This is a genomic window from Flavobacterium micromati (assembly GCF_900129585.1).
Taxonomy (GTDB): domain Bacteria; phylum Bacteroidota; class Bacteroidia; order Flavobacteriales; family Flavobacteriaceae; genus Flavobacterium; species Flavobacterium micromati.
In genome coordinates this window covers 115,343-202,727 of record NZ_FQWF01000010.1, presented here as the reverse complement: position 1 = coordinate 202,727, position 87,385 = coordinate 115,343, and the positions used below count along the sequence as shown (strand labels likewise).

The following is an 87,385-nucleotide window of genomic DNA, read 5'->3' as shown; positions in this document are numbered from 1 at the left end:
TGACTTATTTTCAGGATAATTTTTTAAAAACAACCTGTATATAGGCAATGCCGACTGATATTTAAGGTTTTCTTAAAACTTTCGGATAGCAATGAAAAAATTCAAATATATTCTTTTTCCCGGCCTTGAAATCTTGCTTTTTTCATAGAAAAGAAAAAAGATAACAGTACTATATTCTAGAGCAATTAACCAGTAATTTTCTGAAAATTCCGTTTTTGAATAAGCGCTATAGCTTAAAATTATAGTAAAACTCCATAAAAAAGGATATTTATAGGATGTAAAAACGGCAATTAAAACTAGATTAATTACGTACCAAGGATGCACCGTCGTGGAAGCGAAAAAATAGACAGTCAATACTAAAAGCATGCTATTAAAGAAAGTAATAGTATTTTTATTATTCTTGTTTAAACTCTGGAAAGCGATAAATATAATAATCAAGACAGGAATAATTTTTCCGGTGATATGAATAATATTATATCCGATAATCCAAAAACCAATTTGTCTAATCACATAATAAATGCTGGCATTAAATTCGAAATTAGTAAACCAAAGGCCTATGGTTGCGCTGTAGTTTTGGATCAATTCGTTGGATAGAAAGGGTAGAAAAAGTAAAACGTTCACACCAATAACAATTGTGTAAAAAGAGATTGCTTTTTTCCATCCAAGTTTTCTAAAAAACAGAGGCAATAACAACAATGGTAATAATTTGACAGAAATAGAAAAAGCCAGAATTACTGCGGCTAATTTCCATTTATTTTGATTTAATAAATACATACTCCAAACCAAGAAGAAAAGCATCACCCCTTCGAAATGTAAGTTACCAGTGAGCTCAAGTAGTACCAAAGGATTGAGAACATACCAGAAAATACGGTGTTTCTCCATTCCTAATCGAATTAATAATTTACTTCCAAAATATAATGTTCCAAAATCAGCTGCAATAATCAATAATCGCATTCCTATTGCTGAACCTAATATCGTTTGATTACTAAAAAAGGCAGCAATAGCAAATAAAAATTGGTTTACTGGAGGATAATTTGAATAATGTCCAGCACTTAAACTTCCCATTCCGTCGTACAAATCACGCCCATTTGGAATCACAAAGTTACTTTGATTGATTAGATCTTTTGGTAGCTGCAAATAGGGGTTTATATTTTCTAGAATCAGGTTTCCGTCCCAAATAAAACGAAAATAATCTTGTGATAAATTTGGTAAACTAAACACAAATAGCAATCTAAAAAGTAATGCAATCCCGATTAGAAAAGTAAAATTGTCTCTTTGAATTTGAATAATTTTGTAGCTAAAGAAAAATAGTAAACCTACAGCAATTGTCAAAGCGATAAAATCTTTTCTCTCTAAAAAATGTGCGAGATACACATAAGTGAATACACTACAGAAAGTATAAAGTTTAGTATGATTGTTTATTTGAATCATTAGCTTTCCATTGAGAATAAATTGACACGAAAAAAGGAACAAAATAAGTTAAAATAACTTGGACACCTATTTTTGCATCTACTAAATTAGAGAATATTGCATTGTAATTATTAATCAAGTTCAGAATAGTGCCGACAAACAAAGCAATTTTTATTGCGATATAATAATTTTCTTTTTTCACTGTAAATGCTAATTCAAAGTTTAATTTTTTATTTTTTTAACAAGAAACAGATCAATCAACTGGTTACTTGAATAGATTTTACGAAGACAAATCCATATCCAAAGCAAAGCATTAAGTGAAACGGCATCAATCCAAAATCGTTCAACCGAATACCGCTATAAATCCCGAAAAGAAAATAAAGTATAAGCAATGCCTCGATAAATATGTTTTTTGAAACTTTTGTTGAAATGTAACTGTTTTGTTTCCAGTTCTCTTTTAAACTTTCAATATTGAATTTCGGGGTTCTTATAAATTCACTTTTTTTACCAAAAAGTCCTTCTAAAACAGCAATGGTATTGTGAAATGAAAATCCCATGGCAATGCTGTAAAATGTAAAAAACAAGCCAATATATTTAATAAAATTGATAAAACCACCGCCTTGGATATTCTTGTAGGTAAACCAATAACAAATAAAAAATAGTATTGAAGTAAAGACAAAAATCACCAATACATCGAAAAAAACTGAAAGATGGGCATAATAGCTTTTTATAAATAAAACAGGCACACTCAAAACCGCCATTATAAAAATGAGCAAAAACATCGAACTATTGAGTAAATGCAATAGACCATGAAATTTGGTTTTTAACGAAAGATTTTTTGAAGTGAGTACGCGCCAACTCATTTTCCTGAAATTTTCGGCGCCACCTTTGTTCCATCTAAATTGCTGGGATCGTGCTGCACTAATAATTACAGGTAATTCGGCAGGTGTTTCTACATCGACTAAATATTTGAATTTCCAATTTTTAAGTTGGGCGCGATAGCTTAAATCTAAATCTTCAGTGAGCGTATCGCTTTCCCAATTTCCAGCATCGATGATACATTCTTTTCGCCAAACGCCTGCTGTTCCGTTAAAATTAATAAAATGCGATTGTGAATTTCGGCCTACTTGTTCTAATGTAAAATGAGCGTCGAGCGCAAAAGCTTGAATTTTAGTTAAAACGGAATAATTTCTGTTTAAATGTCCCCAGCGGGTTTGAACTACGCCAATATTAGGGTCTTTGAAATACGGAATTGTTTGCAGTAACCATTCTTTTTGTGGCACAAAATCAGAATCAAAAATGGCAATAAATTCACCTTTTGCAATTGCTAATCCTTCTTTTAATGCTCCCGCTTTGAAACCGGAACGGTTTGTTCTTGTAATGTGTTTGATGTCTAATCCTGAGTTGGATAGATCATCAATTATTTTCGCAGTTTGAATTATACTTTCATCTGTGCTATCGTCAAGGACTTGAATTTCCAATTTTTCGTGTGGATAGTCCAATTTTGCAATTGTGGTCAGCAACCGTTCAATTACATACTTTTCATTGAAAATAGGCAATTGAACCGTAACTTTAGGAATTTCATTTGGATTTGTAAAATCAAATTGTAAAGCAGTATCAATTTTCTTTTTATATTTTAAATAATTGACTAACAAATTTAATTGCGCTAACCCGTAAAAAAAAATCAACAGAATAGCCAAGCAGTAGATAAACAGTATTATGTAAGAAAGTAGTAGCATATTATTTGAATGCATATTTAAAAATCCAGCCTATTATTTTAACTCCTGCCATAACGGTTCCTTTTAAAGTCCCTGATACTTTTGAAACTCCTATTCTGTTTTTATAATGAACAGGAATTTCTACGTAGGTCATTTTTTGTTTTAAAACTTTGAGTTGCATTTCTACGGTCCATCCGTATGTTTTATCTTCCATCTGTAGTGCAACTAATTTTTGATATTTTATGGCTCTAAAGGGACCCAAATCCGTAAATGTAGCACCAAAAAAGCTTTTCATCAAAGTTGTTGCCAGCCAGTTTCCAAAAACCTGCTGCGGCGTCATCGAACCATTTTCTCTAAATTCTGGAACTCTAGCACCAACAACAAAATCAATATTTTCCTCCAGAATTGGCGTAATAATTTGAGTCAATTCTTGAGGATAGTCGGAATAATCTCCATCCAAAAAAACAACAATATCGGGCTTCGTTTTTAGTTGTGCAATGTATTCCAGCCCTTTTAGACAGGCATAACCATATCCTTTTCGGTTTTCAGCTAGTACTGTTGCTCCATTTTCAAAAGCTACTTGCGCGGTTGCATCAGTTGAGTTATTATTGATAACAATTATTTCAGAAACTATTTTTGGAATTTCTTGAATGACCTTCCCAATGGATTTTTCTTCGTTGTATGCAGGAATAATTACTGTTATTTTAGTCATTTCTGATCTTTTTTATACTCCTCGATACTGTAATATATTTTTTTCTTGATTCCATTTTCATATTTTTCAGCACAAATTATTTTGTCATGGTTATAAAGTATGCTTAAACCATTTAAAATATCATTTTTATACTCACATTTCTTTAAAATGGATCCGTCAGTATTATAAACAATCCACCAATCTTTTTTTTTATTGTCTTTGTAACTACCTTGATATTTCCTATTGCCATTTTCAAAATAATAAAACCAATAGTCAATTTTTTTGTTGTCTTGGATCCAACCTTCCGATGCTATGTTTCCATTAAGATGATATGTTTTATTGTAAAATTTATCAGCGCTTTGACTTAATAATGTGAACAATAATAGAAATTGTATCATTTTACTTTTTATTGAGTAAATCCATTAAGTTAACGTCATTTCCAAGCAAAATTTCATTGGAATTTATTCTTCCTTCTTGTGAACCATTTTCCAATTTTAATACTCCTCTCGGACACACTGCGGCACATATACCGCAACCTACGCAGGAAGAACGAACAATGTTTTCTCCTTTTTCGGCATAACTGCGCACGTCAATTCCCATTTCGCAATAAGTAGAACAATTGCCACATGAAATACATTGACCACCATTAGTAGTTATTCTAAATTTTGAAAGCAATCGTTGTTGTAAACCTAATATCGCCGCCATTGGACAACCAAAACGACACCAAACTCGATTGCCTAGAATAGGATAGAAGCCTACTCCTATAACACCACTAAAAGCAGCACCAATTGCAAAACCATACCATTCCCTTAAGTAATTACCATCAATAAAAAGAATATTTTGGTTACCCGAAAAATAATTAATCAGCAAAGCAATAATAATAATAGTGACCAATGACAGCATAGTATAAACAGCATCGGTGTCTAATTCTTTGCGTTTAAAAATATATAAGGCTCCCGTGAAAACGATTAAAAAGATCACAATACCCCAAATAAATTGGTCTTTAGTACTAAAGGTTAACTCAGGATTACTAGATAAAAAAGTAAAGATAACTGCAATGGTCATCACAAATGAAAACACTAGCACCGAGTGAATCATCCACCTTTCAATTTTCCAAACCGTTTCTGTCTTATTGGATAAATGCCTGTAGCTGTCTCCAGCAGTTTCGGCTAAACCACCACAACCACAAACCCAAGAGCAATACCAACGCTTTCCATAAAAATAGGTTAGAATAGGGGAAATAATGAAAATCATAGCAATTCCAAAAAACAACATAAACATTCCTAAATTGCCACCGTCAAACATATTCTTTAAATGCCACTCATTGAAGAAATAGTAATTTAGCGGCCACATGTTTTTTAAATCTTTCGCAAAAAAAGCTTTTTCGGGATTCAATTTTTCCAATATTTCAGGAATCAAAAAAGCAAATCCCAACTGAAAAAACATAACCGAAAGGGTACGCACCAGTTGGTATTTATTGGTGCGGTATTTTAAAATAAACTTATAGCCCAAACCAACAATGGCAATGGTGTACAAAGTTCCATACACAAACCATTGGCTAGCGGCTTTTCCATTTAAAATGTAACTTAGTGGATCAAAAAAACCTACAATTCCCGTGTTTTCTTTACCTTCTTGATTCAATCCTAAGTATTGCGGATACCAATATAAAACAACATAAAACGAAGTCAGAATAATTCCAACCATCCAAGCCCAATTTCCCCTATTGGTAAAATCCTTGTGCCAAACTCCATTATTTTTTATTCCTGCAGGTTGGTTTAAATAAGTTCTGTTAGTATAAACTACAATACCGGTTAAAATAGCAATAATTGATCCTGCCAACCAAAATCCTTTATTAGGGAAAGAGACATTAAATAAGGATAGTGTCATAATAAAGAGTCCTAGTAATCCTAGCGTAACGCTTAATTTTTGGATTCCATCCATATCCTGGTTTTCATGAGAGGCGATAGATAAATTTTTGGCTGATTTGCTCATTTTATGTTGTTTTTACACCAACGAATTGGATGCTAAATTGCTTTTGAATTTCGGAAGTGTGAGACGTAAATAATTCGGGGTCAAAATTAGCTTTTGCTAAATGCGCAATGACATAATCTACGGTCTCTTTGCTCGTCAGGACTTTGTCAAAAAACTCATGGCGCATCCGGATTCCAAAAGTATTTATTCCTAAAAAAGTTCGGTCTTTTTTGTCAAATGAAATTCGGATTGCTTTTTTGCCCGCCTGATGTTCCCAGTAAAACTGTTCTTCATATTCTTTTGCGTCAGCCCAAACCCAGCCATACGTTTGGTATTCAATGTCTAAAAACTTCGCCGAATTGAACCAATGTCCTGGTTTGTAAGCAGTGCGCGTTCCAGTTAATGTTTGCGCCAATACTTCTCCCATCATTCGTCCTGTATACCAAACCGCTTCTATGGATGGTCGTAAATCAATGGCTTCATGCTGTTCAGCACAGTCTCCAATGGCGTAAATATCCTTTATGTTTGTTTCAAAGAAACGGTTTACTTTTACTCCTTTTCCTAATTCAATTCCGGAATCTTTTAAGAAATCAATATTGGGTGAAACACCTACCGAAAGGCCAACAATCTCGCAATCAATAGTTTCACCTTTATCAGTAACTACCGCTCTCGCATGTCCTTGATCATCCGAAAGGATTTCTACCAAATTTGTTTCTAATCGTAAATCAATGTGATGTTCAAGAATATGGCGGTTGATCATTTGGCTTTCGCCCAAAGGCAAAATACCACTCCAAAAACTTTTTTCCCGAACCAAAAAAGTGACAGGAATATTGCGAGACCGAAGCATTTCGGCTAATTCGATACCGATTAAACCACCGCCTACAATTACTGCACGCTTCGTGGTTGGTGCCCAGTTTTCTAATGCTTCTAAATCCTGTTTGTGATAGAGTCCAGTAACGCCTTTTAAATCTTGTCCTGGCCATCCGAATTTATTGGATTTTGATCCAGTAGCAATCACTAATTTTTCAAAAGCAATCTTTTCGTTATTCTGTATAATAATTTCTTTTGATTCGGGAACTACAGCGGTAACCAGTCCATGGACGAGATTGATGTTATTCTTTTTCCAAAAGCCATTTTCATAAGACTGTATATGATTAAACTTCATGTGTCCCATGAATACGTACATTAGCGCCGTTCGAGAAAAGAAATACTCATTTTCTGAGGAGACAATAGTGATTTTTGAAGTCGATTTTTTCCGAATGTGACGCGCTAATGTAACCCCAGCGATTCCGTTGCCAATAATGACTAAGTGTTCCATAATTGTACTAAAATTTTTAAAAAATCGCCCTTAATCCTAAGTTGAATGATTGTCCCAAACCACTATCATTCCCTCTAACAAATTTACTATATAAAACTTCCAGATTCAGTACTTTTGTCAATTGATATTTTGCGCCTGTTCCAATTGCAGAATAATTTTGACTAAAATCATTTCCTAAATCAACTAGTTGAGCGTGTTGAACAAAACCGAGAACAGTAAATTTACTTGTTGGAAAATAACTTAGAAATATTCCTGGAGCAAGTTCAATGCTATTATTAGCAAAACCTTCTTCTTTCTTACCTAAAAATAGGCGTGTACCAAATTCTGAAAACAACTGAAATTTAGCTCCTGGAAAAGTATAATCGTAAAAAAATCTATTTTGCCAGATGAAACTTTTTTGTGCTAAAAATCCATTTTCATTATTTTCTTTATCAAATACTGGAATGAAAAATGAACTTTGAATCGAAAATCTTGGCAATGAACTAAAAGGCGCAATTTTTACCGACGGTGCAATGTGTGATAAAGATGTTCGCGCTTTTCCAATTTCATTATCAAACGAAAAAACACTGCTAGCATTTTGGCCTCCAAAAGTATTAGATCTTATTTCTAAAATTACGCCCGCATTAAATTTTTTATTAGTGCTAGCTCCGGTAAAAACTTCTAGTGATGTTGTAAAAAAATTAGAACGAGGAATATCTCTCGTGTTTCCGTTTGATTCCTCTTTGTTTTGTGTATATAAGTTGTTAAACCATTTAATATCCCATTTTCCTTTTTCTAATAATTTTGAAGGCGTATAGGTTTGTATATTGGATTGTTCTTGTTCCTGATTTTCTTGAGCAATACCAGATTGAACAGAAACGAGGAACAGTATCAATAAAATTTTAAGTGATTTCATTATTTTTAGTTTTGGTTAAATAACTTTAAATTATTTTTTATTTAAGCTCCAATCATAAGGATAATAGCTAAACTTTGTCTTCGGATTTATTTTGGTTTCTCTAAATGAATTTATAAATTCAATTTCTTTATTTTTAAAATCGGCTTTGTACCACTCAAATAGTTGCGATAGTTGGATTTTATCGCCTTTAACTTTTATAAAATTTGGATTATTTAAAGCTTTGGTAGTTTGTTGGTCTAATTTAGCATCAAGTGTTTCAGGTAAATAAGCTTCTGGTAGTATTGGCGGACAACCATTTGCTCCGCAAACTAAAACAAAATGTAATCGAGCATCATTATATTTGGCTCTTAACATCTTGTTTTCAATATCATTCAAGGTTATTTTTTTGCCAGAAATTGTATAAATAGTTTTGTCAAAAAAGCCAGCGATATCAAGTGGAGATTTTACTGGAAATTGTGTTGTAATTCCCTTTATTACCAATAAATTATAAGCATTAATTAAAAAAGCTTTGTTAGAGTTTTCATCTGTAGTTAAATCATAATTTGCTATAATTTTTACGAGGTCATCTAATTCATTTGGGCTTGTTTTAATAGCAAAATAATCAACTTTATTGTCGCTAACATATTTTTTTAGAAAAGAATTAGTTTTACTAAAAAAAGTATCCTTTTGACTAAAAGCCGAAATGCTAATCAGCATTAAAATAAGCAAAAGTGCGAAGGTTTTTTTCATTGTGTCCTACTTTTAATAAACGGTTATTTTTGTGAAATCATTAAATTTTACAGGAGAAGGAGAAAATTTTAAAATATTGTATAGTAAAAATTTACATTGGTCTTTTACTGAACACTGATTTTTAGATTTTTAGCTGGAGTAAATATTGAGGGATCATCTTTTAAGAATTTTAAATTAGAAATTGAAGCTTCACCCAACTGCTTTGTCAACCCCTCTTTTTTGTTCCAACCCCAAAATTGCCATCGTGTTGCAATCGGAATGCCATTTACTTCTTGATAATTAGAATATTGTATAGCATGAGGGTTTTTTTCTGCTTCTTCTTTTGTGCCGTTATTAGTGACTATATATGCTACTTTTTGAATTAAATCTGAATCTAAAACGGAATAAACAACGTACCAATCGTCTGGAGCATCGCCAGTTTTTGGTTCAAAAGTTAATTTTTCAGTATTGAATTTTTTAGCATCCTTTTCTATGTTTGTGTAATATTCCCATTTGGTACCGCTATCGCTTAATTTGAACGGAAATAAAAAGAAATAACTCCAAGTGTATGCATCAAATCGCACCGTTGTATCGTTTAATTCGGGCGAATAATACACTTTCCTTCCATCATAAATAATAGTATTTCCATCGGCGAAAGTGATTTTTCCTTTACTTGAATTTGTTTTCAATGTTACTTTAGCATTAATTCGTTCTTGTCCACCAAAGGATAATAGCAAATCGAATTGAATCATTTCCTCTTGATTAAATTTCTCCTTATTGTGTGCCTTTTCTACTTTTTGAACAAAAGATAATTCTTGCGGTTGTTTTTCTGATTTTTGGCACCCAAGAATACTCAATAATAAAAATGTGAATAGCAATAACTGTTTCATTTTGTAAATTTTTATTTTAACAAAGATCATTTTTGGATGAGTTTTTTGAGTTAGTCTTTTTACCTTATTTCTTGGCAATTCTACACTTACAAATCATTTTCTGACTTTTTATTTAGATATTTATAAAAAAAATATAAATGTTAAAAAAATATTTATTAATAACTGTTTTTTCCATTTTTGCGGCTTCCGCTCAAAACAAAAATGTTTCCACCATTTCTTGGAAAGGAAATAAAAAAATGAATATTAAATTCATGACAGAATTTATAGAAACTAAAATAAACCAACCATTAGACAGTGTGAAATTAGAAAATGATGTGGCAGCTTTGACCCGTTTGAATGGGGTTTCTAACATCACTTTTAAAGTTTCGAAAGCTGTTGATTCTAGTTACGAAGTGACTTATACAATTATTGAAAACTGGAGTATTTTGCCTAATATCGCTTTATGGACAACAGATGAAGCAGCTGCCGCTTACAAAATAGGCGTTTTTGATTATAATTTTTTGGGAAGAAATAATACTATTGGAGGATTTTATCAATACAATGGTGTTGCTTCTTTTGGTTTCCATTTTTCAGCACCGTTTTTATTTTCCGCTAACATTGGTTTAGAAACTAGTTTTCAAAAATTAGCAAGTATTGAACCTATTTTTATAAATGAATTACCAGCAAGATATGAATATACGAATACAGGTGCTGAATTGTTAGGTGTTTATCGCTTGAATTACAGAAATTCCATAAAATTTGGAGTCAATGTTTTTTCAGAAACATATCAATATATTTCTGGTCCCACTGCATTTGATGTTCCACAAAAATTAGAGGTTGATAAAATGTTAGTGAAATCAAATTATAATTATGATAATTTGTTATATGACTTTTATTTAGTAAAAGGAATTCGGAACAACTTTTTTGGACAATATGTTTTTAGTTCTTCTGAATTTCAAAATGATTTTATTATTGCTTGGAATGATTTCTCTTATTTTAAGCGTATTGGTAAAACTGGAAATTGGGCAAGTAGATTGCGAGTAGGTTTATCTTCAAATGATAAAAGTCCGTTTGCACCATTTGCTTTAGATAATAATTTAAACATTCGAGGCGTAGGAAATATTATTGATCGTGGAACTGGTGTGATCGTTTTAAATACCGAATATCGAAAAACTCTTTATGAAAAAGGCTGGTTTGTTTTGCAGGGAAATGCATTTGTAGATTCTGGAAGTTGGCGGCAACCCGGTGGAAATTTTAGTGACTTTGTTGCATCCGATAATTTCAGAGTTTATCCTGGAATTGGACTTCGTGTTATTCATAAAACAATTTTTAATGCTACTTTTAGGATTGATTATGGTTTCGGAATTACAAAAAATGCATCAAATGGAATTGTTTTTGGAATTGGACAGTATTTTTGATAAATAAAAATTAAGGGTCAGTGGTTCCTTTTATTTTACCTTTTTTTGCAAAAACTAGAGAGATAATTTTTAAGGTTTTCTACTTTAAAATTTTCGGAGAATTAACTTCCAATCTATAATATTCTATATCATTTTTTGTTAACAATACACAACAGACAAAAAATTTGAATAATTTTCTTTTATCAATTTAGGTATTGAAGACATTAAAAGTAGTGAGAATGATTTAAGTTAGCATTTGTCTCGTTGAGCGCAGTCGAAGCGTTCCCACTTGTATCTCTCCTAATTCGCTTATGATGACAAAAATTGACACTTTAGAATAGATTCGCATGCAATAACGTGCAGTACATTTTTATTATAAAATTGTTACAACAAATTGTATCTAGTACTAAGTTTGATATTTTTATTTAAAACTTGTCGGTAGTTCTATTTTCATATCTAAACTCTTTGGGAGAAAGTCCTTCTTTATTTTTAAAAAATCGACTAAAGGATTGCAAATCTTCAAATCCAAGTTCAAAAGCAATTACTTTTACGATTTTCTGAGTAAAAAGCAATTGTCTTTTTGCTTCAATATGAATTCTATTTTGAATGACTTTTAAAGGAGTTTTTTCAGAATGTAAAGAAAAAAGATTAGTTAACGATTTTGCGGGTTTATTCATCAAATCAGCATATTCTAACACAGAATGTTTCTTCTTATAATGCATTTCAACTAATAAATTAAATTCTCTTATGGTATCTAACTTAGTTACATGAAGATGAATATTACTATTTTGTATTTTATAAATCCGTGTTGCTAAGATCAAGAAACGTTTTAATAACATCAATAACATTTGCGATTGCAGATTATCACGTGTTTCGAATTCAATTAAAAAAACGGCCCATAAAAGTTTAAATTTAGTTAAATGTGGCCCCTCAAGAGTTATAATTGGAATTTTAGCATTTGCAAAAAACAAAACACCATTGCACCCAATTTCTTTATCAAAAAACTCTGAACTGTAAAATTCTCGATTGAATCGCACGAGATTAATTTCATTTATTTTAGAAATTACAATATCGTGCATATCACTTAGAAACAAAATTTGATTTTGCAATAAAGGATATTCTACTCCGTCAATAATTAAAATAGTATCTGCACTATCATTCCAAAATATCCGCAAACAGCTCCCTTTGAAATTGTTCAACCAAGAGGCATCTTCACTTTTAATTGTGTCTAAATGAAAATATTCGTTAAGCTTTCCTTGATATTCCATTTATAGGACGTTTCGTTTATAATACTGCAGCATACTTTCAGAAGAATGCCCTAACCTACGTTTGAGATGAATGATTCCAAAATGAAATTGTAAACGCCAAACTCCATTTTGACGGTATCTTCTGGCAGAAGTGATAATGTATTCCGGAATTACTGCAAACTGTTTTTTGGCGTAAAGCCTAGAAATGAGTTCATTATCTTCATAAATGATAAATTTTTCATCAAATCCATTTATTTCCTCAAACAGGTTTTTAGTTATAAATAACGATTGGTCTCCACCGCGACAAGAAATATGATTAAATCTGGTGAACCACTGTGAAATCATTAATACCGGATGACGGTAATCAAATTTCAGTCGGAAACAACCTGCTAGATTCCCTTTTTGGACAGTACCTTTAATGATGCGGTCAAAATTGACTGGGGGGAAACTATCACTGTGCAAAAAATAAAGAATATACCCTGTAGCGGCTTTAGCTCCTGCATTCATTTGGATTGATCTGCCTTTTTCTGTTTCAATTAATTTTACACTAAAATTAGCTCTAATTTTATTTTGCGTTTGATCTGTACTGCCACCATCAACAACAATTATTTCAACTGCCTCTTTGTAAAATATTTTATTTTCAAGATCTAATAATAATTTACTAATGCTATTTACGTCATTAAAAACGGGGATTATTATCGAAATTTTATTCATTTAAGCTCCAGTTGTATTCTTTGTAATTGATTTTTGCTTTAGTACTTATTTTCACAGTACTGTACTGGTTTAAGAAATCAATAATGGAACCTTTTTTCTTAAAGTCACCAGCAAACCAATCAAATATTTTTGAAATTTCAATTTTATTTGTGGTTATAGTATTTTTAGTTTTGTCATTGATAAAACTTTTTGACACAGCTTTTAATTGCTGCTCTAATTTGGCGTCAGTATAGGCTTCGTTTAGTAAATTTGGACACGAAAAAGAGGCACAATTGATAGCGAAATGAATTCGCGGTTCGTTCATTTTGCGAAGAATTTCATGTTCGATTTCTTCTAAACTGTATGTTTTGTTACCTAAAGAAAAGAATTTTTTACTCCATGGATTAGCTATGTCTTTAATACTTTTAGTGGGATAATTGTCAAGAATTAATTGCACGGTGTAGGCATTATAGGCATTTATCCAATACGCAAGAACAGCATTTTTTGACCATGATTTTGTCGGAACATTCGCCGACAATTCGCTGAGATACAATTTTAATTCTTTACTATCTTTTTGAAATCCTTTGTAATTTACGAGTCCGTTTTTAGAAACATTGTTTTGTAATAATAAATTCCATTTTGCATGATTTATACTCTTAGCATTGGCAGTAATGCTAGTTTGGAATGCTGCAGTTGGAATATCAGAATTATTTTTATTTTTACCGCAGGAAAGCAGTGGCAAAAGGAGCAGTGTTAAAAAATATTTTTTCATCGGTACTATTTTTAATTTGTAAAACTATAGACAATCATTAAACTCGTTCCTGACAGAATAAAGAAACTATTTTATAAAAGGATATATTTCTTGTTTGATAAAATCTTTAGGAAACTCATTTTCATCGTGAAAACCAAGTTCGATATCTCTTCCGCTGGCGGGTATATAACTGGTTTTGAATAAATAATCCCAAATACTTAATGAAATTCCAAAATTAACTCCCTGTTTATTTGGCATTTTTTTACTATGATGCCAAATATGCATTTTGGGATTGTTAAAGATAAATTTCAAAATGCCGTAGTCCCAACCCAGATTAGCGTGATTCAAATGGCCAATAGCAATCGAAATAAAATGCACAATAAATACATCTTGAAGGTTTATTCCACCTATGAGAATAATAGGAATGTATAGAATGGATTTGTAAACAAGAGGCTCCATCCAATTGTATCTAAAATGGGCAGCAAAACCCATTTCTTTTATGCTATGATGGGTTTTATGAATTTTCCATAAAAAAGGAATGGTATGCAATAAACGATGTACGTTCCATTGAATAAAATCGCTAATGATGAAGAATACAAGTAAAGCCAGAGGTTTTGGTAACTCCGACAAAGAAAACAGTTGAATAGACATTAATTCAAGCCCAAACATACCAAGTGAGTCATTAATAAGTTGTGCAGTTACATTAGATAATGCAATAAGAAGAATTAAATTGAGCAGGAAAAAATTGAAAAAGACATAAAATAAATCCAACCAGAAATCCTTACGAAAAATAGCCTGTTGTTTTCGCCAAGGGAAAATTATTTCAAGTAGCCACACGACTAAAGAAATAGCGATCAATCCATAAAAATAGTTGTCCCATTTCCAGTATAAAATTTCCTCTTTCAGATAATTTAAATAACCGCTGTAGGAATTCAAGAATATGTCAATATATTTTTCCATTTTTAATACGCAATTTTTTAGTTGGTGCTATTTATCTCACCGCTTAATGTATTTTTTTTTACTTATTTTTATTTACAAGACTGATTTTATTCCTACCAAATTATAAGAGCTTTGTTCTAAATCTTCAAAGGTATCAATATCGTTTAAAGTATCTAAAAGACACACTTTGTGAGCCGCTAAATCGCTTATCGTTGCTTTTAAAACAGTACTCGTTCCCCAATCTTTATTTTGGAAAATAAGAGTATTATTTCGCTTTAATCCTAATAAATAATAGCCGCCATCTTCAGCGGGTCCTATAACTGCATCATGATCTAAAAGTTTAATAAAAGCAGTATCAATAAGGCTTGTTTTTAGATCTAACAAATCACTACCAATGATAATACAATTTTGATAACCCATCTCAAAAAGGGTTTCAAATGCATCGTGCATCCGATTTCCTAAATCGCCATTGGATTGTAGTTTTTTATGATAAAATTCTCTAGACCAAATATCATCTTCGATAATACTACTATCATAAAATACGAATTTATCACTATTGACAGGTTTTGTTTCAGTCATGGTATGCAAGAGTAAATCGCAATAAACTTGTAAAGCTTTTTGATTACCAATTGTTTTTGCAAGTCTTGTTTTTACTTTTCCTAATTCAGGATTACGAGTAAAAATGAGTAAAGCATCAGTTTTCATAAACCTTTATTCCTTTAGTTAAATAAACGCTCCATATTTTATTAAAAGTATGCACACTATCTGTTACTTTATTCTGATTGTTAATCACTTTACCGCCAGTATTTTTATACTCAAAAATGCCTCCATACAAATTGTAGACATTTTTATAACCTAATTTTTGTAATTTTTCGCCTATTTTTTCGCTGCGAACACCAATAGAGCAATACACAATAATTGTTGCATTTTTATCTTTAAATTTTTTAGCAAGTTTGGCACTGTCAAACTTATCAAATCCTACGTTTGTAGCGTTTTTGATGTGACTTACTTTAAATTCTTTAATTTCTCTCGCATCTAGTAAAATAACTCCAGTTCTTGTGTTGAGTTCTTTAATTGTAATGTAAGGAACCGTTTGTTTATTCAATTTTTCTAAAACCAATGGAATCGTGTTTTGTGAAAAACAAAATGAAGTTGTAAAAAAGATAAATATTTTAAACAGGAATTTCATAATTTTAATGTTATCATAAATAGTCGACTTGTTATTTTATTCCTGACAAGAATTTTAAATATTTATAAAATTAATTATCCAAGGTGGACTTATTGAAACAGTAAAAAACATTTTGACAGATTTGTAATTGTATTTTTCCTCCCAGATTATTTTAGAAAATATGTTTACAGCATGTCATAAACGTTATATCTGTTAATAAAAATCACTAAAATAAATTAAAATATTTTTTGTGTCTGCCTAAAAATATTTACTTTTAATTTGACGCTTTCTTGATGAGTTACCAAAAGACAAGTTGCGAAAATAGTTTTATTCTCGCTTTGTCTTTTAACAATACGATACTTTTTTATTATTACTTTATAGGATTTCCTGTTCAGATATGGCGGTTATCCATTTGCTTTGGAAGATATTTTTTTCAAGTTTTTTCAGAATGAAAGTTCAGCAAACTTTTTATCATTTTAGCTACCTAAAATTTTAATATTTTCTAGATTTTAGTATTTTTTAAAGGTATGAAAATAAGTCGAGATCTTTCAGAAATTATTGATATTACAATTTTGATAAATAAGAAATTTTAAAGAAATCATTAATTTTAATCTGCAAAATTATGATTTATAAAATTTTACCTCACAAAGAACCTGAGCATGGAGAGTATTTATAAAATTGCGATTTATTAGATTAAATTTTGGAATTTATTGTTTTAAAACAAAGTTAAAGAGTTAGAGTTCTTCCATTAATTTTTATTTCAAGCGATTCCATTAGGAAAGAAAAAACATCTTTCTTAGTAATCGGTTTTCAAATTATTTACGAAAATTATAAAAAAACACTTTTTTGCAAGTATAAAAAGGATTATTTATTTAGAAAAAATTTAAATTTTTTACGCGTTTAAGTCTGGAAAATTTAGTTTTTGCTATTCCAACTAGCTAAATCCAATGAAAAAGTTATGAGTCTAATTGAATATTATGTTCAATTGTAGAACAATAAATTATTCACAAATACACTTGTATAAATTGACCATTAATTTCACAAGAAATTTATTTAATTATGTAATATACTTTTTTTTATTAGGTTTAAATTTAGAATCTGTTATTAATTTGGAAAATAACTTCATACCTCATTTATGATATTTTTTCTGTTATTTATTATTTTAATTGGCGAGATATTCTTTAGATCGAAAAAGTCATTTTCAAATTACATGAAAAGAGTGAATTTAAATTAAGTTATTATTAAAGTAAATTTTAAAATTATTTCATGCATTACAGCAGGCTCTATTTTAGAGAGTTTTTAAACAGCAGTTGGTTTGTGGTAATATGCTGTTTCGATTTAAACGTCAATTTTTGTTAGTTCTTTATTAATTACACAAATTGTAGAAAGAAAAGGAACCTGTTTTCAATATCGGCTTTTGACTTTTACTAGGCACATTTTTGGTTTTTGCAAATAAAGGCCAGCTGGGGTGATGTAATACCGACCTCAAACATAAAAATTAACAGTACCATTATGTATTATTAACTCTTTATAAACCAGATTAAGCCATGACAAAAGATAAAACTTTAGCAGGTAAAACCGTAATCATTACTGGTGCGGATTCAGGAATAGGCCAAGCCATTGCTGACGAACTGAGTAAAAAAGGCGCTTCGATTCTCATTAACTATTTTCAAGATGAGGCTGGCGCAAAAAAAACGCTGAAACTCGTCACAGATAATGGTTCCAAAGGATTAATTTTTCAGGCCGATATATCCGATTATAATCAGGTAAAAGTTATGTATGAGGCCGCGTGTTTAAAACTTGGCGTACCCTATATTTTAATAAATAATGCTGGAGTCGATGCTTCCGGAATTACATTGGATAAAATGGACGTTGAGGTATTTGATCTAGCAATCCGCACCAATTTATATGGGGTTTTCTACAATTGTAAGGAGTTTATCCGACTTCGTAAAAAAGAAAAAGGCAATGGTAAAATTGTCAATATCACTTCCGTACATGAAGACCTTCCTCGCGCTGGAGCTTCAGAATATTGTGCGAGTAAAGGAGCTATTCGAAATATTACACGTTGCCTGTCTTTAGAACTGGCGGAATTTAATATCAATGTCAATAATCTTGCGCCTGGAATGGTTCTTACGCCCATGAACCAAAAAGCCATGGATGATCCCGAACTTTTAAAGAAACAGGTACAGAGCATTCCATTGAAACGTGCCGCGGAACCGTGGGAAATTGCAAAGCTTGCCGCCTATCTGGTATCAGATGACGCAGCTTATGCAACGGGAAAAACGTTTACTTTAGATGGAGGTTTAACGCAAAACTTAGGGCAAGGCGCATGACCTATCAAATAAAACATATTGAGCATTTGACAATAAAATGTTCAGAACCCTTGTCTGGCATGTATAAACTCAGCCCTTTTGTTTGGGAGGAAAAAGGATGGTATAAAATTTTGTTGCGTGCTGTTAACCCTTCACAAGATCCGAAACAAAAGGTGGCTCGGATATACTACGGAACGTCTCGCGATGGTTTAACATTTAAGATGTCTGATACACCAGTAATTATACCTGGAACTAACGTTTATGATAAAGATGGATGCGAGGATCCCACTTTAGTATTTGCTGATGATCAATATTTTATATATTACTCAGGCTGGAACCAAACAGAAGAGGTAGGGCAGTTGTTATTGTCGAAAGGATCTTCAATAGAGACCTTGAAACTTGCTGGCGTTGCCATTCCCAGCCAGAAGGGGTACCGCAATCCTAAAGAAGCAACCGTCTATCAATTACCAAACAAAGAGTGGGTGCTGTGGTTTGAATACGCTGATGATGACCGATCAAAATTAGGCATTGCCGAAAGTTCAAGCGTATCGGGACCGTGGAAAATTATTGGAGAATATATGCAGCCAGGGAACGAATGGGATAATTATCACTTAAGTGCTGGTCCAATTGTGAAAAATGGGAACGAAGGTTCTGTTATGTTTTATAATGGTGCCAATGAAAAAGCCCACTGGCGCATTGGATGGGTTGAAATGGACGGTGATGGAAATGTAACAAACCGAAGCACCTCTCCATTGATTACGCCCACAAAACCGAAGAAAGACGAAACAGATATTGCGTTTGCCGCTTCGGCACTAATGGAGCATAATGAAATATGGCTATACTATTCTGTTGCAGATTCTAAAGTAATGCGCGCCATAATAACCATCGATAAATAAACATTTAAAGGTAGTTTTTGCAAAGTACAATGATTGATAAAAAAGAAATAGATTATGTTGGAGAAACGATTGCCTGTTTTAATGATTTCAATTTCGCCGTTAGCAAGCAATTAGGAGCAACACTTTTTTAAAAATACATCTCCTGCTACTTCTTTAAATATTTTTATTTTTTTACCAATTATTAAGTAGGTATCATTGCACGGCAGACCAATGTACTGTCCATCAAAAAAGCCCACAATTCTGCCAGAAGCCTGTGACCGTGCTATCGACGTGGATTGCCATTTATTTTTTCTTTCGTTAAGTATCCGTTGCCGATTGTTTCGGTACTATACTTTAATTCTTCAATGGCAGATTGAATGTTCGTTCAATATTGTAGAGTTTTGCTTTTATTACTGCAAGAAAACATTACATTGGCAATAAAAGTCGCTGTTGATTTTTTCATTTATAGTTAATTTAAATTATTCTACTTTTAAAATTGGTCCAACTATTTGCATGTCGTTGTCTTCAAAAACTTTTGCTATTTCTTTTGGAGTTGGCTCTTTTTCAAATGCACTCATTGTTGTAAAAAATGCTTCCATTTTGCCTGCTGGTTGAAAAGTTACCGTCATTTTTCCTTTTTTACTGATTTGAGTCCACGCATGAGGAATTTTCATTGGCAAAAAAATACAGTCTCCAGCGCCTAGAGAATATTTATCCTCTCCCACCTGAAAATAGAAAGAACCTTCAATTACATAAAAAACTTCATCTTGAAAATGATGCACATGCAGCGGTGTTCCCCATCCTGGCGATAAAGAGATTTGCTCAAACATTGCAAAGCCACCATCAGTATCAGTGCCAGATATTTTTAAATCTAGTATGTTTTGGTTTACTCCTTTTAGTTTTATATGCCCGTGTAGTCGCCCTTCACCAGCATTTACCTTAAAACCTTTGTTTGCTCTTCGAAAAAATTGGTTTTGTTTAGCAAAAGCTAAGAAAGGCAATGTTGTCGCGGCAGCTAATATGGTTGTTAAAAATTTATTTCTATTCATTTTTTTTAGAATTAACTTTTAAATTGATTATTCATTTATGAAATTTATGGTTATGAAAGGATAGCTAGTTATTAAACCGCTTGATTTTTCGTGCTGATACCAATCATTGGTATTGAATGAAATTAGGTATTCTTCGTCTTTAACTAAATTTTAAGCTGAAATAGGTTGAATTACCTCGACACCAGCGGTTAGTATATCCTTGATTTCTGTTCTTATCATTTTACCTGTTTTTAATTCATAAAAAGTTATTTTTAGGTCTTTATTAGTAGTGGGCATTTTCAATACCACGGCAGTTATTTTTCCTTTTATTAAAGGTATGAAAGACAAACCAAATGATAATTATATTGCAGTTATCGCCATTGAATTTTGAAATATCAGTTTAAAACATCAAATATAAATTTCCTATACTTCAAGTATAGTTTTCAATTTGGGAATTGAATAGGAAATTTGGATCAATTGTAATTTTAAACTAGTTTAACACGGTAAATTATTATCGATTAAATTTAATGATAATAAGATTTAGTTTCACTTACTATTTTGCCGTTTTAACTAAATTAAATTATATTAAGCAATTGCTTTTTAAAACACACAATTTTATTCTAATTAGATATTTGTCACAACTATTTAATTACTGATACCTTAATAGCTCGTTGCAATATAAACAGACCAATTGTAGCGGAAAGGGCAGAAGCTATTAGAATACTTAATTTAGCGCCGTTCAATACTGCGCCATCAAAAACTGCACCTGCGACCACAATTGACATAGTAAAACCCACACCGGCTAAACATGCTGCTCCGATCAACTGAGCCCAGCTAATTTCATTTGACAAAGTGGCTAAGTCAAATTTAGATGCTAACCAACAGAATCCAACTATACCAAGAGGTTTTCCAATGCACAGACCTAATATTATACCTAAATTAACTGGAGTAATTACATTAAATTGTACTCCCAATAGTACTATTCCAGTATTAAAAAAAGCAAATAAAGGTAATATTAGATAGTTAACTCCTTTTTCTAACGAATGCTCTAATTCTTCTCCAGGACCAGTTAACCTATTAATAGCTTTATTTATAGATTGTAAAGAACTGTGCCGTATACTTTCTTGACTATTATCTAAATCTTTGATATTTACTATTTCTTGCTCAAAAATTACGGATGCTTGAGTTGCGATACCAACTAAATTTCCTTTTCTCCTAGATGGAATCAAAATTGCAGTTATAACGCCAGCAAGGGTTGCATGTAATCCACTTTGATAAATATAGAACCAAAGAAAAACACCCAAAACGATGTAAATGGTTTTAGAATACACTTTAGAATAGTTGAGCAATCCCATTATTGCAACAATAACAACTGAGACAATAAATGCGTTAATGTGAAAACCGTGGCCATAAAACAGTGCAATAACAAGAATAGCACCTAAGTCATCAGAAACTGCCAATGCAGAGATAAAAGCCTTTAATGCACCTGGCACCGTACTTCCGAGCAAAGCCATCAATCCTAACGTGAAGGCAATATCAGTGGCCATTGGAACTCCCCAGCCATGAGCGCCATCTTCTTTATAATTGATAAACAAATATATTAATGCAGGAATTATCATACCTCCAATGGCTCCAATAACAGGCATAGTCGCCTTTTTTCTACTCGACAATTCGCCAAAAATTAATTCTCTTTTTATTTCTAATCCTATTAACAAAAAGAAAATTGCCATCAATCCATCATTAATCCAGGTTTCTAGCGGCAAAAGGAAATTTGAATCACCTGCAGAAAAGCCTAATTTAATATCACGCAAAAATTCGTATTCTTCAATAAAACCTATGTTAGCAAAAATCAGAGCGACTATCGCAGCAATTAATAGCATTAATGCAGCAGATGCTCCCCATTTTACAAAACTTTCCATGGCCTGCGCTACAGGTCTGTTTTTGATGTATTCAATATATTCTATTAATGCGTGTTCATCCCAGGCACCGTTGTACAAGTTACCGTTAACGATAACTGCTGGTACTACCTTTATTTCATTCTGTTTAGCCAGTTTTATATTGTTTTTTAATTCTGTAGTAATTTCAGGGGAATTATAATCTTTTTTAAATTTTTTGATATCAATACCCAGACTTTCAACCATATTATATATAATGTCGGGCGTATAATCACCTTTATGATCCATTAGTAGTAAATCCATTTCGTGAAGTTTACCATACGATTTAGCAGTCAAAACTGCCCTTGTTGTCAGCTGGAATTCGGCGTTATTTACGTCATTAGAAAAGTATTGAAATTTTAATTTAATCGTATCGCCGTAATGTTTGACAACATTGTTTAGAATATGGCGACCATTTCTAGCGATTTTGATAGTATAGTCGATAAACACGATTAGTTCTATTTGGATATTTTTGTTCATACACGATGGTTTAAAAGAATTATGGCATCACAATACAGAAATGAGTTTGAACAGCTAGATACAGTTATTAGCGATAGAATGAATGTATGAAGTAGCTTAAGTCATCCTATTTATTTTCATCGCTAATTTATTAATTAGTCATTGTTCATATTTGTGTCGTCTGTCTCAATCTTATCCTTAAAACAGCTGATAAGATTAACCTTTTTTAATACATGAATTAATTATTTTAAAAACAGCTATTTGAGATTTTTTAAATCCGATTTAGCAATCAAAATTTTTTCTGCCATGTTACTCAATAATAACTTATCTCCTAAATGAGCCTTTTTTATCAATTTTACGAGTATCACAGTTAGAGGCAGATTAAAATTTATGGACAAGTAAAACATCGATAATGTTTAGATTAACACGATTAAAATTATTTTTAATTTTATTTCATCTACTTTAATCATTAGATTGGTTTTTTTTTTCTGGATCTAGGTATTCCTTTTGTGTATATCCTGAAAATAGTGAAAATCATCAAAAAAAGGAAGGAATAATTTCTTAGTGATTATTGTTTTATTTCTTAATATTGTTAGTACGACTTTACGCTACAAATACATTTCAATACTGAATAAATTTCTACATAATTTTAAAAATTAGTTATTCTGGTATTCAATTCCTTTTTTTGACTTTGTATTTGTTAAAAAAGTAAATTTCTTTATTTTAGTTTATACTTTGACGATCATTTTTCCTTTGTTTTTTCCTTGAAATAAATCGATAAAAGCATTAGGTAGTTCATCAAACCCATCTACAATAGTTTCTATGTAATGCAATTTGCCTTGCTGTAACCATTCTGCTAATTGCTTAATTCCTGCGGAATGTTTGTCTACATAATTGGAGATCACGAAACCTTGCATGGAAGAACTTTTCTTGATCAGGAATGGTTGTACACTAATACTTTTTGGAAGTGTTGTGTTATTGTACACGGAAATAGCACCGCAGTTTACTGTTCTTGAGAACTTGTTGATATTAAAAAGTACGGCTTCCGAGATTTCTCCTCCCACATTGTCAAAATAAATATCTACACCTTCAGGGCAAGAATTAGCGATCGCTTCATTCATGTTTTCTGTGGTATTGTAATTTATTGCTTCGTCAAAGCCGAATTTAGATTTGAGCATTTCCAATTTTTCATCCGTGCCGGCAATTCCAACTACTCGTAATCCAAGTATTTTACCAATTTGACCTACCACGCTTCCTACAGCTCCTGCTGCACCTGATACAAGGAGTGTTTCCCCTTTTTTAGGTTTTCCTATTTCAGTCAATCCTAAATATGCGGTAAGTCCTGTCATTCCTAAAACTCCAAGATATGCCGAAAGAGGTGCTTTATTTGGATCTACTTTTAGAAGTTCGTCGGGTTTTACTACCTGAGTTTCTTTCCATGCTAACATACCAGACACGTAATCGCCGATACTGAATTTACTGTTCTTAGATGCTAAAACTTCAGCAATAGTGCCAGATATTATCGGTTTATTGAGCTCAAATGGTTTTATGTAGGACTCAGCATCACTCATTCTTCCTCTTAAATAAGGATCGACTGAAAAGTATTTGGAACTTAATAAAACTTCTCCTTCTTGTAACGCAGGTACGTCAGCAGTAGTAAACTCAAAATCTGTCAGCTCAGGTATCCCTTTTGGTCTGTTTTTTAAATTGATTGTTCTTGTTGTGCTCATAGTTTGTTCATTATGTTAATTCTATATTTTAAAAAGTTAGCTTTATTGAAAGAAGAACATGACCGATTATAAAAGATACTACAATTAGTTAAGTCCAATTTTACTCTATCAGTTTTTTTTCTAATCTAGTCAACAAAATGTGAAGCTGCTAATTTAGGAGGTGGAGCTGTACGTTCGGCAAACTGGCTAACAACCTTGTGACAAATTACTTTTAAAAATTGTTATTACAGGATCTACAGCTACTAGTATTTATAAAAATCTATTTTTATTAAAAACTTTTCCAGCACGGACTCTATAAACAAATCGACTTCAGTTATCGCTATCGCTAAATCTGAAGTAAAAATAAATTGATTAATCGTCTCATTGATCTTTTGTTGTAAATTATATAAGTCAGGTTTACAAGCTTGTCTTAATTTCTATAATCTAGTTTTTATTTTCTGATAGTATTTCATTCGCACTTTCGCCTGTCAAAATGGTAAATTCTTGAAATGCAGTTTGGAATATTCTTGATAGGTTTGGCTCATCTCTTTTCCTGTGAGTTGCATTAATTAATTGAATCTGGTTGTATTTATTAATAGTAACTGATATTTTCAAATCAATGTTAATACGATCACCTTTTGGTGGTGCTTCTGCTATGCACATTACTTTTATTATGAAAGGCGTTATCAGTTCTATTTGTCATTGAGTAACCGCACTTTCAATAAGGGTCTCACCAGCTAGAATTTCGAACACTTGATTGTGTTTTACATCATTTTTCAATACTTCAACTAAGGTTTGTGCAACATCTGCTCTTGAAATACTTCCGGGATTTTCCACTTTTTCTTTTAATTGAATTTTACCAGTACCTTCTTTATCCGTTAGTGAACCGGGTCTTACTATAGTATAATTCAGGCCGCTGGCTTTTAAATAATTATCAGCATTTTGTTTTGCTCTTAAATAATCTTCAAGTGTATCGCTTACAGAAGGATCATCAGCTCCCATCGAACTGAGCATAACGAACTTTTTTGCTCCAGCATTTTTTGAAGCATCAATTAATCGTTTTGCACCTTCTTGGTCTATTCCAATTATATTCTTTCCCTTAGATCCTGCTGCAAAAATTACTTTGTCTGCATTTATCACAGCGTGGTTTAAATCCTTTTCTAGATCGGCTAGCACCACTAAAACATTTTCTTTTTCGAAACGGTCTTTTTGTTCTTGTTTCCTTACCATGGCAATAGGTCTATAGACATCCGAGCCTTTCAGTAATTCAATAATAAGTCTTCCTGTTGTACCGTTTGCTCCGGCCACCAGTATATTTTGTTTTTCATTTTTCATATTTTTTATATTTTACAATTAATAATTTTGTTTATCCCTTTCAATTTTACGACATCGTAATAATCACTTTCCCTTTGGCTCTTCCTGTCGCTAAATATAAATAGGCATCAATTCCATTTTCGAAAGAATATATCAAATCAACGATAGGCTTAATATCCCCATCTTCAACCATTCTGCTGATTTTATTTAGCTGCTCAGCATCAGGTTGCATCCACGTTAGTTTGTAAACAGCAGATTTTTTTTCGATCAATTTTGCTAATTTTTCGGGCAATTTATAATCCTTCATACCCATCTGCTTGGCTGTTTGTGGGTCAGGTGGACCTGCTATTGTAGTCACTTTTCCACCTTCTTTAATGAGATCAAAAGCATCAAAGGTGTAGTCATCCCCTAAAGTGTCAAAAACAATATCTAAATTATTTACAACCTCTTTGTAATCTTCAGTTTTATAGTCGATTACTCGGTCAGCACCCAAAGCTTCGACCCAATCTACATTTTTGCTGCTAGTAGTCGTATATACGATGGCTCCTTTAGCTTTAGCATACTGAACTGCAAAACTACCTACGCCACCAGATCCTCCATGAATGAGAATTCTATCGTTTTCTTTAATTCCAACACTCTCTAGAGCTTGTATTGCTGTTAGTCCAACTAAAGGCAAACCAGCTGCTTCTTCAAAAGAGCTGTTTTTGGGTTTCTTAGCAACTAGGTCACTATTGACACTTACAAATTCTGCTATGGTACCCATTTGTTCTTGTGGCACTCTAGAATATACTTCATCTCCTATTTCGAATTTGTTTACATCCGCGCCCTTCTCCATCACCACTCCGCTTAGATCAAAACCTATTGTAGTAGGTAAGTTCAACGAAATCATATCTTTCAATTTACCTTCCACCATTTTGTAATCAATAGGATTTATCGAAGCTGCTTTAACTTTCACTAAAATATCATTTGGTTTTAAAGAAGGTTTTTCGATCTCATTGATGGATAGGCTGTCTTTAATTTCACCGTATTTTATAATTTGAAGTGCTTTCATATTAATTATATTTTATTGTTAATTTTACTTTTTTGTCTGTCTTATTTAGTTTCTAAAAATAATTTTAATTTGCAACTCAGTATAATTTTTTAATCACTTATCAAGAAACTTTTCTAAAATAAAAATGTATTTTTTTTTAAATCTTTCGCTATTATAGTTATGTCTAATAGTATTTTTTATTTTGTAGGATTTTTACATAATTGTTAAACAGCTAATCACGAACGAGTCCAAGATATAAGATGTGGTTAAAAAAAGTGATTAATCTTGCACTATCGGAATTTGGAGTACCAACAGCATCTTTTCAATTGAGATATTGACCAATATTTGAGGGAAAACTGAAACAAAAATTAACTTTAGTAGGAGATTAAATTTGTTTTGAATGATTATATTTTTATTTTTTTTCATATTTTACTGCTGTTGGATGACTTATTATCACCAGCATTATGAATTAAAGTAGTTTTTTTTTGATTTTAAATTCGAGAAACAAGACAAACAAATTGACACTATATTTTTAACAAATATTACAGATTATTTCTCAAAAACTATTGCATCAGTTGTCGCTCCTAATTGGGTGAGTGCTTCTGAAATGGCTGTTACAAATTGTGGTGGACCACACACGTAAAAGTGCTGTTTAAAGTTGTCTATTTTTTCTTTAAGAAAAGCATAATCAATTCTACCTTTTTCGTAGCCTTCTTTTTTTTCATCAGTGAGTGTATTAATGAAATTATTACCAAGCATATCACTAAATTCTTCTTTGAGAATTATATCTTTTTCGGCTTTGTTGGTAAAAATTAGTTTATTGTTAGCAATTTTATTGTCAGCTTTTAACTGCCTTAAAATGGCAATGAATGGTGTAATACCTGCACCACCAGCAATAAATACTCCTTCGCCTTTATATTCAATTGCGCCCCAAACGTCGCGGATAATAAGTTCGTCACCGTGTTTTAATTTTCCTAATTCTTTTGTAACTCCGTTGTGACTATCATAAATTTTAATTGTAAACTCTAGATGCTTATTATCATTTAAACTTGTAAATGTAAAAGGTCGCGTTTCATTTTTAAGTGCGGGAGTATTTATGGACACTTCGGTTGCTTGTCCAGGTGTATAATTGAAACCTTCTGGCTTTTGAATTGTGAATCGCTTTACGTCATGTGTAACTAGACTAACTGAAATTATTTTTACTGTATAATTTTCCATTATTTTTATTTATCAGGAATTAGAAGTAAACTCATGAATTGGGTCTTCCTTTTAGTCGAATATCAATTCTTTGTTTTTTAATGGTTAACCTTTTCATTAAATCCATTAAGGTTGTTTCCTTTGTGTTCTGATAAATTTTATTGATTGCTAATACAAGCCGTTTTGCTTCTCTTGAAGCTTCTACACGCTCACTAGTAGTCATATGACTCATTTTGGCTTTTTCAAATATTTCTGCTTCTTGTAAAATTTCCATAATTTTTATTTTATTTTTTTGTAATAATCATTTAGTGTATGTTGATATGAATCATCTATTGGTTGCGAAGAATCATACTCAGGACTGTTTTTTACTTCATCTATTAAGTGATTGATAGTAACTTTCTGCTCCTGCCACTGAACATCTTTAATCCAATGCGGAGAGATAATAACCTTTTTTCCAGAAAACCAGTTACCGGTTTCTACAACTAGATAAAGGATTTTCCAAGTTACATCATCAATTATAAAATCTTCCACTTTTCCTATGTCCCCGTCCAATGCATTTATATCATAACCTGTGACCTCTTTTGTACTTCTCAAATGCGGTTTGTCATTCGACTGCGCTTCCGTTTTACTTTGCATCAATTCCTTCTCTGTTTCCCTTACTTCAACTAACGGATAGCCCCACATCCCTAGTCCCATCTGTCCATTTATGCCGTTTCCGTAATAGCCAGGCCAAGAGTAGTATCCACGGATTAAATCTTCTTGTTGCTTTGAAACAGGTTTGTCTGTGGCAATATCAGGACTGTTTTTTATTTTTTCCTTTGTTAGATTTAAAGATATTATTTTTGATTCTTGTTCTACTTTTTAAAACGCTTCAGGCGAAATCAAAACTTTTTTTTCAGAAAGCCATCCGCCTGTCTTTACCACTATATATCTAACGGTTGAGGTTTGATCATCAAAATAGAATTCTTCTACTTTTCCAATTTCACCATCAGTTCCATTGATGGAAAAGCCTAATAAACTGTTTACACTTTGTTTCATGTTATTTTATTTTTCTTTAATTATTTGCTACAATAAAACAAGTTTTAAATATGCATTAATTTAAATTATTAATAAAAAATCAGAGTCTATAATCAATTCTCTAACACGTTTATTTAAGCATAGTGGTAGTAGCATTATGAGTCAAGCATACTTCACCAAATCTTTTTCCCAAATCTTTATCCAGTAAGTAAAGTGCAGCAACGTTTGCCTCCTCGTTACCCATAATATTAATTTTATTCAGTAACAGCTCAATACGATTTTTTTCTTTAATTTGTTATTTGCACGAAAAATTATAAGAAATTTAATATAGCTTAATCTTCTTTATCTAACGCTTTTTTACCACTTTATAAATGGATTTTATAGTATTCGCTTACTACGTAAATGCTTTTTCAAAACCACCTTTTAAGCTATATTTATCAAATAAATAAGGAGGAATACGATTAATTATCGCTTTTGCATCGCTGATTAAATATATTTCAATATTTTCATTACATGGTTTCATATTTCTATCAGCTAACATGAAAGAAAAATTTTTCACTGATTTGTTTTTTTTGTTATCAAATTAACTTACAACTTAAAAAAAGATTACGATAATAAGAATATACATTTTTGGAATTTTCTAATTTATTTTTAAATTGAAAATGAACTTTTACATTAAATTAACTACATATTTTAAACATAACTGGAATTATGATGCTAATTGTCATTTTTTTATGAATTTTTGTCGAAAATAATGTTACTAAAGAAGATTGATATTCAAACTGTAAGTATTATATGTATGAAATAGTGAATTTAGGTATTATAATTTATTTACAACTTATACAATTCATAAAGTTTCATATATAATTCATAGGTTTAAGTTTTAATTTTTTTAGGGTAATAAGGACTTATTTTTTATATGACTGCAATGTTTGAGAAATTTTGCAGGATAGCGCAAAATAAAACAGGAAGTCTATTAAGATAATGTCTAAAAAAAACTAATTATTGGGTCGCAAAGGAAAAAGCAAGACTGGATTTGTCATGATTATAGTATTTGCTGTTCTTATTTATTAATTTTTATTCCTAATTTCACTAAAAGTTTTGAGCTTTATTCCAGCAAAAGAAGCGATGGATGTAGCCAAATTTGCTTAATAATTCTAGAACTTAAAATGATTCGCCTATAATTAAGTAAAAGCCCGTGCCTTCTCTAGTGAATGCATAATCTAATCGAGTCCAAATGTCTTTTTTTGGAAATAACAAAAATCGTAAACCAGCACCGGCAGTAACCGTTAAATTAGATACATCTAAATTATTGACTTTATTAAAAACTGTGCCTGTCCCTGCAAATACGGCCGCTCCAATTCGGTCGGTAAATTTAAACGGAATAGGTAAAAACCGAAATTCTACTTGAGCTGCCAGCTGATTATTATCTCTATACCTACCAAAATAATAGCCCCGCATCATACTATCTCCGCCCATTTGTGCGAGTTGGTTGAAGGGAACATCTCCAAAATTAAATTGTCCCAACAGTTGAGCTGCGAAAACATTATTTTTTCCAACAGGTCTGTAAATTCTAGTATCAGATAAAATTGAGGTAAAATTGAAAGAGCTTCCCCAAGCAGGGTTACTGTGCAATAATGCTACTTCGGAAAAAAATCCTTTCCGCACATTCAAAACATTATGCCTATTATCAAGCACTAACCCTAATCCTACGCCTAAATTATTGGATCCTTTATTACCCAAGGGCAATGAAAAATCTTGATTATTAGGTTCGGCTACAACAAAGTCGACTGCTGAAAGACTTTGATAATCTAACTCTAGACCTAAAAATAAATTTTTCTTTACTTTTTTTAAAACACGTTCCTTGATAATAATTTGATTTGCATCAACCCGAGCCGTGTACTCTTTTGGCGTGTTGATACCGATGCCATTATAAAATAACGGGAAACTTTGCAGGCGCACCCTTCCAAGAAAAAACCATCGATCTTGATCAGAATAGATGGCATTATCAAACCACAATCCATATTGATTCTCTAATGTAAAAAATGTGAAACCATTTATTTCGCTTAACCTATTGGTTGTATCCCGCTTGGCATAATATACATATAAAGAGCTAAGCCCGATTTCCCATGTAGTTTCGGGGGCATAAGCTATAGTTGGGTATATTAATAGTTGCGGTTGGGACAATTCAGTTGAATCGTTGAGTAAAGTATTCCAATATTTTTTGACGAAACTCTGTGCATTTAAGTTACTTGTAGGAAGTATTAAACTCGCAATAATGAAGGTAAGTATTATAATTCCAAATTTCATTTAATGGAAGAGATTAAAATTAAAAATATTGTAACTATTCAGCCTCTAATTTAGCTAAAGTTTTAAAAGCGGCTAATATTTTGTCCATTTTTAATACAGGTATCTATTACTGCCCGGATTAATGCATAGATTTGAGCTCCTTTTTCGGTTTTAAATTGTCCTAATATTTTTTGTTTAACTTTTACGCTTCTAATGGATCTTTCGGATCCATGATTATCTGGTGGAACTTCATAATAATGTAGAAAAGTAAAGATATAATTCTTGTATTTAGTAATCCTTTTGTGAAAAGCATTAATTTCTTTTTGGTTCTTAGGGACAATTTCTTAAAGTAGTACGTTTAGCGTTTCAAGTATTTGAGCTCTTTGTGTTATATATGTTTAGTATTGATGTGGGGTTAATTTTTTTTAGTTCTAATACTTCAAATAACATTGTTTTAAAATTTGTAGTACATTTAGATTAGTATTTTTGTTCGAAAAAAATCAATTCTTTCAATAGATGTGCGATGCAGAGTAGATGAGTTTTGCAGGGTGTCTTAAAATGGCTCAACCCTGAAGGCGTGTACCAAAACAGCATTCCTAAATCCGTTTGCAAAGATATTTTAAATGTTAGCAAACCCGATTGTTAGAGAATGCGATAAAAGTCATTAACTTATTTTGCCAAGCCCAAAACCAGCCTTTCATAACGTTAACTTTTTTGCCAGTTTGTTCATTCTTATTTATTTAAATATTGGTATTCGCCTATACTTTGTATTTTATCTGCTCAAACGACTCTTTGTTGTTTTATTTTTGCTGCAATTACTTCATTTGCTGGTGTGCTTTTTGAACTAACCCGTACAATAAATTGCAAATTGTTCCTCTAATACCTAACTTAACATTTGTTATCACCCCTTACTAAAACCTAAAATAACACCTATAAATAAAAAGCCCCGTAAACACTAATGTTTCGGGGCTTTTAAGCGGAGAAAGAGGGATTTGTATTGCCTACTTAATTCGCTTATATATAGCTTGTTATAAAGCTGTTTAAAACTAGGGTCTCGATTTTGCTCCTGTCAATTTTAGTGCAAAAATCATGTAATCTTATCTCAGTAAAAGTAATGATTTTGACTGTTTAATCAAAGTGTATTTATTATTTATTTGTCAAAATTTGAACTAATTATTGAATTAATTTTGAACTGGTAAATTTCAAAATTTGTTTAGGTTAAATAAAGTTACTAGCCAATAATTAATGGTTCAACCTGTTCAATTTTTAGGATTTTATATTGGTAAATCTATTCTATAATTTAATAATGATGAAAAATTAACAATGTAATTAATAATCGAAATTTAGAATAATACTCTTGTTTTATAGGGGTTAAAACACTGACGAAGCAGTTAAGCAATGTGGTCTTTTTCTATTATTTCAAATTGGACCAAATTTAACTATCTGTAGTTTTATTAATATTTTATAAGTTATTTCGGCGCCATAAATTAGTTCTTGTGCAGCTTTATAGTAATTTTTGTTATTGTGTATTCTTCTCAGTGTACCGATTGCATTCATTTGCAATTTTCCTAATTTGACTAAGGATCGTTTACCTTTTTTTTTTTTGAAATATCAATTATCTTTTTTTTACGGAAAATTACGCCTCCTTTTATCTTACTATTTCTAATTGCCGTATTTCAACCTTAAATCACGGCTTTTCTTATATGTTAATTTTAATAATATCAGACACATGGTTGTTAATTTATTAGCTCCTGTCTTGAACTGAAAGTAGCATTTTATTCTTGTTTTATACCAATTGTCTTAATAGAAAATACAGTTTGTTGTTAATTAATTAACGTTAAGAACTAGTGGTATTTTATACTTTTCGACTCTCATATATAAACGCAAAAACTATCGAGATTATGATTAAACGCAAGGAAAAAAAATGTGTAAGATATTTGGCTAGTGAGATGTCAAAAGCGGACCGATCCCTATTTGAAATCGAATTGTCTTTAGATGATAATCTAAAATCAATTTATGAAGATTATAAAATGATATGGGTTTGTTACCCAACAACTAAAGAAACTATTATTACTCCTTCGTTTAAGGAAATTGAAGGAACATTTATAAATCATCATACTCTAAAAAATAATAGATTCAATTTTAGAAAACCACTTTTATACGCCTTTGCTTCGCTTTCCCTCTGTTTTTTAGGTTTATTTTTTTATTTAAATACTCCGCAGTCAATGGTGCTTAGTAATCAAAGAGTTGCAGAAAGAGGGCATCGCTTAAGTTTTACATTACCAGATAATAGTGTAGTGACTCTAAATTCCGGAGGTAGCGTAAAATATGCAGATAATTTTAAGGACCAAAGGGACATTTGGCTAATTGGAGAAGCTTTTTTTAAAGTTACAAAAAATGTTAATTCTCCTTTTACTGTTCACACAGTTGATCTTGATGTACAGGTTTTGGGAACTGAATTTAGTGTTAATAGCGAAACTATAAATAAAACAATTTCTTTAAAACAAGGGAAGGTTAAAGTATCTCTAAAAGAAAATAATGATGAAATCTATTTAATGCCCAGTGAAGAATTAATATTCAACACAAAAACAAATACCGTACTAAAAAGACGTTTCGATATTGAAAAAACGATGGCCTGGAAAGATAATATTTTATTGCTTAAAGATGAAAAACTTCAAGATGCCAAAGAAAAAATTGAACGCTTTTATGGGGTAAACTTTATCGTAAAAAATAATGAAATTGCTAATCTCAGAATTACGGGTTCTTTTAAAGATCAAAATATAAATGAATTTATCAGTTCATTAGAATTTATTACCAATTGCAAAATAATTCAAAGTAAGCCTAATTATTATTTAATAACGAAGTCTGATGAATAGTAAGTCAAGAAAATTGTATAATGAATCCCTTTCGGATGACTATTTGTTCCAGCAAATTAGGGATGATCATTACGAGTCCATGGAGTTGTTTTTTAAAAGATATTACGAAAAATTGTGTCGCTTTGGTTTGGCCTACGAAACAAATTTATGTGTAGTAGAAGAGAAAGTAGCTGACATTTTTATTGAATTATGGAAAAACAGAAAATCGCTGGATAAAATTACTAACCCAAAATCTTATATATATGTAATAGCAAAAAACAGATTAATAAAAGTCGACAAATTCGAGTATTTGCAACAACCGCTAAATGAAAACCAATTTGGGAATACGATGAATTTTCCAAGCCGAGAGGAAGAAATTATCGATGCTGAAAAAAAAGAAATTAATAGCATATTGATAAGTGCTATTTTAAAACATGTCTCAAAGAAATCCCGTCAAGTTTTTGAACTCAGTAGAATAGATGGTTTAAAATACAAGGAGATTGCAGAAGTTTTAAATATCAGTTCTAAAACTGTTGAAAATCATATTGCTTTGGCTATCAGGCAAATTAGTGAAGCTTTACTGCTGCCTAAAATAAAAAAAATTATCAATAAACATAATTAATTTTCACCTTTTCCAACATGTTTTGTTGGTTCTGCATTGTCAAAAAAAAATAACAAAAAAAACACGAAATAAAATAATGAAAAATAAAATTCTATTCCTAGCTTTTATTATTATTCAGGGAAGTGTATGCACTATTCATTCAAAAACACTTAACAAATCGGAATCCTTAGATACTGCTGAACAACTTGAATTGATCACTTTAAATTTAAAAGAGGTAACCATCAAACAAGTTTTTATCGCAATTGAAAAACAAATCGATAGCAAGTTTATTTATAGATCAGATCAGTCCTTTTTACAGAATAAAATTTCGTTAACTATAATTAATCAAGATTTAAATCAGGTATTAAATGTAGTAAGTGCCAAAGCAAATCTAGATTTTAAGATCACCAAAAATGGAGTTTTGGTTAAAGAATTGTTAGTTTTGAGAAATAATAGTTCTCAAGAAAAAAGAAGAATATCAGGAACTGTTTTAGACGGGACCAATCTTCCAATTCCTGGAGCCTCTGTTGCGATTTCGGGAACTACTTATCAAACTATTACTGATTTTGAAGGTAGATTTGCATTAGATATACCTGCGGACAGCAAAATTCTGACGGTCACTTATGTAGGTTTTGAGAATAGGACTGTAAATATTGAAAATAAAAGCATTTTTAATATTGTATTGATGGAATCAGCCTCTCAATTAGATGAAATTGTAGTAACAGGTTACGGTACTGAAAAAAGAAGAAATATAACGGCTTCCATTTCTTCTGTAAAGATGAAAGAGATTAATTCACAACCAAAGTCTAATGTTGTGGAGATGTTAGAAGGTCGATTAGCCGGGGTTCAAATTATGAGCGATAATAGCCCTGGAGGAGGAACTTCTATACGTGTTCGTGGATTTAGTACCATTAATAATAACGATCCCTTAGTGGTTGTTGATGGAGTGCCAGTTTCCAATGGATTAAACGGAATCAATCCAGCAGATATTGAATCTCTTCAAGTTTTAAAAGATGCCGCATCGGCCTCCATTTATGGGTCACGTGCTGCAAATGGCGTTGTTCTAATAACTACAAAAAAAGGCGGTAAAGACGGAAAAACGCAAATGCAATTTGACGGATATTCAGGAATGCAAGCGGCATTCAATTTACCTAATATGTTAAACGCACAACAGTATGGCGACTTGTTATGGCAAGCAACTAAAAACGATGGCAAAGTACCTTCAAATGGTATTTATGGGAATGATCCAAATCAAGCTACTATTCCTAATTTTATCAATCAAACAAATACTATAAAAAGTGGAGACGTAAACTGGATAAAAGAAATTATGCATCCAGCGGCTGTTCATTCATATAATTTGTCAGTTTCTAAAGGAGATGATAAAGCACAAAATTCGTTTTCGCTAGGTTATTTCAATCAAGATGGAATTATAAAACATACCAATTTTGAGCGTTTTTCCGCACGATTCAATTCTAGTTATAAAATAAAAGATTGGTTAACGATAGGAGAAAATTTTACAAGTGCCTACACCACTCAGGTTGCCGCAGGAACGAACAGCTCTTTGGGTAGTATTGTTTATGATGCAATGCAGTTCCCATCTATTGTGCCTGTTTATGATATAAATGGCAATTTTGCAGGAAATCCTATAAATGATATTTCAAATCCATTAGGTAGATTAACACGAGCTAAAGATAATAAGCAAAAAAGAATTCAAGCATTGGGTAATGTTTTTGCTAGAGTTTCAGTAGGTGATTTTACATATAATACATCTTTAGGTTTAGATTTTCAAAGCTATAATTATAGAGGTTTTTCACCCGTTTTTGACGAGATTTTATCGCGGAATGTTAAAAATGAATTGACAACTAACAATAGTTTTAATTATCAGCTTACCATTTCAAATACAATAAATTATAAAAAACAACTTAATAACCATAATATTGATGCCCTCCTAGGTCAAGAAGCTATAAAATATTATTATGAAGGATTTGGAGCTTCACGACAAAATTTTCTATATAGTGATTTGAATTTTAGGTATCTAACGTATGGAACCGAAAATCAATTGAACTCAGGAACAGCTGAGCAATGGGCACTGAATTCTTATTTTGGAAGAGTAAATTATAATTTTGGACAGAAATATTTGGTTACAGCAACGGTACGACGAGATGGAACTTCAAGGTTAGTAAATAATAAATGGGGGACTTTTCCATCGGTTTCAGGGGGTTGGAGAATAGACAAAGAAAACTTTTTTAAGGTAGGGACCACTATAAGTTCTTTTTTATTAAGAGGGAGTTGGGGACAAACTGGAAACCAGCAATTGCCTTCCTATTCTACAGTAGATAGTTATACAAATAATAATAGTTATTCTAATTATGCTATTAACGGTAGCCAAAATGTAGTTGCTACAGGATTGACTCAAACCCGCGTTGCCAATTCTAATTTGGCATGGGAAACCACAACACAAAAAACCTTTGGTGTAGATTTGGGATTTTTTAATGACAAATTAAATGTTACAGCAGAAGTTTACGATAAAGTTACAAATGATATCCTAGTTTACAATGTTGTTCCACTTACTTATGGTGGAACAAATGATGGGCAATGGGTCAATGATGGACAAATGACAAACCGCGGTTATGAGTTAAACGTAAATTTTAAAGATAAAATAAATGAATTTAGTTACGATGTAGCGTTGAATTTAGCAGGAAATAATAATAACCTTTCCGCTTTATCAAGTGCCCCTTATTTAGGAATACCAACTTCCTCGTTGCATACTGTAAATTTTGGTCAAGAGGTGTCCAGAAGTGCTGTGGGACAACCTATAGGTTCCTTTTATGGTTTTGTGACGGATGGATTATTTAGAAGTAATCAAGAAGTTACAGATTATGGTTTACAACCAAATGCAAAGCCAGGAGATTTGAAATTCAAAGATATTAATGGAGATGGAATAATTAATACGTTAGACCGAACATTTATTGGTTCGCCACATCCTGTTGTAATGTTAGGTTTTAATGTTAATCTAAAGTACAAGCAATTTGATCTAGGAATGTTTTTCAATGGAAATTTTGGAAATGACATTTATAACCTGACAAAGTATAAAACACAGTTTTTTAATCAGGCGGCTTATAATAAAGATGCAGCATTATTAGGAGCTTGGACAGTGGATAATCCCACTTCAAATATTCCAAGATTATCCTTAGACGATACTAATAATAATATTCGTCCATCCTCTTATTATGTCGAAGATGGATCTTACTTCAAGTTAAATAATTTACAATTAGGATATACGTTCAAACCAGAAGTAGTTTCAGGAATGAAATTGCGATTTTACGGGCAAGCCAGTAACGTGTTCACAATCACTAAATATAGCGGAATGACACCACAAATAGGATTGCAAAGTTACTCATCAAGCAATAGAAACCTTGATATAGGTATTGATAGAGGACTTTATCCCCCTTCAAGAACATTTATTGTAGGCTTTAATTTAAACTTTTAATTTTTTCAAAATGATACAAATAAAAAACATAATGAACGCGGCATTGCTAATTGGTTTATCCCTGCAGTTGAGTTCTTGCTCTAATGATTTCTTAGAAGAAGAGACTTATGGTGAAGTAAAACCTTCTGAAATGACACAAGCGGCAAATGTTGAGCGTGCCATTATCTCGGCTTACAGTGTTTTGAACGGACAAATAGATGGTGCATCGAATGCATTTAATTCTCCTGATTCCAATTGGAGTTTTGGCGATGTGACTTCGGATGATTGCTATAAAGGAGGCGGAGGAACAGGTGATCAAAATAATATACACCAAATGGAAATCTTCAATGCAAATTCAACCACTATCGACATCGTACGAAAATGGATGGCCTTATATGAAGGAGTTAAGCGAAGTAATGAGGCGATGCGTTTATTGAATGCTTCTACAGATTTTGATCCCGCTTTAAAATTAAAGCGTGCTGCTGAGTTGCGATTTTTAAGGGGTCATTATTATTTCGAATTGAAAAAAATCTACAATCGTATTCCTTATATTGACGAAACTGCTAATACAGTTGCTGATTATGCAAAATCAAATACTATTTTTACTTCAGAGGAACTTTGGGGAAAAATCGAAGATGATTTTAAATTAGCCTATACTGATCTTCCTGAAATTCAAACGGATAAAGGCCGACCTACAAAAATCGCAGCTAAGGCTTATCTAGTTAAATGTTATGTGTTTGAAAAAAAATGGCAGTTAGCTTATGATGCTTCAACTGAAATTATGAGCAGCTCTTATGGTTTATTAAGTGATTTTCAACAAGTGTTTTTACCTGAAAATGACAATAATAAAGAGATTATTTTTGCAGTGCAACATTCTATAAATGATGGACAAGCGAGCAGTTATAATGGAAGTATTGGGGATCGATTAACAGCACCAGGCGGACCTTTTTATGCTCAATATGGTTTTCATAGACCCTCTAAAAATTTAGTAAATGCGTTTAAGACAAATAGTGTCGGTTTACCTCAAGAGGATAATATAGATGTTCTAAATAGCGATAAAGTAGATCCCCGATTAGATATTACAGTGGGACGTCCTGGAATTCCTTATAAAGATTTAGGTGTTCTTTATTCAACGACTTGGGCAAGAGATTTAGCCACCTATGGAGAGTTCGCTCCTAAAAAGAGGATAGTTTCGGCAAAATCGCCTTTTTATGTAACGGTTTGGCCGTATGTTAATGCCTTGAATTACTATATCATTCGGTATGCAGAGGTAATTTTATGGCGAGCTGAAGCTTCAGTAGAAATTAATAAATTGGAAGAGGCAAGAGCATTAGTTAACCAAATTAGACAACGTGCTTCTAATTCTACTTATGTAAAAACACTGGATGGAACCGCAAATGCTGGCAATTATAATATTAGCACTTACACTTTGCCTTGGACAAATTCAATAGAAGCCACAGCAGCAGTTCATACTGAAACCAGATTAGAATTGGCTATGGAAGGGCACCGTTTCTTTAATTTAGTGCGATGGGGAGAAGTTGATTCAGTTATGAAGACATACCTTGCTGTAGAAAAAACAAGAAGAACACATTTAACGAATGCTTTTTTTACAAAAGGGAAAAACGAATATTTTCCAATACCTCAAAGCTATATTGATGGATTTGCTCCTGGGATAATTACTCAAAATAGCGGTTATTAATATTTAAAATAAAAAGGGCAATCGTGATATTGCCCTTTTCCTATTTACAAAGAAAGACATGAAAAGAATACTAATTATACTGTTGACTTTTATGATTATGAGTCTTCAGGCGCAAAAAGGGAAGGGATTCACTTTAGGTTTTACATCAGCTCATTCAAATGCTGTAGTTCAAGACAAAAACTTTTATCTTTTGACTGCCATCCAAAAAAATGAGGCAGTTCGCAGATTATTAGAAAATGATTTAATTTTAAAATCCATTTATGAAAAACAACAAAAAGAAATTGAGGGACAGGTAATTGTTTTTAAAGATAGTTTGAAAAGTTTAATCTCCAGTTACCAATTCAAAGAAGGAGTTTTAAAAAACATCTCTAAAAGATTAGAGGTATTAATACATGAAAATCAGTTTTTTCAAGATTTTGTAAACGATAATTTGCGTACCTCTGGAGCCTATGAAAATTTCAAGAATGAATCGGACGCTCAATTATTAATAAAGGCGTGGGAACTTTGTGCTACAGGAATGAATCAAATTTCTAGTGTGTATGGGGCAGGTGAAGCGCCGCAGTATGCTGTAATTGATTCCGTTTCCTATGACGTTAAATCTAATTTTTATAAAGGAGCTGTTGTAATGTGGAGTGACTTTTTACAACATGCAAAGCAAAAAGAAAGTCGTTTGTTTTTTCAGCCAGCATTAGATTTTTCTTTAGCGTTGTTGTATATGAATCATAGAGATGAAGCGGCTCGTTATGAGCCATTAGCTGAAAATGAAAATAAAAAAGCAATTGCTCATTTAAAAAATATTAATTTTGATACTTATGCGTATTCTTCGATTTTAGTTTTAGGAAATGGACCCGAAAATTATCAAGACCGGCTTTCGGCGGTAGGAAAATTAAACTTACAATTGGGAGTATTAGAATATCAATCAAAAAAAGCACCGATATTGATTGTTTCGGGAGGACATGCACACCCTTTTCGAACTTCTTTTTGTGAAGCCATTGAAATGAAAAAGGAACTGATGGAAATGTATAAGATTCCAGAAGAAAATATTTTAATTGATCCACATGCAAGGCATACGACAACAAATTTACGTAATGCCACTCGTCTTTTGGTTCTCAATCAAGTGTCTATTACTAAACCTATTTTAGTGGTTACCAATAGTAGTCATAGCAGTTATTTAGGAAATAAAATCTTTGCAGCAAGATGCATGTCTGAGTTTGGATATCTTCCAGCAATACAATTAAAAAGACTTTCTGACACCACCATTGAATTTTTGCCCAAAATCGAATCATTACACCAGAATCCCATCGACCCTTTAGATCCTTAAATTTATGAAAAAAGTAATCCTTATTGTAATTATCCTATTTGCAATTGGTAATCAATCAGTAAACGCCCAAAAAGAGAAACGCAGTCTTTCTCCATGGTATAACGATAAAGTAAATGTTTTTCTTGGAACTTCAGGTGATCATGGACAGATGTCACCAGCTGCCTCTTCGCCTTTTAACATGATGAGTATTGGACCACAAACGTATCCTCATCTTCATGCGGGGTATGAGTATTTAGCAAAGGAGTTTATTGGATTTACGCATACAAGAATTGAAGGAGTGGGATGTGTTGGTACAGGCGGAAATATTTTGGTTAAACCAATTCTTACTGCTGATATTGCTACACCATTAGTAAAAAAAACAGAAAAGGCTTTTCCTGGAATTTACAGTGTTGCTTTTGAAAACGGTGTAAAGGCTGAGATGAGTGTAAAACATAATTTTGGGATTCATCAATATACTTTTCCATCTTCAGGAGCAGGATTATATATCGATTTATCGTATGCTTTTGATAATCGATTTGTAGCAGAAAAGCATCAAATTTCAGGAAAAATGATTAGTGGTTGGGTTGATACACAGACAACTTGTAACAAAGGAATTTATCGTATTTATTTTGCGCTTGAAATCGCAAATATGGAGCATATTAAATCTATAGAGGAGCATAAACTTTTAGTGTCAGGAAAGAAGGACGCAAGAGAAATGAATGTTCGCGTAGGATTCTCCTCTGTGAGTGAGGATTATGCTAAGGCAAAAATAGAATCTCTTGCTGCAGGAGAATTGTCCAAGGAAACAGCGGTGCAATGGAATCGTCTATTAAGTAGAATCAAAGTGGAAGGAGAGAAAGATCGGGAAGATTTATTTTACTCTCTTTTATACCGTGGTTTACAAGCTCCTTTTTTAATATCAGAACCTGATGGGAAATATGCCGCAATTGATGGCACAATACAAAAGTCAAAAGATTTTATATATAATGGTTGGGCTATTTGGGATAATTATAGAGAACAATTACCTATGTTATCATTGGCCTACCCCGAAAAATACCGCTTTATCTTAAGATCGATTGCTAATTTATATTTGCACGGAAAGAATAATTGGGCTACAAAACACGAGCCTTCTCCCACGGTTAGAACAGAACATGCGATCGTAGTTTTATTAGATGGTAATAGAAAAGGTTATTTCATAGACTTTAATCCGATAAAAGATTCATTGATTGCTGAGGTAGATCGATTGGATTATAGTTCACCGGATAAAGCACTAGAATCTTCATACGACAATTGGGCATTATCAGAAATTCTGAAAATTACTAACGATACGTTGTTGAGTAAAAAGTACTTAAATAAAGCGTTAGAATACAAACAGTATTGGAAAAAAGATTTTGCTGATTTAAGTAAAAAAGATATTGATATTATGCCAGCTAGAGGCATGTATCAAGGAACGGTTTGGCAATACCGTTGGTTTGTACCATTTGATGTAAAAGGATTAAAAGTATTGACTGGAGGCGAGGATAGTTTTGTAACACAGTTAAATCAATTTTTCGATGGCGATAATTATAATCATGCCAATCAGCCTGATTTACAAGTTCCCGGGATGTACAATGCGAGTTCTCAACCATGGAAATCACAAAAATTGTATCGCAATCTTTTATTAGATATTGTCATTCAAAGTTATTTTAATGACAACAGTAAAGGAATCGATTCCTACATAGGCCGAATTTATAAAAACGAACCACAAGCGTATGTCCGAACGATGGATGATGATTCAGGAACCATGTCTTCTTGGTTTGTGATGCGCAGTATTGGTTTATCTGCCGCAAACGTTGGAGATCCTATTTATTATTTGACTGCTCCAATATTTAAAACAGTCACTTTTCAATGGGAAAATAAAAAATTTTTTACCATAGAAGTCAAGAACTATAACAAAGATAACTTCTACATAAAATCTGCTAATTTGAATGGAAAAGTTTTGGAAAGAAACTGGTTAACACAAGGTGAAATCCAAGCAGGAGGTTTGCTAATTCTTGAAACTTCGACGGAGCCAAATAAACAATGGGGAATCAAAAATCAATGGATTTCTACTGTAAAAGAATGATTTTATTTCAATGTATTAATTTGATATCAGGAAGTTGTGGTCGAGGTAAGTATTAAAAATGCAAAATATTTTAGAAAGATTAAATTAAGGCTACGGACAGTTGTGAAATCGTACTAGATTGCTGTAATCAGTCTTCAACTATAATTGTAAATAAATAAACGACATTATCGCTAGTAGTACCTGACACCGTATATACGAGTTATAAATATTGTAAATACAATTAATAATTAGACTTTTATAAACAATTATGAATGTTATAAAAATGAACTTTACTCTTTTACTGAATATAGAAGTTTTTTTTATCCAATAATTAGTGGTTCAACCTGTTCTATTTTTAGGCTTGTATATTGGCAAAACTCTTCTATTGATACTAATTCATTTTGGAGCTTGTTGAGCTCTTTTCTAATATTTTGCATTATTCTAATGCTTTGACGATAACTCTTTCCGGTTATGCGTTGTATGTCCTTAGGGTAGATACACAATCTCTTATTATCTATTTTCATACTTTATCTATAGCTTTGATTAGGCTTTGACTTACTTAAAAATCCTATTGCCTAAACGTTTATGTTGTGTAAAATTAGAAAAAAAAATTATTGGTTTAGAAGCATTTATAGGAATAAGGCAGTGTATCTTTCTTCTAACAGCATTTTATATTTTTCTTTGTATTCATCGGATAGGAAAGAGGTATTAACCCAATGGATGGCGATAGGTTTATTTTTCTTAAATCGTTTCTCGATTCCTTTTAGTTGTTTGTAGTTTAAGTCTAATGATTTTCCCAATCGTTCGAAATGCTCCCATTTTAATTTTTTCTTTTTTCCTTCCAAAGTTAAAGCTAGTTCTTCGGTGTCGTCCGGATTTACAATAGCTACGTTCAGAAGATCATAGGCAGGTGCTAACGTCCAGGAGCCGCCTGTGTTTATCATGGAGAAGTTCTTGAGATGCATATCATTATTTCCCGTTAAGAAGCTAAAAATTGCTAACTCCAAGAAATAGACTTTATCCAATAAGGTATTGTCAGAATACTCGTTTAGGGCTTTACCAATTTTTTCCATAGAGCTTTTGTATTTGTCAAAAGCTTCCGTGATTTGGAACATGTCGAGCATGTGGATTTTTTCACCCGTTGCTGTCCTGTCAATACGTTTGGTAATATAGGACAGCTCCCCGGATTGTAAACGTATCAAGCTTGATTTTACCGTATTAATTCCAAATGCTTCTGCAATGCGCATAGTTATATGTTCATTTGCGGGCATTTCAGGGAATTGTTCGGATGGCGGTTTGAAAATAAAGTTACCGCCCAAAGCACCTGCAACGGTAAGACGCCCTTTGTTTCCATCCTGAATCGTGTCATTTACTAGCGATAACGATAATTTGGGTTGTACTCCTGGAACCGCTACGCTACGCTCTACTATATTTTGAGCTAATTCCACCATTTGTTGTAGGGTATGTTCAAATGCAGGTTGCCGCTTTGTTCCAAAAAAAACTAAGCTGCACTGCTCATGAAAATCACCTACAATTGTATCATCCAATATTTGATAACAGTATAAACATTTCTTACTCATCTTCGTTTGATAGGGGTTGGACACTAACTGCTCCGATACAATTTTGGCAGCACGCCAGTAGCAATCCCATTCGGTCGTTTGGATTAATTTTCCAGTTTTTGGATGCGATAGCCAGTAGCCAGCCTTCAGGAATTAATCCTTCAAAAAATGGGAATAATCGTTGATTTGTATAAGTTTTGGCGCTTACGGGTATTGTAAACGTGATGAACTGTTTGGGGTACTCTTTTATATATTTTTCTTTATACTGAAAGAGATATTCTCCCTCATCTGTTTCCGTGAGTATTCCTGCCAATAGGTCTTTATAATATATTGCTGCTTTTCTCATTATTCTTTCTTATCATTTTTGGATAATTCTCTTGCGTTTACTGGTGCGAGGGTATGCCCGAACATTCTGAGAACTTGGTTTACCTTCTCCAAATTTAGATTTTCTTTGCCTTGCTCTATTTTTCGGATAACGGTGAGTGCCACTCCAGCACGGTCCGCAAATGCTTCCTGTGTGAGGTTTACTTCATTTCTTTTTTCTTTTACAAAGTCAGCTAGTGTCATCATGATTATATGCATTTACAACGAATTAAATCAAATATAGTAAATTATATGTAAAAGCATATAGTTTTACTATAAAAATTAATTTTATATGCCTTTACATATACTCGTATATGGTGATTAATTTGGAAATTCGGTGTCATTTAAGTTGATTTATGCCAATTATACCCAAAAGTGCCATATGCAATGGTCATGGCTTTTTTATGCGGTTAAATTGTCTAAAATTTGTTTTGAAATCAATCTAAAAATGTTGCAACTGGATTATGATTGAGGGAATTTTCAAATTATTTCAAACTTAAATTTTAGAAATTATGGCAAGACAGAAAGGCATAATTAAATTGAAAGGTACTATCGGTGATATTACTTTTTACAAAACCCAAGATGGACATTTAGCGCGCGAAAAAGGAGGTATCGATGCCAGCAGAATCAAAAGTGATCCTGCGTTTCAAAGAACACGTGAGAATGGTTCTGAATTTGGAAGAGCAGGAAAAGCGGGGAAGATTTTGAGAACGGCTTTGAGAGCCTTGCTTTTGAATTCTGCTGATGGCAGAATGGTAAGTCGGTTGACTCAAGCAATGATAAAAGTGATCCAAGCAGATACCGTCAGTGTGAGAGGGTTGAGAAATGTGATTGACGGCGAAGCCGAATTACTTGCTGGTTTTGAATTTAATATTAGAGGAAAATTGGGCACAAGTTTATTTGCTCCTTATGTTGTTGGTATTGACCGATTAACTGGAGACAATACTATTGATATAGCTCCTTTTATTCCCGCTAATATGATTGCAGCTCCAGGAGGAACAACCCATTTTAAAATTATTTCGGCTGGCTCTGAAATCGATTTTGAGGGGGAGACTTTCGTTTCCACAAATTCCGAAACTACGATTCTTCCGTGGGATTTAACACCAACAGTCGCTATTACACAAGCAAATCCAGTTACTCCCAATAGTACAAGACCCTTGTTTTTGGCTTTAGGTGTTGAGTTTTACCAACAGGTGAATGGTCAGATGTATCCATTAAAAAACGGATCCTATAACCCGTTAGCATTGGTTAGCGTGAGCGGATTGTAAAATGGTTTTGTTATTAAACAGAATTTATTTTTCTGAAGGAACGCAAGGGAGCCTAGAATGGAACGGCACACTAGTTTGTTACACCATCGAATTGCCTTGGTTAGGAAATCAAAGCCGAATTTCTTGTATTCCCGAGGGAGACCGGTAAAACCAAAAACCAACTATTAATATTAGCGAGTTTATTGTTTAATTTGGCTCAAATGGACCATCAAATGTTACTACTTCAGGAGTATGTTAAGGAATACCAATTACCCAAATTAGAGCGTTCTCGTTTTGAAGATGCTTTTGATGAAATTGAATTATTAGGGTTTCCAACCTCTTTTACCACTTTTGATTTATTGCAAAGTCACTACAGAGGTGATGTAATGGCAAAGAATTTAATCCATCATCACAAAAAGCAAGTTCGCATGTTGGGTTATCTTATTTCGAGAAAACAAATTCCCACGGTTAGAGGTACGATGTATTTTGGCATCTGGGTAGATTTTGAAGGAATTTATTTTGACACCGTTCATTTTCCTGATAATTTATTACAGTATCCTTTTCAAGATGGAGGCTGTTATCTTCTATTAGGAGCTGTTAAAGTTGATTATCATTTTCCAACGCTAACGATTCTCAAAATGGCAAAGCTTCCTTTTGTCCCTGATCCAAGATATTCTGATGCTAAGGATCATCAATTCCTAACCCAACAACGCATCAAGGAAGATGTGAGTAATACCAGTCGGGATCCATATCCTCGGGCGCATGAGATTAATCTGCCCAGGTACAAGATGGGGGAGTAAGGATTTAATTTATTTATAGGTAAAAAGTTGAAAAATTTTAATTTGGATTATTTTGGCGAGCAGGACAAAAAAACTAAGATTACATTTATAAAATGGACTTTTATAGAAAGTTTGTCATTACTATCCGAAAGTTGTGTTAAAAACTTTCGGATAGTAATAACTTTTTATAAATCATTTTTTGTGATTTAGTAAAAAGATTAAAATTTTCTAAGTAATCCAATTCCTGTTTGCCTTCCATTATAAAAAGGGGTAATGATAACTGTTGCTTTTGTTTCCTTTTTGAAAAGTAGCTTTTGCATTTTTGGATACAACCAATAGGCTGTTTTTGTACATAAAACACCAATTCCAGCGCCAGCTGCTACATCGGTTAACCAATGTCGATCGTTATACATTCTAAAGAAACCGGTGCCTGTTGCAATAATATAACCTGAAATTCCATACCAAACAGAAACATCCTTATATTCTTGCCAGAGAAATTCGGCACTAGCAAATGCCGTTGCGGTATGACCTGAAGGAAAGGAATTAAATGACGAACCATCTGGCCGTTGCACGTGTGTTATGTTTTTTAGTGGTAATGTTGTAGCAGCAACTAATAGATAGGACGCAGCCAAAATTATACTTCTGTCTTTAAAATTACTCTTACCCTTTAATCCCATAGCGTTTAAGCCATAAACCGAAACTGCTGGCAGGTATTGTGTAAAATCATCGATGGTAATTTTATGGTCAATATTTTCATTAACCTCTTCTTTAATTTCTGTATTTAAATTTTTAATGGCTTCACTCTCAATACCAATTATCCCATAACCAATAAGTACAGAAGGTATAATTAGTTCTTTATAGCTGATTTTTTTTGTGCTGATAGAATCATTTTTAACTTCTTGTGCAAAAATCGATTGACAGATTAGGAACGTTGATAAAAGGAATTTGTAATTCATGTTTTAAATTTAATACGATTAAAATTTTTATGGATATATTTTAATTCCTTTTAATTAGTTTATTTAAAAATATTCATTTCCTCATTGTAAATAGAACTTTCTATGTTTAAAAAATTTAAAACACTGTGAAACACATGGTTTTGAGACAATGTTTTATTAGGCTTTAAGTGTTTTGAACTATTATCAGATAACCAAACTATAAAAGGAATTTCATATTGTTCTTTCGGTGCAATACTCATAGGTAACCCGTGCATATATAGATTTTTTTCTCCTAAAGATTCCCCATGGTCTGACACAAAAATCATGGTACTTTTGTAAGCTGGTAATTGTTTTAAATCGGCAATAACATTAGATAAAATATAATCTGTATAAACAATAGTATTGTCATAAGCATTGATTAGTTCTTCATGCGAACAATTTCCTAATTCAACACTATTACATATGGGTTTAAAAGTTTCAAATGTGGGTGGATATTTTTTGCTATAGGAAGGTCCATGACTAATACTTGTGTGCAATACTATCAATATTTTATTTTTTTTACTGGCTAAAATTTCTTCTTTTAAGCCAGTCAGCAGAATTTCATCATAATCACATCCTTGACCTGTGCAATTTGGTCTTAAAAAATCTCTATTTTGAAAATTTTTAATATGAATAGGCGGTTCTCCCCAATTTGTAGTTCTCCAGATAACTTCTACATTATTTCTATATAAATAATTGGGCAATATTTCATATAACTCATCACTATTTGTGTGTTCTAAAATACTTTTTACACCTGCTGTAGTGTAGGTAGCATCAGAGATAGCATTAAAATGAAATAAATTAGGCGTTTTAGAAAGTAGTGGATTCGTGTTTTTTTTGTAGCCATATAAAGAAAAATTTTGACTTCTTGCAGATTCTCCTATAACTAAGACTACAATTGATTTTTGGTTGTCTTTTATAATAGCATTTGGCAGTAAGATTTCTTTTTGATTTCTTTTGTATTCATGGGCATAAAAAAGAGAAATATTTACTGAGTAGGACCATGGCATTGCAAGTCCACCTAATTTTTTTGAATTTTTATCAATCCACAACCAGTTACTAGCATTAACAAAAACTAAAGCTAGAATTAATAAAAGAGTAAGAGAAGTGATGATCGAAAATTTCTTTAACGTTACATTTATTATTTTAACTTTTATAATATAAATGCTAGGAATAACTCCAAATAAAATCACGTACACGAGTAATTTTATCGAAAAAAAACTGCTTGATTCTTCATATTTGGTATTGAGAATATTGCCAATCATACTTTCGTCGATAATTATACTGTATGTATTAATAAAGTAAACTGCAATGGAGTTAATAATAAAGAACACGACCAATAAAAACTTTCCAACTAAGCGCGATAGAAAAAAAATCAGAAAAAAAACAAAAGCATTGAGAACTAGCATCAGAATAATTAAACTAATAATAATAGAAATGCCGTTTGTACTTTTATATTCAAGGTTATTAAAAACAAATTTAAAAAAAGGATAATGAAAGAATAGAATATTAAGAACACTCATTAATAACGCAAAATGAGTTATTTTTAAATTATTTTTTAATGTATACATAAATTATTGTGTAAAGTGCAACAAATAAGCTAATTAGTGCTAAATCAAACACTATTAAATTTTCATTAATTATTTTCATTATCAAAGAAATACAGCATATTAAAACGGTTATAATAAAAATTGGATAATATTTTTTATCGTTAATCCATGTCCAAATTTTATATCTACGGCTAATAAAAATGCCTATTAGACCCGAAATATATCCAATAATACTTCCGAAAATAACGTCAAGAGGATAATGCGCTCCTACACCAACTCTTGAAAATACAATAACTAAACCAGAAAGGATTATGAATGAAGCCCATAAAATTTTATATTTCAACCTTTTTGGATTAAAGGCGAAAAGCAAGATGGTAAGTGTAGTAAACACTGTAATAGAGTGTCCTGATGGCAAACTGGCAAAGCCTACAGCTTTTTTACCGATGATAATAAAACTATTGTTTGCAAACACTTCGGCAGGTCTTGGTACTAAAAATGTTTTTTTAAGTATGTAAGAAAATAATAGAGAAACTAGCGAAGCGGATAATAAAGACTCCCATAATTTAGGAGCATATACAATCAAAATAATTAAAAAAGATAAAAATATCGAAGCATCACCAATTTGAGTAAGATTGTATTCTACACTAGGATATTGTCCTAAATTATGATTAATAAAAAAGAAACTATTCTTTTGAATTTGTATGTATTTCAAATTACTTAAACAATCTTGGCTTTGCAGAAATGAAACAATGACAATTATTAGCAATAAGGGGACATAAAACAAACATAGCGTGAGCTTGGAATAGTTATCAATAATTTTTGTGTTCATTATAATTTTTTATTTTAAGATTTAAGTTCCTGATTTTATTTAAAAGTAGCTACTTTTTTTGTCTTTAATAAAATTACACTGCTATTTTGTAGCGCTAAAATCTTATAAATAGGTTGGTAATATCGTGTGATTTTATAAATTATTTGGAAATATTTTTGAGACAATATACAAATTTCAATTTCAAATCTGTAGGAAATCTGTATTTTTGAAAAACAATAGATTTGGAATAGATTTAACAGCTAATTTTACTTTATAATTCTACACTTAAACTTACATTATGAAGATCTTACTGGTTGAAGATGAAATAGAAATGCAAAAAAGTATTACCCACTATTTAGGACTTGAAAAGAATATAGTTGAAGTAGCGAACGATTTTAATAGTGCTTATGAAAAAATACAAGTATATGAATATGATTGTGTTTTATTAGATATTACTTTGCCTAATGGTAATGGGTTAGATTTAATAAAAACCATTAAAAATAGTAGACCAAAAACTGGAATTATTATTATTTCAGCCAAAAATTCATTCGATGATAAAATAGATGGATTGAATTTAGGAGCGGATGATTATTTGCCAAAACCCTTCTATTTACCCGAACTAAATGCTCGTATAAAAGCTTTGATTAGACGCAATAATTTTGATGGAGTTGATGTAATTATCATCAATGAAATGGCACTGTATCCGGATGAAAGAAAAGTTTTGATACACACACTTCCAATTACTTTAACTTCAAAAGAGTTTGATTTATTAGTTTATTTTATCGCTAATAAAAACAGGGTTATTCAAAAAAACGCTTTGGTGGAACATCTATGGGGAGACAGCGCGGATCAATTTGATAATTTTGATTTTATCTACAACCACGTGAAAAATCTTAGAAAGAAACTACTGGCAGCAAACTGTAATGACTACATTCAGTCCATATATGGCATAGGATATACTTTTAAAACCGAACTATGAAGTTACTAACAAAAACGAGCCGATATTATATCTTCTACACTATTCCGGTAATTTTATTTTCAGCCATTTTTATCTATTTTTTTTTATTGGAAGAAATTGGGGAAAGCAATGAATCTATTCTTTTAACAAGAGTAAAAGTGATACAAAGCTCTACATTAAAAAAGGAAATGGTACTGTGCTAAATGTATTTGAAGCCAATAATGAGGTGTATATAAAAGAGATTGAAAAGGGCAGGATTATTCCGCAAACTACTAAGGACACGTTGCTGTATTCTGATATTGAAAAGGAGTACATTTCGAATAAAATGATAGCACTAAATGCTGTCGTAAACGGGAAAAATTATCACATTAAAGTTTGGAAGAGTACCATAGAATATGATGAATTGATGGAAGTAGTCTTTGTTGTTTTTACATTATTATTGGTATTACTTTTTTTAGTCACAGCGTACATCAATATCAAAATTTCCAAGTTAATTTGGAAACCATTTAAAAGCACCTTAGACTATATTAAGGATTTTAACGTCAATACACTGCATTATAAAAAATTAGAATCTAATGAAATCACGGAGTTCAGCGAATTAAATTCTTCTATCAATCTCATGACTTCAAAAATGATTAATGATTACAATAATCAAAAAAAATTTACTGAAAATGCTTCCCATGAATTTCAAACACCATTAGCTATAATAAAGGGTAAAATAGATTTATTACTTCAAGAAAACACTTTGAATGAAGAAACAATGAAGCTGTTAGTTTCTATTGAAGAGGCAACAAGTCGGTTGAGTAGGATAAATAAATCATTGTTATTACTTTCTAAAATAGAAAATCAACAATACGAAAAAACAGATACCGTTGCACTACTTCCTTTGCTTGAGAAAGTAAAAACCTTAAACGAAGATTTCATTTTAGATAAAAAGCTTCAGTTTGTTTACGAAGCAACTGAGGAATTGGATTTTAGAATTAATTCAGAATTGTGTTTTATTTTAATTAATAATTTAGTCCAAAATGCCATAAGACATAATTACAAGAACGGACAAATTATTGTTTCGATAAAAAATAAAACCTTAATTATAAGCAATACTGGTGCACTCGAACCATTAAATGAAAATACTATTTTTGAGCGTTTTGAAAAAAAATCGTCTAATGTAAATTCTATTGGTTTAGGATTGGCTATCGTGAAGGAAATTGCCGAAGCGAATTCAATTAACATTTCATATCATTATAAAAATAATGCGCATTTATTTTCTTTAAGTCAGTTTAAAAATATGGTTACATAATAGATTGATTGTAAATATTTAATTACTAATATAATAACATCTAACAAAAGTTATGGGGAGCAAAATAAGTATTTTACTATTGGCAATCGTTATTCTAGGAATTTCATCTTGTGATGTTTATCACACCCTTCGATTTGGGGCATTACCAGACCAGAATGACTTTTCTCATTTTCCGAAAAGAAAAATTGAAAACCAAGACTCCGTTTTTAATTTCATAAAGCCTGCTAAAGACTACAATTTAGGAAAGTTGATAGGCTTGACTAACAAGTCATTGAATGCAAGTAATATAGCTCTAGATAGCTTTGCAAAAATTCATAATACAATTTCGTTTTTGATCATCAGAAATGATACGATTTTATATGAGAAATATAATGGTAAATACTCGGACACTTCGTTAGTATCTTCGTTTTCTATGGTCAAACCAATGGTCTCAACATTGGTAGGTATAGCTATTTCAGAAGGAAAAATTAAAAGTAAAGAGGACCCTATTATTAATTATTTAACGGAATTTAAAAATAAGCCAGGATTTGATAAGATTACAGTAAAAAATTTACTGCAACACACTTCAGGAATAAAATTTACAGATCAAGAATTTAATATTGTCTCCGATAATGCTGAATTTTATTGGGGTCATGATTTAAGAAGAGATATGAAAGAATTAACAATCAAAACAGCACCTAATACTGAATTTCATTATAGCAGTGCAAATACCCAGTTGTTAGCTTTAATTATTGAAAGAATAACGAATAAGCCCGTTTCAAATTACTTAGAAACTAAAATTTGGAAGCCATTAGGCATGGAAGCACCCGCATATTGGAGCTTGGACAAGGATAATCAAAATGGTATGGAAAAAGCTTTTTGTTGCCTACAAGCAAGGACCATTGATTTTGCTAAATTTGGAAGGTTATATCTCAACAAAGGCAGTTGGGAGGGCAATCAGATTGTTTCAAGGGATTGGGTGGAATATTCAACACATTCAGATCCGAGTAACAATAACAGACATTTTTACAACAACAATTGGGGAATAGGACCTGTAAAATATAATAGTTTTTATGCCGTTGGACTTTATGGTCAGTATCTGTACATCTATCCAGAGAAAAATATTCAAATTATTCGATTTGGAAATTCCTCACTATCTTATAATCCAAATTATTGGCAAGATATTTTTATTCAAATTATTGACCAGTTAAATGTGTTGAAATAAACGGGATTAGCAATACACCACGCCCAATAAAATTCGAAAGTGGTACTATTAATTTCTTTTTGAAATTGATATAGTAAGTCAAACTATAACTAGCATTGATGTGGATATATTTTTTATAAAGCAGTTTACAAAATAGATTTGAAATAGATTCATGATAGATATTTGCATACTAATTTAAAAACAGCAATTATGAAAAATTTAATTTTATTTGCCGCTGCGGCAATAAGTACAGTAGGTTGCGCACAGACTAAAGAAAAGAAAGAAGTGCCGAAATTTGTTAAGGAAGCTTTTCAAAAAGAATATCCAAATACGAAAGTAAATTGGGATATTGAGACAGATGGTTTTGAAGCAGAATTTACAATGAATGGCAAAGATGCTTCAGCAAACTATGATAAAAAAGGGCACAAGGTAGCCACAGAAATCGAAATTAAAGAAAACGAATTACCTGCAAAAGCCTCAACCTATATAGCAATGACCTATCCTAATAAAAAAATCAAAGAAACTGCTAAAATTACAGATGACAAAAATATAATTACGTTTGAAGCGGAGATTAGTATTGATGGAAAAAATAGTGATTTGATTTTTGATGCTTCTGGTAGATTTGTAAAAATCTTGAAAGGAGAATAATCTTAAAATAAAAATATAATTTATAACAAGCCATTAAAAAAAAAATAGTGGCTTAATTGTACAAATAGTTACGAAAGTGAAAAAAACCTTACTGTATTCCTTTATGTTGACTCTTCTAAGTTTTCCTTTTTTAGAAGCGCAGGAAAAAGATTCTTTATCCTTTGTAAAATCAAAAAGAATGTCTGAAGATGACCTCATTAAAAAAAAAGAAGGTAGGTTTTTCACAGGAATTCCTGATTTTTCATCAGATCCGGTTACCGGATTTGGTTTTGGTGTGAGATCTAATATTTTCTGGAATGGAGCGCGAACAAATCCCTTGTTTCCTTACACGCCTTACTTAGCAAAATTGAAGGTGAACGCAGCTTATTACACATCCAATGCAAGAGAATTAGTGATGTCATTAGATGTTCCTTATTACAAAGGCACTAGATGGAGATTTAAAATTGATTTTAAGGCACAGCAAAATCCAACCAATTTATATTTTGGTCTAACTGAAACTACTTTAGAACCATTAAGACTTCCTTCAACTCCTAGTGGAGGACCAACTTATAACACCTATTCAGAATATGATCAGGCAAGAAAAACGCTGCGTTCAGGCGATGTTGGCGAAGCCCCTTTTGTAACAGATGCCTTATCTAATAGATTTAGAGAAACAGAATTTATGCTTAATCTAAAAGCCGATTATGCGTTAGGCAATGGAAAATGGAGAATTATGGGCGGCTATGAAATACAAAACTTAAGGTACAAAACTTTTGAAGGTGTCGAAGCTGAGGCTATAGATCCAATTACGAAAGAAAAGACAACCGCGCCTAATGGGTTCTCGCTTTTAAAAAGAGATTTTGAACAAACGAATATATCGGGTTTAAACGGCGGTTGGATTTCGATTCTTCAAACTGCGCTTATTTATGACACAAGAGATTTTGAACCAGATCCAACAAAAGGATACTATTTTGAAATTGCAAATGAATATTCAAGTAAATATATTGGTTCGCAGCTTGAATTTAATAAATTATTTCTACAAGGGAAAGGATTTTGGAAATTGCCTTTCGGTAAAAGGACAGTTGTAGCGAGTAGGTTGGGAGTTGGAAATATATTTGGATCAAACGCTCCATTTTTTGAATTTCAAGATCAATGGAGTCCCGATGGAAGTATCAACTCTTTGGGAGGAAAACAATCGTTGAGAGGTTATAGAGCAAACCGGTTTTTATCACGCTCGTTATGGTTTACTAACATAGAATTAAGGTATCGATTCTTAGAAACTAAACTTGGAAAACAAAGGTTTGCTTTTGGATTAGCGCCGTTTTTTGATGCAGGAACAGTGAGAGATAGATGGCAAGATTTAAATTTTAAAAATATTAAATTTTCATACGGTGCAGGATTACGAATTGCTTGGAATCAATCTACAATTTTGTCATTTGATTATGGAAAGTCAAAAGAGGACAGTTTATTTTATTTTGGAATAGGACAAGCATTTTAAAATAAACTTCAAAAAATACTGGAGCGTGAAGTTGTATTAAGCTATAATGGTGGTTCTTTAAGAACACAAAATCTGATAATTTTATGCGAATTCTCATTCTCTATATCCTTGCACTTAATGCAATTGCTTCTTTTGCACAAAAAAGAGACGTGAATTTTTTTATTGAAAAAGCCGTTGTGAATACGGCTTTATTAGAGGATTTAAACAACCAATCTAATTCTTTATCGATAGATAGTTTACTATATAAAGCCAATTTAAAACCGCAATTAAATGCTAATTTATTTGCTAATTATGCGCCGGTAATTAATAATTTTGGTTACGACAATGCGATCAGTAATGGCCAAAATGTTAGCGGTTTAGTGAGCTTTTCGCAAAAAATATTTGGCAAAGGCCAAAAAAACAATCAGCTTACTGCCCTCACTTTATTAAAAGATAAAGTAGATTTTAATAAAAAAATTACAAAAAATGATATTGAAAAAGCCATACGATCACAATATATCATTGCTTTTTCTGATAACAATCAATTTTTAAACCTACAAAAACAGTTTGGTTTATTAAATACTGAATTGGAAATTCTTAAAAAGTTTACTCAAAAATCAATCTACAAACAAACGGACTACCTTCTTTTTTTATCCACAGTAAAACAGCAGGAATTCAGCATGCTGCAAATGAAATATCAATTTGAAAATGATTTAGGAATATTAAATTATTTATGTGGAACCAATGAAAAATCGACCGCTGTATTAATCCAACCGCAAATTGAATTGAAGCAACTAATAGATTCAGAAAGTTCTATTTATAATCAACAATTTAAAATTGATAGTTTGAGTATTCAGAATCAAAAACAAAATATTGCCAATAATTATAAGCCATCACTACTATTGTTAGCAGATGCTGGGTATGTTTCTACTATAACAGGCCAATATCATAAAAATTTTGGTAACAGTGTTGGTTTTAATTTTTCAATTCCCATTTATGATGGAGATCAAAGAAAACTCCAAACCATTAAAAATAAATTGGCCTTGCAAACTAGTGCGGCTTATAAAAAACAATTTGAAAGACAGTTTAAGCAGCGGCAAGAACAGTTAGTGTTAAAATTAAGTCAAAACGAAATGATTACTAAACAATTAGAGGCTCAATTCAATATCAATGGCACTTTATTAAAAGCTTTTAATAAATTGTTGGTTACTGGAAATGCAAGTATACCAGATTATGTTATTGCCCTTAATGCTTCATTGTCGCTTACAAATGCAATAGCTCAAAATAATATGGAACGATTGGTATTAATTAATGACCTTAATTACTGGAATACAAATGAAAAATAAGATAATCACATCCCTTATAATTCTATTTTTTTTAGTGCTTTTACAGTCTTGTAAAAAACAAGAAACTACTGTAAAAGAAACAGAAACTATAATCCCTGTAACTGTCACAACGATTGACACAACTGGTATTGATGATTATGAAGAAGTGTCTGGAACGGTTTCTTATATCGTTAAAACTCCTATAAAATCAATCATTACTGGTTATATAACAGCTGTTAATGTAAAAACGAATGACAAAGTTGTAAAAGGAAAGCGGCTGTTTTCCATAAAAACAAAAGAGGCAATTGCTTTAGGAAATGATGTGAATAAATTAGATTCTAATTTGCATTTTGGAAATGCGGTTTTTATCTCCTCAAGTTCTAATGGATTTATTACCGCTATTAATGTAGAGAACGGCAACTACGTTCAAGAAGGGGATATATTGGCCATTATTAATGATTTGAATAATTATGGCGTCGTTATTAATGTTCCTTTCGAATTAAAAAAATACCTTTCGATTAATCAACAACTTCCTATTTACTTGCCAGATGGAACATCCATTTCATCTACAATAAAACAATTTATTCCGGCTGTAGATGCCGCTTCGCAAATGCAAAGTGTGTTTTTAAAAATCAATGCAAATGAAGTTTTACCTGAAAACTTGATTGTTTCTGTACGGATTCCAAAATCAAATAAATCTTCTATCACTACGGTACCAAAAGCAGCTATTTTAAGTAATGAAATAGAAACAGAATATTGGGTTATGTTACTTAAAAATGATGTGACGGCTATCAAGGTTCCTGTTCAAATTGGTTTAAAAAATCAAGAAAGAATAGAAATAATAGCACCTAAATTTAAAGTAACAGATAGAATAGTAATTTCAGGGAACTATGGAGTGGGCGATACCATTAAAGTGAAAATTATAAATAGTGTCCAATAATGAATAATTTTTTTGTAAAATATAAAAGTGGTTTAAGCACCTTAATTTTCTTGATAGTATTGGGAGGTATTTTTGCGTATTCTAAAATGCAAACCAGTCTATTTCCAGAAATTACTTTTCCTAAAATAAAAGTCATTGCCGATGCAGGCCAACAACCAGTTGATAAAATGATGGTTACCGTTACCAAGCCACTAGAAAATGCGATAAAAAAAATCCCCAATCTAAAAACGGTTCGAAGCACAACCAGCAGAGGAAGTTGTGAGATTTCAGCATTTATGGATTGGAATTCGGATTTGGATGTAAGCAAACAGCAAATTGAATCTAGAATTAATCAGATTAGAACTGATTTACCACCAAATATTCAGATAACAGTGGAGAAAATGAATCCGTCCATTCTTCCTGTGATAAGCTATTCAATCGAAAGCACAAATAAATCCCCTATTGAATTAAAAAAAATAGCCAATTTCACGATAAAGCCCTTTCTCTCGCAAGTGGATGGTGTAAGTGAAGTTCGAGTTATTGGTGGAAAAGAAAAAGAATATTGGATTGAACTCAATCAGAATAAAATGATTGCTTATGGCATTACGCCTGAAGCAGTTTCACAGGTTTTAAGCCAAACCAATTTTATTACTTCCAATGGTTACTTGTCAGATAATCGATTTTTATATTTAACGCTAACCGATACTCAGATTAACACGAAATCCGATTTAGAAAATCTAGTAATCATAAATAATGGAAAAGGAATAATAACCTTAAAAGATATTGCAACGGTAGCCATTGAAGAAGCTAAAGAATATATAAAAGTAAATGCCAACGGAAAAGAAAGTGTATTAATTGCGATCATCAAACAACCTAGTGCCAACTTAATTACCATGTCAAGTGATATGGATGCGAAATTGAAAGAATTGCAAAAAATAATTCCGAAAGATCTAAAAATAAAACCTTATTACGAGCAATCCAGTTTTGTGGGTGATGCCGTAAAAAGTGTTACCGACAGTTTATTAATAGGACTGTTTTTAGCGATTATTGTAGCAATTTTATTTTTGAAATCGATTAAAGCAAGTGCTACTATTTTAATTGTAATTCCGGTAACACTTTGTGCTACTTTGCTAGTCTTATATTTTTCTGGACAAACTTTCAATATTATGACCTTAGGTGCAATTGCTGCTGCGCTAGGGCTGATTATTGATGATGCCATCGTTGTTGTGGAGCAAATTCATAGAACCCACGAGGAGCATCCTGAAGAACCTACAACAGCATTATTGCAAAAAGCAATTCACTATCTCTTTCCTGCAATGGTAGGTTCATCCTTATGTACTATTGTTATTTTTCTTCCTTTTGTATTGATGAGTGGTGTTGCTGGAGCATATTTTAAAGTGCTCACAGATACGATGATTATCACATTAATCTGTTCTTTTTTTGTGACTTGGATTCTATTGCCAGTTGTTTATTTGTTGCTTACAAAAAATGACAACAATCTTTCTGAAGTGAAATCAGCAAGCAAACATCACGAAGTTAAAAGTCAAAATTGGGTAGCCTATTTTATTGAGAGACCACTATTGAGTTTTGGTTTTTGTGCTGTATTACTTATTTCGATAGTTTTAATTTTACCAAAATTAGAAACTGGTTTTTTACCGGAGATGGACGAAGGAAGTATTGTTTTGGATTATGAATCACCACCTGGTACTTCATTAGAAGAAACGGATAGAATGTTAGTTGAGGTCGAGAAAATCATTCATACTATTCCAGAAGTGGAGGCATACAGCAGAAGAACAGGGACACAAATGGGTTTTTTTATTACAGAACCTAATAGAGGTGATTATTTAATTCAACTAAAAACAGACCGTTCCAAAACAAGTAATGACGTTATAGATGAAATTCGATTAAAAGTAGAAAGTTCACAGCCTGCACTTCGAATAGATTTTGGTCAAGTTATTGGCGACATGCTAGGTGATTTGATGAGTTCTGTTTCTCCTATTGAGGTCAAAGTATTTGGAAACGATCAAAAAGAATTGCAAAAAATAGCCAAACAAGTAGCTCTCATAGTCAAAAAAACAGAAGGCACCGCTGATGTATTTGATGGAATTGTATATGCTGGGCCTTCCATAAGTATTACCCCAAACTATAACCAATTATCTCAATATGGTATTACGCCAGCCAATTTGCAATTTCAATTGCAAACTTTGTTGGAAGGAAATGTGATTGGCTCTATTTTAGAGTTGGATAAAGCGGTTCCGATACGGTTGATTTATCCAAATACCCAGAATAGAAATTTAGAGGAAATTAGAAAGATTTTTATTTTTTTACCAAATGGAAAATCGATACCGATTAAAAATCTGGTCAATATCTCAATCTCTAAAGGAATTGCCGAGATAGAGCGCGAAAATTTGCAGATGATGTGCGTGGTTACCGGTAGGTTAGACAATAAAGATTTAGGTACGGTGATGCAAAACATTAAAAAAGAAGTCTCAAGTAAAATTTCGCTGCCAAGTGGTTATTATATTGATTATGCCGGCGCTTACAAAGACCAGCAACAATCATTCAAAGAATTATTACTTATTTTAATGGCATCTTGTTTATTAGTTTTTGGCGTTTTGTTATTCCTTTTCCGAAATTTAAAAGTGGCTTTTATACTGCTGTTTATTTCAGTCCTAGGTATTTCTGGGAGTTATTTATTACTGTTTTTGACAAACACTCCTTTGAATGTTGGGAGCTATACAGGTTTGATTATGATTGTTGGAATTATTAGTGAAAATGCTATTTTCACCTATTTACAATTTAAAGAAACCCTTCATAATTCGAATGATAAAAAGCAATCCTTGGTGTATGCCATATCAACCCGTTTAAGACCAAAATTAATGACTGCTTTAGGAGCAATAATTGCATTATTACCTTTGGCCATTGGAATTGGTACAGGTTCTGAATTGCATCAACCACTTGCAATTGCAGTAATAGGTGGTTTTTTAATCGCAATGCCTTTACTTTTAATTGTGCTGCCAAGTTTATTGTATTATTTTAATATTGAACATAAGGACTAGTTTTACAATACGTAATCGATTAAGGAATACCAATTACCAAATTAGAGCGTTCTCGTTTTGAAGATGCTTTTGACGAAACTGAGTTATTAGGGTTTTCAACCTCTTTTACCACTTTTGATTTATTGCAAAGTCACTGCAGAGGTGATGTAATGGCAAAGAATTTAATCCAACACCACAAAAAGCAAGTTCGCATGTTGGGTTGTCTTATTTCGAGAAAACAAGTGCTCACCGTTAGAGGTACGATGTGTTTTGGCACTTGGGTAGATTTTGAAGGAACTTATTTTGACACCGTGCATTTCCCTGATAATTTACTACAGTTTCCTTTTCAAGGTGGAGGTTGTTATCTTTTATTAGGAACTGTTGAAGTTGATTATCATTTTCCAACGCTAACCATTTTCAAAATGGCAAAGCTTCCTTTTGTCCCTGATCCAAGATATTCTGATGCTAAGGATTATCAATTCCTAACCCAACAACGCATCAAGGAAGATGTGAGTAATATCAGTCGGGATCCATATCCTCGGGCGCATGAGATTAATCTGCCAAGGTACAAGATGAGGGAGTGAGGTATTGATTTAAAGATAAAAAGTTGAAAAATTTTAATTTGACTTGTTTTATAGGGCTGGATTCAAGTTATAAATGCAACTTTTTGGTAAAACATATAATTTGGTGTTTCAAAATTAAATCTTTTTCTCGGACGGTTATTTAATTTTTCTTGTATTTCTATAATTCTTTCGATTGTTATTTCTTCAAAACAGGTCGATTTCGGTATATACTGCCTTATCAATCCATTTAGATTTTGATTTGCCCCTCGTTCCTATGGACTGTAAGGATTTGCAAAATAAAAATCAATTTCTAGTGCTTTTGCGATTTCTTGATGCATCGCAAATTCTTTTCCATTATCGGATGTGATTGTAAACAAATGAGACTTCCAGTTCTGTAATAATTCAATGGTCGCTTGTTTGACCAACTCACTTTCTTTAGACTTTATCTTTTTCACCCTCAGCATTCCGGTGACTCTGTCGTTTATCGTAACAATGGCTCCTTTGTGATTTTTGCCGATTATAGTATCTATTTCTAAATCTCCAAAACGTTGCTTTAAATCAACAATTTTCAGGCGATCTTCAATAAGTCTCCGGTTGCTTAAGACACCTCTGGAATCTTTCGCACTTCCTCTTTTTCTATACCTTTACCGGTTGTTCGTAGACTTAGATATAAATCCCCCTTTTCTTTCTTATCTCTCCAAATATGTTGGTAAATAGACTCTGTTGAAACACAAGATAATCCGTTTTTTGAGCAAACCCTTACGATTTGTTCCGGACTTAACTCTTGATCTAGGTATGCTTTAATGCGCTCTTTAATTTCAACGGTTAAATCATTTCTTTTAGATTTTCCTTTCTGTCGCTTTTCATATTTTCGCTATGCTAAAGCATAATCATATTTGCCACTGCGTAAATTACAATTACGTTTTAGCTCTCGAGTCACTACTGACTTGTCCTTTTTAATGAGCAATGCGATTTGGCTTTTGCTAAAATTTTGCTCTAATAATACACTAATAGTATATCTTTGTTCACTGGTTAAATGGCTCATTATTTACAACTTTGGTCAGGAGCAAATAAAGACAATTTATTCCATTCGAGAGAGAGGGCTTTCATGCCCTTTCTTTTGAAAAAATTATCTTATCTCTTTTCCTGAAAGTTGCATTAATTAATTGAATCTAGTAGGACAAAAAACCAAGATTGGATTTGCATCAAAACTGTTTCAGAAATTTTTTAAGTTGAAAAGTTAGAGTTTCAATTTTATCGCTTATGGTACAAACATTGACGAATAATTTGGATAGTACCAAAAAGCAAAAACCCTCTAAATCATACGATTTAAAGGATTTTAATTTAATTTGTACTTCTACTGGCGGAGAAAGAGGGATTTTACAAAGATGTGTAAATAACTTAAAATCAGTATTTTAAAATGTAAATTATAATCGAAATCATCCCCTTTTTTATTGTGGTGTATTTTATCAATATGTGAGTAGTAATTGTACAAAATAGTGCTGATTTATAATAATTTTTATGGGTAAACCACACTAGATAATGAACATGTAATTAAACATAAGTTTGAACAATTTATTAGTCTGTTAAAGTTCAAAATTTGATGCGTTTAAATAAATTTTCTATCCAATAATCAAAGGTTCAACCTGTTCTATTTTTAGGCTAGTATATTGGCAAAACTCTTCTATCGATACAAGCTCATTTTGGAGCTTATTGCGTTCCTTTCTGATGTTTTGCAACAGTCTAATACTTTGTCTATAACTCTTTCCGGTAATGCGTTGTATATCCTTTGGGTAAATACACAATCTTTTATATTCTGTTTTCATACTCTATCTATAGCTTTGATTGGGCTTTGACTTACTTGAAACTCCTGTAATCCAATTTGTTTGACTCCATAAAATTAGTGAAAAATCTCTTTTGTTCAGAAGGGACAATTGTTGTGGTTTTTTGGGTGATGGGAAGAGACATTTGTGTTGTTTCCTGCCATTTATACCTAAAAATGACATATGGAATAGGGGAGTGTTTTTTATGCGATTTAATTGGCAAAATTTGTTTTAAAATCCATCGGAATTGTTGCAATGGAAAGTGGATTTAAAGAATATTTAAAACAAATTATAAACTTAAATTTTAGGAATTATGGCAAGACAGAAAGGCATAATTAAGTTGAAAGGTACTATTGGAGATATTACTTTTTACAAAACCCAAGATGGGCATTTAGCGCGCGAAAAAGGAGGTATCGATGCCAGCAGAATCAAAAGTGATCCAGCGTTTCAAAGAACACGTGAGAATGGTTCTGAATTTGGAAGAGCAGGAAAAGCGGGCAAGATTTTGAGAACGGCTTTGAGAGCCTTGCTTTTGAATTCTGCTGATGGCAGAATGGTCAGTCGGTTGACTCAAGCAATGATAAAGGTGATCCAAGCAGATACCGTCAGTGTGAGAGGGTTGAGAAATGTGATTGACGGCGAAGCCGAATTACTTGCTGGTTTTGAATTTAATATTAGAGGAAAATTGGGCACAAGTTTATTTGCTCCTTACGTCGCTGGTATTGACCGAGTAACTGGAGACATTACTATTGATATAGCTCCTTTTATTCCTGCTAATATGATTGCAGCTCCAGGAGGAACAACTCATTTTAAAATTATTTCGGCTGGCTCTGAAATCGATTTTGAGGGGGAGACTTTCGTTTCCACAAATTCCGAGACCACGATTCTTCCGTGGGATTTAACACCAACAGTCGCTATTACACAAGCAAATCCAGTTACTCCTAATAGCACAAGACCCTTGTTTTTGGCTTTAGGTGTTGAGTTTTACCAACAGGTGAATGGTCAGATGTATCCATTAAAAAACGGATCCTATAACCCGTTAGCATTGGTTAGCGTCAGCGGATTGTAAAATGGTTTTGGTATTAAACAGAATTTATTTTCCTGAAGGAACGCAAGGGAGCCTAGAATGGAACGGCACACTAGTTTGTTATACCATCGAATTGCCTTGGTTAGGAAATCAAAGACGAATTTCTTGTATTCCCGAGGGAGAATATGTTTTAAAAAAGCGATACAGTAAAAAATTCGGATGGCACTTGCATGTGATACATGTTTCGGGACGACATTTGATCTTAATCCATCCTGCCAATAATGCTAAAAAAGAATTATTAGGATGTATTGCTCCTGTTACCAAACACACTGGAATAGGGAAGGGCAGTTCTTCCCGAATAGCATTGAAAAAGTTAAAAGCGCTAGTTTACGCTGCTTTGGAATGCAATATTGTTGTTAAAATAAGTATTCAATCTGCCTGCAGCGCGCAGGTTTAAAAAATTATACTATGAAATTAGTTGAAAGAGCAAAATCGCCCACTCCTAAGTTTTTTAGGATTTTGCGAACCGTTGGACTAGCCTTGTTGGCCATCAGCGGAAGTGTGATTGCAGCACCGGTTGTTTTGCCAGTGGCTGTTGTTAGTATAGCTGGATATCTGGCCGTGGCTGGGGGAGTGTTATCCGCTGTAAGTCAACTCACTGTTGGCGATGTCCTTACTTCCCATCAAAAGACCGTAAATCGAGCTCGTGATGGAGGCTAATATTTCCCTTCGAGCAGGAACCGCATCAGGAACTTTGCTGAGTATTATGCCCAACATCCTTTCTGAAGATATTAAAAAAACAATTATTTTAGCGGTTGTTGGAGCAGTTGTAAGTTTTATAGTTTCACTGCTTCTAAAACGATTAACAAAAAATAAAAAATAAATTCAGTTTTCGTGTGGTAACCTTTGCTGAATTTTTAAGAAAGCCTGATCGCGAGATTAGGCTTTTTTTGTTTAGTGGCAGTACCTAAATAAAATGCATTTTTTTAATTCATTTATCAGTTTGATATTTGTCTCCAAATGTTGTTTTTGCTGCTCCAATTCTTTAATGGCATGGATGTCTTTTTTGTGCTGCTCGAAATCGCTTAGCATTTTAGTTACTTTGTGGTCAAATTCGGTTTGGAAGCATTTAATTCTAATAAAAGGAATAACGGAACCTATTAGGTGCTGGTGCCAAAATCTCATTTGCCAAAGGCTATAAGCCAGCCAGTACATCATTTCGGCATCTTCTTCGGATGAAAAAATAATTACATAACTATTTGTAAATGGCTCTTTTTGGGGCTTACCGCTGTTGATTCCTTTGTTCAGAATAAAGATTTGGTTTCCCAAGTAAATGGTGTCTTTTTGATGTGTTTTAACGATAAAATTTGGCATACTTTCGGATTTTAGAGTAGGTGCCTCACTAAGCTCGGCCCCTAAATATTTTTAAAAGAAAAAGAAAAAAAAGAAAGTCGTCTCAGAAGTGGAGGTTTCAAAAGAAGTCCAGTTTTTTTGAAAAAATACTACCCCAGACTGCTGGTAATGCGAAAGTGTATCGGTATATCTAAGTAGGAATTGAAACTGTAAGGGTGGAGATTTTTTTAAAAACCCAAAGGGCTTGAACTTGACTTTTTGAAATCGGAACTTACCTTTACTTTCTTTTTTTTTATTTTTTTCTTGGCAGTACTAAACGTTTTCGTAAGCATCCTTCTCAGCGCTTCGTTCTACTAAAAACAGCAATCAAACACCCCCAAGCACCGCAGAGAATAATAATTGCAGCGGTAGCGGAAATTATTATTATCGAGGAGCGCAGTGGCGGGGTTGCGGCAATCGAGCAGCTGCCATAAACGCGGGAATTGAGCGTCCTGCGAATGTGCTCAGGATTACTAAAAGTTATTGATTAAATGATAATTACGTTTTGCGGACTAACAAAGCGAAATGAAGCGGGTGTGAGCGTGAAACGGCGGGGAAAAAAATAAAACACTCCCGCCTTTTTGCGGCGGGAAACCTTGATTTAGGGCAAAGTGAGGTTTTTTACCGAACGGAGCCAACCCCGATAGCTGTGCGAAGGAGCAACCGCTGAAAAAACGGAGGGCTATAACCATAATATGGCTGGAATGTAATGAAGCGCTCAACGACTTCGCTCAGGGTAACAAAACAAAACTGTTACAAAAGCAAATTGTACGTTACCAATACTAATAGTGTGGCGGCGGAACGAAATGAAGCGATATTACGGTTATGGTAGCCCGACCGAACGCAGGAAGTGACCGTGTGAAGATGAGGAACGAAACGGCGCAAAAAAACAGCTCCTTATTTTTAAGGTGCTGTTTTTTTAGAGCCGTGAAGTGGCTGTGGAATGGAGGGAGACCCTGATTGTTCTATGGAAAGAAATGCTGATAGTAACTTAAAAGAGGTTATAAAAATAGAAGGTTGACCGACTGGAACTGCCGAACGGAACAAAGGGAACGACCGTAGAGAGACCGCTTGATTGCCCGTGATATTTTACGAAAATATTGTTTTAAAATCCTAACTGTTTTAGGACAATACGAATAAGTGCTTGACGGATCACTTTATTCTGATACCTTTTGGAGCACAGCAATTTTTAGTTCTAACGAACTAAGTAACCCAATTTCCATATTGATACTAAAGAAGCCTTTTTCTAATTCGTTTAAACTGAAACCCTAATTTTTTTTGATGTCGTATAAATGAAATAAGATCATTTCATTGAATAGTTCGTTTGGTTTTGATTTCAATGCTTTGTGCCTGTTAGACAAAATTTCAATGTAGTTTTTGGTTTATCCAGAACTCATGATACTGCCAGTTAATGTAAATTTAAAATAGAAGTAATGCTCTTATCCTCTATTTGAAAATAAAAAAATGGATTTAATAGTAAATGTGTTAGTAATCGTTTCTTTTTTCATGCGATTTCTGTCCATTACTGATACCTCTAAGGATCCAATTGTACTTGTCTGATTTCTATTCCTTCTCCGAATATGTTGATTTATATTTTAGGCATCGTTCTAAATCATTGTAAAAGGAAATAGCTATTTAAAGGTTTTGTAGATCAAATGATTTGCCAATTGACATCACCCAAAGCGAGTTCACCATTCATTTCTACTGTTAACCACGACGCTCCGGGGAAGGCTTCATTTAGTTTAATTGAACATCTAGAAAGGGTGCTATTTTCTAGATTTTTTCTCCTTCGTTCTCCAATTTAGCTTACAGTTGTTGTTACAGTTCTTCCGGTAATGTAACACGTAGTTCTTTCATAATACGTTTTTATACGGTTCGTTCTTTATTTAGTATTATATATTTATTGTAAAGCAAAACGATGGTAGCGGCAAGGAATGAAGTCGTGAGATAAAATAATTTTATTTCAATAAATCCAATTGACGAAAGAATTCATTTGCTTCATTTTCAAAAATAGCCAATGGGATTTGGTGGCCCATTTGGTTGTGAATTGAAATTTTGATGGCAGTATTTGGTAGTCTGTTTTTAGAAAGCCATTTTAAATTATCATTGGCTTTGATTATATCATCCTGACCACCTAATGCAAAATGCAGAGTCGATGCGGTATTTAAAGTATTTATTGCAGGAATATTTTGAGTAACTGGTCTATGCGGCAAAGCCGGATTAAATAGTAGGGCAGGGCGGTTTACTGTATTGGCAAAGTAATAAGCCATAAAACCTCCCATACTGCTGCCAATTGCTACATCAAATTTATGTTCCTTATTCAGTTTTAATAATAAATCAAAAACATTTGGGTTTTTATGATAATCCAGATCAGGTGCAACGACGGTTCCGAAGCGTTCTAAAACGGATCTCTTTGATGGACTTAGTTTGCTTTCGAGGCCGTGCAGGTATAAAATTGTCATTTGTTATTAATTTTGAGTTTTAAAATTCATTGTATAAATTGAAATTCAAATTGTATTTGATTTCGTCTAATATTTCTTCTTTGGAGGAAACTTGATCGGGTCAGAAAGTTTTATAATAGAAAAAGCGTAAATCTAAAACATCTTCTTTTTCTAAACATAAAAGGTCAATATATCGTTCCCATGTGAAATAGTCTTCATCACAATACTCATCCCTTTTTTCAGAAGGGAATCATCCACCGCATAGTCATGGTCTTCAAAATAATTCGCAATTAGCTCTCTAATGTAACCTTCATCAATTTCAGTATATTTATCGCCATCAATTGAATCATCTGCTGCATACCATGACGGATGTGTTTCTACTATTTTTTGTTTGATTTCTTCAATAATCATGATGCATTTTCTATTTGTAAAAGTAAATGTTTGGCGCGACAATCAATGGTACATGGTACTACTTTTAGAGACAAAAAACTACTTTTTTATAATTGTATCATAGCCTATGACTATATTTTTACTAAGTCAGGAACTAAAATGTTGAAGCTGATCAAATAGATTTATTACTGAAAGACCGTTAAGTTATATAATTTGATCTGAAAGCGGTCAACCTATTTCTTAAGGAGCTCCAGTAATGAATTATAGTTATGATTTGATGCAAGCAATTCTTTGGAATCGAATCGATGTGCAGTCTGTAATGGATATTGCGGTTGTACCAATTCAAGGAGGTGTAGATGCTTATAAATCATTCAGTGATGGATCTTCTAAGAAGTTTGTTATAAATCCAAATGGATATTTAAAGAATTCATAATTTCTTATAAACGTAAAGCCCAAAAAAACTCATTTCTCAGCTAATAGATATTTCGAAATTTTATATGTGACATTCAGGAATGTTTTTGGTTAAATAAAGTAGTCCTTGTACTATGGTGAGATAAACAGATTCTACATAGTACAAGGGCTCTTTCGATAAGGTGTTTTGTGTAAAATCGATTTAACACGGATCAAAATATTTTAATTAGTCATTAATTAGAATTTCGTTTTATTATTCTCTTAGTAAATAGGTTTTAGTAATATTTTTTTGATTTGATAAGTGAGTCTTTATGTTTTATAAACTTGACTTAAAAATAAGTCTCTCGCTCAAATGATTTATCAATTAGATAGCAGCTATAAATAGTCCATATTTTATTTCGAATCAAAAAATAAATTAATTAAAACAATTAAAATCAACTAGTTAAATCTGTATTTTTACTTATTTATAGACTAAATAATTATATTGAACTTTTTTCACAAGTTGTTGAACTAAATCAATAACAGGAAACGAGAACTGCTGCCGTAGATTTGCAGAGTAATTAATTATAAAAAATTTTTGCACTAGTTTTAGCTTTAATAACATTTAGATCTACTGAAGAAGCTATTGCGATTGCAAACTAGTCATATTACTGTTTCAGTGCTTGAATTTGATCTTGTGATGCTCACGAATTATTTAAAGTTCCACTTACTACTCAAGTAGGTAAATTTTGGCTAAACCAATATAATACGAATCCATCCGACGCTCCTTTTGGAGGTGTTACATCACAGAATTCGGTTGTGATAACCACAAAATGGCATTAGATCATTATTGTGTTGTAAAAAACATGCTAATCTCTTACGATAAAGTGCTAGTTGGATTCTTTTAATTAAAGACAGAAAAACAGTTTGCAAAACCCTCGGTATAATGGGGATTTTGTTGTTTTAATTACTACCCATAACTAAAGATTATAGTCTATTTTTAATGATTAAAAACGGACTTTGCAGCGCTAGGATTTTCTTAATGAGTTCAATTCCATAAAGTAACGAGCGTTTGCAACTAGCAATATCAGAATTACGTATCTTAGTGAAACAATAAAGACAGTTGTAATCGCTTCAGTGTTGATGATTGAAATGTGTTTTGACTTGGATGGAAATTACTAACGGCACTAGACCTTATGATACTAGGTGCGGAAGGATAATTATAGAATCGAGAAAGCGTAAAGCTATTTAGCACAACTTTATTTTTTGGGGTGTAAATAGCAAGTGTTTAAATAATTTAATCGATTTTATGAAAACTATAAAAGTTATAGAGAAGAGAATGATTTGCCTCCCATAAACAAGGTATTAAAAGCTGTATTTTGCGTCACCTCAGGAAAAGTTAAAAGAAGGGTTAATAGTAAAAAGAAGGAAACTATGAGTAGAGGGTTTGTAAAAGAAGATGATCAGGAGGAAATTCCAATTGTACCACCAAGGGCAGATTTACCTGATGGAGTAGTCAACTATGTTACACGAACAGGTATAGACCAGCTTTTAAGTGAAAAACAGGAATTGAATAGCGAAAAAGAGAATCTAGAAATCGCCGATGAAAATGAAAGACGAATTGTACTGAATTATATTAATGCAAAATTGCAATTATTGAATAACCGAATCGCTACTGCTAAAATTGTAGACCTCAATATGCATCCGCAGAATGAAATACGATTTGGAGCATTGATTACGCTAAAAATTGGGAGTCAAACAAAATTACAACAATATCAAATTGTAGGTGTAGATGAAGCGGATATAGCAAAAGGTAAAATCTCATTTATTTCCCCAATTGCTATATTATTGCTAAACAAAAAAGTGGGAGAAAAAGCAGTACTAAAACTAGCGAAAGAAGATCGAGTTTTTGAAATTATAGAGATTGTTTATTGAAAATTTTAAAATCCACAAAACACTTAATTATTACGTAGCTGTGGCTTCTTGAAATATAAATTGGCTTCGTGGATAATTATTGTATAGGCTAAGAAATAAAAAAAACTCAAGCTATTTGACTTGAGTTTGTATTATTTGGAGAATACCGGAGTCGAACCAGTCACTTTTCCTAATGCCTATGGGACACTCTATCTAAATGAGTTTTTTGATCAATTCGTTTACTATCCCAAAACCTTACATGGATACTATAATTTTTATTTTTACCTTTAACAATGAAATACTTCAAATTCATACTTTATTTTTTGTTAGGTATTTCTAAATATTGCTATATGTTGATGAGAATTGCTCTTTTATCTATCAGTAAAACTGAGTAAGTGGCAGGCAGTGCTATTGGTGGAAAGATGTGATGTCGTTTGCTTAATTATCACGCCCTAGTAAACCTTGCTCGCGAAAGCATTCCCTTTTCCAAGCAGTAAGCACCGTTTAGCCAAGTTCATTTAGATAGTCTTCAGTAGCGTTTTCTATGAGTGCGTCTTCTGAGTATTCGTAGGACATGTGCTAAGATTTTAAAGAGATTATATAGCTATTAATTAATTCAATCATTTCATTTCGATGCGTATCTACTTTTTTCCAATTCCAATCAGTGCTCTTAAAAATTAATTCTGATTTTAAAGAATCAACATCTGTTTTTGAATCAAATTTACCTTTTTTCTGTTTATATGGCATATTGCTGTATTCAGAATTCATGCCAGGTGATAATAATACCAAATTTCCGAAATCATCGATAGGATGTTGTCCTTTTAAATTCATTTCTTTTATATCATCATCAGAAATATAGTCAATATGTTTATTTTCTTCTTTTGATTGTTGCGGAAAAATATGCTCCACTGAATTTTTGGCTGTTAATCGAAAATTATTCCATCGTTCAACAACTAATTGATATTTATTACATAAACTAAGTCTATTCTTCCATAAAATATATTCCAATTTATAAAATATATAATTTGGATAGTTTGTACCGGATAATTGTGTTAAATAATGTTGTGTATTTACTAAATAATCTAATTCTTCATTTAGATTTTGAGAAACCACTTCAAATGTTCGCTCTTTTAATTTTGAAGTATTTTTTTTAGAGTAAAAAAGCACATTTTCTAAAGTTTCCAGTTTTCTTAACAGTAATGGATTCGAATTTTTTTCATTTACTAAAAAAAATAAAAATGGAGTAAGCCAATATTGAGTGGTCATCTCTTGTGAATGATAAAGCATTCCTTGAAGTTTTACTAAACCTCTCAAACTTTCATCAGTAGTTTCAATTCGTTGAATACTAATTGTTTCATTGCTTGTGCCATTCTTATTTTTTAAAATGCTTTTGGATAGTTGAACAGATTCTAATCCGTGAAACTCTTCTTTTGCTTCTGTGTCATAAATCCATTTTATGACATATTTATCAAATAAAACTCGTGTTTTCCACAATAATTCAATAAGTGTTTTGGCTTGTTCTTCAGAATTAAAATTCTTTTCAACATTAAAAACAGCCAAGAGATTCTTATCAATAACTTCGGCCGAATTCTCTTTTGAAAAATCATTATTTAGCTGATATACCCGAAGTGTATGAAGCAAAAATGCAGGAAAAGAAATGATACTTCGTGTTTTTTTACTAGAGTATTCGTTTTCAGTTATTTCCTTTTTTGAAGAATTAGAGTTGCCATCAGTCGTATCTTGAAGGATATTTAATAATGAAGAATTTGTGTTTTCTTGATGCTGATCTCTTTGTAATACCTGTAATATATCCACATTTTCAATTTCAAATTTGGAGGAATCTTCTAAATTTTCTTCATTCAGAATAGCACTATTACCATATAAATCTTTCCAATTCAAATCTGCAATATCTTTTATACTTTTTTCAATATAAGTTCCCATATCTGAGCAAGCATCCCAAATAAGCGCATAAATCAATCGATTGTCTTTTGAAATTTGTTGCAACAATCTCGATTTCAATAATTCGTGATGCTCTAATTGTTTTCCTCTGTTATTCATTGCCTCAAACACTCTATTCATATCCGAATCTCCAGGTATAAAAGTATAAGTTAAATTAATTTGAGTATAAAAATAGTTTGCAAATGCTTTGACATCAAAGGATAGATCTTTTTGAAATTCATTAATTATTTCTTTAATCATATATCGTCCTTCGACTAACGGAATTATTTCGCTTACTTCACTCTCTGCTCCTTTGATGATTTCTCCTTTATCATTCAAGTATTCTTTAAAGCTTTCTTTATCTTTTAAAAATTTTTGTGCTTTATCACGTATTGAAAAATAAATCCTAGGTTCGTTTTGGCTTGTATAAATAAAGTTTTCTAATTTATTATTATACTTTGCAAGTTCATCGCAGATCAACCACAAAGTAGTGAATCTTTGTTGCCCATCTACTAAATCAATCTGTCCTTCTTTGTTATTCGAAAGCATCACTCCACCCAAAAAAAAATCATAATGAAAATCTTTCAGAAAAGCATTTTTAATATCCTCTAACAAAGTTCGAATTTGTCCTGACTTCCAAACATACAGTCTTTGATAGATGGGTATGTTAAAATGCAGTTGATGCTTCACCACTTTTTCTAAAGTAATTAAACCCGAAGCAATCACCTTATTATCTTGATCTGCTAGTTTTGCAAAGTCTTCATTTCTATTTAGTAAAGCTTCCATTGATCCAATTTTGTTTATCTGTAAGTTTATAATTCAATGTGATTGATTTTGAATAAAATGATTTAACACTTTGATAGTAATTTTGTCTAGCAAATGATAATTGGCCATTGGCATTTGCTATAAAAATTTTGTCATTTTTATCCTCATAAGTAAATCCTTCATAATAATTTTCCGGAACTGCTTTTTTCAAACTAGATAGTACTTCATTACTAAGATAAGATTGTTGAATAAGTTGTAATATATTTCCATAATCTCTAAGTAAAACAATAGGTGATTGTTCTACAATACTAGATCTATTCATTCGAAAAGCTCCCATAAAGTGCTCAAACCATTTGGCAAAAGCTTCTATTTGTTCTTCACCAAATTTATCGTAGTACATAACAAGTGCCATTTGATATAAATTGATAAAATAATCGTTGTACAATTTATAAATTAAAGAAGTTACATTACTAATATCTTCAATCTTTTTATCTCTAAAAATATAATTGAATAACGATGAATATTTTTCTGTAAATAAGAAAAAACCAATTCCTTTTTGAATAGGTTGATTTATCGTGAAAGGAATATCAATACTATCTGAACCATATAAACGAATTGTTGAATTGAGTTCTGGTTGCATTTGTTTGTTAAACCTCAAACTACTTCCTAATGTATTATTGAAAGATGGATAAAGTCTCACATTGTCAACAGCATCAAAGACCACCGTATTTTTCTGAAAAGTATTTAAAAGTGATTTCCGAGATGCAAACCACAATTTGTTTTTAGACCAAAATCGAATGCGCCACAATTGTTTAATAAAAAGCTCATTGAGTGATTTTAAATGTGGTTCATTGTGAATTTTCGCATTATTCAAAGAATTAAATTGATCAAATTTTTTGGCAAAGAATTTCAGATAATTTTCAAAATTGTTGAGTTCTCGAAGATGATAAGATTTAAAAAAATCGATTTCATCTAATGGAACTCCTCTGTTATTTTGGCTATCAAAAAACACAAATGCATTATCTTCTTTGTCCGTAATAATAATTGAAAATATCAACTTACTTACAATTTTATTAAAATGCTTAGAAATCAAATTTCCATTTATACTATGCAAATAATTTCTATTTTCTTTGATATGAGTAGCAGATACTTTTGATTTATATGCAAAATTAAAATTACCTTTACTCAAAACGGAATCATCATTGTTCCAAACATAATCCATAACCAGTAAGGTAGTGAGTCTTTGTTGACCATCAATCACTTCGTAATTATTATTATTATTGTTTTTATGAATCATTACAGCACCCATAAAATATTCTATTGCATCCTCATTGAATTCATTATCTTTAAAAAAATGATCATGCCAATCCTCTAACAGTGCTGTAATGTGTTCTTTATTCCACACATAAGGTCTTTGGTAATCTGGAATAATTAGTTTTATCTCAGATTTAAACAAGTCTTTGATACAGATTGTTCCCACTTCAAATAGGTTAGTTGTAACATTATCTTCGATAGTTATACTCATAAATTATTTTTTTTTGATCTGTAATTTTATAATTATAAAATCATTATTAAGCAGCCATTTTCGTTGTAACTCATGCAACTTTAAAACCTAATCCCCCATAAAAACGCTATCATATCTCATACTATCTTCATCAAAGTCCTCGTCATGACGGTCTGGAAACATCCTATCTAATTCTTCGTTCGCATCATAAAAGTCGAATTCTCTCTTTAATGATTTTAGTTCTTTTAATAGTTTTTCAAAGGGTTTTGTATCTTCATACTCCGCCATTTCTTGTATTTCCTGTTCAATTTTCATTTCTAGATCGACAACATCTTGCTCCACGTCACCATTACCGTTTTCGAGCTCTTCTTTATATCTTGCAAGTTCTTCTTTATAATCTTTTATTATTCCCATAATATTCATCTATTAGTTTTTACACATGCCAATTCTCAACTTTAAATACTCTTTTGTCAACTAGCGAAGCTCCTATAAATGCAAAAGCTTCTTCATTTATTAGTATATGTTTAAGTATGTCATTACTCAGCCATTTCTTTGTAGTAGTATTCATTTTCGATTTCAAAAAAGTTGGAGCAACATTAAAAGCTTCTCCCTCGTGTTCTTCACCGTTAATTTTAATTGTAAAATCACCTTTACCTATGTGATGTGTAGTGCCTAAACGCAATGTAAATTTTGCTTCCTTGAGTTCAGTTTTAGAAGCGACTAGTTGAATCAAGCCATTAATAATAACAAGATCTGATGCTATTCTATTCGCAGCTTCCATAGGCGTGATGTTATGATAAACTCCTATATTTATTGGTTTAGATTCATCTTTTCGTTTCAGATAATTGATCATTTCGTAATGTGAACCCGCAGTAGGAGCAGGGGGAAACGGATGTTCTTCTAACAGTTGGAAGTAGCGTGCTTTAAAAGCAATCAAAGCTTGATAATTGATATCTTTCAATTCCGTATCTCGTTCAAATAGATATTTAACTTTTTTCATTTTTTTTGTGTTGTTGGAATATTCTATTGCTAAATAACAGTACTTGTACACTCCCATTGCTTATGTAATCTCGATGGGTAATTGCATTTACAATTGCTTCGGCTACTATTTCTTTAATAATTTTATATTTTCCGGGAATAGCCGTTTGTTCTGATCGATTGGTGTTTATCAATTGCTTGATCGCAAGGTAACGATTGGATACTTTTTCTTTAGCCAAAAACACCTTGCCAAAACCACCGCTGCTAAGGTCTTTAATGAAAGAGTATTTGTTGTTGTATAAAGTCATTAATTAAATAATATAATGGTGCAAATAAAAATATAATTTCAATGTGTTTATGTCTTTTCAAATCTAATTAAATGTGAGTTGATATTCTATAAAATTAGTTGCAGATTTTGTTTTCGTAATTAAACCTTTGATGCGGATTTTTTAGGTGACGCATCAATCACAATGATGTTTTCTAGATTGACTAATTTTAATTTCTCTAAAACTCTTTCAACTTTTTTAATTTCTTCAATTTTGTAACATAAAATTACTTTAATGTCTTTGGCAGATTTAGATGCTTTTTTATAAATATCAGTTTGATTTTCCAAATTTTTGATTAGTGATGATGATTTTCCTAATTTAAATTCAACAATTGTCGAATCATTTATACCATAAGAAATTTTATAATCTGCGGGACCTCTTCCATTATTTACTTCCGAATTCACATCCATTGGTGAAGCATACCAAGTTAATCTGAAAATTCTTTGTATGGTATCTTCGTGGCTTACAGCTTCTCCATTATTATAAAAAATCCTATAAACATCATTGTTTTCAATAACATCTTTTAAATACAATGCTCTTTTTAAAGCTTCTTCGTAACTGTTTGGAATTATTTTATAAAAATCCGTTGTGTCAAACAAAATATCACATAAGGGTGAAAGAGAATCAATCAATTCAGAAACTAATTTATCAACTTTATCTTTTGATAATTTTGATATACTAGACTTATTGATTTCTTTGGATTTTATATAATAGTCAATAATTTGCGGAAACTTTAAAGCTGTTTTTCGAATTGCAAAATTTCTATCTTGTTGAGTTGGCTTTTTTGGTAAAAAACTTCTAAAATATTTATTTATGGAATTTCTTAAATTAGTATTGTCGATTGAATTTGCGACCGACGTAAAGTTGGAATAAAATTCGGTATTGTTTATAATAGAATCATCTTTGGTTAAAATATCTAAGGGCGTCAATATAATAAAATCTCCCTTTTCTTCAAGATACAAGTAAGGTAATTTATATTGTTTTGGCATCCATATTTTTAATTCATAATTAAATATACTTCGAATGCTGAACGTTTTTATTTGGTTTTCTTTTAAATATTTAAGAGCAAATTTTTCAGTATATTGAAGTAAATAATCAAGGATTAAATTGGTTGTAAAATCGCTTACGAAATCTTTGCCAACACCAGAGTTTAGAATTGTTAACTTTTCTATATGTGTTTCTGATGAAATAACTTCGTTACCGAATGAATTGTAAAATCCATTAAATGATTCTATAATGTTTTCAGCAAATTTTTTCCCGAGTCCTTTTCCTTTATTTCCATTTTTTGAAACTCCCAACCAATTTTGTTTAATTTCTGGAAACTTAAACAAGATACTATTTACATCAATTCCTTTATTTTCAGTTGCAATTTCTTTTAGAGACAATAAATGTGAAACTACATTCTTATGCAATGTTTTATATTCATCATCATCAGAAGCAAACAATAAAAAAGGGTCTATAAACAATGGTAAATCAGCAGTTAGACAAATATTTAATGCTCCAAACTCATCTAATTTAGACTTGTCAATTTTGAAATAATCTGAAAAAAGTAAATTAAAATTTGCCATTTATCTGTTTTGTTAATTTAAAAAAAGCACTTAATTTTTATTCATACAACAGGTACTCTATTTCGTAATTTTCTTCAAGAGGTAATGTTGTAAACTCCTTTATTAAAAGTTGTTTAGCCGCTAAGTCTAGTTTTACATGATTAATTTAATTTGCCACTTGAAGCACTTCAACAAAATTATCTAAATCTCCAACTTTTACAATATCACCAATAGAACGCCCAAGTATTGAGACTGCCAAAGGTGATTTGATATTGACTTTTTGGACTCCATTTACAATTGCACCTTTGTTGTTAGTAGATTCAACTATTTGAACACTTATGTCCTTACCATTATTTACATATCTTACTTTAACCTTACTATGTAGCTTGATTTCGTTTTGGAATAGATGGGTTTGTACCGGAGCCTTTCTTTCAATCGCTTGAATAATTGCAACATCTTTCTCATTGTCAATGAAAGCTACTTTCGAAATATATTTTTCAATTATTTCTATTTCGTCTGTAAAAGCTAAAGCTGTCTTTGAATGATCTTTTAATTTTGAAATACCTGTTGATTCAACGCTCTTTATAAAGTCAATTAGTTTTGTTGTTTCCCGGCTTGAATTACGCCACCAATTTGTACTCCAAATTCTATGAAATACAAATCCGTGATTTTCTAATATTTTTTGTCTATGTCTGTCGTGTAAATAGGCTTCTCGACTGGAATGGTATTTTGCACCATCACATTCAATTGCAATTTTAGGAACACCAATCCTTTTAGGGTCATAAACAATATCAATTCTAAAACCAGCAAACTGCAATTGAGGAATTAATTTTTCAATTCCCAGTTTGTCTGCTAAACTTTGATACACTTCTTCTTCAAATGGCGATTCTAGATCACCTCCAACGAATGAATCAAAACCTACACTTTTAGTTGTATTTTCAGATAAGGAAGTTAAAACAGAAAGCCGTAAATCATTGCTATTCTCGCTTATTGCTTTACTATAAGCTAAATACGCGTATAAAACGGCTCTCTTGTTATTTGATCCTTCAGTCGCTAAATACTCCTTATAATTCATAAATACTTGCTCTGGTATTGATGAACATACATAAACTTTAAATTTGGCTCGAGTAATAATTACGTTTAAAAGTTTATACCCTTTTGAATGGTTAATTGGACCAAATCTTTGAGCAAATTTTCCGTCTTTACCTATTCCGTATGTTGTAGAAAGAATAATTACGTCTCTTTCATCCCCTTGAATGTTTTCTAAATTTTTTATAAACGATTTATTACTCTTAGGGTTGTCAAGCTCTAATTCTTGTATTTTTTCATTAAAATCACTGTACTTTTCAAACTTTTTCCGCTCTTCAATTTTTGACTTTATAAGGTTTCTTTGAGCAATATTGAATGTTGCTATTCCGACCGTTGGATATTCTCCATTTGGCAATCGGTTAATATTGTTTTCAATGATTGATAAAACCATTTCGGCTTCGGCTTCATTTGTATGCTCTGAAAAGGTGCCGCCTACCTGAATATATTTGATGGGTATATATTCAAAATTATTTGGCAAAGGTTTTAATCGTTGATTATAAAAAGCATAATTGGAAAAATCTATTAAAAATGGATGTCTTGAACGATAATGGAAATCAAGATGCTTTCTTTGGAAGTTCAATTCTGTACCGAAATCAAGCAACGATTCACAAGACAACAACATATCATCTTTATCGATTCTAACTTTATTATCATTTTCCTCTTCTATATCATCTTCATCCTCAACAGTTCCATCGAATACCTTGCTGAAATAATTTGATGGTGGCATTTGATGTTCATCTCCTGCAATAACAATCTGCTTTCCTTTTAATATTGCTGGTAAATTATCTTCCAATCGTAATTGACTGGCTTCATCGAACATTACAATATCAAAATACCCATTCATTCCCTTGAATAAATTACTTGCAACATCTGGAGATGTCAAAATAATTGGAAAAAAAGATGAAAAAAGATCGGCATCATATTGAACAATTTGCCTCAATGAAAGTCTTTTGAATCGGGTACTACTTCTTTTATTATAAAGATTCTCAACAGAAAGGTTTGTGTTGTTTTGTTCAAATTCTCTGGTGGAATCTATCTGTTTTGAATACCAAAACTCTTTAATAAATTTTAATTGTTCCTTATCAACTCCGTTCAGCGCCTTATCCAGTTCATTATGATCACCATCATCTGTTGGCAAATCCATATTCGCTGAATTAAGAAGCATCGAATTAAGATAATGAATCAAAAAGAACTTGTTCCAATTTGATTTATGCTTTAATTCATCAAGTATTGATTTATTAGTTTCAGATTGGATATTGTAAAATTGAAACCATTTGAATTCAATTGTGAATAAATCTTTTTCTGCCTTGAAATAATCAACTTTCTTCTGGATAAGAGTTTCTATATCCATCATGAATTTGTAAAATTCTGCTAACTTAATTTTAGCAATAGTCCAATTATCATTTTTGATTTTATCGGCTAAAGCATTTGACTTTTCTTGAAGTAATGAAAGGCTTTTTATTTCAATTTCATTCGGATTTGCTTTGAGTAAACTAATCTTTTGAAACTCTGTTCGAATTTTATTGTCAAATGCTTCTTTTACCAATTCTAAATCAGCAATTAGACTAGATACAATGCTTTTTCTATTGTTGAATGAACCAATGAATGAATATTGTAATTCCAAGTCATTACTTTCAGCTATTGTCTTTGACAGCAGCTTAAATATTGTATTAAGATCGTCAAAGTACGTTTCAAAATCATTTTTTATAGTTTGCAATTTTAACACAAAACCTTCAGAAGAGTTTAAATCGTTTATTTTGAAGGTAATTGACTGCAATAAAATTTTAGAATCAGCAACGTCCAGTAGAGAAGTTAAATGGAATGAATTAAATTCCTCGTCAATTTTGTCGTTAAAGCCATTTTTCAACCTTATTGCATCACTTTTGAATGTGTGTAAAGACTTTTTCTTTGAATCTAAATCGCCATCAAATTCTTTTGGAATATAATCTTTTGAGGATTCTATACACTCTTCGAGTTTTTTAAAATTGTTTTGCAGTTTTAGATGGTCTGAAATTGTTTGTTTCTTGCTCTTTGAGAAAATAGACGCCATTTTGAAACCAAAACTATCAATCTTTGCTTTGTTTGTTAAGTCTTCATTTTCCTTATTGTTTTCAAAAATTGAATCAATTTCTGTAATAAACTTCGAAAAATTATTTTCTTGTTGGTCTAATTCTGATTTTCTAAAGTTGCAATATTCAACTTGGCTTTTATAAATTAATTGCTCCAGTTCTTTTTCCTTTTCAAAAACCTTCTCTATTGCTTCATTCACAAATGCAAGCTGACTTTTTAATTCACTTTTTCTTAAACCAATAAACTCACTTCTATTTGCTTCTAAAAGTTGTTTAATCTCAGCCAGTTGTTTTACATAAATATCAAAATCTTCAATAATACTTTGTTCAATTAAGAAAGGATTCTCTCCAATTAATTTTGAAGGATTTATAAATGAATTCGACTCAATAGGCAAAAAATCATCATATAAAATTTGACCTTTATGAACAAGGTCAAGTAATAAATTTAATTCTTGTGATGTATACGTAAAGAGCGTTTTGTCAATATCAAGATTATTATCATCATCATTTCCTTTTAGTTCTTTTAATAGATTTCCAACTACATCAGGCCAAGATTTGTTTCCAATAAGTTTTTTGTCAAGTTTTTGATGTTTATTATTGATATTGGAGATTAATTCCTTTGCCTTTGAAGTTAAGATGTCTAAAGATTCTTTTGAATAATTGTATCTGTAGCGTTTGTATTCTGGATTGTCAACACGAGCTCTTACTGCGTCAACAACAGTTTTCCTATCTTTAACAACATCCCTTACAATTACAAAATGATGATCAAGTCCTCTTTCTTTTAACCCCTTTTCTAATACCTCCAAGGCATTTATTTTTTCACATACGACAATAGTTTTTTTATTATTCTCGAGTGCATTAACAAGAATAGCAGTAAGTGTTTGGCTCTTACCTGTTCCGGGAGGTCCTTGTATTAAAATATTTCTTGTGGCTTCTAATGAATGTAAAATACTTTGTTGCGAAGGATCTGTTTCTACCGATGAAATGGATTGAAACGAATGTTCCTCCATATCGTCAAGGTCTAAATCTACTCCTTCAAGTTCCATTAGATCGCCATAATCATTGATTATATTTTGTTTTTGAACTTCAAAAATGGAGAACAAACCACTAAAATCAATAAAGGAATTTGTTGAGTTTAATGGTAGTTTTTCATAATGTGCCTTGTCTCCAATGGCAGTAATGGAATCCAATTTCTTTTCAAAAGTATCTTCTAAATCTTCTGGCGACTTTGTATTTATTGCTTTTATAAGATTACTGCATATTTCAATAAGCTCTGCTTTATTGATTAAGCCATCATCAAGCATTTCACTTGGGATTTGCTCTATTTCAATTTCTGAATCACTTTGCAAATGATTTATTAAAACTTCATTAATATAAATTGGGTCGTCTTCATTCCTAAGTATTTCCCAGGTGTTAAATTCTTTGCTTCTTCTAATTCTTAATGACCAGATCAGTATTGGTGCAACAGTTAATTTATTGTCCGCTCTATCACGTCTTGCTAAAATTGGAAATCCAAATCCAAAAGTATTAATCCCTTTTTCAGATTCAATTGCATCTGTTTGATTAATCAGGTTTTCAAATGCCTTGGTTATTCTAACTAATTGTGTTTGGTCTTCTTGAAAAAGAGAGTTTAAATCAGGCACATTGTCTTTCCAGCTTATTCTAAATTTAAGAGGCAATTCTGTCAGTAGCGATTTTATAAAATTGTTTGGAAGGTCTTTGTCAATATGAGAAAGTCTGTTTAAGTCGAACTTGTATCTTGAATTTGCCGGAATAGCATTTAGGTGGACTCCTCTGCGGTTTCCTATTTTAAGTCTTCTTTGTAATTCGGATAATAATTTCTCAGTTAATTCCATAATTGTTTATTGAAGCATTGTATAAATTTTGTTTTTATTCTCTCGATTTAAATATTCATTCCTACATCATCTAGTTCTTGGAAATGATTATTTTTCATTCCAGGCATAACATTCCAATCTAAATAGACTTTAATCATAATTAATTGTTTTGAATTGAACTAATTATTTCCTCTACAGGCTGAATTAATTCACTTATTCCCATCATCATATTAAAATGCCCCTCGTGATTAGTTAGTTTGAAGATATCTTTGAATACTTTTTTATAATTTTCAATTGTTCTATCCTGTAATTCAACAAATAAATCATCATTTATACTGTGTGAACCGTCATTAATCCAACTAATTAATGATGAACATATTTCTTGCTCTTCTTTAGTCGTAAACTTTTGTATTAAATCATCATCGCCATATTTGCCCAGAAGTTTGAAATAATTTTCAATTATTCTTCGCATAATATTTTGAATAGTAATACTCGATTTTACATTTTCACTTTTTAATTCTTGCCATAGTAATTCATAAGATGATTTTATTGGATTCTCCATAATAAAAGTTTGGATATTAGTAAACTTATCGTTTTTTCGTAATATCCAAAAATTAGTTTCTTTACAAAATTTAGTCCTTCCATCTATAAAAGATACTTCTTTATGGAAATAGACATTGTGAGTTAAAAGAATAATTTGTTTTATGTTACCAGTATCTGATTTAATACTTTTAATTATATCTTTTATAAGTGTACTAACAACAAATAGCACATTACTGTCTAAACTTGAAATTGGATCATCAATAACTAAAATTCTTTCATCGTTTACATTCTCTACTAAACTGCCTCCTTTTGCCAATTGTAAATAATACAAGAAAGTTATAAAAGTAATTTCGCCTTCACTTAAAGTTGCTTCGGCTATTGTTCCGTCTTCTCTTTGAATTTGATAAAAACCTTCTTCTAAAGATGGCTCAATTTTGAAACTTAAAAATCCATAGGATTTTAAAAGTCGGTTAATTTCATTAATAGTTGGCTGAATGCTCGTGACATTTTTACTCAAGTTTTTAATTGCAATATCCAAATCACTGAACTCCTTTAATTTAGCAGTTAGTTGACCTTGAAGAGCAGTGTTGCCAGTTTGCAATCCATTATTATCTGCATTAAATTTTACAACATCTGTTCTGGATTCTTCAATAATATATTTCCAAATTGATTGAGTTAAACTGATTTTTTCGGTTGTAAAATTGGCAACAATCTTATTATGCTTAATAATCTCTTCATTAGTATTTGTAATTAATTCTGAAATTAAAGCTAATTGTTCTTTTACTGAAACTAGTTCAATGCTTCTGCTTGGTTCTTTTGTTTTATTGTTTAGATATTCTCCATTAACGGTATTATGATTAATTAAAGTTTTTAAGTAGGCCGAAAATCTATCTGTTTTTAATTTGGTCTCTGGAATAGATTTTTGATTTGTTTCAAGATTATTCAATTCATTAACAAAATTATTCATCAAGGAATTGTACTCTTCTTTTAGCGTTTTTATAGTATTCAAATCACTTAAATACGTTTCATCAAAATAATCTTCTAATTGTTTTTTGAAATCATCTGTAATCGTTTTTTGCTGACAAAAAGGACAAGTGTTATCTTCTTGAATATAGTTTCTACCTTGATTTACCCAATCGTTTAGGTTTAGTTTTTGAATAAGTTTTGCAATGTCGACATCGGCTTTACCAACAATTATTTTTTTCCAAATAGGGTCGCTTTCTATTTCAATAATTTTATCAAATGTAATTGCGTTTATTGGTGCTATACTTTGCGGAACTTTTCCGAAAATAGTTTTTGCTTTTTCTGTTAACTCATCAAAAGTTTCTAGCTTTTTAGTATTAGTACTAAATTCTGACAACAGTTTATTTTTAAAACTTTCTTTTTGCAATGAACCTGTAAAAGCTTCTTTAAAAACAGTTTCATATTTTTTATAAATCTTTGTCCAAGAAGTTTCCTTAAAATTATTTTCTAGGGTTTCTTTTTTTTGTATTTGTGTATTTAATGTTTCTCTTTTTTTTACACCGTCCGCTTTTATAATTTTTAATTCCTCAACCTTTTCATTGATGGTTGCAATTTGTTCAGTAGTAGCTTCTCCTAATGTAAAAACACCACCAATTTTTCCTTTGCCAAAGTTTCGTTCTCTAAATTCTTTGTTATAAACTAATGTTTTTAATGCTTGAGTATTTTTCCAGTTTGTAGTACAATTTTGGAATTTATCTTCTGAATTGTTATGCAAATAATTGGATATTGTTGTTTTCCCACATCCATTAGCTCCATAAATAAAATTTACTTTCTTCAAACCGTTAATTTGAATTCCAGTGTCATTAAAAGAAGCTACTTTTTTAATTTCTATTTTTTCGAGCATAATTTATCTATTTTCAACAATATTTATCTCTTCTTCACTCAAACCATACAACTCATAAACCAATTTATCAATAGGTTTTTCGGTGGTTTCTATTTGTGATTTTAGGGTTTGGGCTTTGGTTTTGTTTTCTTCAAATTGATCCAACCACTTGATTATTCATGATTTAATCACATTTTAACTATTATTTAAATTTTTAAACTTTTCCTCGAACCATTGTTCATCAATTCCATTCTTTCCAAGTTCCATTTTTAATAATTGATAATCTTTCGCGGTATCCTTCTCCAGCTTTTTGTATAGGCTCATAACAGTCAAATATTCCCCGTAATTCAAGTATTGTTTTAATATTTTCGGACAATTCATCTCCTGCTTGTACATCTCTATTGTTAAGTCTTTCAACAACTTGTTTGTATCGCCCTTCAAAAACGCTTCGTATTTCATCCTCAACTGAGGTTTTGAGTTCTCTGCAGCTTTCAATTTCTGGTTCAAATCCTTTCTTAACTCCTTCAAATTTAATTCGTTCGATTTTTTCAAGTTCTCCAAACTCTTCTCTAAGTTCGTCTTGTTTTCTTTCAAAATTGTTCGCAAATCTTGATTCTTCTCGGATATCGTTTTCAAGGTATCCTTCTTGTTTGCTAACGACGTTTTGTTGGTAATCAATTTCTGCTTCTTTACTTCCAAATTCACTTCTAATGTCTTCTTCAGTTGTTCCAATATTGAATCTAAGTTCAATTTCCCCGTCAGTAGATCTTTGTTCTGTTGTAATTTCTTCTCTTCGTTTAAAATATCTGTCTTCCAAGTTTGAATAGTTATCTTGAAGCTTAATTCTTCTTTCTGCAATTCTTTGTCTTTGAGATTCAAGCTCTCCATAGATTTCTGCTTCAATTCCTGCTTGTAGATCGTCCAATCTTGATCGATGCTCCCTTGTAGCTTCCTCAGTTCGTTGTATTTCTTGTTCAAAGAGTTGTTCAACTCGTCTGTATGATTGCGATTCCAAGCATCGGTTAACTGACCGTAAAACGTTTTTAATTTGCGCTGCTCTGCAGGTGAAAGATTCTTCAAAAAGCTTTCTTTGCTCTTCATCAATTTGTGGTATTCCTTCTGAGTTTCCAGAGTGAATTCGTATATACTCGGTGTTGGATTCGATTTCATTATAAGTCCATTTTACTTTTGATGCTTTACTGATTTCTCGCTCTATTTCTTCTTCTGATAATTTTGGAATAATTATTTGAACTGTATTGATGCCTAATCTTTGTAACTTATTTAATTTGTCGGTATCAGGTTTATGTGTAACCACAAACTCTATGAAAAGAACGGGCTTATCATCTTTATCATAAAAAACAGCGTCAGGTCTTATCCATAAAAATCGATTATCGACATTCGAATTTTTTCCACTATGAATTTTTCCACTTTCATCTTCAAAAAAAGTTACTTCTCGATCTACACGGTGAGCAATAATAGTTTCCTTTTTAGTTAACAAGTTAGGCTGTCCTTCAACTCCTTTAGGGGGATATTTATAAACATCTGGAACAGTTATTTTTTTTGTTCGTAAAAAATAAAAGTAGGCTAGTTTTTCGCGGTATTCTTTACTTGCGTGAACACACTCTATTTTACTTGTATCAACATCTTTTGTATGATGTCTAAAATAGCTTTTGTAATTGTTGTTTTTTCGTTTGACCGCCTGCATTTCTTTGTCACAGCCCATACAATAATAACCCATTGCTCCACTTTTCGCTTGGGATATATGAATTTCAGTACCCTCTACGTTTTTTGCCCAGTCGTTATCTTTCTCGCTATATTTTATTGACTTAGTTTCCAAATGACCTATAATATTAATTTCTAACTATTCTCAACTATCCCAATTTACTCACGCTTTTTTATTGTTTTTTTGGTGTTCGTGAATAAAAATTGATATTATTTTGTTTTAAAATTACGAT

The 87,385-nt window shown here is 31.8% G+C and carries 76 protein-coding genes and 2 pseudogenes (1 of these 78 only partly in view); 27 read left to right on the top strand and 51 right to left on the bottom strand.

The window, feature by feature from the left end:
- Positions 1-72: 72 nt before the first annotated feature.
- The 10 genes from BUB42_RS12030 to BUB42_RS11985 form a co-directional block, all read right to left on the bottom strand.
- Positions 73-1,431 carry an MptA/MptB family glycosyltransferase gene (locus tag BUB42_RS12030; RefSeq protein WP_073020667.1) on the bottom strand — a complete coding sequence of 453 codons (1,359 nt, stop codon included), beginning with the start codon at positions 1,429-1,431 and terminating at the stop codon, positions 73-75.
- The gene (gene nrtS, locus BUB42_RS16955; RefSeq protein ID WP_073020665.1) at positions 1,406-1,612 is read right to left on the bottom strand and encodes a nitrate/nitrite transporter NrtS; all 207 of its coding nucleotides are present in this window, start codon (positions 1,610-1,612) and stop codon (positions 1,406-1,408) included. Before nrtS ends, BUB42_RS12030 begins: the two co-directional genes overlap by 26 nt.
- A 55-nt stretch (positions 1,613-1,667) precedes the next feature.
- Complete coding sequence (locus BUB42_RS12020) at positions 1,668-3,149, bottom strand: cellulose synthase family protein (RefSeq protein WP_073020697.1); 1,482 nt, start codon at positions 3,147-3,149, stop codon at positions 1,668-1,670.
- Between the two features lies 1 nt (position 3,150).
- The gene (locus BUB42_RS12015) at positions 3,151-3,840 is read right to left on the bottom strand and encodes a glycosyltransferase family 2 protein (RefSeq protein WP_073020663.1); all 690 of its coding nucleotides are present in this window, start codon (positions 3,838-3,840) and stop codon (positions 3,151-3,153) included.
- Positions 3,837-4,217, bottom strand: a complete 381-nt coding sequence (locus tag BUB42_RS12010; protein WP_073020661.1) for a toxin-antitoxin system YwqK family antitoxin — start codon at positions 4,215-4,217, stop codon at positions 3,837-3,839. The genes BUB42_RS12015 and BUB42_RS12010 overlap by 4 nt, the downstream gene beginning before the upstream one ends.
- Before the next feature lies 1 nt (position 4,218).
- Positions 4,219-5,811, bottom strand: a complete 1,593-nt coding sequence (locus BUB42_RS12005) for a 4Fe-4S binding protein (RefSeq protein ID WP_073020659.1) — start codon at positions 5,809-5,811, stop codon at positions 4,219-4,221.
- A 1-nt stretch (position 5,812) separates the two neighbouring features.
- Positions 5,813-7,108: an NAD(P)/FAD-dependent oxidoreductase gene (locus tag BUB42_RS12000; RefSeq protein WP_073020657.1), complete on the bottom strand. Its 1,296-nt coding sequence runs from the start codon at positions 7,106-7,108 to the stop codon at positions 5,813-5,815.
- 16 nt (positions 7,109-7,124) lie between these two features.
- Entirely contained in the window at positions 7,125-8,003 is an 879-nt protein-coding gene (locus BUB42_RS11995) for a hypothetical protein (protein WP_073020655.1), read from the bottom strand.
- Between the two features lie 30 nt (positions 8,004-8,033).
- On the bottom strand, positions 8,034-8,732 hold the full coding sequence (locus tag BUB42_RS11990; RefSeq protein ID WP_073020653.1) for a DUF547 domain-containing protein: 699 nt from the start codon (positions 8,730-8,732) through the stop codon (positions 8,034-8,036).
- A gap of 104 nt (positions 8,733-8,836) precedes the next feature.
- On the bottom strand, positions 8,837-9,601 hold the full coding sequence (locus tag BUB42_RS11985; protein ID WP_073020695.1) for a hypothetical protein: 765 nt from the start codon (positions 9,599-9,601) through the stop codon (positions 8,837-8,839).
- Between the two features lie 137 nt (positions 9,602-9,738).
- On the opposite strand from BUB42_RS11985, the gene BUB42_RS11980 reads away from it, so the two are divergent.
- Positions 9,739-10,998 carry a BamA/TamA family outer membrane protein gene (locus BUB42_RS11980; RefSeq protein WP_073020651.1) on the top strand — a complete coding sequence of 420 codons (1,260 nt, stop codon included), beginning with the start codon at positions 9,739-9,741 and terminating at the stop codon, positions 10,996-10,998.
- A 404-nt stretch (positions 10,999-11,402) separates the two neighbouring features.
- On the opposite strand, the gene BUB42_RS11975 is transcribed toward BUB42_RS11980, so the two are convergent.
- From BUB42_RS11975 to BUB42_RS11950, 6 genes are all read right to left on the bottom strand, one after another.
- On the bottom strand, positions 11,403-12,245 hold the full coding sequence (locus tag BUB42_RS11975; RefSeq protein WP_073020650.1) for an AraC family transcriptional regulator: 843 nt from the start codon (positions 12,243-12,245) through the stop codon (positions 11,403-11,405).
- Positions 12,246-12,938: a TIGR04283 family arsenosugar biosynthesis glycosyltransferase gene (locus tag BUB42_RS11970; RefSeq protein WP_073020648.1), complete on the bottom strand. Its 693-nt coding sequence runs from the start codon at positions 12,936-12,938 to the stop codon at positions 12,246-12,248.
- Positions 12,931-13,689, bottom strand: a complete 759-nt coding sequence (locus BUB42_RS11965; RefSeq protein ID WP_073020646.1) for a DUF547 domain-containing protein — start codon at positions 13,687-13,689, stop codon at positions 12,931-12,933. Before BUB42_RS11965 ends, BUB42_RS11970 begins: the two co-directional genes overlap by 8 nt.
- Before the next feature lie 66 nt (positions 13,690-13,755).
- Positions 13,756-14,628, bottom strand: coding sequence for a sterol desaturase family protein (locus BUB42_RS11960; protein WP_073020634.1), 873 nt, complete (start codon positions 14,626-14,628; stop codon positions 13,756-13,758).
- A 72-nt stretch (positions 14,629-14,700) separates the two neighbouring features.
- The gene (locus BUB42_RS11955; RefSeq protein WP_073020632.1) at positions 14,701-15,312 is read right to left on the bottom strand and encodes a TIGR04282 family arsenosugar biosynthesis glycosyltransferase; all 612 of its coding nucleotides are present in this window, start codon (positions 15,310-15,312) and stop codon (positions 14,701-14,703) included.
- Positions 15,302-15,796 carry a rhodanese-like domain-containing protein gene (locus tag BUB42_RS11950; RefSeq protein WP_073020630.1) on the bottom strand — a complete coding sequence of 165 codons (495 nt, stop codon included), beginning with the start codon at positions 15,794-15,796 and terminating at the stop codon, positions 15,302-15,304. Before BUB42_RS11950 ends, BUB42_RS11955 begins: the two co-directional genes overlap by 11 nt.
- Positions 15,797-17,322: 1,526 nt before the next feature.
- Here BUB42_RS11950 and BUB42_RS11945 point away from each other — a divergent pair.
- Both BUB42_RS11945 and BUB42_RS11940 read left to right on the top strand, forming a co-directional pair.
- The gene (locus tag BUB42_RS11945) at positions 17,323-18,108 is read left to right on the top strand and encodes an SDR family NAD(P)-dependent oxidoreductase (protein WP_073020629.1); all 786 of its coding nucleotides are present in this window, start codon (positions 17,323-17,325) and stop codon (positions 18,106-18,108) included.
- Positions 18,105-18,983 carry a glycoside hydrolase family 130 protein gene (locus BUB42_RS11940; protein WP_073020627.1) on the top strand — a complete coding sequence of 293 codons (879 nt, stop codon included), beginning with the start codon at positions 18,105-18,107 and terminating at the stop codon, positions 18,981-18,983. The genes BUB42_RS11945 and BUB42_RS11940 overlap by 4 nt, the downstream gene beginning before the upstream one ends.
- A gap of 458 nt (positions 18,984-19,441) precedes the next feature.
- On the opposite strand, the gene BUB42_RS11935 is transcribed toward BUB42_RS11940, so the two are convergent.
- The 14 genes from BUB42_RS11935 to BUB42_RS16950 form a co-directional block, all read right to left on the bottom strand.
- Positions 19,442-20,011 (bottom strand): cupin domain-containing protein, encoded by a 570-nt coding sequence (locus BUB42_RS11935; protein WP_073020625.1) that lies wholly within the window; start codon positions 20,009-20,011, stop codon positions 19,442-19,444.
- Positions 20,012-20,161: 150 nt separating this feature from the next.
- On the bottom strand, positions 20,162-20,338 hold the full coding sequence (locus BUB42_RS16475) for a hypothetical protein (protein WP_170857230.1): 177 nt from the start codon (positions 20,336-20,338) through the stop codon (positions 20,162-20,164).
- Positions 20,339-20,631: 293 nt separating this feature from the next.
- Positions 20,632-22,404, bottom strand: coding sequence for a Na+/H+ antiporter NhaA (gene nhaA / locus BUB42_RS11930; protein WP_073020623.1), 1,773 nt, complete (start codon positions 22,402-22,404; stop codon positions 20,632-20,634).
- A 707-nt stretch (positions 22,405-23,111) separates the two neighbouring features.
- The gene (locus BUB42_RS11925; RefSeq protein ID WP_073020621.1) at positions 23,112-24,113 is read right to left on the bottom strand and encodes an NADP-dependent oxidoreductase; all 1,002 of its coding nucleotides are present in this window, start codon (positions 24,111-24,113) and stop codon (positions 23,112-23,114) included.
- Positions 24,114-24,536: 423 nt separating this feature from the next.
- On the bottom strand, positions 24,537-24,755 hold the full coding sequence (locus tag BUB42_RS11920; protein WP_073020619.1) for a hypothetical protein: 219 nt from the start codon (positions 24,753-24,755) through the stop codon (positions 24,537-24,539).
- A gap of 36 nt (positions 24,756-24,791) precedes the next feature.
- Positions 24,792-25,427, bottom strand: coding sequence for an SDR family oxidoreductase (locus BUB42_RS11915; protein WP_073020617.1), 636 nt, complete (start codon positions 25,425-25,427; stop codon positions 24,792-24,794).
- A 46-nt stretch (positions 25,428-25,473) separates the two neighbouring features.
- Positions 25,474-26,457 (bottom strand): NADP-dependent oxidoreductase, encoded by a 984-nt coding sequence (locus BUB42_RS11910; RefSeq protein ID WP_073020615.1) that lies wholly within the window; start codon positions 26,455-26,457, stop codon positions 25,474-25,476.
- A 528-nt stretch (positions 26,458-26,985) separates the two neighbouring features.
- Positions 26,986-27,654 (bottom strand): FAD-binding oxidoreductase, encoded by a 669-nt coding sequence (locus BUB42_RS11905; protein WP_073020613.1) that lies wholly within the window; start codon positions 27,652-27,654, stop codon positions 26,986-26,988.
- A 31-nt stretch (positions 27,655-27,685) separates the two neighbouring features.
- The gene (locus BUB42_RS11900) at positions 27,686-27,907 is read right to left on the bottom strand and encodes a hypothetical protein (protein ID WP_073020612.1); all 222 of its coding nucleotides are present in this window, start codon (positions 27,905-27,907) and stop codon (positions 27,686-27,688) included.
- A gap of 5 nt (positions 27,908-27,912) precedes the next feature.
- Positions 27,913-28,329: a PRC-barrel domain-containing protein gene (locus BUB42_RS16140; protein WP_084118337.1), complete on the bottom strand. Its 417-nt coding sequence runs from the start codon at positions 28,327-28,329 to the stop codon at positions 27,913-27,915.
- A gap of 165 nt (positions 28,330-28,494) precedes the next feature.
- On the bottom strand, positions 28,495-28,671 hold the full coding sequence (locus tag BUB42_RS16135; RefSeq protein WP_084118336.1) for a PRC-barrel domain-containing protein: 177 nt from the start codon (positions 28,669-28,671) through the stop codon (positions 28,495-28,497).
- Positions 28,672-29,044: 373 nt separating this feature from the next.
- Positions 29,045-29,191 (bottom strand): hypothetical protein, encoded by a 147-nt coding sequence (locus tag BUB42_RS16470; protein ID WP_170857229.1) that lies wholly within the window; start codon positions 29,189-29,191, stop codon positions 29,045-29,047.
- Positions 29,192-29,814: 623 nt separating this feature from the next.
- Positions 29,815-30,960: a BamA/TamA family outer membrane protein gene (locus BUB42_RS11890; RefSeq protein WP_073020610.1), complete on the bottom strand. Its 1,146-nt coding sequence runs from the start codon at positions 30,958-30,960 to the stop codon at positions 29,815-29,817.
- Between the two features lie 62 nt (positions 30,961-31,022).
- Entirely contained in the window at positions 31,023-31,256 is a 234-nt protein-coding gene (locus BUB42_RS16950; protein ID WP_396177944.1) for an IS66 family transposase, read from the bottom strand.
- Positions 31,257-32,840: 1,584 nt separating this feature from the next.
- Between BUB42_RS16950 and BUB42_RS11880 the strand changes: the two genes are divergently transcribed.
- The 6 genes from BUB42_RS11880 (at position 32,841) to BUB42_RS11855 (ending at position 42,967) form a co-directional block, all read left to right on the top strand.
- Positions 32,841-33,815, top strand: coding sequence for a FecR family protein (locus tag BUB42_RS11880; protein WP_084118335.1), 975 nt, complete (start codon positions 32,841-32,843; stop codon positions 33,813-33,815).
- Positions 33,808-34,416 carry a sigma-70 family RNA polymerase sigma factor gene (locus tag BUB42_RS11875; RefSeq protein WP_073020608.1) on the top strand — a complete coding sequence of 203 codons (609 nt, stop codon included), beginning with the start codon at positions 33,808-33,810 and terminating at the stop codon, positions 34,414-34,416. The genes BUB42_RS11880 and BUB42_RS11875 overlap by 8 nt, the downstream gene beginning before the upstream one ends.
- Positions 34,417-34,492: 76 nt before the next feature.
- Entirely contained in the window at positions 34,493-37,885 is a 3,393-nt protein-coding gene (locus BUB42_RS11870; RefSeq protein WP_073020691.1) for a SusC/RagA family TonB-linked outer membrane protein, read from the top strand.
- A gap of 10 nt (positions 37,886-37,895) precedes the next feature.
- Entirely contained in the window at positions 37,896-39,563 is a 1,668-nt protein-coding gene (locus BUB42_RS11865) for a RagB/SusD family nutrient uptake outer membrane protein (RefSeq protein WP_073020606.1), read from the top strand.
- Between the two features lie 58 nt (positions 39,564-39,621).
- Positions 39,622-40,884 (top strand): YdcF family protein, encoded by a 1,263-nt coding sequence (locus BUB42_RS11860; RefSeq protein ID WP_073020605.1) that lies wholly within the window; start codon positions 39,622-39,624, stop codon positions 40,882-40,884.
- A gap of 4 nt (positions 40,885-40,888) precedes the next feature.
- Positions 40,889-42,967 (top strand): glycoside hydrolase domain-containing protein, encoded by a 2,079-nt coding sequence (locus BUB42_RS11855; RefSeq protein WP_073020603.1) that lies wholly within the window; start codon positions 40,889-40,891, stop codon positions 42,965-42,967.
- Positions 42,968-43,575: 608 nt separating this feature from the next.
- Here the strand turns inward: BUB42_RS11855 and BUB42_RS11845 are convergent.
- From BUB42_RS11845 to BUB42_RS11835, 3 genes are read right to left on the bottom strand one after another with little or no spacing between them, the layout of a single operon-like run.
- On the bottom strand, positions 43,576-44,526 hold the full coding sequence (locus BUB42_RS11845) for a HipA domain-containing protein (protein WP_073020599.1): 951 nt from the start codon (positions 44,524-44,526) through the stop codon (positions 43,576-43,578).
- Positions 44,519-44,851, bottom strand: a complete 333-nt coding sequence (locus tag BUB42_RS11840; protein ID WP_073020597.1) for a HipA N-terminal domain-containing protein — start codon at positions 44,849-44,851, stop codon at positions 44,519-44,521. The genes BUB42_RS11845 and BUB42_RS11840 overlap by 8 nt, the downstream gene beginning before the upstream one ends.
- On the bottom strand, positions 44,851-45,075 hold the full coding sequence (locus tag BUB42_RS11835; RefSeq protein WP_073020689.1) for a helix-turn-helix domain-containing protein: 225 nt from the start codon (positions 45,073-45,075) through the stop codon (positions 44,851-44,853). Before BUB42_RS11835 ends, BUB42_RS11840 begins: the two co-directional genes overlap by 1 nt.
- 305 nt (positions 45,076-45,380) lie before the next feature.
- On the opposite strand from BUB42_RS11835, the gene BUB42_RS11830 reads away from it, so the two are divergent.
- The 3 genes and pseudogenes from BUB42_RS11830 to BUB42_RS11825 all read left to right on the top strand — a co-directional run.
- Positions 45,381-46,136 (top strand): hypothetical protein, encoded by a 756-nt coding sequence (locus tag BUB42_RS11830; protein WP_073020595.1) that lies wholly within the window; start codon positions 45,381-45,383, stop codon positions 46,134-46,136.
- 1 nt (position 46,137) lies between these two features.
- Positions 46,138-46,284, top strand: a complete 147-nt coding sequence (locus BUB42_RS16465; RefSeq protein WP_370568410.1) for a DUF5675 family protein — start codon at positions 46,138-46,140, stop codon at positions 46,282-46,284.
- Positions 46,271-46,915 (top strand): annotated as a pseudogene (locus tag BUB42_RS11825) (DNA polymerase III subunit alpha); the annotation flags it as partial. The gene BUB42_RS16465 and the pseudogene BUB42_RS11825, both read left to right, overlap by 14 nt.
- Positions 46,916-47,112: 197 nt before the next feature.
- Here BUB42_RS11825 and BUB42_RS11820 read toward each other — a convergent pair.
- The 3 genes from BUB42_RS11820 to BUB42_RS11810 are packed head-to-tail and all read right to left on the bottom strand — an operon-like array spanning position 47,113 to position 50,247.
- Entirely contained in the window at positions 47,113-47,850 is a 738-nt protein-coding gene (locus tag BUB42_RS11820; protein WP_073020591.1) for a phosphatase PAP2 family protein, read from the bottom strand.
- A gap of 59 nt (positions 47,851-47,909) precedes the next feature.
- Entirely contained in the window at positions 47,910-49,439 is a 1,530-nt protein-coding gene (eptA, locus tag BUB42_RS11815; protein ID WP_073020588.1) for a phosphoethanolamine--lipid A transferase EptA, read from the bottom strand.
- A complete protein-coding gene (locus BUB42_RS11810) occupies positions 49,420-50,247 on the bottom strand; it encodes a phosphatase PAP2 family protein (protein ID WP_084118334.1) in 828 nt (275 codons plus the stop codon). Before BUB42_RS11810 ends, eptA begins: the two co-directional genes overlap by 20 nt.
- A 277-nt stretch (positions 50,248-50,524) precedes the next feature.
- Between BUB42_RS11810 and BUB42_RS11805 the strand changes: the two genes are divergently transcribed.
- The 9 genes from BUB42_RS11805 to BUB42_RS16945 all read left to right on the top strand — a co-directional run bounded on the left by BUB42_RS11805 (position 50,525) and on the right by BUB42_RS16945 (position 61,634).
- A complete protein-coding gene (locus tag BUB42_RS11805) occupies positions 50,525-51,205 on the top strand; it encodes a response regulator transcription factor (RefSeq protein WP_073020585.1) in 681 nt (226 codons plus the stop codon).
- 112 nt (positions 51,206-51,317) lie between these two features.
- Complete coding sequence (locus BUB42_RS11800) at positions 51,318-52,481, top strand: sensor histidine kinase (protein WP_449755015.1); 1,164 nt, start codon at positions 51,318-51,320, stop codon at positions 52,479-52,481.
- Between the two features lie 52 nt (positions 52,482-52,533).
- Positions 52,534-53,685: a serine hydrolase domain-containing protein gene (locus BUB42_RS11795; RefSeq protein WP_073020583.1), complete on the top strand. Its 1,152-nt coding sequence runs from the start codon at positions 52,534-52,536 to the stop codon at positions 53,683-53,685.
- A 189-nt stretch (positions 53,686-53,874) separates the two neighbouring features.
- Positions 53,875-54,312 carry a PepSY-like domain-containing protein gene (locus BUB42_RS11790; RefSeq protein WP_073020581.1) on the top strand — a complete coding sequence of 146 codons (438 nt, stop codon included), beginning with the start codon at positions 53,875-53,877 and terminating at the stop codon, positions 54,310-54,312.
- Positions 54,313-54,388: 76 nt separating this feature from the next.
- Positions 54,389-55,789, top strand: coding sequence for an Omp85 family outer membrane protein (gene omp85 / locus BUB42_RS11785; RefSeq protein ID WP_244533927.1), 1,401 nt, complete (start codon positions 54,389-54,391; stop codon positions 55,787-55,789).
- An 83-nt stretch (positions 55,790-55,872) separates the two neighbouring features.
- Complete coding sequence (locus BUB42_RS11780; protein ID WP_073020577.1) at positions 55,873-57,114, top strand: TolC family protein; 1,242 nt, start codon at positions 55,873-55,875, stop codon at positions 57,112-57,114.
- On the top strand, positions 57,104-58,033 hold the full coding sequence (locus tag BUB42_RS11775) for an efflux RND transporter periplasmic adaptor subunit (protein WP_170857228.1): 930 nt from the start codon (positions 57,104-57,106) through the stop codon (positions 58,031-58,033). The genes BUB42_RS11780 and BUB42_RS11775 overlap by 11 nt, the downstream gene beginning before the upstream one ends.
- Entirely contained in the window at positions 58,033-61,071 is a 3,039-nt protein-coding gene (locus BUB42_RS11770; protein ID WP_073020573.1) for an efflux RND transporter permease subunit, read from the top strand. Before BUB42_RS11775 ends, BUB42_RS11770 begins: the two co-directional genes overlap by 1 nt.
- Before the next feature lie 149 nt (positions 61,072-61,220).
- Entirely contained in the window at positions 61,221-61,634 is a 414-nt protein-coding gene (locus tag BUB42_RS16945) for a hypothetical protein (RefSeq protein ID WP_073020572.1), read from the top strand.
- A 62-nt stretch (positions 61,635-61,696) separates the two neighbouring features.
- Here BUB42_RS16945 and BUB42_RS11760 read toward each other — a convergent pair.
- A pseudogene (locus tag BUB42_RS11760) lies at positions 61,697-62,661 on the bottom strand (IS30 family transposase).
- 1,088 nt (positions 62,662-63,749) lie between these two features.
- Here BUB42_RS11760 and BUB42_RS11750 point away from each other — a divergent pair.
- The 4 genes from BUB42_RS11750 (at position 63,750) to BUB42_RS16460 (ending at position 65,346) form a co-directional block, all read left to right on the top strand.
- Positions 63,750-64,505: a hypothetical protein gene (locus tag BUB42_RS11750; protein WP_073020570.1), complete on the top strand. Its 756-nt coding sequence runs from the start codon at positions 63,750-63,752 to the stop codon at positions 64,503-64,505.
- Between the two features lies 1 nt (position 64,506).
- Positions 64,507-64,920, top strand: coding sequence for a DUF5675 family protein (locus BUB42_RS11745; RefSeq protein ID WP_073020569.1), 414 nt, complete (start codon positions 64,507-64,509; stop codon positions 64,918-64,920).
- 62 nt (positions 64,921-64,982) lie between these two features.
- Complete coding sequence (locus BUB42_RS11740; protein ID WP_396177925.1) at positions 64,983-65,183, top strand: hypothetical protein; 201 nt, start codon at positions 64,983-64,985, stop codon at positions 65,181-65,183.
- Positions 65,173-65,346, top strand: a complete 174-nt coding sequence (locus tag BUB42_RS16460) for a hypothetical protein (protein WP_170857227.1) — start codon at positions 65,173-65,175, stop codon at positions 65,344-65,346. The genes BUB42_RS11740 and BUB42_RS16460 overlap by 11 nt, the downstream gene beginning before the upstream one ends.
- A gap of 71 nt (positions 65,347-65,417) precedes the next feature.
- Here the strand turns inward: BUB42_RS16460 and BUB42_RS11735 are convergent, their stop codons facing one another.
- From BUB42_RS11735 to BUB42_RS11725, 3 genes are all read right to left on the bottom strand, one after another.
- Positions 65,418-65,837 (bottom strand): DUF6943 family protein, encoded by a 420-nt coding sequence (locus BUB42_RS11735; RefSeq protein ID WP_073020565.1) that lies wholly within the window; start codon positions 65,835-65,837, stop codon positions 65,418-65,420.
- 1,976 nt (positions 65,838-67,813) lie between these two features.
- Positions 67,814-68,317 (bottom strand): YqiA/YcfP family alpha/beta fold hydrolase, encoded by a 504-nt coding sequence (locus tag BUB42_RS11730; RefSeq protein ID WP_073020564.1) that lies wholly within the window; start codon positions 68,315-68,317, stop codon positions 67,814-67,816.
- 150 nt (positions 68,318-68,467) lie between these two features.
- Entirely contained in the window at positions 68,468-68,749 is a 282-nt protein-coding gene (locus tag BUB42_RS11725) for a hypothetical protein (RefSeq protein WP_139257369.1), read from the bottom strand.
- Positions 68,750-68,942: 193 nt separating this feature from the next.
- Between BUB42_RS11725 and BUB42_RS16455 the strand changes: the two genes are divergently transcribed.
- Positions 68,943-69,119 carry a hypothetical protein gene (locus tag BUB42_RS16455; RefSeq protein WP_170857226.1) on the top strand — a complete coding sequence of 59 codons (177 nt, stop codon included), beginning with the start codon at positions 68,943-68,945 and terminating at the stop codon, positions 69,117-69,119.
- Positions 69,120-70,510: 1,391 nt separating this feature from the next.
- Positions 70,511-71,011: a GreA/GreB family elongation factor gene (locus BUB42_RS11720; RefSeq protein WP_073020685.1), complete on the top strand. Its 501-nt coding sequence runs from the start codon at positions 70,511-70,513 to the stop codon at positions 71,009-71,011.
- Positions 71,012-71,569: 558 nt separating this feature from the next.
- Here the strand turns inward: BUB42_RS11720 and BUB42_RS11715 are convergent.
- From BUB42_RS11715 to BUB42_RS11670, 11 genes are all read right to left on the bottom strand, one after another.
- Positions 71,570-73,714, bottom strand: coding sequence for a DUF262 domain-containing protein (locus BUB42_RS11715; RefSeq protein WP_073020560.1), 2,145 nt, complete (start codon positions 73,712-73,714; stop codon positions 71,570-71,572).
- Positions 73,695-75,218, bottom strand: a complete 1,524-nt coding sequence (locus tag BUB42_RS11710; RefSeq protein WP_073020558.1) for a DUF262 domain-containing protein — start codon at positions 75,216-75,218, stop codon at positions 73,695-73,697. Before BUB42_RS11710 ends, BUB42_RS11715 begins: the two co-directional genes overlap by 20 nt.
- A gap of 87 nt (positions 75,219-75,305) precedes the next feature.
- A complete protein-coding gene (locus tag BUB42_RS11705; protein WP_073020556.1) occupies positions 75,306-75,620 on the bottom strand; it encodes a hypothetical protein in 315 nt (104 codons plus the stop codon).
- Between the two features lie 10 nt (positions 75,621-75,630).
- Positions 75,631-76,197, bottom strand: coding sequence for a hypothetical protein (locus tag BUB42_RS11700; protein ID WP_073020554.1), 567 nt, complete (start codon positions 76,195-76,197; stop codon positions 75,631-75,633).
- A complete protein-coding gene (locus tag BUB42_RS11695) occupies positions 76,184-76,483 on the bottom strand; it encodes a hypothetical protein (protein ID WP_073020552.1) in 300 nt (99 codons plus the stop codon). The genes BUB42_RS11700 and BUB42_RS11695 overlap by 14 nt, the downstream gene beginning before the upstream one ends.
- 119 nt (positions 76,484-76,602) lie before the next feature.
- Positions 76,603-78,069, bottom strand: a complete 1,467-nt coding sequence (locus BUB42_RS11690) for a hypothetical protein (RefSeq protein ID WP_073020550.1) — start codon at positions 78,067-78,069, stop codon at positions 76,603-76,605.
- A gap of 145 nt (positions 78,070-78,214) precedes the next feature.
- A complete protein-coding gene (locus tag BUB42_RS11685; RefSeq protein WP_073020549.1) occupies positions 78,215-83,062 on the bottom strand; it encodes an AAA domain-containing protein in 4,848 nt (1,615 codons plus the stop codon).
- 139 nt (positions 83,063-83,201) lie between these two features.
- Complete coding sequence (locus BUB42_RS11680; RefSeq protein ID WP_073020547.1) at positions 83,202-85,451, bottom strand: AAA family ATPase; 2,250 nt, start codon at positions 85,449-85,451, stop codon at positions 83,202-83,204.
- 3 nt (positions 85,452-85,454) lie between these two features.
- Positions 85,455-85,595, bottom strand: coding sequence for a hypothetical protein (locus BUB42_RS16450; RefSeq protein WP_170857225.1), 141 nt, complete (start codon positions 85,593-85,595; stop codon positions 85,455-85,457).
- Positions 85,596-85,671: 76 nt separating this feature from the next.
- Positions 85,672-87,267, bottom strand: a complete 1,596-nt coding sequence (locus BUB42_RS11675; protein WP_073020545.1) for a hypothetical protein — start codon at positions 87,265-87,267, stop codon at positions 85,672-85,674.
- A 111-nt stretch (positions 87,268-87,378) separates the two neighbouring features.
- A protein-coding gene (locus BUB42_RS11670) for an Eco57I restriction-modification methylase domain-containing protein (protein WP_073020544.1) crosses the window boundary here: on the bottom strand, positions 87,379-87,385 show its end. The gene runs 3,197 nt beyond the window's last position; the window shows 7 of its 3,204 coding nt (coding positions 3,198-3,204); its start codon lies beyond the right edge, outside the window — the gene reads right to left on this strand; the stop codon is at positions 87,379-87,381.

Bases quoted from the DNA above. Each gene is read 5' to 3' on its own strand.
- BUB42_RS12030 (WP_073020667.1), bottom strand. From the start codon at position 1,431: ATGATTCAAATAAACAATCATACTAAACTTTATACTTTCTGTAGTGTA.
- BUB42_RS12020 (WP_073020697.1), bottom strand. From the start codon at position 3,149: ATGCTACTACTTTCTTACATAATACTGTTTATCTACTGCTTGGCTATT.
- BUB42_RS12015 (WP_073020663.1), bottom strand. From the start codon at position 3,840: ATGACTAAAATAACAGTAATTATTCCTGCATACAACGAAGAAAAATCC.
- BUB42_RS12010 (WP_073020661.1), bottom strand. From the start codon at position 4,217: ATGATACAATTTCTATTATTGTTCACATTATTAAGTCAAAGCGCTGAT.
- BUB42_RS12005 (WP_073020659.1), bottom strand. From the start codon at position 5,811: ATGAGCAAATCAGCCAAAAATTTATCTATCGCCTCTCATGAAAACCAG.
- BUB42_RS12000 (WP_073020657.1), bottom strand. From the start codon at position 7,108: ATGGAACACTTAGTCATTATTGGCAACGGAATCGCTGGGGTTACATTA.
- BUB42_RS11995 (WP_073020655.1), bottom strand. From the start codon at position 8,003: ATGAAATCACTTAAAATTTTATTGATACTGTTCCTCGTTTCTGTTCAA.
- BUB42_RS11990 (WP_073020653.1), bottom strand. From the start codon at position 8,732: ATGAAAAAAACCTTCGCACTTTTGCTTATTTTAATGCTGATTAGCATT.
- BUB42_RS11985 (WP_073020695.1), bottom strand. From the start codon at position 9,601: ATGAAACAGTTATTGCTATTCACATTTTTATTATTGAGTATTCTTGGG.
- BUB42_RS11980 (WP_073020651.1), top strand. From the start codon at position 9,739: ATGTTAAAAAAATATTTATTAATAACTGTTTTTTCCATTTTTGCGGCT.
- BUB42_RS11975 (WP_073020650.1), bottom strand. From the start codon at position 12,245: ATGGAATATCAAGGAAAGCTTAACGAATATTTTCATTTAGACACAATT.
- BUB42_RS11970 (WP_073020648.1), bottom strand. From the start codon at position 12,938: ATGAATAAAATTTCGATAATAATCCCCGTTTTTAATGACGTAAATAGC.
- BUB42_RS11965 (WP_073020646.1), bottom strand. From the start codon at position 13,689: ATGAAAAAATATTTTTTAACACTGCTCCTTTTGCCACTGCTTTCCTGC.
- BUB42_RS11960 (WP_073020634.1), bottom strand. From the start codon at position 14,628: ATGGAAAAATATATTGACATATTCTTGAATTCCTACAGCGGTTATTTA.
- BUB42_RS11955 (WP_073020632.1), bottom strand. From the start codon at position 15,312: ATGAAAACTGATGCTTTACTCATTTTTACTCGTAATCCTGAATTAGGA.
- BUB42_RS11950 (WP_073020630.1), bottom strand. From the start codon at position 15,796: ATGAAATTCCTGTTTAAAATATTTATCTTTTTTACAACTTCATTTTGT.
- BUB42_RS11945 (WP_073020629.1), top strand. From the start codon at position 17,323: ATGACAAAAGATAAAACTTTAGCAGGTAAAACCGTAATCATTACTGGT.
- BUB42_RS11940 (WP_073020627.1), top strand. From the start codon at position 18,105: ATGACCTATCAAATAAAACATATTGAGCATTTGACAATAAAATGTTCA.
- BUB42_RS11935 (WP_073020625.1), bottom strand. From the start codon at position 20,011: ATGAATAGAAATAAATTTTTAACAACCATATTAGCTGCCGCGACAACA.
- nhaA (WP_073020623.1), bottom strand. From the start codon at position 22,404: ATGAACAAAAATATCCAAATAGAACTAATCGTGTTTATCGACTATACT.
- BUB42_RS11925 (WP_073020621.1), bottom strand. From the start codon at position 24,113: ATGAGCACAACAAGAACAATCAATTTAAAAAACAGACCAAAAGGGATA.
- BUB42_RS11920 (WP_073020619.1), bottom strand. From the start codon at position 24,755: ATGTGCATAGCAGAAGCACCACCAAAAGGTGATCGTATTAACATTGAT.
- BUB42_RS11915 (WP_073020617.1), bottom strand. From the start codon at position 25,427: ATGAAAAATGAAAAACAAAATATACTGGTGGCCGGAGCAAACGGTACA.
- BUB42_RS11910 (WP_073020615.1), bottom strand. From the start codon at position 26,457: ATGAAAGCACTTCAAATTATAAAATACGGTGAAATTAAAGACAGCCTA.
- BUB42_RS11905 (WP_073020613.1), bottom strand. From the start codon at position 27,654: ATGGAAAATTATACAGTAAAAATAATTTCAGTTAGTCTAGTTACACAT.
- BUB42_RS11900 (WP_073020612.1), bottom strand. From the start codon at position 27,907: ATGGAAATTTTACAAGAAGCAGAAATATTTGAAAAAGCCAAAATGAGT.
- BUB42_RS16140 (WP_084118337.1), bottom strand. From the start codon at position 28,329: ATGGGACTAGGGATGTGGGGCTATCCGTTAGTTGAAGTAAGGGAAACA.
- BUB42_RS16135 (WP_084118336.1), bottom strand. From the start codon at position 28,671: ATGAAACAAAGTGTAAACAGTTTATTAGGCTTTTCCATCAATGGAACT.
- BUB42_RS16470 (WP_170857229.1), bottom strand. From the start codon at position 29,191: ATGTTAGCTGATAGAAATATGAAACCATGTAATGAAAATATTGAAATA.
- BUB42_RS11890 (WP_073020610.1), bottom strand. From the start codon at position 30,960: ATGAAATTTGGAATTATAATACTTACCTTCATTATTGCGAGTTTAATA.
- BUB42_RS11880 (WP_084118335.1), top strand. From the start codon at position 32,841: ATGATTAAACGCAAGGAAAAAAAATGTGTAAGATATTTGGCTAGTGAG.
- BUB42_RS11875 (WP_073020608.1), top strand. From the start codon at position 33,808: ATGAATAGTAAGTCAAGAAAATTGTATAATGAATCCCTTTCGGATGAC.
- BUB42_RS11870 (WP_073020691.1), top strand. From the start codon at position 34,493: ATGAAAAATAAAATTCTATTCCTAGCTTTTATTATTATTCAGGGAAGT.
- BUB42_RS11865 (WP_073020606.1), top strand. From the start codon at position 37,896: ATGATACAAATAAAAAACATAATGAACGCGGCATTGCTAATTGGTTTA.
- BUB42_RS11860 (WP_073020605.1), top strand. From the start codon at position 39,622: ATGAAAAGAATACTAATTATACTGTTGACTTTTATGATTATGAGTCTT.
- BUB42_RS11855 (WP_073020603.1), top strand. From the start codon at position 40,889: ATGAAAAAAGTAATCCTTATTGTAATTATCCTATTTGCAATTGGTAAT.
- BUB42_RS11845 (WP_073020599.1), bottom strand. From the start codon at position 44,526: ATGAGTAAGAAATGTTTATACTGTTATCAAATATTGGATGATACAATT.
- BUB42_RS11840 (WP_073020597.1), bottom strand. From the start codon at position 44,851: ATGAGAAAAGCAGCAATATATTATAAAGACCTATTGGCAGGAATACTC.
- BUB42_RS11835 (WP_073020689.1), bottom strand. From the start codon at position 45,075: ATGATGACACTAGCTGACTTTGTAAAAGAAAAAAGAAATGAAGTAAAC.
- BUB42_RS11830 (WP_073020595.1), top strand. From the start codon at position 45,381: ATGGCAAGACAGAAAGGCATAATTAAATTGAAAGGTACTATCGGTGAT.
- BUB42_RS16465 (WP_370568410.1), top strand. From the start codon at position 46,138: ATGGTTTTGTTATTAAACAGAATTTATTTTTCTGAAGGAACGCAAGGG.
- BUB42_RS11820 (WP_073020591.1), bottom strand. From the start codon at position 47,850: ATGAATTACAAATTCCTTTTATCAACGTTCCTAATCTGTCAATCGATT.
- eptA (WP_073020588.1), bottom strand. From the start codon at position 49,439: ATGTATACATTAAAAAATAATTTAAAAATAACTCATTTTGCGTTATTA.
- BUB42_RS11810 (WP_084118334.1), bottom strand. From the start codon at position 50,247: ATGAACACAAAAATTATTGATAACTATTCCAAGCTCACGCTATGTTTG.
- BUB42_RS11805 (WP_073020585.1), top strand. From the start codon at position 50,525: ATGAAGATCTTACTGGTTGAAGATGAAATAGAAATGCAAAAAAGTATT.
- BUB42_RS11795 (WP_073020583.1), top strand. From the start codon at position 52,534: ATGGGGAGCAAAATAAGTATTTTACTATTGGCAATCGTTATTCTAGGA.
- BUB42_RS11790 (WP_073020581.1), top strand. From the start codon at position 53,875: ATGAAAAATTTAATTTTATTTGCCGCTGCGGCAATAAGTACAGTAGGT.
- BUB42_RS11780 (WP_073020577.1), top strand. From the start codon at position 55,873: ATGCGAATTCTCATTCTCTATATCCTTGCACTTAATGCAATTGCTTCT.
- BUB42_RS11775 (WP_170857228.1), top strand. From the start codon at position 57,104: ATGAAAAATAAGATAATCACATCCCTTATAATTCTATTTTTTTTAGTG.
- BUB42_RS11770 (WP_073020573.1), top strand. From the start codon at position 58,033: ATGAATAATTTTTTTGTAAAATATAAAAGTGGTTTAAGCACCTTAATT.
- BUB42_RS16945 (WP_073020572.1), top strand. From the start codon at position 61,221: ATGGCAAAGAATTTAATCCAACACCACAAAAAGCAAGTTCGCATGTTG.
- BUB42_RS11750 (WP_073020570.1), top strand. From the start codon at position 63,750: ATGGCAAGACAGAAAGGCATAATTAAGTTGAAAGGTACTATTGGAGAT.
- BUB42_RS11745 (WP_073020569.1), top strand. From the start codon at position 64,507: ATGGTTTTGGTATTAAACAGAATTTATTTTCCTGAAGGAACGCAAGGG.
- BUB42_RS16460 (WP_170857227.1), top strand. From the start codon at position 65,173: ATGGAGGCTAATATTTCCCTTCGAGCAGGAACCGCATCAGGAACTTTG.
- BUB42_RS11735 (WP_073020565.1), bottom strand. From the start codon at position 65,837: ATGCCAAATTTTATCGTTAAAACACATCAAAAAGACACCATTTACTTG.
- BUB42_RS11730 (WP_073020564.1), bottom strand. From the start codon at position 68,317: ATGACAATTTTATACCTGCACGGCCTCGAAAGCAAACTAAGTCCATCA.
- BUB42_RS16455 (WP_170857226.1), top strand. From the start codon at position 68,943: ATGAATTATAGTTATGATTTGATGCAAGCAATTCTTTGGAATCGAATC.
- BUB42_RS11720 (WP_073020685.1), top strand. From the start codon at position 70,511: ATGAGTAGAGGGTTTGTAAAAGAAGATGATCAGGAGGAAATTCCAATT.
- BUB42_RS11715 (WP_073020560.1), bottom strand. From the start codon at position 73,714: ATGGAAGCTTTACTAAATAGAAATGAAGACTTTGCAAAACTAGCAGAT.
- BUB42_RS11710 (WP_073020558.1), bottom strand. From the start codon at position 75,218: ATGAGTATAACTATCGAAGATAATGTTACAACTAACCTATTTGAAGTG.
- BUB42_RS11705 (WP_073020556.1), bottom strand. From the start codon at position 75,620: ATGAATATTATGGGAATAATAAAAGATTATAAAGAAGAACTTGCAAGA.
- BUB42_RS11700 (WP_073020554.1), bottom strand. From the start codon at position 76,197: ATGAAAAAAGTTAAATATCTATTTGAACGAGATACGGAATTGAAAGAT.
- BUB42_RS11695 (WP_073020552.1), bottom strand. From the start codon at position 76,483: ATGACTTTATACAACAACAAATACTCTTTCATTAAAGACCTTAGCAGC.
- BUB42_RS11690 (WP_073020550.1), bottom strand. From the start codon at position 78,069: ATGGCAAATTTTAATTTACTTTTTTCAGATTATTTCAAAATTGACAAG.
- BUB42_RS11685 (WP_073020549.1), bottom strand. From the start codon at position 83,062: ATGGAATTAACTGAGAAATTATTATCCGAATTACAAAGAAGACTTAAA.
- BUB42_RS11680 (WP_073020547.1), bottom strand. From the start codon at position 85,451: ATGCTCGAAAAAATAGAAATTAAAAAAGTAGCTTCTTTTAATGACACT.